This is a genomic window from Gorillibacterium terrae, from assembly GCF_051594785.1.
In the GTDB taxonomy this organism is placed as follows: Bacteria; Bacillota; Bacilli; order Paenibacillales; family NBRC-103111; genus Gorillibacterium.
In genome coordinates, this window is sequence record NZ_JBPPGI010000001.1 from 1,032,149 (window position 1) to 1,142,372 (window position 110,224).

A 110,224-nucleotide genomic window follows, 5' to 3' on the forward strand; every position below is an offset into this window, starting at 1 on the left:
TTTCCTCTTGCTGGTCCTGCTCGTGCTGGGCTCGATCTTTGCCTTTGTTTCCCCTCACGATCCGAATGAAATGAACGCGCTGGAACGCCTGAAGCCGCCCGGAGCCGGCCATTGGTTCGGTACGGACGAATACGGGCGGGACTATCTGGCGAGAGCCTTATATGGAGGGCGAATCTCCCTCCTGGTCGGCTTCTCGTCGATGATCGTGGCCACGCTTATCGGGGTAACGGTCGGGGTGGTCAGCGGGTATTTTGGAGGCTGGGTCGATACGCTGCTCATGCGGCTGCTGGATATCATCCTGTCGATTCCGTCCTTCCTGATTCTGCTTCTGCTCAGCGTGTTCTTGAAACCGAGCGTGCCCAACATCATTCTCATCATCGCTTTTCTCATGTGGATGAACATCTCGCGCGTGATCCGCGCGGAGACGATGACGGTGAAGGAGCGAGAGTACGTGCTCTATGCCAAGGCATCGGGACAAAGCACGTGGGGGATTATCGTCAAGCATATCCTGCCGGGCCTCGTGCCGGTCATCATCGTCGGGGCGACGAACAGCATCGCTTCGGCGATTATGATGGAGTCGTCGCTCAGCTTCCTGGGCTTCGGCGTGCAGCCGCCGAACGCCACGTGGGGCAGCATGCTGAACAGCGCCCAGGGCACCATGGCGCAAGCGCCCTACCTGGCCGTATTCCCGGGCCTCTTGATTCTGCTTACCGTGCTCAGCTTTAACGTCCTGGGCGATATTCTGCGGGTCGGCTTCGAACCGAAGCTGATCAAGCGTTAGGAGGAGACGAACCTACCATGACCGAACCCTTGCTTGCCGTCCGCGATCTGCACGTCTCTTTTCAGACGCGGGACGGAGAAAATCAAGCCGTGCGGGGAGTCAGCTTCACGATCGAGGAGGGAGAGACGCTCGGCATCGTCGGCGAGTCGGGCAGCGGCAAGAGCGTCACGGCCAAGGCGGTGATGGCGCTGATTCAGCCGCCGGGCCGAATCGCATCCGGTAGCGTGGAATACCGCGGCCGAAATCTGCTGAGCCTCTCCGAGAAGGAATGGCGCCGCCTGCGCGGCAATCGGATCGCCATGGTCTTCCAGGACCCGATGACCTCGCTCAATCCGGTCAAGCGGATCGGCGACCAATTGACGGAGATCATTCGCCGGCATCGCGGTCTGTCCAAGGCGGAAGCGGCCCGGGAAGCCGTCCGGCTGCTCACCGAGGTCGGCATCTCCCAGCCGCGCGAACGGCTGCGCCAATATCCGCACGAATTCAGCGGCGGCATGCGCCAGCGGGTAATGATTGCCATGGCGCTGTCCTGTTCGCCGGAGCTGTTGATCGCCGACGAGCCGACTACGGCGCTCGACGTGACCATCCAGGCCCAGATTCTGGAGCTGTTCAAGAAGCTGAAGACCGAAACCCGGACGGCAGTCGCGCTCATCACCCACGACCTCGGCGTCGTGGCGCAGGTCTGCACGCGCGTGATCGTCATGTACGGCGGCCTCATCATGGAGGAAGGCAGCGTAGAGGACATCTTCTATCGCCCGCAGCATCCCTATACGCTCGGGCTGCTCCGCTCCCTGCCGAAGCGGGGCAAGGAGGGTCGCGAGCGGCTGACGCCCATCGAGGGCTCGCCGCCCGATCTGCTCGACCCGCCCAGCGGCTGTCCTTTCCGCGATCGCTGCCCGTATGCGTTCGATCGCTGTTCCGAGCGGCCGCCGGCCTTCGAGCTCTCGCCGGGGCACCGCTCGATGTGCTGGCTGGCGGAAGCCCTGCCCGGCGTGAAGGCGGAAAGCGCGTCGGAGCCGGTACTCCCCGCCGGAGAAGGAGGCGGAGCCGATGGCAGCCGATAAAGCGAACGCGCTGGTGGACGTGCGCGGACTGAAGAAGCATTTTTCCAAAGGGCAAGGGTTCTTCGGAGGGAAGGAAAGCGTGCTGAAGGCCGTGGACGGCGTCAGCTTCCAGATCCGGCGGGGAGAGACCTTCGGGCTCGTCGGCGAATCGGGCAGCGGCAAATCGACGGTCGGCCGCTGTCTCTTGCGGCTGTACGACTATACCGACGGAGAGGTGATCTTCGACGGACAGCCGATCGGCCGCCTGGGCGAGAAGGCGCTCAAGCCGTTCCGGCGGCGCATCCAGTCGATTTTCCAAGACCCGTACTCCTCGCTCAATCCCAGCTTAAACGTGCTGGAGCTGATCAGCGAGCCGATGAAAATTCACGGCGTCTACCCGGCGTCCGGCGGCAGGGAGGAAGTCGCCGCGCTGCTGGAGAAGGTGGGGCTCAAGCGGGAGCATCTCAACCGCTATCCGCACGAATTCAGCGGCGGCCAGCGGCAGCGGATCTCCATCGCCCGTGCTCTGTCGGTGCATCCCGAGTTCGTGGTTTGCGACGAACCGATCTCGGCGCTCGACGTGTCGGTGCAGGCGCAGGTGGTCAATATGCTGGAGGATTTGCAGGCGGAGTTTGGCCTCACCTACTTGTTCATCGCCCACGACCTGTCGATGGTGCGGCATATCTCCGACCGCATCGGGGTCATGTACGCCGGTCGGCTGGTCGAAGTGGCGGATAGCGATGAGCTGTATGAGAACCCGCTGCATCCGTATACCCAAGCCCTGCTGTCTTCGATCCTCGAGCCGGACCCCCGGGGCAGCCGGGAGCGCATCCTGTTCGACCGGGACGCGCTGCGTTTCGCGGCCGCCGAATCGGCCGAGCTGCGAGAGGTAAGTCCCGGCCATTTGGTGGCCGACTATCATTTGGTATAGAATAGAGGATGGAGGCAAGTTGGAAAAGGAGCTGGGGACGATGACAGAAGACAAGGTTCAAAAGGGGAAGCTTTCCCAATGGGATGCCCTTCTGCTGGAATCGCTGCGCGGACAAGGCTGGACCGAGCAGGAATTGCTGCAGCGGGTTCAGGACGGAAATCTGCCCAAGGACGAAAGCGAGTTCGAATTCGATTACCGGCGTCTGACGGAGCTTCAGGCGGAAGACCCCGACGGATTTCGGCAGGCCGTGTATAACGGTTACCGGATTAAATACAATACGATTCGCGGCATCAGCAGTTGGATTAAGGTAGCGCTGGGCAAGGAAGCCATGCTGGAGCTTACGGAAGGCAAGGAAGCGGTCGAAGCCCGGCTCGCCGCCGAGGAGATCGAGCACCTGTCCGGAGTTCTGTCCATCGGCTGGCATCTGACCAAGACCTCGGTCGAAGAGGACGGCTATGAATATTATGTCGTGATTAAGCCGGACCGCTCCGCTTAACCTAAATCCAACTTGACGATGACCCGCAGAGTGTACAAGCCCGGCTTCTCGAAGCCGGGCTTGTTTTCATGGAAACCCGGTTTTTTGGCGGAAGCCGACAAGCCTGGCGCATAAGAAGCGGCCTGTTCCGGATGATCACCGGAAGTAGGCCGCTTTCATTTTAGCGTGGGAAGAAAGGACTAATTTTTTGTCGAAAAAATGGTTATTTAGTCGAGAAATCATGGTAGAATATAGAAAAGCAAATAGAGAGACCTGGTACCGGTTAGAGAGACAGGAGAGGCTGTGGATTCAATGGGGAAGAAAGCCGGGCTTGGCGCAGCCGCGGGCTTGTATGTCGCCTGCATATTGCTTGGAAACGCATCGGGAGAACGGTGGGGAAGCTCCGGCGGGGGAGCCTGGGCGGCCTCCTTCGCGCCTTGCTTGCTCTATCTGGTATACCTCGGAAGACGAAGAGATGAGAAGCATCGCTTAGCCTATCGGACCCTTCGGCTCGCCTTTGCCGCGGAAGCCCTGGGCCGATGGATCGGGTTGGTCCCCGACTTTGGGGCTCCGCTTGCTTACGATCCAGCGAGGCCGGCTCCGCTTACCGTCGGGTTGTTCCTCATTCCCCGGCTCCTGCTCATCGTTTCGCTGGTGCAATTCCATCGCGCGAACCGGAAACGGTTCTCCAAGCTTCAATTGCTGTGGGATCAATGGACGCTTGCGGAATGCGCGGGAGTCAGTCTCTGGTTCCTGTTCCTGCGGGACAGGCTTCCGGCAATCGCCGCGGGCGACCCGAAGACCTGCGCGGACTTGCTGCTGCTGGCTGTGCAGCTTGTCCTGATGAGCGGCCTTCTCCTGAGCGGAATGTATCGCAAGGCCGAGGGAGGAACGGGATTTCCCTGGTTGCTGGCCGGGCTCTCGGTAACTGCCTTTGCGGAAATCGGCCCAATTCTGGGAAAGCAGCCGACAGGCCCGATCCTGGGCTCGGCGCTGCCGCTGATCGCCTTCGTATGTCTGGTGGTCGGAGGGCTTCTGCCGGGCAGCTCGGCGGATGCCGGTCCAGGTTCGGGAACGGACCATCCGCCGGACGAAGGCCTTCGCCGCACGCTGGCCTTTCTCGTCTTCCCCGCCCTCGTTCTCGTCTACGACGGCTTTTCCGCCGAGCGGATGTTTCCTTATCTGATCGTCATCATGGCGTACTGCATGGTCCGGTTGTATGTGAGACAGCTGAATGCCTCCCATCAATTGCTGGCGGCCGAGCAGGAGTTCAGCGAACGCATGCGGCTCTATCAGAATGTGCTCGACCAACTGCCGCTGACGGTCGTCATCACGGACAGGGACAAACGAATCGAATACGTGAACCGCTATTTCGTCGAGCTGACGGGATATTCGCGGGAAGAGGCGGTGGGCCTTACGCCGGCGATCCTGCAGAGCGGAAAGACCCCGAAGCAGACCTACCTGGACATGAACGGCGCGATGCAGCGCGGTGAAAAATGGAGCGGCGAATTCGTCAACCGGATGAAATCGGGGCGAGAGTATACGGAAGAGGTGATCATCGCACCGATTCAGAATGCATCGAGAACGGTGACCCACTATATCGGCATCAAGGAAAACATCACCGACCTGAAACGGGTGCGGCGGCAGCTGTCGGATCAGCTCGCGTTCACCAATCAGTTGATCGATACCCTTCCCCATCCGCTCTTTTATCTGGACGTGAACGGCTTCTTCGTCGGCTGCAACAAGGCCTACGAACAAGCCTTCCGAGTCGACCGGAACCGATTGATCGGGCGGGATTATCATTCCACGCCGCATCTGTCTCCCGCAAGCGCAGACACGCTGGGCCGGATGCTCGACGAGGCATCCCGACGCTCGCGTTCAGCTTCCAGGCAGCTTCAGCGGGTCTTCGCCGACGGGAAGAACCACGATATCCTTTATTCGATCTCGGCGTATCGCTTGAGCGAAGGCCAGATCGGCGGCTTCCTCGGCATCATCACCGATATCAGCGATCTCAAGGAGAAGGAAAAGGAGCTCATCAACAGCCGCAATTTTCTCGATGCGATCATCGATCATATTCCCCTCATGCTGTACGTCAAGGATGTGAAGGAGCTGCGGTTCCATCGGGTGAACCGGGCCTGTGCGGAGTTTTTCGGCAAAACGACGGAGGCTGTCCAGGGCTTGTCCGATTACGAGCTGTTCCCGAGCGAGCTCGCGGCCCGGCTGCGGGAAGCCGACCGCGAGGTGCTGGCATCCGGCCTGCCCCGCGAGGTGATCGAAGAGATGGGAGAGGGAGCGAACAAGCGCTACCTGCACGCATCGAAGCTTCCGATCTATGATGCGGACGGAGAGCCGATCTTCCTGCTCGGCGTGTCGGAGGATATCACGGACAACCGGCGGAAGGAGGAGGAGCTGAAGCAGGCCCTGCACCGCGCGGAGGAAGCGACCGCAGCCAAGTCCCAGTTCCTCGCCAACATGAGCCATGAAATCCGCACGCCGCTCAACGCGATCATCGGCATGGCGCATTTGGCGCTTAAGACGGAGACGAATCCCAAGCAGCGCGGTTATTTGGCCAACATCCAGCAGGGCGGAACCACCTTGCTCAATATTTTGAATGAAGTTTTGGATTACTCCAAGCTCGAATCGGGCAAGATCGAGCTGGAAGCGAAGGAATTTGGGCTGAAGGAGACCGTGCGGGAGGCATCGGAGCTGTTCGCCCAGCAAGCGGCCGAGAAAGGACTGGCGCTTCGGACCGTCTTCGCGCAGGACTTGCCGGCGCGGCTGACCGGCGATTCGCTCAGACTGAGGCAGGTGCTGATGAATCTGGTCAGCAACGCGGTCAAATTTACCGAACGGGGCGAAATCGAGGTCCGCGCCGAGCGGCTTCGCCGGACGGACGGCCGGATCAAGCTGGCATTCGAAGTCAGCGACAGCGGAATCGGCATCGGGAAGGACAACGAGCACCGGCTGTTCGAGGCGTTCGTTCAGGCGGACAGCTCGACCACCCGCCGATACGGCGGAACCGGCCTGGGGCTTGCGATCTGCAAACGGCTGACCGAGCAGATGGGCGGTCAGATCGGAGTCCGCGCCCGAGATGAGGGGGGCAGCGTCTTCCGCTTTACCGCCTGGTTTCAGGAGGTCCCTGAACCGGGCCATCCGGCGGAGGCGGCGGATGGCCCGGCGGCTGCAGCCGGACAGGCTTCGCCGCCGGAAGGGAAGGAAACCCGCCGCAGGCGCCTGGCGGGGGTGCGGATTCTGCTGGTGGAGGACAACGCCATCAATCAGCAGATCGCCTTGGAGATGCTCGCCAGTCAGGGCATCCGTACGGCGGTGGCGAATAACGGAGCGGAAGCGGTAAAAGCCATGCAGGAGCAGGTCGGAAGAGACCCCTTCCAGCTCATTCTGATGGATCTGCAGATGCCGGTTCTGGACGGCTTCGCGGCGGCCTCGCGGATTCGTTCGAGCCATGCGGAGATTCCGATCATCGCCCTCACCGCCGGAACGTTTGCCCAGGAGAAGGAGCGCTGCCTCGAATCGGGCATGAACGATTACCTGGCGAAGCCGATCGACGCCGACCTGCTGTTCTCGATGCTGGGAAAATGGCTTCCGGCCTTAAGCGAGCCTTCCGGCTATTCCGGCGCCGTCTCCGTGCCGCCGTCTCATGCACGAAGCGGCGCTCGTCCGCCGTTTCGGGTGGACGGCTTGAACGCTGAGGCCGCTCTCAACCGGCTGGGGGGCCATGAAGAACTGTACCGGCGGCTTCTGATGTCCTTCGCGGACTCTCAGCGCGAGTTGGCCGCTCAGCTCCGGAAAGCGGGCGATGCGCAGGATTGGAGTGCCGTTCACCGGCTGGCGCATAACTTGAAGGGGTTATCCGGGAACGTCGGAGCGCACAGCATTCAAGAGCTATCCGACCGCATATGTGCCATTTTGTCAGAACCGGGCCCATTGCCTCACGGCAGCCGGGTCGGTCCGATGCTGACCGAGTTGGAACAGAGGACCGACTCGCTTTCGGCGGCGCTGACGGCAGCGCTTGCCGACAACCTGCAGGCCGGGATGGCCGATGAACGGCCGGAAATCGAAGCGGCGATGCCGTTGCTGCGCACACTGATTAGGCTTCTGCAAGAAAGCGACGCCGAGGCGGCCGATTTCTACGAGGAGCACCGGCCGGCCTGGAGCGGGATTTGGCGGCCGGACGACTTGGCCGAGCTGGACCGGCTCATGCATGCGTTTGATTACGAGCAAGCGATCATCCGAATCGGGGAACGGATTCCCCGGTCGGAGCGAGATCGAGACCAGAATGGAAAGGGAGCCGAAACCTCATGATGGATAGAAAACCGACCATTCTGGTCGTGGACGACGTCCCCGGCAACATCGCTCTGCTCAGCGGGCTGCTCAAGCCGCATTACCGCGTGAAGGTTGCGAATAACGGGGTACGGGCGCTGCAGGTGGCGAAGGAATCGCCGCCGGACCTGATTCTGCTGGATATTATGATGCCGGTGATGGATGGATATGAGACTTGCCGAAGGCTCAAGCTGGAGAACGAGCTGAAGGAGATTCCCGTTATTTTTCTGACCGCCAAGGAAGAGACGCAGGACGAGAGCAAGGGTCTCGAAATCGGGGCCGTCGACTATCTGACGAAGCCGATCCGCGCACCGATTCTGCTGTCGCGGGTGAAGACGCATCTGGAGCTGAAGCAATCGCGGGACATCCTGAAGGACCACAACCATTTTCTCGAAATGGAGATTTCCCGCCGGAGCCAGGAGGTCTCGACGATTCAGGAAGTAACGATCATGTCGATGGCGGCGCTTGCCGAAATCCGCGACCTGGATACGGGCAACCATATCCAGCGGACAAAATACTACCTGCGCCTGCTGGCGACCCATCTGAGCCGGCAAGACAAGTACCGCGCCCTGCTCACTCCGGAAGCGATCGACTTGATGGTCACCTCGGCTCCCCTGCACGATATCGGCAAGGTCGGCATTCCCGATTACATTCTGCAAAAACCGGGAAAGCTGACCGCCGCCGAATACGAAGTGATGAAAACCCATACCCTGCTGGGCCATGAAGCGATATTGCGCGCGGAAAAGCTGATGAACAGCTCCGATACGTTCCTGCGCTTCGCCAAGGAAATCGTGCTGTATCACCACGAGCGCTGGGATGGCAAAGGCTATCCCTACGGGCTTCGGGGCGAACGCATCCCCCTCTCGGCGCGGCTTATGGCGGTCGCCGATGTGTATGATGCCCTGACGGGCAAACGGGTGTACAAAACGGCCATTCCCCATGAAATGGCCGTTCGGATGATTGTGGAGGACTCCGGCACCCACTTCGACCCGGAGGTTGTCCGCAGCTTCGTCGAGAACCAGCGGCATTTCCTGGAAATTCACGAGCGTTACAAGGGCGAGGAGGCGGAGCTGCTGCTTACGGCGTCCTTTCCGTCCGCTTAGCGGGACGACCGCTAGCCCTTCTGCTTCATTAAGAGGTACAAGAAATAGGGAGCCCCGATGAAGGCGGCGACGATTCCGGCCGGGATGCCGTTCGGGTCGGCCAGGTTGCGGCCGACGGTGTCGGCGGCCAGCAGCAGCCAGCCGCCGGTGAGAATCGCCACCGGCAGGGAGAGCTGATTGCGCGGGCCGACCATGGCCCGCGCTATGTGGGGCGCCATCAGGCCGATGAAGCTGATCGCGCCGGTGACCGATACGGAGGAGGCGGCGAGCGCGACGGCGGCGATCAAGAGCCGCAGCCGCTCACGGTGGAGCCGCAGCCCGACTCCGACGCTGACGGAATCGCCGAGCTCCAGCAGATTCAGCGTGTTGGCTTTACGGAGCGCGAACGGAACGAGAAGAGCGAGCCAAGGCAGAAGCGACCAGATGAAGACGGCGTCGCTGCCCCAGATGTTGCCCGCCAGCCACTTGGTGATGAAGTCGACCTTTTCCCGTTCGGACGATGAAATCAGCACGATCATCATGCCCGACAAGGCCAGGGAGAAGCCGACTCCGACCAGTACGAGACGGATCGGCTGCATCCCTTCGCCCTTGCGGTAGGAGAAGAGATAGAGCAGCAGGCCGGTGATAAGTGCGCCGGCGAAGGCCGCAAGGGGGAGCAGATAGATGAAGCTGCCGGTTCCGATCGGAAGATAGAGGAAGAACAGGGCGACCCCGAGGCCCGCTCCGGAATTGATGCCGATGATGCCGGGATCGGCCAGATCGTTGCGCGTCAGCCGCTGAAGGATGGCCCCCGACAGGGCAAGGCCCATCCCGGCTAACAGGGTGATGAAGATTCGGGGCAGCCGGATGGAGAAGAGGATGAAATTCTCCTTCTTCGAGCCATGGCCGAACAGCACCGGAAGCAGCCGGTCGTAGGACAAGGTCGAATACCCCCAGCCTGCAGCGACCCACAGGGTGACGAGAATGAGCAGGAACAGGCCAAGCAGAATCAACCGCTGCCGGCGAATAAGCTTGGGTTGGATCATGCCGCTCCGCCTCCTTTCTTATTGACGATCCAGAGGAAGAAGGGCAACCCAAGCATGGCGACGATGGCGGTCACCGAAGTCTCGTACGGCGCGTTGATCGTTCGCCCGATCGTGTCGGCAAGGAGCATGAATAGGCCGCCGACCGTGGCCGAAAGCGGAAGCACCCGGCGATAATCGGGACCGGTGATGGCCCGAACGATATGCGGCACCATCAGCCCGATGAAGGCGAGGTTGCCGACGAGGGCGACGGAAGCCCCGGCCAGGACGATGATGACCGCGAACAGGATCACTTTGACGCGGGCGGTATTCTGCCCTAGGCCGGAAGCTACCTCTTCGCTCAGGCTGAGAATGGTGATCTGGCGGGATAAAGCCATGGCGGTGATCAGGCCCGCCGCGATAAATGGAGCGATCAGTGCAAGCTGGTTCCAAGTGGTGCCGATCACGCCTCCAGCATTCCACATGGAGATCTCCTGGGAGATTTTAAAGGAGAGCCCGATGCCTTCGGCTGCGGCGTTCAGCAGTGCCGAGACGGCCGCTCCGGCGAGGACGATGCGCAGAGGCGACAGGCCGCGCCGGTTCGCGGCGCTGATGCCGAACACGAGCAGGGTTCCGACGGCCGCACCGGCGAAGCAGGCCAGTACGATGCCGAGCGTGCCGGCTCCCGGATAGAACGCCAGCACCACGGCGAGCATCGCGTTGGCCCCGGCCGTCAGGCCGAGCAGTCCCGGATCGGCCAGCGGATTGCGGGTTATGCCCTGCATGACCGCGCCGGCGACGGCGAGGGCGGAGCCGACCGCCAAGGCGGCAAGCTCACGCGGCAAACGGAACTCGCGGATCAGCAGGCTGGTTTTCCCGGTAGGCTTCGTCGTCAGCGCGAGCCAGACGTCGTGAAAGCGGCTGTCCGCCGCCCCATAGAGAAGCGAGACCAAAAACATGGCGGCGAGCGCCAAAAAGCTGATGGCGAGAATAAAACCATAGGGGATTCTGCGCGGCTGCCCGTGCATGGTGCATCAACATCCTTTTCGTTTGCATCGTAACGGCATCTCGTATAAGAAGAGAAGCCCCCTCGCCGGTCTGGGGGGTCACTGAAAAACAATCGCTTCGTTTTCAGTGTCCTCCCGGCCTGGGGAGGGGGTTCTGACCTGCTATATAGATTGAACACAAGAAAGCCGGAGAAGAGGAAGGTCGTGGAGAAGCGAAGCGTTCGCCTTTGATCCCGGATTTCCCCTAGAAACGTTCATTCAGGAAATCTGGGATCAACAGCGATTGGAATGACATTCCATCTGCGCAGGCGTAACGAATAAGTTCAATCTATATAGTGGCGGTTCGGCTCGGAAGCCGGGTTTACTTGCCGAGAAAATGCTGCTTGAAGAACTCCAGCTGGAAGTCGAGCGTGATCGGGTCGTTGAAATAGAATTCCTTGGCGTTGGCTTCAAAGACGTGGTTGTTCTTGACGGCGGGGATAGTCTTGAACGTTTCCGTCGTCATGTACGAGTTATCCGTATCCGGGTTCTTGCTGATGATGAGGTAATCCCCGGCGTATTCCGGCAGAACCTCGACCGACAGCGCATAGTAGCCGTCCTTTGTCGTCGTCGCCTTTACCTTTTCTGGCATGCCGAGCTTCATTTCCTGATAGAGAATCTCGGTGCCGCGTCCCCAGTGGTCGCCGAACACGTAGATCTGCTTGTCGAAGTTCTCGATGACGGATACCGTCGCGTTCTCGCCGATCTTCGCCCGGATTTCATCCCCGGCCGCTTTGGCGCGCGCTTTGAAATCATCCACCCAAGCCTTAGCTTCCTTCTCTTTGTTCAGCAGCTTGCCGATCTCGAGATGCTGGGTGAGATAATCCACCTTGGCGTAGGTAAAGGTGACCGTAGGGGCGATTTCCTTCAGCTTGTCCAGGTTCTTGACGGTGGAGAGGCCGATAATCAGGTCCGGCTCCAGCTCGATGATCTTCTCCAGGTTGTCCTCGGAGACCTCGGCAACGTCCTTCAGCTGGTCCTGGTACTTCGGGTTCATCTTCGACCAGCTATCGACACCGACCAGGGGGACATGAAGCGCCATCACATTCCCGGCAAAAGAAGAGACCACGACCACCCGCTGCGGATTCGCAGGCACTTCGACCGGACCGTTCTCGGATTGATAGGTGAAGGTGCCGGACTCGGCGGGAGCGGAGGAGCCGGAAGGGGAAGCCGCCGTGGCGCCCGGGGCGGAGCTGGAGCTTGGACTGGCACCTGACTTGGAGCCGGAGCTTCCGCAAGCGCTCATGACGAACAGCAGGATCAGGGCGAGGGGCAGGGCAAAGAATTTCTTCATGAATGACGGACTCTCCTTCGAAAAGCTAGATTAGAATCATTATTGATAATGATTATCAATATCACTTACGATTGAATGATAGCCAGATCGATTGGCTTTGTCAATGAATTTTTCTTCATGAAACGGCAGATTGCCGCCTTTCATAAGCCGACGATCCGTATGCATTTTGGTTAGCGATAACGGGAAAATTCCCCTCGCATTTGCAAAAGCTGAGGTATAATGGACAGATACAGGAAATCCGCGGAGTGATGACATTAGGGCAGGGGGAAAAATTTATGAGTCACGAGGACATTATCAAAAGCTGGACGGAGAGCAACCGCAAGTTTATGAAAAGCGATTTCGCCGATGACGGAATCGAGTCGGATCAGCAGAAGAAGCTGCCCCAGCCGCCGCTTACGAAACCGGCGGTCGGCGAGAAGACGCTTCCGCTCCCAAAGGAGTTCGCTTCGGTTCTGAAGGAATCGAATTATCTGTCGCTGCTGGAAGGCCGCAAGAGCGTCCGGGTGTACAAGCCCGGCGATCTCTCGCTCGCGGCGCTTTCGTTCCTGCTCTGGAGCACGCAGGGCGTCACCGGCATCCGCGGCAACGGCTATGCGGCGATACGCCCGGTCCCGTCGGCCGGCGCCCGACATCCGTTCGAGACCTATCTGGCGATCTTTCACGTAGAAGGGGTGGAGCCGGGAATCTATCATTACCTCCCGCTCGAGCATGCGCTGGAGCTGATCCACACCCCTTACGATCTGGAGGAGCTGGTCTCGATCAGCTTGTGCGATCAGCAGTGGGCGGCCAAAGGGGCGGTCACCTTCTTCTATACCGCCGTGCCTTATCGGAGCGAATGGCGGTATTCGGTCCGCTCGCATCGGGTGATGCTGATGGACGTCGGCCATGTGATGCAGAATCTGTACTTGTCGAGCGGTGCGGTCGGCTGCGGCACCTGCGCCATCGCCGCGTTCGATCAAGAGACGGCCGACCGGCTGTTGCAGGTTGACGGCCAGGAGGAATTCGTGTTGTATGCCGCTGCGGTGGGGTTGCTATGAGGGCTGAGCCTAGCCGGATTCTGGTCAGCGCGTGCCTGGCCGGGCTGAAGGTGAGGTATAACGGCCTGGACAGCCGGGAGGAGCGGATCGAGCGCTGGGTCCTCGAAGGCCGGGCCGTGACCGTCTGCCCGGAGGTCCTGGGCGGCTGTCCGACTCCGCGCGAGCCGGCGGAGATCGTCGGCGGCACCGGCGAGGACGTCCTTGCCGGACGGGCCCGGGTGGTGGACACCACGGGAGCGGATGTCACGGACAAGTTCGTCCGCGGCGCTTACGAGACGCTGCGCATCGCCCGGGAAACGGGAGCCTCGGCGGCCGTGCTCAAGCAGTCCAGCCCTTCTTGCGGCAGCGCGCGGATCTATGACGGCACGTATACCGGGCGAAAGATTCCCGGCGTGGGCGTGACCGCAGCGCTGCTTAGGCGGGAAGGGATCGCCGTGCTATCCGAGGAAGAGCTGGACGAGCTGGACGAGCTTATGCCCGATAGTGGTGGCAGCCGACCAGATGATCGTTGACCAGGCCGACGGCTTGCATGTAGGCATAGCAGATGGTGCTGCCGACGAACTTAAAGCCCCGCTTCAGGAGATCCTTGCTCAGCGCGTCCGACAGCGGAGTCTTGGCCGGCACTTGGCCCGGTTCGGTCCAAGCGTTGACAATCGGCCGATGGCCGACCCAGCCCCACAGGTAGCGGTCGAAGCTGCCGAATTCCTCCTGAACCCTCAGGAAGGCGGCCGCATTGACGGAAAGCGCCGCGATCTTCGCCCGGTTGCGGATGATGCCGGGGTTGGCCAGCAGCTCCTGCCGTTTCTCCTCGCCATAGCGGGCGATCATTTGGGGATCGAAGCCGTCGAACGCTTCGGCCATGGCGTCCCGTTTGCGCAGGATGGTTGCCCAGCTTAGCCCGGCCTGCATGCCCTCCAGGATCAGCATCTCGAACAAGCGGCCGTCGTCGTGCTCCGGTTTCCCCCAGATCTGATCGTGGTACATTTTGTCCAGCTCTGTGCGGACCCAGGAGCAGCGCGGAGGCTCTTCGAGTGTTAGCTCGGATTGCTGTTCATTTTCGGTTGACATGGAGATTCCTCCTCATTTTTCAATGGTTGTTCGTTGTTCGATAAAATAACACAAGTCAGAGCGGACAATTACGGTATAATGAGACGGTTCATCATGAGAGATTCGGGAGGACTATCGTTATGACCTACAAATCGTTGGAGCTGGCCGCGCTAGAGGACTTCCGGCTGGAAGGCTTGGAGATCGGCGTCACCTCCAACTGCAACTTCAAATGCGATTACTGCTGCGCTTACAACCGCGACGACGGCCAGGCGCTCGACAGCCGCGAAATCATCCGCATCCTCGAAGGCCTGCCGGAGCTGAAGCGGGTCCGCCTATCCGGAGGCGAGGTGACCCTGAAATTCCGGGACTGCGAAGAGGTGGTCGCCTATTGCGCCTCCCGCGGGATTTCGACCCAGCTGAATTCCAACGCCAGCCTGCTGTCCGAGTCCCGGATCGATCGGCTGGAGAAGGCCGGCCTCACCGATCTTCACGTCTCATATAACTTTACGGAGGCGGAGGCGTTCTCCCGGTATTACAAACAGCCGGTCGAGGTCTATGCCAAAATCCAGAACAACCTGCGGCGGTGTGCCGAGAAATCGTTCAACACCGTCGTCGAGACACTGCTGTTCGAGGAAACGGCGGGACGGCTTGCGGCTATACACGAATCCGCTTACGGGCTGGGCGTTCGCATTCATGAAATCCAGAACAGCATCCGGATGGATCACACCGGCTGGTCGGGCATCGCCGCCCGGGATCAGCTGAAGGCTGCCGTCGAGGAGCTGGTGAAGGCGAAACGGGAGGACATGGCCCTGTATTTTACCTGCATGGACCGGTTCGTCGACGAGCTCGGTCTGCCCCGGCAGGAGGGCGTGTACTATTCCAATTGCATCGACGGCAAGACCCAGCTCCACCTGCATGGCAACGGCGATATCCTGATCTGCGAGCTCTGCCATCCCGTCGTAATCGGCAATATCTATGCCGGGACGGAGCTGTCGGAGATTTACCGGAACCGCCCCCAAGCCCTGGACGATTACTTGAATCGGCTTCCCTGTCCGGCGCTTGACGCGCTTTTTCCCTCGAAGGTATGATCGGTTAAATACATCAGTAGGATGGATGCCGGTTGGATAAAAAAATCGTAGATGTCGCCCGCCTGAGCGGAGTGTCCACCGCAACGGTATCCCGCGTGCTCAACAACAGCGGGCTGGTGGCGGAAAAGACCCGAACCAAAGTCTTGCAGGCCATCGAACAACTGAATTATTACCCCAACGCGGCAGCGAAGCACCTGCGTTCCCAGCGAACGCGCGCGATCGGCGTCGTGGTGCAGGACATCAACATCTCCTTCTTCTCCGAGATCATCAAGGGGATTCAGAATGCCGCCTTCGCCGAACAGTACCGGGTCATCGTCTGCGATGCGGACAATTCGCCGGCGAAGGAGCTGGAATACCTGGACCTGCTCCTCAATCGCACGGTGGATGCGATGATCCTGGTCTCCTGCGCGCTTCCCGACGAGGTGCTGGACGAGCTCGCGGCGAAGGGCCATCGGATCGGCCTCGTTTGCCGGCAGAGTCGCAACCCGCTGATTCCGAGCTGCATCACCAACAACGTGGAGTTTTCCGCCGAGGTGGTGCGGCACCTGGCCGAGATGGGGCATCGGCGGATCGCATACATAAGCGGAACCGAGGGCAATACCGACAGCCAGGACCGGATGGAAGGATTCATCCGGTCACTGGCGGAGCGGGGGCTTGCGTTCGATCCGCTTCTCGCCGAGAACGGCCGCTTCAATGAAGCGGGCGGGTATGCCGCGATGAAGCGGCTGATCGCCAAGGGGCTTCCGTTCACGGCCGTCTACGCGGCCAACGACGAAATCGGCCTGGGCGTCTACAAAGCCTGCCGTGAAGCCGGCCTGCGGATTCCCGAGGATATCGCCGTGGTCGGCGTGGACAACAACCGGATCACGGAGTACATCGAGCCCGCGATGAGCACGGTCAGCCAGCCGAAATACCGGCTCGGAGCCGAGCTGACCGGGCTGCTGATCCGGCGGATGGAGCATCCTTCCGAGGAGGACGGGGTGACCGTCCGCGTTCTGGAATCGGAGCTGATCGTGCGCAAGTCCTCCAACTACCAGCGAGATTGACCGATTATCAGTCCGGCCCCGGCGCGCGGTAGAGGCGCACGGGGCCGGTCGCTTTTGCAGAGGCAGTCGGCCGGCTCAGCGGTAATAGCGGAGCATGTCCAGCGGAATGCCGCAGCGCTTGAACAGCAGCTCCGTGGTCTCGCCGGGAGCGGGATCGTCCGAACCCGTCAGCAGGCTGACGGCGAATACATTGGCCTCGCGCTCGATCCGGTCGATCGGGTAAAGCGTATTGCTGCGCAGAAACGGCGTATTCAGCTTGGGGTGGATCAGGCTGTGCCCGAGTTCATGGGCGCAGACGAACCGCTGCCAATCCTCGTCGAGCGCCTGGTTGATATGGATGATCGAAATGCGCTTGAAGGTCGTAAAATAGCCCAGCGTGGCCCCGAGCGGCTCGAAGATCACCGGGATTCCGCGGGCTTCGGCGATCGAAAATGGGTTGTTGGTGCCGTATCGGCGGATGAGCTCCGCGACCGCTTCCTTGATCGTAGGCATGGTTGGGTCCCCTCCGGGTCATTTCTCGCGGTATTTGTGGGGAGTAAACTTTTGCTTGGAGAGCTGCTTCGCGAGTCGCATGGAATTCTCCAGCGAGATGCGAAGCAGCTCTTTCGTTTGCTCGTCCATGGCTTCCCCGTGAAACGACAGCGCCTCCTTGCTCTCCAGATCGTTCATCATCTTCTCCAGATCCTTGGCGATGTCCCGCTCCTCGCGGGGGACGAGCGTGCCCGCGGCAGCGGCGGCGGGCTGGGAATCCGAGCTGCGGCCGAGCAGGAAATCCACGCTGACGCCATGGACTTCCGCCAGCTTGCCGATCATATCGAGATCGGGCCGGGCGATGTTGTTCTCCCAAGCGTTGTAGCGGGCCCGCTTGACGCCGAGCAGGTCGGCCATCTCATCCTGCGTGAGGCGCCTGCGGGCGCGCAGCTCGGACAGGGTTTTGCCGATTTTCATAGGTGCAACTCCTTTGTCCTCTCATTATTGATAATAATGTTATCTATTCCGGCTATTGACGATAATATTATTATCAATTATACTGGGGTAGAAGTCAAGTTCTTCCATTTTCAGGCGAAATGGAGAGCGAAACTGGCTGTGTTGATAATTTAATTATCATTTCTTCCACTTTACTAGATAAAGTAATTACCGTCAAGGAGGAGACCGACGAATGGCGCACGAGCAAGTCATTGAGCAGTTGAAGGGATACAAGCGCATTATAGGGCGGATCAAATACCTGGAGAAGCTTCCGGTGGGCGGAGGCATCCGCTTGAGCACGATCAGCCATGACGATAACCTGCAGGAGCTGCACCGGCAATTGAGGGGAATGCCCTCCTATCTCTATCTGTCCAAGCGCGAACAGGAGCTGGAGACGACGGCCCACGCCTACCTGACCCGCTATCCGGCGGGGGTCAAAGCACAGCTGCGCGAGGTTCAAGGGCTGTACTCCGCCGATGAGGAGGATGAACGGCGGCTCCGCGAGGTGGAGCGTAAAATCCTCAAGGTGCTGGAAACCCGCACCGGCCAGTCGGAGGGCTTCCACGGGGTTCTCGAACGGTTAAGCGAAATTCAGGATCTGGAGCAGGAGAAGGAGCAGGTCGACAACGCCTTGGAGGCGCTCGGCGAATACAAGCCGGAATACGCCGACCTGCTGCGGCTGCGTTATATTGAAGGGAAAGCGGTGGAGCAGGTCGCCGACGACCTGGCGATCTCCCGCGTCACCTTCTTCCGCTGGAAGACGCGGTCGCTCGAGGAATACGCCAAGGTGGCGGGGTGCGACGGCGATGATCTGGAGCGTGGCCCAGCGGTTTAAGCTGACGGTGGCCGGTCTGCAGAAGCTCAACCATATCAGCGACGCGGAGACTCGGCGGCTCGCCGTCGGCCGGGAAATCCGGCTGCACTAGGAGGAAGCCATGCTCGAGATCACACTGGACAACCGCAACGGCAACCTATGGGAGATCGCCTCCATCGCCACGGAGGTTAGCTGGAAAACAAGCCGGATCGGCAAGCCGTCCTCGTTTGAATTTTCGCTGATTCAGGGAAGTCCGTTTCAAGACAGCCGCTTTCAGGTGGAGCCGGGGAACGTGGTGACGGTGCGAAAGGACGGCAAAGGGGTGTTCTTCGGCTACGTCTTCACGATCGATAGCGGAATGGACGAGAAGGTCAAGGTAACAGCCTACGACCAGATCCGTTATCTTCAAGCAAACGATTCCTTCACATTCAAGAATCGGACGGCTGCCCAGATTGTCCGTCAAATTGCCCAGGAACAGAAGCTGGCGGTCGGACGGCTGGACGATACGGGCTTTGTCATCCCGCAGCTCATCGAGAAGGACAAGAAGATGCTCGACGTCATCTATAAGGCTCTGGATCAAACCCTCATCGGGGTGAAGCGGATCTATACCTTTTACGATGATTTCGGGCAGCTTACCCTGCGAAATGCGGAGGATTTGCTGCTCGATTTCTACGTCGGCGACGGAAGCCTCATGACCGGCTATGATTATTCCCGCTCCATCGACAACGAGACGTATAACTACGTCAAGGTTCAGCGGAACAGCGAGCAAAAGGACAAGGAGAACAAGCCGCATGTGGCCAAGGACAGCTCGACGATTGCCAAATGGGGCCTGTTGCAGCTGTATAAATCCATCGACGACAAATACACGCCGGCCCAGGCCGACGAATTGGCGATGAACCTGCTTAAGCTGAATAACCGGGTGCGCAAGACGCTGTCCTTGGAGGCCATCGGCGATCTTCGCGTCCGGGCGGGCTGTTACGTAAGGATCTATGTGGAAGGGCTGGATCTCAACCAGCCCTTTTTGATTGAAGAATGTACACATCAACGGCTGGAAGAGGATATATCGACGATGAAACTGGAATTGAAGGTGATCTGATGAGTCTCTTGGAAACGATCAAACGGGCGGGAATGGACGCGGTTTCGGCCGCCAATCCGGTAGAGCTGCTGTTTGGCACCGTCACCGGCACGGCTCCGCTGGAGGTAGCCCTCAGTCAGCGTTTGACGCTGGACGAGGATTTCCTCGTTATTCCGGAGTCGCTCACTCCCGCCGAGCTGACGATTGGCGGAACGGTTTACCCGCTGCGAAAAGGTCTGGCTGCCGGGGACCGGGTCGCTCTTCTGCAAATGCAGGGGGGCGGCAAGTTTTTGCTGCTGGATAAGGTGGTGAGCGGATGATTCCGGAAGGAGTGACGGTTCCGGCCTCCGCCGCGGAGCAGGAACTGGGCGCGGAAACGAGCCGGACCTACCGGCTCGATCTGGCGAACGGCCGCATAGCCGGGATGGTCGACGGAGTCGACGCGGTTCGGCAGGCGGCGTTTAAGATTTTGCAGACGGAGCGGTTCGATTACCTGATCTACGACGGCGAATATGGCTGCGAGCTGCGTGCGGTGATCGGACTGCCGGGCGTCATCGCCTCTTCCGAGCTCGAGCGGCTCATTCGCGAAGCGCTGCTTGCGGACGACCGAATCACGGATGTGCGCAACCTGAAGATGGAGCGATGGCAGGACGAGACGCGGGTGCAATTCGATGTCGTCACGACGACAGGAAGCTTTGCCATGGAGAAGGAGGTGAGCGGTTTTGTATGAAACGGAAACATATGAAGCGATCTTGAACCGGATGATGGACCAGGTCCCGACCGATGTGGACAAGCGTCAAGGAAGCATTCTGTTCGATGCTCTGGCGCCTGCCGCCGCCGAACTGGCTCAAGCTTACTCGCAGCTGGACGGAATTCTGCGGTTGTTCTCGGCCAGCACCTCCAGCGGAGACTATCTGACCCGACGCGCCGCCGACGACGGCGTGGATCGCAAGGAAGCGAGCCCGGCTAAGTGGAAAGCACGGTTCTTTGACTCCGCCGGACTGGCGTTCGATGTGCCGCTGGGACAGTGGTTCTCCGTCGGCTCGACGCTGTTTGCCGTGGAATCCAAGCTGACGGCGGGGGAATATGTGTTGGTGTGTGAGGCAGCCGGAACCGAGGGCAATCTGGCGACGGGAACTCTCCTGCCCGTCGATTATGTGCCGGGACTGGCTCGCGCCGAGCTGGGCGAGCTGCTCGTTCCGGGGGAAGAGGAGGAATCGGACGAGTCGCTTCGCCAGCGCTACCTGGACCGCAACCGCAACCCGGCCACCAGCGGCAACAAGGCGCAATACCGCGCTTGGGCGCTGGACTATCCGGGCGTGGGGGCCGTTCAAGTGCTGCCGCTGTGGGCGGGAGCCGGCACCGTTAAGGTAGTCATCCTCGACGCGCAGCATCAGCCGGCTTCCGCAGCCTTGGTCGCAGAGCTGCAAAAATACCTGGACCCCAATCCGGGCATGGGGGAAGGCATGGCCCCGCTGGGAGCGGTCGTTACGGTGGCTTCGGCGGCACCGGTCGTGGTCAGTCTGAACGCGACGGTAGTGCTGAACGGCAGCCGTACGCTGGCGCAGGTTCAAGCCGACGCCGCGAGGGCGTTTGCCGAATACCTGCAGAACATCGCTTTCGGCGTGGACCCTTCTCCCAAGTATGCCAAGATAGGAGCTTTGCTGCTCGACATTGACGGCGTTCAGGATTATTCCACGCTGCAGGTTGCGGGAACGACCGGCAACGTGCCGATTGGCGTCGGGCAAGTGGCGGTGCCGGGGACGGTGACAATCCGTGGGTAAGACGGAGGAGCTAAAGGGGCTGTTGCCTGACTTTTATCGCAGCATCCGGGAATTCGAGGCGCTCTTCACCGCGGAAGGCGAAGAGTTGGATGGGCTGTATGCGGCCTCGGACGAGCTGCTGGACCAGTTTTTTGTGACAACCGCAGACTGGGGACTTGCAATCTGGGAAGAAGAACTCGGGATACCGACCGATATCGCCAAGCCGATCGACCAGCGCCGAAGCGTGGTGAACGCCAAGCGCCGGGGAATCGGGAAGGTATCCGCTTCGCTGATTAAGCGGGTTGCGGAAGCCTACGACCGCGGCCGGATTGAAGTGAGCGTTCAACCGGAACTGAAGCAGTTGACCGTAACCTTTGTGGATACGATGGGCTTTCCGCCTAACCTGAACGACCTGAAGGCGGCTGTCGAATCGACGATGCCGGCCCACCTCGCGGCGGTGTACAAATTCCGTTACCTCACTATTGCCGAGGTGGAAAAGCTGACCCTGACCGGGCTGGAAGCCACGACGCTAGACCAATTTGCATGGGGGTGAATCGATTGGCTGCTCCGAAGACAACCAATCTGGGACTGAACAAGGTGGACCGGACCTCTCCGAGTACCACCACCTTTAATACGAAGACTCTGATCGATGACAACGCCGATCTGATCGACGCCAAATTCGGCACGGCGACAGACGGCCACAAGCACGATGGCACCGCCGGAAACGGCCCGAAGCTTGGCAGCTCGGCAATCGCGGACGGCGCTGTAGGAACGGCGGCGCTCGGCGCCAAGAGCGTCACGCAAGCGAAAATCGGCGACAAGGTAGTTGCCGCTGCCCAATTGGCCGACGGCGCCGCGACCGACACGGTGATCGGCAGCCGGACGATTTCCGACACGGTCGCACCGACCGCCGACTCTGGTGCGCCGACGACGTTGTTTGGCTGGTTGGCGAATATGATCAAGCAAATCACGGGCAAGACGAGCTGGCGCACGACTCCGGCGATTACGCTGGAAGCGACGAAGGCGCATGTGGATGCGACCGCGGCTCACGGCAGCACGTCGGCGGCGACGGCGGGAACGATCATGCAGCGCGATGCCAGCGGCCGGGCGAAGGTCGCGGCTCCGTCCGCTGCGGATGATATTGCGCGGAAGGATACGGTGGATGCGGCGATCGCAACTGCAGCTTCCGATGCTACGACCAAGAGCAACGCAGCTCAAGCCAATCTAACGGCCCACATCGGTGCTGGCGGAGCCGTTCATGCGGATGTAACCACAACCACCGACGGGTTCATGATTGCGGCCGACAAGGTGAAACTGGATGGAATTGCTGCAGGGGCTGGCACTGCCGGATCGGCGACGGACTCCGTGATTGGGAGCAGGACCATCTCCGACACGACCGCACCGACTGCCGACGCGGGCACGCCGACGACGCTGTTCGGCTGGCTGGCGAATATGATCAAGCAGATCACGGGGAAGACGAGCTGGCGGACAGCTCCGGCGATCACGCTGGAAGCGGCGAAGACGCAGATTGATGCAGCTAAGGCAAAGGCGGACGCGGCGCTCCCTGCAAGCAGCTACACGGCGGCGGATGTGCTGGCGAAGATATTGACCGTTGATACCGATGCAGCTGGGGTCAATGCAAGTACTCTTCAAGGGATTTCAGGGAATAGCGTATTCGCGATGAGGACAATTCCTAGCGGAACGGACCTCAATGCCGTAGTGACTCCCGGAACGTATAACCTGGGAACTTCAAGTAGCTATACGAATCACCCGGGGGCAGAATTCGAATGGGCAATTCTCGACGTCTCAGCCACCGCGTCCGGCTATATAGTACAAAGACTAACCTGCGTGTTAACTCCCAACCCTATGTGCTTCAGAGCGAGAACGGAAACAGTAAGCGCTTGGAGTTCGTGGAGAAAGATGTGGCACGAAGGAACCGACGGTGTTGACAGCGGACTTGATGCCGATAGAGTTAGAGGTTACATGCCATTGTCAGGGTACTCTAACGAAGCATATATTCCCCTGGTTAACTCAAACGGTGGAACGCTCGAAATTGGCCAATACATTGATTTTCACAAAAAAGATTCAGTTAGAGACTACGATGCTAGGTTGTACTTAGATAGCAATACAAACGCACTCATGATTGATAATACTGCGTATACAATGGGATTTCGCATTAACAACGAACGGCTCGAATATTGGAATGGGGTGAGCTGGATGCCAGCGGCAACTGCTTATACGAGTAAGAAAGTAAGTGTCCAAGCTACTGTTGTAGGAACTATGACGACTCTAGTCTCGCTGTCTGGTCCTGGCGTAGTTAATACTATAGCAGTAACTGCCGGATCAGTACTAGGCATAGAGGTTTGGGTTGACGGAGGGTTATATTACGCATCTACTTCTGGTACCGATAATCTAGCAATAGGTCCCCAAGCATGGGATTCGTCAGGATATATAGCAGCAGTTGATAGCTCCTTACGCACAACAAGAATGTATGGTGACTCTACTATATATTTTAAATCATCGTTTTTGATAAAGGGGTACAAGACGCAAGTAAACAGCATGAGCCCCGAAATTAGAGTAGCGTACGCAAATTAATAATGAAGGGAGTGAGTATCCTTGTACGCTAAATTGAACCCCGAAACGCTTGGTGAAGACGAAAACGGTATGTGGTACAAAGTCGACGAACGCGAAAGCAACGGTAGAGACGTATCGCTCATCTCATTTGAATACATTGAAGAAGCGCGAATAAGCGAAACCCAAGTTGAAGTCGCAACCTACCGATTCAATGAAGGAACTCTTGAGTATGACGAGTTTTCAAAAGAGACGGTTGAGAAGCCCCTCCCACAACCAGGACCTACCGCAGAGCAACAGATAGAAGTGCTCAAGCAGAAGCTGGTAGAAACGGAAGCAACAATGGTACAGCGGGACAAGGAAAACAAAAACGCCCTATTCGAAATCTACAGCATGCTCCTAGCAAACGATGCAAAGTCAATCTAATCTCTTGCCTTTTCTCACCCCTCCACAAAAGGAAGTGATCACATGATCATCGTAATGGCCTCGCTTATCCTCTACGGCGACATCACCTTCGCGCAGGTTCCGGTGAAGTCGCAGCCTGCCGTCAAAGCCCACCTGAACAGCTTGGGCTACGACGAACACGGCCAACCGCTTCCGGCGGCACAGCCGGCCGAATAAGCGCCTATCGAGGCGTTTTTTTTATGGAAAGGGGGAAATCCAGAATGGCAACGACGTTTACCATGAAACGCGGCGATACGTTTCACTATGCCGTGATGTGGGAAGGGGCCGCCCTCTCCGAGCTGCGGTCCCAGATTCGGGATACGTATGGCGGTCTCGTCGCGAATGTCCAGATCGAACCGGCAGCGGCACCGCATACGTTCCGGCTGTCTTTTGACGACACCGCGAACTGGCCGACAGGCGTGCTTCAGACCGACATTCAGCGGACCTCGGCCGGCGGATTAATTGAGAGCACGGAAACCATGACGATAACGGTTGAAAAGGACGTGACGAGATGAGTAACATTCCCGTGCAAGTGATTCCCGGCTCGCTCCCGCTGCCGGTGCGGGTGGGCGGCGACGAGGGACCTCCCGGGCCCCAAGGACCTCAAGGACCGAAGGGTGATAAGGGAGACCAAGGCGATCCCGGTCCGGTGGGTCCCGTAGGGCCGCAAGGCGGATTGCAGATCGTCGAGCAAGAGGCGGACATCGTCAATGTGACGGATTTTAACATGGTGTACCCGGACAGCTCCTGGACGAAGGAGAATACGATGATTCTGGCGGTCAAAGGAGTGCTCGCGAGCGGCGACCTGAAGCAGGTCGGCGGGTATAACGCGACGTTTACGGATTACGGATTTTACGGGTATCTGGGCGGCGAATTCATCTCTGCCAAAATCGTACTGACCAAATTGTGAGAATGGACTGCATGGATTCATACCCTCGGAGCAATTCCGGGGGCTATTTTTATCTCAAAACAAGGAGGTAGGGAGGGATGCCCGAAACGGATCAAGGGGTGCTGATGGAAATTCTGCAGCGGATCACCAAGATTGAGACGAAGATCGAGAATCTCACCAACCTGGACCGGGTGGCGGCGGACGCGTTTGCATTGTCGAACGAGTCGCTGCAATCGTCCAAAGCGGCCCACCTGCGGCTGGACGCCCTGCAAGCGGCCAAGGAGATTGCCGAAGAGGCGAACCGAAGAGCGGCGGAGGCCTTAGCCCAATTGGAAGAGAACGAAGAAGAGCAAAAATGGTTCAAGCGAACCTTCTACGGGGCGACGATCACGGCTGTTGCCGGCATGCTCGTCACCGTGATCTGGACCGCGCTCAAGATGGGAGGGATCCACTGATGAATATTATCCCAAAAGGCAACGCCCACACCAACAGCAGCAGCCGCGACGGCCATGTCCCGTTTGTCATTGTGGACCACATCAGCGCGGGAACCATGGCCAGCATGGACGCTTGGTTTACGTCGCCCGGCAACGAGGTGAGCAGCGCCCACTTCGGCGTGAGCAAGACCGGCGAGATCCACCAGTACGTTACCCTTGATCGCATGGCTTGGGCGAACGGCCTAACGGTGGATGTCATGGCAAAAGCCACTGCACCGATTTTTCGCCAACTTGCACCGGTCAACCCGAACAAGTACAGCGTGAGCATCGAACACGAAGGTTCGGATGGCGAGCTGACGGAAGCACAATTCGCGGCCAGCGTGTGGCTGCACCGGTTCATCGCCGCGGAAGTGAAGCGGCTGTACGGTCAAGCGCTTCCTTTAGATGAGCGGCATGTTATCGGGCACTTTCAGGTGGACCCCGTGCGCAAGCCGTTTTGTCCGGGACCGAAATTTCCTTGGACCCGGCTTTATCAAGCATTAAGAGGGGAGGAACCCGCTATGGACAACAATCCAACCGCTCAAAATTCCAACGCCATCAACGAGCAGCGACTGAAAGCCGTAGAAGCCCGTTGCGCAGAATTGAACGGACAGGTTCAGAGCCTGAAAGCCCAACTGCTCGCCGTGCAAAATATCGGAAAATCCACTCCCGTTCCCGAGTGGGCCAAAGACGCGTTTGCCCACTATTCCGCCTTTATTCACGAGCCGTCCGGGACGGCGGATTTTTGGCGGCTGCTAACGGTTATGTACCGGGCGCAGGCCGCCAGAGCCACAGCTCCGGACAACGAAGTCAAACTGCCAGGAGGCCCTGTATGAAATACATCGAGCCCTATCTGGAGACGCTGGTGACGGCGCTTGCCGGCTTGCTGGTGACCGCCCTCTTGGCGGTCATTGCCACGATTCGCGGCAAGATCGACGGCTGGCTGGCTGCGCGGACGACGGCCGCCGAGCAGCAAATTCTCCATCTGGTCGCCAAGGAAGCCTGCGCCTTGGCCGAGCGGCTGTTCATCGAACAAGGCGGTCCGGAAAAAATGAAGCAGGCGATCGCTTATGCGGCCGAGGAATTCCGGCGCAAGGGCATTGCGGTCAGTCCCGCCAAGCTGGAGGCGGCCATTGAAGCCGCTTGGCTCGATTACCGGGTGAAGGCGAGCACCTCTGCTCATTAACTTAGCCTCATAGCTCGACTTAGTCTTTTTTTCTCCTTCATGGAACCCTTGGAACCCATTCGCCAGCCTCAAGGCGGTCTTCGGACTGCTCGGAGGCTGGCTTTTTTGCGTGCACGTCCCTTCCCCCCGATCAACCTTCCCCTTCTCTGAGATGTCTGTTTTCCTGGCTCCCAACCTTGTCTTGTACGGACAACGGCCGATTTGCTACAATAGAAACAGACATTGCGAAGGGCAGCGAACAGTCGATGAAAAAAGCGGAACCCAAATACCAGCAATTGAAAAAGGCGCTCGCGGCGGAGATCGGCAGCGGCCAGCGCAAGCCGGGAGACCTGCTCCCCTCGGAATTCGAGCTGGCCGACCGGTTCGGCTTCAGCCGCCAGACCGTCCGGCAGGCGATCGGCGAGCTCGTGCAGGAAGGCCTGCTGCGGCGGGTGCAGGGAAAAGGCACCTTTGTCGCCGAGACGCGCACGGCTCAAGCCGACTTGCAGACGATCGGGATCGTCACCACGTATATCTCCGATTACATCTTTCCCCAGATCGTCCGGGGGGCGGAGGGAACGCTGCGCGAGAACGGCTATCGGCTGCTCCTGGCCAGCACCGACAACGACAAGGGGAAGGAGCGGGAATGCCTGGAGATGATGATGAGCCATCCGCTGAAGGGGCTGATCATCGAGCCGACCAAGAGCGCGACGGGCAACCCTAACCTCGCCTATTACCTGGAGCTGGACAATCGGGCCATTCCCTATCTGATGATCAACGAACGCTACAGCGAATTGCAGTGCCCGGTGCTGAAAATGGACGACGAGCAAGCCGGCTATGTTGCGGCGGAACACCTGTTGAAGCTTGGACACCGCCGGATCGCCGGTTTTTTCAAGACGGACGACCTGCAGGGCCTGAACCGGCTGCGCGGATTCATCCGGGCTCATCGCGAGCAGGGAGCCGAGCTGGCCTCGCGTTATGTCGTTCAGTACACCACGGAGCAAAAAGCGGATATGCCTTTCGAACGGGCGCTCGCGCTCCTGAAGGAAGCGGACGGGCGGCCGACGGCGTTCGTCTGCTACAACGACGAATTGGCGGTCCGGCTCCTGGAGGCCGCGCGTCGACTGAACCTGAATGTTCCGGCCGATTTGTCGGTGGTCGGCTTCGACGATTCGTTCCTCGCGACCGCCACCGAGGTCAAGCTGACGACGGTTTCCCATCCCAAGCCGGAGATGGGCGTGAAGGCGGCGGAGCTGCTGCTCGGGATGATCGGAGCCGGCTCAGGCGGTACGGTCTCCGACCAGGTATACCGGCCGGAGCTGATCGTGCGGGAATCGACCGCTCGCCCGGCCGACTTGGATTAACGCAGCGCAACTGCGTTAGCCCGGATATTTCCATCCGCTGTTCCCCGACGGGAGCGGCGGTTTTTTTCTGTTTTCAGGGCTGTTCATACTTGTACGTACAAGTTATAATGGGAAGGAGAACGCGAAACGGAAAGGAGTGTCATACGCATGCTGGAGCATTTGAAGGAAGAGGTTTGGCGCGCCAATATGGACCTGCCCAAGTACGGGCTTGTGACCTTTACGTGGGGAAATGTAAGCGGTATCGACCGGGAGAGCGGACTCGTGGTCATCAAACCGAGCGGCGTCAGCTACGAGTCGATGAAAAGCGAGGATCTCGTCGTGGTGGACCTGGACGGCAACGTGGCCGAAGGCCACTACAAGCCCTCCTCCGATACGGCGACGCATCTTGCACTCTACCGGGCGTATCCCGGCCTGGGCGGAATCGTTCACACCCATTCGCCGGAGGCGACCTCCTGGGCGCAGGCCGGACGGGCGATCCCGGCATTCGGAACGACGCACGCCGACTATTATTACGGCGAGATTCCCTGCACCCGGCCGATGACGCCGGATGAGATCGAAGGAGCCTACGAGCGGGAGACCGGAGCGGTCATCATCGAGCGGCTAGGCGATACCGACCCGCTCACCATGCCGGCGGTGCTCGTCCACGGACACGCTCCGTTCGTCTGGGGCAAGTCGGCGGAGGAGGCGGTGCACAATGCCGTCGTCTTGGAAGAAGTGGCGAAGATGGCGTTTCGGACGGTGCTCTTGAATCCGCAAGCGCAGCCGATCAGCCGGGAGCTGCTTGACCGCCACTATTTGCGCAAGCACGGAGCCGGAGCTTACTACGGCCAGAAGTAATTCATTCATGCCCATGGGAAAGGGAGAGACCGTCATGAACTATGCCATTGGAGTCGATTACGGAACGGAATCCGGAAGAGCGGTACTGGTCAGCCTGAACGACGGAGCGGAGATTGCCGAGCACGTGGTGCCGTATCCGCACGGCGTTATCGACGAGGTGCTGCCATCCTCGGGCGAGAAGCTGCCGCCCGACTGGGCCTTGCAGCACCCGGACGATTACCTGGAGGTGCTGCGGCAGGCGATCCCGGCCGTGATGAAGGCTTCCGGCATCGCGCCGGCAGACGTAATCGGCCTCGGCATCGACTTTACCGCCTGCACCATGCTTCCCATCGACGCAGCCGGCGAGCCGCTGTGTTTGAAGCCGGAGTGGAGCAAGCACCCGCACAGCTGGGTGAAGCTGTGGAAGCATCACGCCGCCCAGGAGGAAGCGAACCGCATCAACGAGATCGCGGCGGAGCGCGGGGAGATCTTCCTGCCCCGTTACGGCGGCAAGCTGTCCTCCGAATGGATGCTCGCCAAGGTGTGGCAGATCCTGAACGAAGCGCCGGAGATTTACGACGAAGCGGACCAGTTCCTGGAAGCCACGGACTGGGTCATCTCCCGCATGACCGGCGAGATTCGCCGCAACAGCTGTACTGCCGGGTACAAGGCGGTCTGGCACAAGCGCGACGGATATCCGTCCGAAGCGTTCTTCCGGGCGCTCGATCCCCGGCTGGAAAAGCTCGCCGACACCAAGCTGCGCGGCGAAGTCGTTCCGCTCGGCACCCGGGCGGGCGGCTTGACGCCGGAGATGGCGGAAGCGCTGGGCCTCCTTCCGGGCATCGCCGTCGCCGTCGGCAATGTGGACGCCCATGCGGCGGTTCCGGCGGCCGGCGTGACCACGCCGGGCAAGCTGGTGATGGCGATGGGGACCTCCATCTGCCACATGCTGCTCGGCACGGAGGAGAAGGAAGTCGAGGGCATGTGCGGCGTGGTCGAGGACGGCATCATTCCCGGGTATTTCGGCTATGAAGCCGGACAATCCGCCGTCGGCGATATTTTCGCCTGGTACGTCGATGAGGCGGTACCGGCTTATGTCAAGGAAGCGGCCGAGCGGGAGGGCACCAACGTCCACGCCTGGCTGGAGCAGAAAGCCTCCGCCTACCGTCCCGGCGAGACCGGGCTGCTCGCGCTCGATTGGTGGAACGGCAACCGGTCCGTGCTGGTGGATACCGACTTGACCGGCTTGATCGTCGGCCTCACGCTCCTCACCAAGCCGGAGGAAATCTACCGCACGCTGCTCGAAGCCACCGCATTCGGCACCCGGAAGATCGTCGATGCCTTCCATTCGAACGGCGTCTCCGTTGACGTGCTGTATGCCTGCGGCGGGCTGCCGCAGAAGAACCGCCTGCTGATGCAAATCTACGCCGATGTCACGGGACGCGAGATTCGGGTGGCGGCCTCCAAGCAGACTCCGGCGCTTGGAGCGGCGATGTTCGCCGCGGTGGCGGCCGGCAAGGAAGCGGGAGGGTTCGACAGCATCGTCGACGCGGCGGAAAAGATGGCCCGCATCCGCGAGGAGAGCTACAAGCCGATTCCCGAGAACGTAGCCGTGTACGACAAGCTTTATCAAGAATACAGCCTGCTGCACGACTATTTCGGACGCGGCGCCAATGACGTGATGAAGCGGCTGAAGGCGATCAAGGAAGCGGCCCGATAACCGAAGCTTCTCTATAAGTAACCCAATTCAAAAAGGCTCCCCTTACCGCACCTGTTCCGCGGTAGGGGGAGCCTTTGACTTACGCTGCAAATCAATCACCCGATCCGGTAAAGCGAAGATTCACGGACGATCAGGCGGTGAGGGATGATCAGCCGGTTTTGCGGCGTCGGCTCGCCTTTTACAATCTTGTGCAGCAGCTGGGAAGCGGTGTAACCGAGTTCATAAATCCCGATGTCGATGCTGGTAAGCGGTGGCGAGGTCAGCTCGGTGACGGCGATGTTGTTGAAGCCGACCAGGCTGATGTCCTGCGGCACCCGGACGCCGAGCTCGGTCAGTCCGCGCAGGACGCCGAATGCGACCATGTCGTCGATGACGACAAAGGCCGTGGGCCGTTCCGGCTGGCTCATGATCAGCGACATGGCGCGGTAACCGCTTTCTTGAAGGAAATCGCCTTCGACGATCCATTCAGGATGGAGGGTAATTCCGGCGCTCTCCAGGGCTTGGGTATACCCGGTGCGACGGTCCTCGGACACGACGAGGTTCGGCGGGCCGCTGACGAAGCCGATGCGCTTATGCCCTTGGTCGATCAGGTGACGGGTGGCGTCATAGGCGGCTTGGCGGTTATCCGTGTCGACGGTGAAGATCGGGGTCTCATAATTGCTGCGTCCGACGAGTACGAACGGGAAATCCTGCTTTTGCAAGAACTCGATGGTCGGGTCCTCCTTGCGGGAGTACAGCAGCAGGATGCCGTCCACCTTGCGTCCGCGAACCAGACGGGAGACGGCGTCCACCTCTTCACGCTCCGTCGCCCCGGTGGTCATCATCAGGTCGATTTCCGAGCGGGAGCACTGAGTGAGAATGCCCCGGATCAGCTCGGAGAAGAAGTGGTTCAGGAACAGCTCCTCCGCCGGTTTGGGCAAAACCAGACCGATGGAATTTGTCGTTTTGGAAACGAGGCTTTTGGCTATGCTATTGGGTACGTAACCCAGTTCTTCCATGATGGCGCGTATCCGCTCCGTGGTCTCCGTGCTGATCCGCGAGCTGCCGGAAATGACGCGTGAAACCGTGGAGGGAGAGACTCCGGCTTTCTTGGCTACATCGATAATGGTCACAGCCATGTGGGTTCCTCCCATGTGTACAAACGTTTGTCCTCCCTGATACTCTAAACTAATTTGCGCAACATGTAAACAGGGGATGGTTTTTCCGGGCTCAATCGAAAATGCAAGAAATTAAGAGTTATCGAGAAAATGGGCGATTTTGAAAGATCGAACGGGATTTATTGGCTATATTGGCAAAACAAAAACCTTTGATGCAATTGCACTTTGGTGTATGATTCATTTGCACAGCATGAAGCGCTTTCAGTTGCGCAAATGAGAACAAGCAGGAAGCAAAATAACCCCAACTCTACAAAAAAGGTTCTCGTTTGCACAAACGTTTGCCTTAAACCGGCAAAAATATTTTTAATTTCGAAAGGTGGGTCTTTCAGTGAATTTAAAGAAAGCGGCAACATTCGCCATGGCAGTTTCGATGGTGGCCACGATGACGGCTTGCGGCAGCAAGAGTGAAAGCGGCTCCAGCGCTTCCCCGGAAAACTCTACGGCGCCTTCGGCATCGGCGGCTCCTTCCGCCTCCACGGCTCCCGCGCAATCTGCGGCACCGGCCATTACCCCGGAAGCGGGCGCCACTCTGAAGATCTGGGAAGATAAGCCGCAGCAAGGCTTCCTGGACGCTCGTCTCAAGGATTTCACCGATAAGTACGGAGTGAAGGTTACGTTCGAAGAGCTGCCTCCGACGGATCAGGTCACGAAGCTGACGACGGACGGCCCGGCCGGACTTGGCGCCGACGTTGTCGTATTCCCCCACGACCAGGTTGGCCGTGCCGCTCAAGCGGGTCTGATCCTGCCCAATGACGTATTCGCCGACGAAGTAACCGCTGCCAACTCGGAGAAGGCCGTCAAGGCCGTCACGTTCGAGAACATCTTGTACGGCTATCCATACAACAACGAAACCTATGCCATGTTCTACAACAAGAAACTGTTCCCGACGCCTCCTGCCACGTTTGACGAAATCGTCAATTTTGCCAAGACCTACAACGATCCCAAGAACAACAAATACACGCTGATGTGGGAGCTGCAGCAGTTCTACTACGACTTTGGCTTCCTGGCTACAACGGGCGGCTATGTCTTCGGCAGCGACAACACCAACAAGGACGACATCGGGCTGAACAACGAAGGAGCCATCGAAGGCGCCAAATTCATGCAGTCCCTGAAGTCTACGGTGCTTCCGGTTAAGACCGGCGATGTGAGCGGCGATATCAAGAACGGTTTGTTCCAGGCCGGCACCCTGGCATTGGACATTAACGGACCGTGGAGAATCAGCGATTACAAGAAAGCGGGCGTTGATTTCGGAGTAGCTCCGCTGCCTTCGTTCAACGGCAAGCCGATGTCCTCGTTCTCCGGTGTTAAGGCCTACTATGTCAACGCCAACACGAAGTATCCGAACGCTTCCAAGCTGCTGGCTGAATTCCTCTCCAGCAAGGAATCGCAGATGAAGAACTTCGAGATGACCGGCAACCTGCCTTCCAACAAAGAAGTGGCCGCCGATCCGAAGGTCACCGGCGATCCGATCACCCAAGCGTTCCTGAAGCAGTTTGAAAACTCCGTTCCGATGCCGGCTCTCGCCGAGATGGCCAGCGTATGGGGACCGATTACCTCCGCGATGACCGATATCTGGGACGGCGGCAAGGATGTTAAGTCTTCCTTGGACAATGCCGTAACGCAGATCAAGGATGCCATGAAAACCTCCAAATAACAGACAGCCGATTGAAGGGAATCACCCGCCGGGAGGTACCGGCGGGTGATTCCGACATACCGTGGAGAGGAGCCGTACGCCATGAAGCAGCACCGTAAAATGGCTGCCATTTTGTCCGTATTGGTCCAAGGGTTAGGCCAATTCTATAACGGACAGCGAATCAAAGGGTTATTCCTTGCCGCCATCGAAGCGTTGGGCCTGGTTTATTTGATTCCGAGGTTCGGCCATGCGATCTGGGGGTTGACCACCCTGGGCGAGAAGACGCAAAAGTTCGTGAAGGTCAACAATTCGACCGTGCTCCAGAAAGGCGACCATTCCATCTTCCTGCTGCTCGATGGCATGATCGTTCTGATCGTGTTCCTCATCTTTGCGCTCATTTATATCCTGAACATTCATGACGCCTATCAAACGGGGAAGCTCCGGGATGAAGGCAAAGAACCTGCAGGCTTTAAGAAATCCGTCAATAACCTGACGGATAACTATTTTCCTCATTTAATGCTCTCCTTGCCGGCACTCGGTGTTTTGTTTTTCACCATCATGCCGATCTTGTTTACGATTCTCCTGGCTTTCACCAACTACTCGGCACCTGACCATATTCCGCCGGCCAAGCTGGTCGATTGGGTCGGTTTTCGCACGTTCGGCGACCTGATTCAACTGAAATCCTGGAAAGATACCTTTTTTGGCGTTCTGTGGTGGACGATTGTTTGGGCCATTGCGGCCACGGTTACGACTTACTTTGGAGGCATCCTGGTCGCCTTGCTGATCGAGCAAAAGGGCATCCGATTCAAGAAGCTCTGGCGTACGATCCTGATTCTTCCTTATGCCGTTCCTCAAGTCATCTCCCTGCTGATTATGAGGAACTTGTTTAACGGCCAATTCGGGCCCATTAATCAATATTTCAAAGCGTTTGGACTGGATGGACTCCCTTGGCTGACCGATCCTTTCTGGGCCAAAGTGACGGTCATTGTCGTCAACATGTGGGTCGGCATTCCGGTAAGCATGGTTCTGATTCTCGGCGTATTGACCTCGATTCCGAAGGATCTGTACGAAGCGGCCGAAGTGGATGGGGCGACCCCTTTCCAGAAGTTCCGGATCATCACGCTGCCGTTCATTCTGTTCACGACGATACCGGTGCTCATCATGCAGTTCGCGGGCAACATCAACAACTTCAACGTCATCTTCCTGTTGACCAACGGAAATCCGATGAAGGGCGAATATCAATACGCGGGAGCCACGGACTTGCTGGTCACCTGGTTGTACAAACTGACGCTGGACAACAGCAAGTTCAACATGGCCGCCGCGATCGGAATCATCATCTTCCTCATTATCGCCTCGTTCTCCATTTGGAATTTCCGACGTTCGCGGTCGTTTAAAGAGGAGGATATGATCCAATGAGGAAAAAGCAAAGTGTTGTTGGACTGACCGTCAGCTACTTGCTGCTGATTGTGATTTCCGTTATCGCGATCTATCCCGTGCTGTGGATTACCTTGGCCTCGTTCCGGCCGGGTACGGCCCTGTACAGCCCGCATTTTTTACCCGATCACTTCTCGCTGGTTCACTATAAAGAGCTGTTCACGACCAGCACCTTCCCGTATGGCACCTGGTACCTGAACACCTTGAAGATCGCGACGTTTTCGATGATTCTCTCGACCTTCCTGGTCACGCTCGGCATGTACTCGTTGTCCCGGTTCCGCTTCAAGGGCCGGCAGACGGCGCTCACGCTGATGCTGGTGCTGGGCATGTTCCCCAGCTTCATGAGCCTCACCGCGATCTACATCATTCTGATGCAGATCAACTTGCTGGACACCCACACGGCGATCGTGCTCGTGTATTCCTGCGGTGCGGTGCTGGGCGGGTTCATCGTCAAGGGGTTCTTCGATACCATTCCGCGCAGCCTGGATGAAGCCGCCCGCATTGACGGAGCCGGCCACATGAAGATCTTTACCCGGATCATTCTGCCGCTGTCCCGTCCGATGTTGACCTACGTCGCGCTGACGAGCTTCGTGGGGCCGTGGATGGACTTCATCTTCGCCAGACTGGTTCTCCGCACGAAGGAAAAATGGACGGTTGCCGTCGGCATGTGGGATTTGGTCAGCCGGTATCAGGACAGCAACTTCACCCTGTTTGCCGCCGGTGCGGTGCTGATCGCCATTCCGATCACCCTGCTGTTCTTCTTCCTGCAGCGCTTCCTCGTGCAGGGGCTGACGTCGGGAGCAAACAAAGGATGAGCCGGCTTCGGTATCCGTTACAACGTTGGCAAGGGAACCGAATTTCGGTTCCCTCTTTCAACTGGCGCCGGGGAATTTCCGCCGCCGCTTTGGCCTTGCTGCTCGCCGGGAGCGGGGGCCTTTCCGGCTGCAGCCGGGATGCCGATACGGCGGCGAAGGCCAGCCGCAGCCCATCCGCCGCTCCCGTCGCCTCCGCACCGGCGGCGAGCCAAGCGCCTGCGGCCACGCCGGTCCCATCGGCGGCCGCAACCCATCAGCAGCCGTCCACCGCTTATTATGAAATCTTCGTGCGGTCCTTCTCCGATTCGAACGGCGACGGCATCGGCGACCTCAACGGGGTGACGGCGAAGCTGGATTACCTCAAAGACCTCGGCATCGGCGGCATCTGGCTGATGCCGATCCTGAAGTCGCCGAGCTATCACGGCTATGATACTTCCGATTACTATGCCATCAATCCGGACTACGGCACCCTCGAGGACCTGAACCGTTTGACCGAGGAGGCCCATAAGCGGGGCATTCAGGTTATCATGGACTTCGCGGCCAATCATACCAGCACAGCCAACCCTTGGTTTGTCGACTCGGCCAAAGGGAAGGAGAGCAAGTACCGCAGCTGGTATCAGTGGGCGGAGGACGAGGGCGTTCAGCCGGTCGGAACGAGCGCAGCCAGCTCTGGCAACCCCTGGCACGAGAAGAATGGCTCTCATTACCTCGGCATCTTCTCGGACACGATGCCCGATCTCAACCTGGACAACCCGGAGGTCCGCGCCGAATTGATCAAGGCCGGCCAATTCTGGCTGAAGCAGGGCTTGGACGGCCTGCGCCTCGATGCGGCGAAGCATATCTACGAAGACTTCGGGGACCAGAAAGGCAAGCCGGAGATTTATGCCAAGAACGCCGAGTGGTGGCAGGCATTCCGGGCGGGTCTGAATGAGGTAAACCCGAACGCCTATCTGGTTGGGGAAGTCTGGGACAGCGCCGCCGCATCCGGTCCGCTGCTGAACAAGGCGCTGAACGGCACGTTCAATTTCGATCTGGCGAAGCTGCTTCTCGCCTCGGCCCGCTCCGAGTCCGCGTCCGATATCGCCGGACGGTTGGATACGGTGTATACGTATTTCGACAAAACCTCGCAAGGCACATTCATCGATGCGCCGTTTCTGACCAATCACGACCAGAACCGGGTGATGTCGGAAGTGCAGAACAACCTGGATCATGCGAAGATGGCCGCCGGTCTCCTGTTGACGCTGCCGGGCAACCCTTTCCTTTACTACGGCGAGGAAATCGGCATGCGCGGAGCGAAGCCCGACGAGCAGATCCGCGAGCCCATGCTGTGGAATGCGGGCGGGAAGCCGGGCAAGGGACAGACGGCGTGGGAGCCGATCCGTGCCAATGCCGACAATCCGCCTTCGGTCGAGGAGCAGCTCGCCGATTCGGGCTCGCTCTTGAACCGCTACAAGACCTTGTTGAAATGGCGGAGCGAGGAGCCTGCCTTGAAGAATGGCGGCATCGCCGGGCTTGACACGGGAGTCGAGGCGGTCGCCGGTTTCTATCGGACGACGCCGCAGGAGAAGGTGCTCGTGCTGCACAACCTTTCCGGGAAGGCGCAGTCCGTCTCCCTTCAGCAGCTTGAATTTACGCCCGCCGGGGTTGAATTTGCTACGTCCGGCGAGACGAAGCTGGAGAAGGAAGCGATCCAGCTTCCGCCGTATACCTCTGTGGTCCTGAAGTAAGATCCTCGAATCGAAAATAGGCAAATGTAAAAGCCTCGGCTTGCGGCATCTTGGGTTCCGTATCACGGAAATCCAGGCCGCAGGCCGAGGCTTTTGTATGCTGATCGAGTCCGTCGGAAGACTCGGTTAGCGGAGAACGAGAATGGAATACCCGTAGGCAGGCAGCTCCAGGGAATGGGCCGCATCCTTCGAAGCTATGGTTGCGACCGGTTCGGCGAGCTGCCAGTCGAGCCAGGTACCTTCGGCCAATGGCAGAGCTACGGTCGCGGTCTCGTCGGAAACGTTGACCGCCACGACGATTCGCTCCCCGGACAGCTCGCGTTCAAAGGCGACGGTCCGGCTCCCCGCTTCCTGCAGCAGGAAGCGAAGCTTGCCGGAACGCAGGGCAGGGTGTTCCTTGCGGAAGCGGATGATGTTCTGATAGAAGCCGAAGAGATCGAGATCCTGATCGGCCTTCTCCCACACCATGCAGCGCCGGCTATCGGGATCGTCCCCTCCGCTCATGCCGACTTCGTCCCCGTAATAAACGCAAGGAACGCCGGGGTAGGTGAACTGAAGAACGACGGCAGCCTTCATTAAATCCTTGTTTTCCTTGCAGCGGTACAGCAGGCGGGCCGTATCGTGGCTGTCGAGGATATTGAAGGCCGCCTCGGTGACAGGCTGCGAATACAGACCGATCTGATGGCCGAGCTCGGCGGCAAACCCGGCGGCGTCCAGCTTGCCCTTGGCGGCAAAGTTGATGACCGCATCGGTAAACGGATAATTCATGACGGCATCGTACTGATCGCCCTGCAGCCAAGGCAAGGCGTCGTGCCATACCTCTCCGAGAATATAAGCCTCGGGGTTGGCCTGCTTGACGACGCTGCGGAAGTCCCGCCAGAATGAGTGATCCACCTCGTCCGCAACATCGAGCCGCCATCCGTCGATCCCGATGTCTTCGACCCAATAGCGGGCAACCTCAAGCAGGTACTTCCTCACCTCGGGATTCTCGGTGTTCATCTTCGGCATGATCGGCTCGAACGCGAACGTATCGTAGGTCGGAAAGCCTTCCTTGACGGTGAGCGGCCATTCCCGAACATGGAACCAACCCGCATAAGCGGATTTCTCGCCCTTCTCGAGCACATCCCGGAAGGGCTTAAAGCTGTTGCCGCAGTGGTTGAAGACGGCATCCAGAACCACGCGGATTCCGTTCTGGTGGAAGGCGGACACAAGCTCCTTCATGAGCTCGTTGTTGCCGAAATGCGGGTCGATCTTCATATAATCGGTCGTGTCGTACTTGTGGTTCGTGGTTGCTTCAAAGACCGGGGTGAAATAGACCGCATTGACGCCGAGTTCCTTCAGATGGTCGATGTGGTCGAGGACCCCTTGCAGATCGCCTCCGAAAAAGTTGGTGGGCGTCGGCTTGCCGCCCCATTCTTCGACTTCGGTCGGATCATTGAGCACATTTCCGTTGGCGAACCGTTCGGGGAAGATTTGATAGAAGACGGCGTCTTTCACCCAAGCGGGAGCCGCAAAGATTTCTCCTGCGTGAAGAAACGGATATTCGAAAAGCCCCCAGGAGTCGGGAGGCATTTCCTCGAAAAAGCCCTTCTCGGTGAACCAAAGCGTCTGGCCTGCCGATTCCAGCTTGAAGCCGTAGCGAAGGCGGCGCAGCGAGAGGTGAACCGAGATTTCCCAATAATCAAACAGGGCATCCGAGATCAGGCGCTCCATCGGCTCCACCTTGCTGCTTTTCTCCCATATGTACTTGTCTCCGTGCAGCAGACTGACTTGCTCCATATCGCCTTTCTTGGTTTGAATCCGGATTTGCAGGGTGTGAGTGTCCACAGCATAAGCCCAATTCATTTTCGGGCGATGGTAGACAGCTTCCAGTAACATAGGGTCCACTCCTTCTTCGTAATAAGGGATTTTGATAAGAAAAAAGGTACTTCCTCAGCATCGCATGCGAGGTTGTACCCTTCCCGGTATCATTGCCTTTAAATTAGTTCCATTGTACCAAAATGGCCCGGTTGGAGCAAGAGGAGGCCATCAATCGTCCAACCCCGCCCGACAGGCGGATTCCGAAGGCAACTCATGGGTTTCCGGAGAGTAGGCGACAAGCCGAACCTCTTCTCCCAGTGAAGCGGTCATGCGAGCTTCGAGCCGGCCCAATTCGTTAAGCCATTCCGAATGCTCGTTCAGATCGGTATACCGATAAGGCTGCATGGATTCATCCTCCCGTTCCGAATCGAATATGTTCCCTTTTACCAGCTTCTCCCGTTTGGGCTTCGCTTAAACTCCCTTTACGGTCCCCAATCAAGCTTAGCTGTATGGCTCCGGGCAAGCGGGAGACACTAACCGGGTTCCGATTTCAACCCGAAGGGAGAATGCAGCATGAGTGAGATTAACCGGACGATGCCTCTCTTTAAGCATGACCGCCTCCGCTATTTGCAGGAGATGGCCGAGTGGCATCAAGCGCTGGCGATCGAACCCGGGGAAGAAGGCCTCTATCACTCGCAGCGGGCGCAAAGCTACCGGGACATGCTGGGGCAGTCCGGCTCCGCCGAGGAACCGAATATGTATTTTTGAGCCGGGCGCAAGGCTCGTTTCAACCCTCCGAATTGAGGTGAAAAAGGACCATACAGTCCATTTCTCAATCGGGGGGGAGCGCCATGTTGGAAGATGAGCTGCTCGAGAAATACGGAGAGTTTTACTGCAGCCGGTACGTAGCCAAAAACCAACCGTGGATCTTGCAGATTCCATTTGGAGAATGGGTGGAACGGCAGTTGGCCGAGCGCAGAGCGAGGCTGGCTTCCCCCGAACGGCTGGATCCCCAATGGGAAGCCTTGGTCCTGTATCCGGAAGAGGACTATTCCCTGCCGGAGACCGCATGAAGGCGGTCATAGGCCATACATAGACAGAGACGTTTTGCCGGGTGGCTCCCCTTCGGGGGAGCTTTTTTTCGTTTCGCCGCAACGGCAAAGGGGTAAGAAGGAAGGGGCAGCAATCCACAATTTCAATACCAATTGAACAATAAGGAGAGGATCCTCGTGGACGAAAACGTATTGAAAGGGAAATGGAAACAAATAAAGGGTGAGGCCAAGAAGCAGTGGGGCAAGCTCACCGACGACGACCTCGATGTCATTGCCGGCGAAAAGGATAAACTCATCGGCAAAATCCAGGAGCGGCACGGCCATACCAAGGATGAAGCCGAGCGGCAGTATCACGACTGGAAGTCGAACTGGAAGGATACGGTCTAAGGCCGGCGGCAGCTCTGCTGCCCGGTTCGGCTTCATTCGATAAAGACGAGCGATAAAGACGAGCGATAAAGACGAGGAACGGGACATCTCCGCGGTTTGGAGATTCCCGTTTTTTGCCGTTTCCTCTATGGTATACTGATAGCAAACGAAACGTTGGTGGAGGAAACCCGTGAGTAAATTTATCCTGTTTGGCCTTCTGGCCTGGCTGACCGGCAGCCCGCTGATGGCCCTCGTCGTGCTGGTGGTTGTGTATTATGTAATCGACCGGCGGTTTATCGGACTTTTTCCCAGTATAACGGCCCCCTTCAAGCGGTCGGCCCGCTTGCGCGAGCTGAAGCGTCACCTGCGCACCCATATCCACGACACGGCGGCCAAGCTGGAAACGGCCCGGCTGTTGATTCAAAAGAAGCGCTATGCGGAAGCGGAACAGTATCTCAGGCAAGCGCTGCCGATCATGGAGGACTCGGCGGAGGTTTGGTACGAGCTGGGCCTCTGCCGCCTGAAGCAGGGGGATCTTACGGAAGGCGAGGACCGGATCAGACAGGCGCTTGCGCTCAATCCCCGAGTCGCTTACGGCGAGCCGTATCTGCGGCTTGCCGAAGCGGTGGCCGGCAACGAGCCGGAGAAGGCGGCGGCCTGTCTTCGGGAATTCCGCGAGCTGAACAGCTCTTCCTGCGAGGCGTATTACCGGCTCGGCCAAATCTACACCCGCCTGGGCAAGCAGGCGGAAGCCAAAGAAGCTTACCGGGAGACGGTCGACGTCTACCGGTCGCTGCCCAAATACAAGCGGCGCTCCGAGCGGCGCTTCGCTCTCCTGGCGGCTCTGCGCCGGTAGAGGCGGGACGTCGAAAAAGTTGTGTCAAAATCCTTCCGGGCCGCTATACTGTATTATCCGATAGGCATTCGTCCAGGAAGCCAAACGAAGGGGAGAGGGATTATGGCCAAAGCGAAAGGATTTTTGATCGGCGCGGTGGTGGGAAGCACGCTCGGAGCGCTGAGCGCGCTGCTGTTTGCGCCGAAGCCGGGCAAGGAGCTGCGGGCGGACATCGCCGATCAGGCGAAGGCGGTCAGCGAGAAGACGCAGGAGCTGGCGAAGTCCGTCGGCGAGCATACGACGGAATGGGCGGGGAAGGTGAAGGATGCGGGCAGCTTCGTGCTCGAAGAGCTTCGCAGCCTGAAACCGGGCAAGCGTGACGCTTCCCGTGAGGAGGAGCTGGCCATTGTTTCGTCCTACCGGGACGACGAAGACATTTTCCTCGACGAAGGCGAATCCATCTAAATCCCCGAGCCGTTTGCCCGAGTTCGCGATACATGAAAAAAAAGACGCTTTAGCTTCCACGCTGCGTGCGTGGCGGCTAAAGCGTCTCTTCGTTCCGGTCGGAGGGGTCGAACGAGCGGGCGGTCTTCCTTTAGAGCAGAACCGGCTCGCGGGTTCGACCGGCGCGATAGATCGCTTCGATCATCCGCGAGGTTTTCAGCGCTTCCCTCCCGTCGATAACCGGCGCCTCTCCGCGGCTGACGGAGCGGTAGAAGTCCTGGATCTGCTTAAAATGGCTGACTCCCCAGTAGCTCTTGGCTCCGCCGCCGTAATCCATGGCGTCCTGCGGAAGGCGGTCGCGGCTGATCACGGTTCCGTCTTGATAGGTGACGACGGCTTGGTCGGCGGTGAGCTTGGCTGTGCCCTTCTCGCCGTGCAGTTCGATCTCGACCGGGGCGTCGTGACTGTAGGCGGTCGTCACGTAGAACAGGGCGTTCACCCCATTGTCGAAGGCGATTAAGCCTTCGGCGGTGTCCTCCACCTCGATGCCGGGATGGCGGCGGTTGGCGAGCTGCGCCTCCACGCGCGAGACCTCGGCGTCCATGAACCAGCGCATGAGATCGAGCGTGTGAATGGACTGGTTGATGAGCACGCCGCCGCCTTCCTTGCTCCAGGTTCCGCGCCAGCCGCTCTCGGCATAATACTCGTCCGACCGGCTCCACAGAACCGAGCAGCGCGCGCCCCGGATGGCGCCGAGGCTTCCATCGTCGAGCGCTTCCCGGATCAGCCGGGCGCCGGGGTTGTAGCGGTTTTGAAAGATGACGCCGAGCTGAACGCCGTGGCGCCGGCAGGCCTCGATCATCGCTTCGCCGTCGGCGGAGGCGATGCACATCGGTTTTTCGGTCAGCACATGGATGCCGCAGCCCGCCGCCAGAATGGCTTGCGGGGGATGAAGATAGTGCGGGGTGCAGAGGTGAAGCACATCCAGCCGCTCCCGTTCCAGCATCTCTTCCAGGCGGTCATAACCGGCGCAGCCGTAAAGCTGGGAAGCGCTTTCGAGTTTGTTCGCGTCCGGGTCGCAAACGGCAACCAAGCGGGCGGCGCCCGATGCGGCAACCGAGGCGGCGTGCATGGGAAAAATCGCACCGCAGCCGACGATTCCCGCTCTCAAGAGGCTCATGTTCAGGAACTCCTTTATTCACGAGATGAATGCCTATGCCGATTGTACCCCTCCACCCGCCAAAAATCTATCCCTTGCGGAAAACAGGGAAGAGGGGGGATGGTGTCGAATGAAGGAGTAAACGAAAAAAAGAAAAGTCAGGACAGGAGGTCTTCTTGATGAACGCCAATCGCTTGCGCATCCTGTCGGCCCTTGCTCTCACCGGCCTGCTTGCAGGCTGTACCGTTCAGACGGCGTGGGACGCATCGCCGGCTTCCTCTTCCGCTGCGTCGTCGGCGGCTCCTTCGCCGGCCGCCTCTGCCGCGGCCGCCGCTCCAACGAAGCCGCCGCTTGCCGCTTCGAAGCCGCCCGTCTCCGCCAAGCCGCCGGAGCCGTCCCGCAAGCCCGCCGCGAGCCCTTCCGCTGTTGCGACGCCCTCGGCTGCAACGGCAACGACCCCTGCGGCCACGGCGGCGGCAACGCCTTCGCCGACATCGGCGCATTCGGCTGCGCCGACCGCCCAGAAGACCGCGGCTCCATCCGCTTCGGCTAAGCCGTCTTCCTCGGAGGAGAAGAAGACTCTGTCCTGGTACTACATGAAGAAGGGGCCGGGCAAGGTTCCCGGCTTCCCCGCCGAAACGGCCAAGTATGGCCCGGACCGCAGAGCGGTCTATGTCGGAACCGGGCGCAAGGTTTACCTTACCTTCGATACCGGCGGCCCGATGGGAGACACCGCCAAGCTGCTGAAGGCGCTCCGGGATAACGGCGTGAAGGCGAATTTTTTCCTGGCGGGCTACAACCTGAAGAAGTACCCCGACTTCGTCAAACAACTGGTAGCGGACGGCGATCTGGTCGCCAACCACACCATGACGCATACGGATATGACGACGCAGACCGATGCGGAGGTCGAGAAGGAAGTCCGAGATTACGAGTTGCTGTTCGAGAAGACTACCGGCCAGCCGATGACGAGGATTTTCCGGTTCCCTTACGGCAAGTATAACCTGCATCTGTTGGAAAAGCTGACCTCCATGGGCTACACCTCCGTCTTCTGGTCGACGGCCATGCGGGATTGGGAGCCGCGCAAGAACGGCGCCGACGATGCGTACCGCGACGTGATGAACGGCCTTCACGACGGCAACATCATCCTCATGCACCAGGGCTCCGAGGATAACATCAACGCCCTCGACCGGATCATCAAGGGCATTAAGGCGAAGGGCTACGAGTTCGCGCTGTTGACGGATTTCCTGTCTTAAGCTAAGCGGTTATCCGGTGTTTGGCTGCATCCCGTACGTTTCTGTCCCCGCCGACATATCCTGTAAGGTGAGCGACTATCATCCGAGAATAAAGGAAGGCGACAGCCGGCGTGAACCAAGCCATTGCCATTATGGATTCAGGAGTTGGCGGACTGACGGTCGTCCGGGAGGTGCTGCGGCAGCTTCCCCAAGAGCAAATCGTTTATTTCGGAGACACCGCCCGCGCTCCATACGGACCGAGGCCGCCGGAGGAGGTTGTTCGCTTCACCCGGGAGATTGCCGAATACCTGACCCGCTACAAGCCGAAAATGCTCGTGCTCGCCTGCAACACGGCGACGGCCGTAGCGCTCGACGATATTCGTTCCCGTGTGGAGATTCCGGTCGTGGGCGTCATCAAGCCCGGCGCGCGGGCGGCGGTCAAAGCGAGCCGAACGGGACGGATCGGCGTGATCGGCACCGAGGGCACCGTGAAGAGCGGGGCCTACGAGGAAGCGCTGCGCGAGATTTCCGCCCAGCTGGAGATTGTCAGCCTGGCTTGCCCGGACCTGGTTCCGCTCGTGGAAGCGGGGGAATATGAATCTCCCCTAGCCTGGGAAATCGTACGCCGCTCCCTCGCTCCGCTGCAGGATCAGAAACTGGACAGCCTGATTCTCGGCTGTACCCATTATCCGTTCCTCGCCGCCCCCATCGCCGAAGCGATGGGCCCTTCCACCCAGTTGATCAACTCCGCCGAAGAGACAGTCCGGGAAATCAGCGCCATTCTCTCCTATCAGGAAGACTTGGCGAAGCGAGAGGACGGAACGCCTCTGCACCGCTTCTTCTGCAGCGGAGACTCGGCGATCTTTCGGCGAATCACCTCTTCCTGGCTGAATCAGCAGGTAGAGGCCAGCACGATCGTGTGGCAGGTCCCCACGGTCGGATGACCAAACGAACAAGCGACAGCCCGTTCGGCCGCATTGGCCGGGCGGGCTGTTTGGCTTTGCCTGCGGGCGGCTTTTCGGGCAGGAAGGCGCATATAGTAGTGGAAGCGGCGGGGCGTAAAGCCCTCGCGGCGAAGGGAGGGAATGGCTTGGCCTACGAATATACCGTCGTGAGCGGCGATACCTTGTACCGGATCGCACGGAAGACGGGAGTGACGCTCCGTGAACTGACCGCTGCGAATCCGCAAATCGAGGGCGGGGTGCTCTATCCGGGACAGGTGCTGACGATCCCGGACGGCGTCCCCCGCCATTATGTCGTTCAGCGGGGCGATACGTTCTATGAGATTGCCCGAAGATTCAATATTGCCCTGGACGATCTGGTACGGGCGAATCCGACCGTAGACCCGGCGCGCATGGCCGTCGGCACGCGGCTTGTCCTGCCGCCGAGCCGGGGCATGAGCGTGGTCGGGCCGGCATTTCCGTACGGTTACGCCGAGCTGACCGAGGACCTGGACCTGCTGAAGCTCCGTTACCCGTTCCTGGAAACGGGGGCGATCGGTGAGAGCGTGTTGGGCAAGCCCCTTCCTGTGGTTCGGATCGGGGAGGGACCGGTTGAGGTCCATGTGAACGCGGCCATCCATGCCAACGAATGGATCACCGCCGCCGTCATCATGAAGATTCTGGAGGACCTCAGCTCCGCCTACAGCGGGGGGACGGCACTCCAAGGAAGAAACGTGCGGGAGCTGTTGTCGCGGACGTCCCTGTGGATCGTGCCGATGCTCAACCCGGACGGCGTGGAGCTGGTCCAGGAGGGACTCGCCGCGGCGCATCCATATTACCGGCAGCTCCTGGAATGGAACGGCGGTTCCTATGATTTTTCCGGCTGGAAGGCGAACATCCGCGGCGTCGATCTGAACGACCAGTTCCCGGCCGGCTGGGAGATCGAGCGGGAGCGCCGGGCGGTGAGCGGTCCCGGGCCGCGCGACTGGCCGGGCAACGCTCCGCTCAGCGAGCCGGAATCGCGGAGCCTCGCGGAGTTTACCCAAGCGATGGATTTCCGGCTCGTGGTCGCTCTTCACACCCAAGGCCAAGAGATCTATTATACCTATCGGGGACTGGAGCCTCCCGTATCCGCCGAGATCGCGGCCAACTTCGCCCGGGTAAGCGGCTATACGCCGGTAGCCGACATCGAGAGCGACGCCGGCTACAAGGATTGGTTTATTCAGGAGTACCGGCTGCCGGGGTTTACCATCGAGTCGGGCAAAGGAACCAATCCGCTGCCGACCGATCAGTTTGCGGGCATCCGGCGCGAGGTGACGGGCATCGTCCTGGAGGCGCTGGCCGCAGCACCGAATGTAGAAGCCGCCGGCGAATAGCCGGCGGCTTCTGTTGGAATGCGGAGAGCCTCAAGCCTGCGGTCCCGAACCGCCCCGGGCCCAGGGAGGCGTATCGAACTCTTCCTCCGGCAGGCGAATCCAGCGCTGCAGGTACCCCTGCTCGAGCAAGGCTTTGAGGGTAATGATCAGGATCGGCGAGAGAATCAGTCCGGCCACTCCGAACAGGGAGAGCGAGACGATCATGAACGCCAGCATGGTGAAAGCCGAGACGCCGAGGGTATCCCCGGTGATTTTCGGCTCGAGAATCTGCCGGACCAGGAGAACGACGGCGAGCAGGGCGGTCAGCCAGATGGCAAGCGTCGTCTGCCCGACGATGAACAGATAGACGATCCAAGGCACGAACACGGTGGAGACGCCGAGCAGCGGCAGCAGATCGAACACGGCCGACAGCACCGAGATGGCGAAGGCGTTATCGACGCGAAGCAGCAACAGGGCCACGAAGATGACAACGAACGTGACGCTGATGAGCTTCATCTGCGCCTTCAGATAGCCGACAATCCCGGCGAGCACATTCACGCGCAGAAAGGTAAAGGCGGTTTTGAAGGTTCGCGGAGTCTTTTCGCCGGCGAGCCTTTTCCAGGTGTCAATTTCAATGCTGAGGAAGTACGCCAGGATGATTGCGATGAGGAAGTTGACCAGGAACGAAGAGAACGAGGTCAGCCAGCTGATCAGCGCTCCGAAGAAGGTGGCGGACCAGCCGGACAGCCATTTGAGGGCGGTGCCGCTGTACTCCTGCAAGCGGTTCAGGATATCCGGCGGGACTACGCCTTCGAGCTGCTTTTGCCAAGTCCCGGACTGGTCCTGCACGAGCGATTGGATCTGGCCGGTATACAGGACGATTTTGTCGGACAGGTTGCTGAACTGGATGGTGATGACCGCGCCGAGCCCGAAGAGGATTCCGGCAATCACCAGAATGAACAGCAGCGTCGACAAGGCGGAGGCCAGCGATTTCTTCATCCCGAGCCGGTGCAGCCTCTTGGCCAGAGGTTCGATGATGGCGAAGATGACCAGCGACAGGAAGATCGGTGTTGCGATCCGGTACAGATAGCTGAAGAGCAGCATGAACAGGTAGACGGTCAGGACGATCAGCGCGATATCGAAGACCGTCTTGTAATACTTCCGGTAAAAGGACATCATGAAAACCGAATCACCTCGAAATGACAGAATTTAGCCCCATTGTAACGTATTCGGGGAGGCCGTGTCACCGGACTTTTCGCTCGCCGCGGTCGAGTCGTCTATAATAGGGAAACAGAAGGAGGATGTTCATGGATACGAAACCGATGAATACGAAACCGACAGCTGAGGAAAAGAATGAAACGCTGCGCTTGCTGATGAACCATCGCTCGATCCGCCGCTATCTCCCGGATCGGGTAGCCGAGGAAGAGCTGGAAGCGATCGTGCGCGCGGGGCAGATGGCCTCCACCTCGAGCGGAGTGCAGGCGTTCAGCGTCATCGCGGTCGAGAACCCGGACACGAAGCGGACGCTGGCCGAGCTGTGCGGCAACCAGGCCTATATCGAGGAATGCCCGCTCTTCCTCGTCTGGTGCGCCGACATGCACCGGCTGGAGGCAGCCGGGCAATTCGCCGGCGGCGAATCTGTGCGCGCCGCCCGCAACACGGAGCAGTTCCTCATCGCCACGGTCGATGCGGCCCTGGCCGCCCAGAATGCCGCCGTAGCGGCGGAATCGCTCGGTCTCGGCATCGTCTACATCGGAGGCGTACGCAACCGCATCGCCGAGGTCGGCGAGCTGCTCGGCTTGCCCGAGCTGGTGTATCCCGTCTTCGGCATGTGCGTCGGCCGTCCGGCCCAGGACCCGCTGACCCGTCCGCGCCTGCCGCTCGGCGCCGTGCTGCACCGGGAGCGCTATGACGATTCGCGGTACGATGAGAAGATCGCCGAATACGATGCCGTCTACCGCCGCTACATGGAGGAGCGTTCGCAGGGGCAGTCGGCCGCATCCTGGTCGGAGGCGATGGCGACGAAGATTCCGGTGCCTTCGCGCACCCATCTGCTCGCTTATCTGGAGAGCCAGGGCTTCCGCTTTGAGTGAGAGTCGCGGCGTTAGCGGGGGATCGCTCCGAATCCAAGTTCCGGGAGACTGCAAAAGCCCTTGCGCCAAGCAGGCAGCCCGCGAACCAGCGGACCCGGTTTTATCCCGAATGCCTTGCTTCGGGACAAGCTTTCTTTTACAATAGAGACACCTTCACGCCTATTTTGCTTTTGCCAAGGAGAGAGAACGCATGAATGCCAAAATTACCCGCAACGCGGCTAAAGTGATCCAGAAAGAGCTGGACAAGGAAGAAAACAAGGAACTGAAGCTCCGCGTCATGGTTACCCATAAGCACGGCGATCACGCCCACTACGCCATGGATCTGGACCTGCCGGGCGAGCACGACGACGTCGTGGAGACGGACAAGGGCATAGCGCTGATTCTTGACCGCCGCGAGCCTCTGCTCGACGGAGTCAAAGTCGATTATCTGTTCTTTCCGCAGGAGGGCTTCGTCGTGACCAATCCCTCGAAGGGGAATCACGGGGATCACTGATGGGCAAAAAGAATGAGCTTCACGTTTGCCCCAAGTGCAAGCATATCAAGGCCAAGAAGCTGGCCAAAGAGCTCGCCGAGCTCGATCCGAACGCCAAGGTGAAGATCGGGTGCATGTCCTACTGCGAGCCCTGCAAGCGGTCGGCGCTCATCTGCGTGAACGGCCGGTATCTGACGGCTTCCACGCAAGAGGAATTGCTGGAGAAAGCAAAATCATTTCTCAAGTGAACCGGAGGGCGCCTAATCAGGCGCTCTTCTCGCATACAGGCTTAAGCTTGACGGTCTTTCACGCTTACGGAACGGATTCGATTCCTTCGCGGCTTGGAGGTTCTGCATGAGCAAGCTTGATTATCCGGTTTGGAGTTATGTCATCGTGGCGGCGGCGGTTCTGCTTCCTCCGGGGGTTAAGGCCGTCGACTGGGCGGTCTGGATCGTCCGCGCCGGACTCGCCGCCGGCTTTACCCTGCTGGCGCTGCATCGCTCGCTCACCGGTACACCCGCTTCGGCCGAGAAAAGGCAGGTGCGCCGCGGCGCGCTGCTCGGCTTCGCGGCTACGGTGCTCGCGGCGTTCCTCCTGGCGAAGTGGACGGGACCGCTCCGGTCGGGCGCCTTCATCGGCTGGCTTCCGGTCGCCTCCGCCTGCCTGTTGCTGACCGGCGGACTCCGGCTGCACGCGAGCGACGTCACGGCCGCTTGGCGGCAAAAGATCAGGCTTGCGGCGAGCAACCAAATCGAGGCGGCCGGCTTGCGCCGCGGGGAGTGGCCGATGTTCGGGATGCTGGCCGCCGGCATCCTCATGCGGGACGGCATGGAGTCGCTCCTCTACCTGCCCGCGCTTCTCGCTTGCGGAGGAGCGGGCTTGCTCGCCGGCTTGCTGGCCGGCGGGGGAGCGGTCGGACTCGCGGTCTGGGGCTTGCCCCGGCTGCCGGTGGAGCGGCCGCTCAGGCGGCTCTGCTGCCTGCTGCCGGCGCTTACGCTGTTCCTCGCCTCCCGCCTCGTCGGCGACGGCATTGCGCTGTTGCAGGGAGAAGGACTGATGGATGCCGCGCCGGTCAGCTTCTGGCTGTTTCCGACCACCTGGGAATGGTTAGGCGCCCAAGCGCTGCTGCTGGGAGCTGCGGCCGCCGCCGCCCTCCGGTTTCGCAAGCACAGCAACGATTTCATCCGCCAGATCAATTTATAGATGCAAGGGAGCTGCTCCGTGAAGATCCAGACGATCGCCGCAGGCGTCCGGACGAGCCCGGCCCGGGCCCGGGCTTATCTGCAAGATTTCCATCCCGTCGTACATACGCTGGTCCTGGGAACCGTGCTCGCCCGCGCGGCCTCCAGCATGAGCATTCCTTTCCTGGCCATCTATCTCTCCCGCTACAGCCAGGCCGGCATCGTCGGAACCAGCCTGATCGTCGGCGCCTCCTCGCTGGCGGGAACCGTCGGCGGCTTTATCGGCGGGACGATCTCCGACCGGATCGGCCGCAAGACGGTCATGCTCGCCGCCCTGTTTTGCTGGAGCCTGGTCTTCGTCGGCTTCGGCCTGGCCCGCTCGCCGCTCGCCTTCGTCCTGCTCAATCTGCTGAACGGCCTGTGCCGCTCGTTCTACGAGCCGGTGTCACAGGCGCTGATGGCGGACCTGACGCCCAAGGAGAAGCGCTTCAAGGTCTTCTCCATGCGGTATTTCGCCATCAACGTCGGCGTGGCCGTCGGCCCGCTCGCGGGCGCTTATTTCAGCACCCGGAACGCCTCGATGGCGTTTATGCTTACCGGACTCATTTATTTCATCTACGCGGTCGCTCTTCAAATCCTGCTCACCCGGTTCGGTATCCGCCGGATCGAGGGGGAGGAGCGGAAGGACGCCACCTTCAAACGGGCGCTCGGGGTCATCCGGCGCGACCGGAAGTTCCGCTATATCCTGGCCGGGGCGACCGTCGGTTCAATCAGCTACTCGCAGATGAACGTGACGCTGTCGCAGTACCTGGACCACAGCTTCTCGAACGGCGTCGGGCTGTTCGGAACGCTCATCAGCCTGAATGCCGTGACCGTCATCCTGTTCCAGCTGCCGCTCACCTCCCTCGGAGGCAAGCGCTCGCCGATCACCTCGATCGTCTGGGGCAATCTGCTGTTCTCGCTCGGGAATATCGGCTATGCCTTCTCGCATCACGAAGCGGCCTTCCTGGCATCCATGTTTATCTTCACCCTGGGGGAAATCCTCTGCTTCCCGGCCGGCAACCTGCTGATCGACGGCATCGCCCCCGAAGGAATGCGGGGCACCTACTTCGGCGCCCAGACGCTGCAGAACGTCGGCCAATTTCTCGGGCCGCTGCTGGGCGGAGTTCTGCTGACCCAAGCGAACGGCACGGTGCTGTTCTCCGTCATGGCCGTCATGACCTGCATTGGCACCTGGTTCTACCTGCGCGGAGATCGGCTGAAGCCGCATCCGCATCCGCTACGGGCGGCGGATTAATCGGATAGGCAAGAAGAGGACCAAGAGAGTGTTGTCTCTTGGTCCTCTTTGTACGTCGTCAGTGGGCGGGCCCGCCTGAATCGGCAACGCGTCCTCCCGGAAGAGTCAACGGGAGACGCAACCGTTCGGCGGAGTCAGGGGGTGTCCTTCCTCGGCCCGTACAGCGGTCCCTTGCCGAAAAACTGATAATAAGCGCATTCGATGCGGCCGTTGTACAGCTTGCGCTTCTTGTTGGCGGGCCGCCCCAGGTAATGCTCCAGCTGCTTGCTCGGGCTCAGCACGAAGACGGACCAGGACGCATGCGGCAGCAGCATCGCCCCCAGATCGCGCAGGGCGGCGGCGGCTTCGTCCTTGTCGCCGAGCCGTTCTCCATACGGCGGGTTGGTAATCAGCACGCCGTTCTCTCCTTCGAGCCGTACCTTGGAGACGGGCATGGCGGTGAACTTCAGCTCGCGGGCCAGTCCCGCGCTCTTCGCGGCCGCTTCGGCGACCTCGATCGCCTTCGGATCGATGTCCGAACCGGCGATCTGGAGAGGGAAGTCGTCCTTGACGGCGTCGAAGGCTTCCTCCCGCGCCTGCTCCCACAGCTCCTCGGGCACGAGCGGCCAGCTCTCGGCGGCAAAGTGCCGCCTCAGCCCCGGGGCGATGTTCCAGCCGATCATCGCCGCCTCCACGGGCAGCGTCCCCGAACCGCAGAACGGATCGTAGAAAGGGCGGTCGGGACGCCAGCGGCTGAGCTGGATGAGCGCAGCGGCCATCGTCTCCTTGAGCGGGGCTTCGGTGATGAGCTTGCGGTAGCCGCGCTTGTGCAGACCCGCTCCGCTGGTATCCAGCGTGAGCAGCGCCAGGTCGTTCATCAGCGCCACCTCGATGACGTACCGGCCGCCGTTTTCCGGAAACCAGTCGCGTTTGTAGCGCTGCTTCATCTTTTCCACGATCGCCTTCTTGACGATGCCCTGACAGGCGGGTACGCTGGACAGCTGCGATTTGTGGGAGCGGCCTTCGACCGGGAATTCGCCCGATTCGGGAATCCAGTCCGGCCAGGGGAGCGCTTTGGTCCCTTCGAACAGCTCGTCGAAGGTCAGAGCTTTGAATTCGCCCATCTTGACCAGCACGCGGTCGGCGGTGCGCAGCCACAGGTTGGCGCGGCAGATGGCCAGCTCGTCGCCCCGGAAGGTGACGCGGCCGTTCTCGACCTGCATGTCCTCATAGCCCAGCTCCTTGACTTCCCTCGCCACAACGGCTTCCAGCCCCATCGGGCAGGTGGCGATCAATTGAATGCTTGCCATAGTACAACTCCGTTTCGTTCTTGTCTTGGGTGCAGCGGCTTGTCCGGATTGTACGCCCTGCCGGAAAGCTCTACAATAGATTAAGTATAGGGAAACGGCCGCCGCTTGACAAATGCCGATTCGTTCGGCTTCTGTCCGGTCGAGCGGCGGCCAATGGGAAAGGATGACGCTTCATCATGGATCAACAGCAGGAAATCCGCTACGCCGAGGGGCTGTACCCGCCGGATGAGGAGTTGGGTAGGGTTCTCGGCTCCATTCGCTCGCTGGGAATGCCGGAAATCTCCGTCTCGCCCGGCTATGGGCGGCTGCTCACGCTGCTCGTGCGAATGACGGGAGCCCGCGATGCGCTGGAAGTCGGCGCGCTCGGCGGCTACAGCGGCATCTGCCTCGCACGCGGACTCGGAGAGGAGGGGCGGCTTCTGTCGCTGGAGCTGCGGGAGGATTACGCGGCCCTGGCGCGGGCCAACCTCGCGGAAGCGGGCTTTGCCGACCGGGCGGAGGTGCGGGTCGGCGATGCGCTGGCGAGCCTGGACGCGCTTGTCGACCAGGGCAGGCGGTTCGATTTCTTCTTCATCGACGCCGACAAGATGGCGGCGCCGGATTACCTCGACCGTTCGCTTCGCCTGGCCCGGCCGGGCGCGGTCATCGTCGGCGACAACGCCTTCTATCACGGCAAGGCCTACAACCCGGAGAACAACGGACCGGGCGCGATCGGCATCCGCCGGTTCAACGAGCGGATGGCTTCCGATCCCCGGCTGGAAAGCACCCTGATTCCGGCTTACGACGGCATGACCATCGCCCGCGTCAAGGCGTAAGCGGACAAGCCGCTTCATCCGTCCAACCAAGAAACGCTTCTTCCGCCGCGGATTCCTCCGGCTCGGAAGAAGCGTTTTTCGGTTGGGTACCGGTGGAAAAGCCAAAAGCAACCTTACTTCGGCGCCACGCGTCTTCTTCAGGAAAGCCCCTTCCCGTGGGCCGGCCGGCGGTTCAGCGACCGGCGCACCCATAGTGCATTCAGCAGAAGCAGAGAAGCGGAGACGAGGAACACGCCCTGGATTCCGAACAAGGGGGAGAGTAGCCCGCCCGTGATCGGACCGAGCACATTGCCCAGCGCGAGCGTGCTGGTGTTGAGGCTGTAAGAACGGCTCTCCATGCCGTCGGGCGTGAATTTGCGGATGAGCGAATAGACGGACGGCAGCAGCCCGCCCATGAACAGGCCTTGCAGAAAGCGCATGATGAACAGCTGCCAGACCTCGGTGACGAACCCCTGAGGGAGGAACGACAGAGCGACGCCGATGAGACAGATGTTCAGCACCCGCTCCGAGCCGAACCGGTCCCCGAGCTTGCCGAGAACGGGGGAGACCAGCATGTTCGAGATGCCGTTGGCCGAGCTGACCAAGCCGGCGAGAAAGGCCAGGTTGGCCGCCTGCGAGCCGTGAAGCTGCTGGACGAACAGCGGCAGGAGCTGGGAGGGACCGAGCAGGGCGAATTGGAACAGGAAGGTGACGGCAAACAGAGCGGGCAGTTCGCGGACATGCGCCAGCTCGCGGAAGCTCGTCATCAGCGACACCTTGGGAGCGGCGAGCGCCGCCTTGCGGTCGAAATCCTCCCGAACGAGGAAGGTGACGAGCAGCGAAGCGATCATTAGCATCAAGGCCGTGAGGAAAAAGATTTTGCGGTAGCCGATCGAATCGGCCAAGAGGCCGCCGATGAGCGGGCCGAAGATGCCTCCGGCGACGCCTCCGGATTGGAGCGTGCCCATGGCGAAACCGACCTTTTCCTTCGGGGTGGTGGCCGACAGCAGCGTTACCGAAGCTGGGTTGAAGCCGGAGATCGTTCCGTTCAGAAGCCGGAGCAGGAGCAGGACCCAGGCGCTTTGCGCAAAGCCCATCAGCGCCATGACGACGGCCATGCCGTAGCCGGAGCGCATGAGCATCATCTTGCGTCCGTACCGGTCGGCCACGCCTCCCCAGATCGGCTGGAAGATAAACGAAGTCACAAAGCTCGACGAAAAAATAAGGCTGGACCAGATGGCCACCTGGTGAGTATCGGTCATCCCCATTTCCTGCAAATAGAGCGGCAGAAACGGGGTTATCATCGTGGTTCCGGCCATGACAAAAAACTGGCCGATCCAAAGGATCACCAGGTTGATTTTCCAACGTTCCATATCGGATTGGCGCTCCTTTTAGACGAGAAATTCTTGCTGCGGTTTGCCACACGCTCTTTTCTTCCCGGGGACAGCGGTATGGCGTTAACGTTATTACTTTACCCCAAACGACCCCCGTTTGCCACAAAAGGGACCAACATCCGCGAATCTTCTGGTATAATAAACGAGTCTTTTTCCCAAAAAAACGATGGAGGAGAACCCTTCCATGAACTCGAACCGCACGAGCCGCGCCGCGGCCAACCGCAAGAAACGCCGTCGCCGTCAAGCCGGACAGTGGCTGCTTGCCGCCGCCGCTCTCCTGATCGTATGGGGAGGGTACGGCTTGTGGAATCAGGCTCATTCGGGCCAGAAGCCGGACGCCGCCTCCCCTTCGGCGGAGATTTCCGCTTCCCCGCTCCCGTCGGCTTCACAGCCGCAAGCTTCCGCTCCGGAGCTTGCTTCCCCTTCGCCGACCGAACCGTCCGCATCGGCGAGCTCTTCCTCGTCGCCCGCCTCGTCGCCTGCGCCGACGGCTGAACCGTCCGCTGGAACGACGGCTCCGTCGGAAGCTTCGACGGCGAAGCCCGGCACCGTACCGGGTTCCGCCGCTTCCCCGGGAACGGGCGGCGGCCAAACGCCGCCCGCCGCCGTACCCTACGAGCCGGGCGTCTTCACCGACCCGACGCGGGTTCGGATGAGCTTTGTCGGAGATGTTCTGCTCGGCAGCACCGTAGAGGGCCTTCTGACGCGCAACGGGTATGATTACCCGTACGAGAAGGTGCTGCCGTATCTTCAGCGGCCGGACCTGACCATCGCCGACCTGGAGACGCCGGTGACGAGCGGCGGCGGCTCCAAGCAGACGAAGGAATACGTCTACTACAGCTTGCCCGAGACGCTCCCCGCCTTCAAGCAGGCGGGCTTCGATCTGGTCAACCTGGCCAACAACCATGTGATGGATTACGGGTCGGAGGGGCTTCTGGAGACGTTCCGCCATCTGGACGATAACGGCATTCCTTATATCGGAGCAGGCAAGGATGACAAGGAAGCGTTCGAGCCGGTCATTCTTGAGAAGAAGGGCATGAAGATCGCCTTCCTCGGCTTCAGCCGGGTCGTTCCCGACCATTCGTGGAAGGCCGCCCCGAATCATGCCGGAGTGGCCGATACCTACAATTACACCGTTCCGGCGGAAGCGATCAAGAAAGCGAAGAAGCGGGCCGATCTCGTCGTCGTCTATGCCCATTGGGGGATTGAGCGGCAGGACACCCCCGAAGCATACCAGCGCGATCTGGCCCACCGCTTCGTCGACGCCGGCGCCGACCTGGTCGTCGCCAGCCATCCCCATGTGCTGCAAGGGATGGAAGCCTATAAAGGCAAGTGGATCGCGTACAGTCTCGGCAACTTCATTTTTACCACCAACAGCGTCGTCAAAACCTGGGACAGCATGATTCTGGAAGCCAGCTGCACCAAAACCGGCGACTGCGCAGTGAACGCCGTCCCGGTGCTGACGAAGGCGGCGCAGCCGGCCGTCATGCTGCCGGAGCAAGCGCTGGCCCTCTATCGGCGGCTGAACGAGGTGTCGTTCGGCGCCCGGATTCTTGACAACGGCAACATCGTTCCGACCGGAGCCCGGTAAGAACGGGATAAGGAGGCGGGTAGACCCCATGGACAACGGGCAGCAGACGATACGAAACATATACTGCGTCGGCCGCAATTACCGGCTGCACGCGGAAGAGCTCGGCAACGCGATCCCCGAGGAGCCGATGCTGTTCCTCAAGCCGACGCACGCGGTTCTTCCCGCGGATGGCCGAACGATCCGGCTTCCCGGCGACCGGGGCGAGCTTCATTACGAAGCGGAGCTGGTGCTGCGGATCGGCCGGGCTTATGAAGCCGGCCTTTCCGTCGACGAGCTGGCGGACGGCTTCGCCCTCGGGGTGGACTTCACCCTGCGGACGGTCCAGGACGGCCTGAAGGCGAAGGGACAGCCCTGGCTGGCAGCGAAGGGCTTCCTGCACTCGGCTCCGCTGGGACGCTTTCGCGCGTTTCCCGGCGAAGCCGCGATTACGGACATTCCGTTCTCTCTGCGGAAGAACGGAAGCCGGGTTCAAGAAGGCCGGGCCGCCGAGATGATCTTCCCGCTGCATCGAATCTTCGCCTTCATCGGCGAGCGGTACGGACTGGGCCCGGGCGATCTGATCTTCACCGGGACCCCCGCCGGGGTAGGAGCGGCGGCCGACGGAGACCGGTTCGAGCTGAACTGGAACGGAGAGGAGGCGGGCAGCTTCTCGGTCCAACTCACGACGGGCGAAGCCGGGCCCGGCGAGGGATGAGCGCGCCGGGCTACTTCCTCGGCCTCCCGCTGGCAGGGCTCACCCTGCCCGAGTCGCCGCTCGCCGGAAGCTGGCTGTACGAGCTGCTCGCGCCCGGCCGGTCCGGCGCGCTGCCCTGGCTGATCGGCCTCGCCGGAAGCCTCGGAATCGGTCTCGTCGCCCGGCGCAAGCGGGCGCTGACGAGGTCCGGAGCCGCGGCGGCGGGACTGGTGGGCACGCTGCTGTTCGCTCTCGGCTCCCTGGTGTGGTTCGCCGTGCTGGTCGCATTCTTCGCCTCGTCCACCGCCTTTACCTTGTGGAAGAAGCATTTGCGCAGCGAAGCGGAGGGGAGCTACGAGAAGAGCGGCACCCGCGACGCCGGGCAGGTGTTCGCCAACGGCCTGGCCGGAGCCGGACTCTGCGTTCTGAACGCGATCCGGCCGGACCCGCTCTGGCTGGCCGCTTATCTCGGCGTCATGGCCTCGGTGACCGCCGATACTTGGGCCACCGAGCTCGGCGGGCTCAGCCGCGCCCGTCCGCGTTCCATCCGCACCGGGCGGCCGGTACCGGCCGGCACCTCCGGCGGCGTCACCTGGCTCGGCACGCTGGCCGGTGCGGCCGGCGCCGTCTTCATCGGCGGCGCGGCCGTGGTCTGCCTGTGGCTTGTGCCGGAGCCGCATCAGCCTGCCGCCCTTGCCGGTCTCGCCCGGCTGGCCGCCTTCGCGGCCCTCGGCGGCATCGCCGGCTCGGCCGCGGATTCGCTGCTCGGCGCGACGCTGCAGCGGAGATACCGCTGTCCGGTGTGCGGCCGCACCGTGGAGCGAAGGGAGCATTGCGGCCAGCCGACCCGGCCCTCGGGCGGCTGGTCCCGGATGAACAACGACGCCGTCAATGTCCTCAGCTCGCTGGCCGGCGGAGCGCTGGCCGTCCTGTTGGCAGCAGCTTTCCGTTAACGCTAGCAACCAGACTAAGCAGAAAAGAGGAACCCGCATGTTCCGGAAATCAACCGCCGAAGACGCGAGGGAGCCAAAACCGGCTCTCCGCATCCGCCCCCTGCGCCGGGAAGACGCCGCAGCGCTCCTGCAACTTCGGCTGGAAAGCCGTTCCCACTACGAAAGGTTCCAGCCTGCGCACGACGATTCGTATTACACGCTTGCCGCGCAGCGGGAGGAAATCGAGAACGGGCTTTTCGCCGAAGAGCGGGGAACGGACTATACCTTCGGGATCTTCTTCGGCGCGGAGGACACGCTGGCCGGGCGTATTCGGCTGTCCGCCGTTCACCGCGGCTTCTGGCAGAATGCCAACGTCGGCTATTTCGTCGGTACGCCCTATCAAAGCAGAGGCTTCGCTTCGGAGGCGGTCCGCCTGGCGGCGGGCTTCGCCTTCCGGGAGGCGGGGCTGCACCGGCTGCAAGCGGCGGTGATGCCCTGGAATCAGGCCTCCCTGCGCGTGATGGAGAAGGCCGGCTTCCGCCGCGAAGGCTTGGCCGAGCGTTATTTGAACATCAACGGAGTCTGGGAAGACCACGTTCTGTTCGCCCTGACGGCGGAGGAATTGACCCCGTCGGAGGCAGGAGGGGAATAAGCGCCTGCCGCCGTGCCGACCGAAACCGGAACTCCGCATCCTCCTTGCTCCTTCGCTTTAGAACCGCATCGCACCCGACCCGGGACAGATCCCGGCGGACGGTGCGTTTTTTTATTGACAGAGGGCAACGCCGGGATTACATTTTAGATAACACTGTTATAAAAAATAATCACATTAGGCATCCGGAAAGGAAACACGCACGTTGGCGAGAGACGAACAACGACAGCGAAGCGAGAAGGTGCGCCAGGCCATTCTGGATACCGCCAGAGAACTCGGCATGCGGGAAGGCTTCGAAACCCTGTCCATCCGCAAGATCATCGACCGGATGAAATATTCCACCGGCGTGGTCTATTACCATTTCAAAGACAAACAGGATGTCATCGATGCCATCGAAGAGGCGGAGACGGCCAAGCTTCACGGGGAAATTGCCGAGCTTCTCGATGACCGCAAGGATGTGGTCGGCAACATGCAGGTCGTCTTTCACCGGATCATGACGCTCGCCCGCGAACAGCCCGAGCTGTACAACCTGGTCGTCGTGAACGCGTTCAGCCGGCGACGGACCGAGCCGCCCGCCTGGATTCCGGTGATCGCCGGTCAACTGCGGCAGGGGATGGAGAGGGGGCTTATCCGCGAGGCCGACCCGGAGCACACGGCCTTTGCCGTCTGGAGCTCGTTCCTCGGCTTTCACCTCATGCTCTCCCGCTTTGCCGATCTGCCGGCTGAGGAAGCGGAGCGGATGTTTCAGGTTCAATTCGATTTGATTCTGAAGGGAGTTCTGGCTCATGGGTAACGCAAGAGTGGTTTACGCGACCAAGACCCGCCATTCCAAACGGCTGGCGGAGGCGATCGCCCGGGAACTGAAGGTTTCCGCCGAGCGCGCGGCCGACCGGCCGGTCATGGGGGAGACCGATCTGTTGATCGTGGTAGGCGGCATTTACGGAGGGCAAAGCCTGCCGGAACTGCTGGATTTTGTCCGAGGCCTGGACGCCGGGCGGGTGAAGCGTGCCGCGTTGGTGACCTCCTGCGCCTCGGGAAAGCAGGGTCAGACCCAGGTCGCCGAGCTTCTTCGCGGCCGGGGGATCGATCTGCTCGGCGAGCACATCGGGCCGGGAAGCTTCCTCCTGTATAAATGGGGGCATCCCAACCGGACCGATGTGGCGTCGGCTGTTTCGTTTGCCCGGCAGGCGGCGGAAGGCCGTTAGTTGCACGACGGTGAATAGCGGGGAGGAACCCGGCCATAGACCGCAGCCTGCGTAAGCGACGGGAGCGGTCCGGATTCCCCGAATCGCGCCATGGAGATTCGGTCGAATAAGGACAGAAAACGAGCCCCGGTCCAAAGACCGAGGCTCGTTTTGGTTCGTGCCCATTCGCTTTTTCGTGTTACTTCGTCAGCTCTTCCATCTGCTCGATGACGCTCTTGAACACGTCCATGGCCTGCTTGATCGGCTCGGGCGAGGACATGTCGACGCCGGCCTTCTTCAGGATGTTGATCGAGTAGTCGCTGCCGCCGCTCTTCAGGAAGCCCAGGTACCGGTCGACGGCGGGTTTGCCTTCGTCCAGAATCTGCTTGGAGAAGCTGGTGGCCGCCGAGAAGCCGGTGGCGTACTTGAAGACGTAGAAGCTGTTGTAGAAATGGGGGATCCGCGCCCATTCCATCTCGATCGCTTGATCCACGGCCATGTCGTTCCCGTGGTACAGCTTGTTCAGATCGTAGTAGATCTTGCTGAAATCCTGCGGCGTGAGCGATTCGCCCGCTTCCGTCCGCTCGTGGATGATCTTCTCGAACTCGGCGAACATCGTCTGGCGGAAGACGGTGGTGCGGAACTGATCGGCGTAATAAGTCAGCAGGTACATCTTCGCCTTGGGATCGTCCGTCTTCTTGAGCAGATAATCCATGAGCAGCGCCTCGTTCGTGGTGGAGGCGACTTCGGCGAGGAAGATCGTGTACTGGGCATCGCGGTAATTCTGATTCGTGTCCGACAGATACGAATGCATCGCGTGCCCCATCTCGTGGGCGAGGGTGAACATGCTGTTCAGGTTATCCTTATGGTTGAGCAGCACATAGGGATGGGTGCCGTAAGCTCCCCAGCTGTAGGCGCCGCTGCGTTTGCCTTCGTTCTCGTAGATGTCGATCCAGCGGTTCTCGAAGCCCTCGTTCAAGACCTTCAGGTAGTCGGCGCCGAGCGGCTGGAGCGCATCCGCGACCGTCTTTTGCGCTTCGGCATAACCGATGTCCCACTTGAATTCGTCGACCAGCGGGGCGAACAGGTCGTACATGTGCAATTGATCGACCTTGAGCAGCTTGGCTCTCAGCTTCATATACCGCTGCAGCAGGGGCAGGGATTCGTGGATCGTATCGATCAGATTGGTGTAGACCTCTTTCGGAATCTTGTCGCCGTAGAGGGTCATTTCCAGCACCGAAGGGTACTTGCGGGCCTTGGCGTAGAAAATGTTCTTGTTGATGTTGGAGCCCAGCGTTGCGCCGAGCGTGTTCTTCAGCCTGCCGTAGGTTTCGTACATGGCGTCGAAGGCCGCCTTGCGCACCTCGCGGTTGTCGCTTTCGAGGAACTGAATGTAGTTGCCGTGCGTCAACTCCACCTCGTCCCCGTCTTCGTCCTTGATCTTGGGGAACTTCAGGTCGGCGTTGTTGAGCAGGCTGAAAATATTCCCCGGAGCTTGCGTGACGTTGCCGGCCTGGGCGAGCAGCGCTTCCTGCTCCTTGGACAGCACGTGCGGCTTCTGGTGAATCATGTCGCGCAAGGTATTCTTGTAATCGGCGAGCTCGGGGGCTTTGACCAGCTCCTGAAGCCGCTCCTCCGACAAAGCCAGGATTTCCGGCGTGATGAAGGAGAGAGCTTCTCCGACCTCGACGCTCAGCCGCTGGGCTTTGTCCGACAGCGCCTGCGGTCCCGGCTCGGCCGTGTCGCCGTGGTGAAGCATGCTGGAGTAGACGTACAGTCTCTCGGTATGTAAGGAAATCTCATCTTCCAGCTGGAAGCATTCCTTTACGGCAGCCGGATCGTTCAGCTTGCCCTGATAGGGCGGAACCTTTTCCAGCAGCGTCTTAACCTGCTGATACTCGTTGTCCCAGGCGGTCTGATCGGCGACCAGATCCTCCAGCTTCCAGGTGTTTTCCACCGCGACATCTTTGCGTTTCACCGTCTGTTTCACAGGAACCCTCCTTGTGGATGGTGCCGATTCGAACTGCCGCATGCGTTCGCCGCCGCCATAGGAGCAGGCCTCACGGGGCCAGGCGGAAACGGCGAGAGAAGCGGCCAGAACCGTGCACAGGATCGATTTGCAAGATACCATTTGCTCTCCCCCGGACCTTATGGTGCCGGACGCGCCGCGGGGCGCGATCCGGATGGTTTGCCAAGTAGAGTCGTCGTTGGTGCGCTGTCTCGGTTGACGGCATACTGGCTATTCTGTCCGGCGGAGTCTTCCCTTATGATAGCAGAAAGCGAGAGAGGCTGAAAAGCGAAACGGAGGCAGGATTTCCCGTTAGAACACGGTGCCGTTTACGAGGAGATAGACCAGAAAGGCGAAGGCGAGGGCGATCATCACGATCGCCGCGATCGCCAGATAGCGCCGCATGGGCGGCTTGATCGAGTGGCGGGACAGGACCACCACGCCGGCAAAGCAAAAGCAGGAGACGATAAAAGCGATCGTCGTTCCGGTATTGTTCACAGGTTCACCTCCTGAAGGCGGATGGCTTTGTATGGCACGAAGGGCCTTTTCCTAAGAAAAGGCCCTGGGGACGAAGGGGAAGACGAGCTTCCTCAGATTTCCTTAAAGGCTTGTAGGAGCGCAGCGCGTTCCTCTTCGGTGCCGTCAAACCGGTCGCGGGAAAACCGTTCCTCCGCCCAATTCATCAGCGCGGGACGGCTGAGAAAGGTGTGGCAATCTTCCCCCCATTGATCCGAAATCTCGCGGACGATCAGGGTTTTGCCGTTTTCCTCGACGGTCAGCATGTTCCATTTGTCTTTCTTGTAGATCTGGTGCTTCTTGATCCCTTGTTGGTTTTTCACGGGAGTACCTCGCTTATTTTCGGATGGGACAATGATTCCTTACCACTTTATCATGAATTTCTTGATTTATCAAAACCGGATTCCCCGCCCGGTGAAAACGCAATCATACGCATGGGCAAAGGAAGTTCGGCGCGATTTTCAGGTTTTTTACGCAGGATCGCTTGTAACGGGTGGGCGGAGGTGATATAATGAATTCATTCGCCAAGAATGGCGGTATTTTAGGAGGTAGTTAGTTTGAAGGGTATCGTGAAATGGTTTAACGCAGAAAAGGGCTATGGATTCTTGCAGGTTGAAGGTGGCGAAGACGTATTCGTACACTTCTCCGCAATCCAGGGCGACGGCTTCAAGACCCTCGACGAAGGACAAGAGGTTGAATTCGAAATCACGCAAGGCAACCGTGGTCCTCAGGCTGCTAACGTCATCAAATTGTAAGATTCCTTCTTATAAATTTGGGAGCTAGCGTATTTGGCGGTATCCGATCCGGATACCGCTTTTTATATGTTTCCTATTGGCAAAACCCCGATTTTCGTGATACATTAGACGAATAAACTTGCGTTTGTCCAGGCTTGTCCGACTCGCGCAAGGCTTATCGAATCCCCTTGCCGGAAGCCGCTCCCAGGCTCCTGATGGGGTTTTTCTTGTGGTCGAAAGCGAGACGGAAAAGGAAAGCGGGACAGACGAAGCTTTTTGCGCCTCGTCCGGAAAAACGGTATGATAGGGCAATGAGGTTCACGATGTTTCGGAGGATTTCAAGTGAATTCACTCTCAAAGACAACCCAGAAAGCGGCAGGCTATCCGCGCGGCCCGCTCACCTTGATGAAACGGGTGTACCGCCACATTCTGCCGGGCGTGAACAAGGCGCTCGCAGGCTGGGAAGAAGCAGCCGGGCGGATTCCCGATCCCGAGCTTAGGCGGCAGGCCCTGGCCAGCATCCGCACCAAAAAATTTCATTGCCAGGGAGGAGCCGTCTATGCGGCGGCCAATCTGGGCCAGAAGGATCGGTTGATCTCGCTGATCGTGGCGTTTCAGACGATCAGCGACTACCTGGATAACCTCTGCGACCGCAGCACCTCGCAGGATCCGGAGGATTTCCGGCGGCTGCACCAGGCGATGCTCGACGCGGTCACGCCCGAGCTTGCGCCGGCGGATTACTATGCCTTTCGGAGCGAGCGCGAGGACGGGGGCTATCTGCTTCGGCTCGTCGACACCTGCCGCGAGCAGATCGCCGGGCTGCCCTCTTACGCCAGCTTCGCGGCTGCGATCCGGCGTTTGGTCTCGCTGTATGTCGACTTGCAGGTCTACAAGCACATCCGCCCCGAGCTGCGCGAGGATGCCCTCTCTCGCTGGTGGGAAGCTTATGAACAGGACTATCCGGCCATCCGTTGGAACGAATTTGCGGCGGCGACCGGCTCCACCCTGGGGATGTTCATGCTCTTTCTCGAGGCTTCCCGTCCCGATGCCGATCCCGCTTCCGCGGACGTCATCAGCCGGGCTTATTTTCCCTACATTTGCGCCCTACATATCCAGCTCGATTACCTGATCGACCAGGAAGAAGACCGGCAGGGCGGCGATCTGAATTTCTGCTTCTACTACGGCAGCGGGGAAGAGACGGTGCGGAGGATGAGCTTCATCTTCACCGAGGCCCGGGCGGCCATCAAGACGCTGCCCTCGCCGATGTTTCACCGGATGGTGATCGAGGGGCTGATCGCGTTGTACTTGTCCGATCCCAAGGTCTCGGACCAGCCGGATGTGCGCGCGGTGAGAAGCAAGCTGCTATACAAGAGTCCCATGATGCGCGTGTTCTTCCTCGTCAATTCGGTATTTATCCGTTTTCGCGACCCTTTAAGCAAATCCATTTAGCATACAGGAGGAAATGAGTATGACGATCCGTTCCATTGCCGTGCTGACCAGCGGCGGCGACTCCCAAGGAATGAACGCCGCGGTTCGCGCGGTCGTAAGAAGCGGCCTTTATCACAACTTGAAGGTATACGGTATCCAACGCGGATACTACGGTCTCATCCATGACGATATCCGGGAGATGGACCTGCGCAGCGTAGGCGATATCATCCACCGCGGCGGCACCATCCTGCAGACGGCCCGCAGCAAGGAAATGATGACGCCGGAAGGCCAGCAGCTCGCGGCGGACAACCTCCGCAAGCACGGCATCGACGCGCTCGTGGTCATCGGCGGCGACGGCTCCTACCAGGGCGCGCAGAAGCTGAGCAAGCTCGGCATCGCTACCATGGCGCTTCCCGGCACGATCGACAACGACATCTCGTATACCGACTTCACCATCGGCTTCGATACCGCGGTCAGCATCGTGGTCGACGCCATCAATAAGCTTCGCGACACGATGACCTCGCATGAGCGCTCTTCGGTGGTCGAAGTCATGGGCCGCCACTGCGGCGACATCGCCCTGTACGCGGGCCTCGCGAGCGGCGCCGAATCGATCCTCGTTCCGGAAATTCCGTTCAAGGTCGAGGAAGTGGCCGATCGCATGAAGGAGAACTTCCGCTCCGGCAAGCGCCACAGCATCGTCATCGTCGCCGAAGGCGTCGGCAGCGGCGAAGAGATCGGCGGACAGATCCGCGATATGACCGGCCTCGATACCCGCGTCACCGTGCTCGGCCACGTGCAGCGCGGCGGAACGCCGACCCACAACGACCGCATCTTGGCCAGCCGCCTCGGCGACTTCGCCGTCCGCAAGCTCCTGGAAGGCGAAACGGGCAAAGCCTGCGGCGTCATCAACCGCGAGCTGGTCACGACGGACATCGACCTCGTGGTCAACACCAAGAAGCCGTTCAACCGCGAGCTCTATGAGCTGGCCCTGCGCCTGTCGGTGTAACGGATTCGACGGACAAACACAAAAAAGCAAGCTCCCTTCCCTGCGGAAGCAAGAGCTTGCTTTTTTAAAAACCTAGGGCAAGACGATCTTGTGGGCCTTGCGCAAGGCTTCCATAATCTCGTCCGTGGTGCGGTTGCCGTGGCGGGCAAAGTGGATCAGGCCATCCCGGCCGATCACATAGACGGTGCGCTTCTGCCCGGTCCCGGGGAGCAGCGATTGGCCCACCTCGTACAGCCGGTTGATCAAGCCGTCCTTGTCGGACACGAGCGGGAAGGGGTAATGCTCCTTCAAGGCGAATTTCTCGTGCTCCTCCAATTCGGCGGAGTTGATCCCGATGATGACGGCGTTCAGCTTCATGTACTGCAGAATGGATTCCCTAGCGGCCGCGAGCTGCTTGGTGCACTCCGGCTTGTGATCCTTGTGGTAAAAGATCAGCACGATCGGCTTTTTGCCCAGATAGTTGCGCAAATCAAGTGGCCCCTGCGTGCTTGGCGCGGCAAAGGGCGGTGCTTTTTCTCCAATGTCCAACATGCGTAACCCTCCTTCACGGGCAGCGTTTATGATATTCTACACGCATTTCGTCAAATGGAAAACAAAAAAAGTTATGGCGGGGTGAAAACTATGTTTCTTTACAAGCTGGAAGCCAAAACGGCGGACCAACGGCTATCGGTCGTCGTGCTGGCCGAGACGGATGACAAGGCATTTCAATCGGCCGAATCCCAGCTCATTCGGCATTTCGTGGCACCTCCCGGCATCGAAGAGCTCGCCATCGTCGAGAAGAAGCGGGCCGAGAAGGGCGCAGGCTATGTGTTGGAGCCGCTCCTTTCGTAATAAAGCGCTTCCAAGTTCATAATTCTCCCCAAACGATAAAAATCCTCTGCCGGACGCGGAGGATTTTTATCGTTCTGCGAGAGGCGGGGGCGGCCAGCTTACGGAGAGTAAGTGGCGCCCGGGGTGTATTTATTGGAGGAGCTCCACAGCAGGAACTCGTCGATGCCGTTGTCCTTCAGGGCCTTGACCTGAGCGTTCACTTGAGCCGCATTATACGTGATGTGGCCGGGCACCCAAGTGGCGGTGAAATCCTGAATCCAGGGACGGACGATCGGCTTCAGCTCCTTGAGCGGATTCAGCTTCTTCCACGTGTCCTTGCTCGCGCCGTCGATCGTCTTGTACGGCTGGGCGTCGGGTACGTTCGATCCGTACCAGCCGGTGCTGTAATGGCTCGGATAGATCATCGGGCAGAGCACGTCAACGTTCATCGCGATCTTCTGGAAGTCCTGGCCGATGCCTTCGGCGGCCGGAACGGCGGCGGCATATCCGAAGATGTCGACCGAGACGCGGACGCCGAGCGGGGTTAGCTGCTCGCGGGCGTACTTGACGAACTCGGAGACGGCGTTGATGCGCGTGCGGCTGTCATGGGTGTATTTCAGCGTGTCGGCGCGCTTCTCGAAGCCCTCCGGAAAGCGGACGTAGTCGAACTGGATTTCCTTAAAGCCCTGTTTGACGGCTTCCTTGGCGACTTCGATGTTATAATCCCAGACTTCCTTGCTGTACGGGTTGACGAAGCTGTCCTTCTTGCTATTGGCCCAGATGGTGCCATCGGGATTCTTGAAGGATAAATCCGGCCGCTTGTTGGCGAGAATCGTATCCTTGAACACGACGACGCGGGCGATCGGGTAAATGTCATGCTCCTTCATGGTCTTCATGACACTTCCGATATCGCCGATGAACTTCTGCTCGGCGCCGGTCTTCTCCAGGTCGGGGTTGCCGGTCTTGTAGGTGATGTACCCCTTGTCGTCCTTGATGTCGATGACCATGGCGTTCAGGTCGGTGTCGTCCATCAGCTTGACGAGCTGCTGGAACCTCGCGCCTCCGGCGCTGTAAGCGGTGGAATAGACGCCCTTTACCTTCGGGCTGTCCGGCTGCGGGTCTTCCTTGCTCGCGGGGCGCAGATAGGCGTCCTTATCGGCAGACGGCTGATTCGGCTCCGTCTGAACGACAGGCGGAGGGGTAAGCGATGCGGCGACGACCTTGTCGAGCGTAACGTCGGCGTGTCCGGCGGATGCGTTCCCCCAGATGAGCAGCAAGGCGGCTAACAAATTTTCCATGATGGCGTTCTCTCCAAATCCATAGCGTAGTAGGCGTTCGGGCGCTCCCTCTTCACTTACCCGTGTTCCTCCCTATACTAAACAAAAAGCCGGCTTCCGGCAAAGGCATTTTGTCCTAGTCGCCGGCAGCGGGCTCATTCGAACTTCGGTCGGCGGAAAGAAAAAGACGCCTTATTGAAGCCAGGCGTCCTTTTGGTGTTCGGAAATGCTGAATTGAATGATTTCCATGGCATCCTCGGTCTCCAGGGCCTCGATGCCGTTCAGGAGTACGATGTCCGAGTCCAGCTCGATCTTCTTAAGGAACGGGAACATCTGGGGCGTAAATTTCATGACGATGCTGGCCAGTTTGACGGTTTCCACAGGCATCACCATCCCAATCGGATTTTTCCTTGCGAGAAAAAAGGAGTTGGAACGCGCGTGCGGGACGCACCAGAACCTGATGAAATTCACATTTCCAGTATACCACGGGACCGGCCGGCGGCAACAGGGGGAAAGGCTGGTTTTAGTGGCGGCGGAATTGACCGAGCACCCCGACTGTTTCGACGATATTGACGAAGGCGTTCGGGTCCAGGACGCGGATGGACTCTTTCAGCTCTGCCAGCTCGTAGCGGGTAGTCACGACCATGAGCACATCCTTCTCCTGCCTGGAATAGGCGCCTTCCGCTTTCATGATCGTCACTCCCCGGTTTTTCAGCAGATGCTCGACCAGCAGATCCTTCTCCTTCGTCACGATAAAGGCGGTCACCTTGACGTGGCGGATGTGGATCGCATCGACCAGCTTCGAGGAGACGTAGATCGAAAGCATGGAGTATAGTGCCAAGTCCCAGTTCTCTTTATAATACCCGAGTGCGAGAATGACCAAACCGTTCAGGATAAAAATAAAGCTTCCGAGGGGAAAGTCGCGGTTGCGCGTCACAATCGAACCGACGATGTCGAAGCCGCCGGTCGAGCCGCCCGCCCGAAGCGACAGACCTGCGCCGATGCCGATGATGACCCCGCCGAAGACGGCAGCCAGAATCGGTTCATTGGCGATCGGCGTCGTCGGCACCAATTGCATGAACCAGGTGGTGGCGCCGACGGAAATCAAGCTGAGGAAGATAAACCGCTTGCCGATGGCGACCAGGCCCCAGACGATAACGGGGATGTTGAACAGCAGGTACATGACCCCGATATTCCAATTCGTGAAATACCCGACCAGCATCGCGACGCCGGACATGCCGCCCGCGAGCAATTGGTGGGGAATGAGCAGCATGTTGAAGCCGACGGCGAGCAGGAGCGCTCCCGCGAGGATGGAGCCGATTTCGTACAGCGTGCGTTTCATGATGACACCTCAACCTTAGTATTGGCCATGGGACCGGACTTATCCGGCGATTGGCGCGTAACCCATTATACGACATGTTGCGCGATTGTCGATACCATTATTGAGGGGGCGAAAGCGGTGTCAAGCAGGCGGGCACACGAAAGCCCCCGGCGGATGACGGGGGCTTTCGCGGGGCTACCTTCGTCGCTTGCTTGAGAAGGAGCCGAAGCTTTTTTTGGTCGAGGGCTTCTTGATTTTGAAGCTGGGGGTCGAGCCGTCGCTCTTCTTGCTGTAGGACTTGGTACTCCAGGTTCCCGAGCTTTTCGGCGCAACGGAGGTATCCTTGTCGGACGTATCGCTCTTGCTTTTCTTGCTGCTGAACAACCCGGTTCCGGTCGAGGTTTTGGGCTTCTTCTGCTTCAGCTCCGACTCGAAGGCGCTGGTCTTCGACTTGCTGTCCGGCAAGGAAGAGTAGCCTTTGTACGTATTGGTGCCGTTGGAGAGCCAGCTTCCGCCGGAGCCGCCGAACAGCGAATGCAGCAGAGAGGCGGTCAGATAGCCCTCCAGGAAGGAGGAGCTGTAGTGGTTCTGCGCATAGGCGATGGAGCTGATCTCGACGAGGGAATTGGCCGCGTTCGCCGGGTCCTGCTGCACCTGGACGATTTTGTCCGAGTAGGCGAGGAACATCTGTTCCTTGCTCTCCTCGCTGATCTCCCGCGGCTTCTCCTCCTTGGCGAGCTTGGCGGCGGTCGTCGGCACATCCTGATTCTCGGCCAGGTAGACCTTCGACGCGTCTTGGCCCTTGCCCTGAATGTCGACAAGCGGATAATGGTCCTTCACGTAGCCGGAGAGGTTCGAACAGCCGGCGAGCAGGGAAAAAACGAGCGCTAGCGCGACCCAGGCTTGCCAGGTCAGGCGTTTCATGCGGTAGCCTCCTTATAATGGGTTAAGCGAGCGTATCCGATCGCAGGAACTTCACTTCGCCCGCAGGCAGCCGCTCTCCGCTCATGGCGACGAACTTGCCGTCCTGCCATTGGAGGAAAAAGTAAGCTTCGCCCTCGGAGCAGTAGCGCCACAAGAGCACCTCATCGCCGCTGCGGAAGTCGGTCTGCCCTTCGGAACGGGTCAAGTCGGTCCGGTTCCATTCCAGATCGAAGGATACCTCTCCGTCGACGTCAAGCCGGGTCGGCACCTCATCCGGGTTGTCGAGCGAGCCTTCCATGAATTCGCACAGGAAGCATTCGTTCTGCCGCCCCTTCTCCACGAGCAGGCAGGAGATGTTCTTGCCGTCCCTCAGGTAATAAGCGATGCGGTGCGGGGGGAACCCGCGGTCAAAATATTCCACCTTGCCGGTGATAACATATTGCTCCAGGTTGACGGACACAATATCGCCGACGCGGGAATCCTCGATTGCGCTGCGCGCCGGGGCGGGCGGGGCTTCCTTGCGGCTTTTCACGATGGCTCCGATTCGTTTTATAATGGACATTGGCATATTCTCCCTTGCCGTTGGTATGGACGTATGGCTGCTTCTTTCATACGTATGAAGGGGAAGGGGGTTTCGCCTCGCGTGAAAGAAATGTGAAAACAACCCCCTGCGGCGCTGGCATTGTCCTTATGCGGTATGCTATACTAATCCGTGATGTTCTTTGGTACGGCGGTATTTTCCTGCTCAAAGGGAAATGCTTTTTTTATGCACCGCAAGGGTGCTCACAAGCGGGACCGGAACTGAACAACCGTACTGGGGATAGCCGTTTATGGCATAAGTAGAGAGGGCCGCACCGGCCCAGGAAAAGGAGTTTGATTCATTTGATGACATTCAACGAGTTCGGCTTTGAGCCGAAGGTGCTTCGGGCCGTAACCGAGATGGGCTTCGAGGAAGCCACGCCCATCCAGGAGAAGACGATTCCGCTTGCTCTGGAAGGAAAGGACCTGATCGGACAGGCACAGACGGGAACGGGCAAGACCGCGGCCTTCGGCCTGCCGCTCGTGCAGAAGATTCAGCCGAGCGAAGACCGCATCGTCGCCCTCATCATGTGCCCGACGCGGGAGCTGGCCATCCAGGTGGCCGAAGAAGTCAGCAAGCTGGGCCGGTTCAAGGGCATCCGTTCGCTGCCGATCTACGGCGGACAGGATATCGTAAAGCAGATCCGCGCGCTGAAGAAGCGGCCGCAGATCATCATCGGGACGCCGGGCCGTCTGCTCGACCACATCAACCGCAAGACGATCAAGCTGGATGACGTGCAGACCGTCATCCTCGACGAAGCGGATGAAATGCTCGATATGGGCTTTATGGAAGACATTCAGTCGATCCTGAGCCTGGTTCCGGAAGAACGCCATACCATGCTGTTCTCGGCGACCATGCCGTCGAATATCCAACGGCTCGCCCAGCAGTTCCTGAAGAACCCGGAGCATGTCTCCGTCATTCCGAAGCAGGTCAGCGCACCGTTGATCCAGCAGGCTTATATTGAAGTGCAGGAAAAGATGAAGTTCGACGCCCTCTGCCGTCTGATCGACATGGAATCGCCGGACCTCGCCATCATCTTCGGCCGGACCAAGCGCCGCGTCGACGAACTGGCCGAAGGCCTGCAGAAGCGCGGCTATTCCGCCGAGGGTCTGCACGGCGACCTCTCGCAGAATCAGCGCGACGCCGTCATGCGCAAGTTCCGCGACGGCAGCATCGACGTGCTGGTTGCCACGGACGTGGCCGCCCGCGGTCTCGACGTCTCCGGCGTGTCGCACGTCGTTAACTTCGACCTGCCGCAGGACCCCGAAAGCTACGTGCACCGCATCGGCCGTACCGGCCGCGCCGGCAAAGAGGGTACCGCCTGGACGTTCGTGACGCCGCGCGAAATCGACCACCTGCACTTCATCGAGAAGATCACCCGTCACCGGATCACCCGCAAGCCGGTTCCGAGCATTGCCGAGGCAATCGAAGGCAAGCAGAAGATCACGGCCGAGCGGATCATCAACCTGATGCAGAGCGAGGACACGAACGAATACAAGGGAGTCGCCATTCAGCTCCTGGAAGAATACGATTCCGTCAATTTGCTTTCCGCCGCGATGAAGCTTCTCACCGGCGACCGCAAGGATGTCGAAGTCGAACTGACGCCGGAAGAGCCGATCCGCGCCAAGAAGCGCCGGCCGGACGTGCGCTCCGCCGGACGCCGGCCGAACAGCGGTTACGGCAGCTACGGCAGCTACAACGGCGGACAGCGCCGCGAAGGCGGCAGCCGCTACGGCTCCGGCTCGGGAACGGGCGGCGGCTACCGCAGCGACCGGCCCCGCCGCGAAGGCGACTATAACCGCGACGGCCGCGGGTACCGCGACGGGCAGCGCAGCGGCGGCGGCTACAAGCGCGACGACAACCGCAGCGACAGCCGCAGCAGCTTCCGCAAGAGCGACGACGAATAAGCTATTGATCCGGCAACGGACACGGGCAGGCGAAGGGCAATCCTTCGCCTGCTTTTATTTTATCCGGCGGCTAGGCAGAGGACAGCCTAGGACTTTGCCGAAAAATGAGCTATAATGGAAGCAGGCTATCGGCACAGCCCGGTTGCCGGACCAGCATGGCGAAAGGGTTTTCGCCGGACCTTACGGATCGGCTCGCGGGGCTTTGGCTAACGACGAAGGAGGAGCTTTTTTGGAAACAAGAGGTATCATGGGCGGGTTTTACCGCATCTCGGAATGGATCATGCGGTTGTCCGCCATCAATCTGCTTTGGTTGTTCAGTTCGCTTCCTTTTTTCTATCTTCTGCTGACCCTGATGCTGACTCCGGCAGATCAGCTGACGGCGGATTATTTCCGGCAATGGTTCCTGCTCGTCGGCATCGTTTCCCCGTTCACGCTGGTTCCTGCAAGCGCCGCCATGTTCTCCGTGGCCCGCAAATGGGTGACAGGGGACGTGGATGTCCCGCTGTGGAAAACGTACTGGCGCGGCTATAAGGAAAATTACAAGCAAAGCATGGTCGGCGGGCTGATCTTCGCCTTTCTCGCCGTCGTTCTCTCGGTGAATTATTCGTTTTATCTGGGCCGGGACGGCATCATGCAATCCTTCTCCCTGTTCTTCATTGTCCTGATGGTATTCCTGGCGGCAGCGTTCCTGAATTTCCTGTCGATCATGGTCCATCTGCACATGGGCATTATCCAGATCATCAAAAACAGCCTGCTCATCACCATCGGCCAGCCGATCAATTCGATCATGCTGCTCGTGATGAACGTGGCGATTCTCTATATCAGCTCCAAATATTCGTTCCTCATCGTGTTCTTCATGGGCAGCGTGATGGCGATGGCGTCCTTCTGGAACTTCCACCGCGGCTTCACGAAGATCCAATCCCGCTATAAAACCAATGAAGAAGAGGCCGAAGAAGACGAGGAAGACGAGGCGGAAGAGGAAGACGCGGAAGGCGTGGAAGACGTTAACGCGGAAGACATCGAACCCGGCTCGGTTGACGATTCGGACGCGGACCGCGCGTCGCGAAACGGCGAGCCGCTGGCCTTGGAAGACGGAGCGGACCTCCCGGCGGATGACGGGAAGAAGCGGGATTAAGTCCTTTCCAGCAAGTATCCCTTGCTTCTGGAGTTTGTCGAAGCGTATAATAACGGTACGGATAAGAGTCCTGCGGTGTACGTTATGGTTTTCTGTTGTTTTGAACCAATGACATGTTTCTAGGGAGACTTACATTACTGCGCAGCTGACAAGCCCTCTTTGAAGGGATCTCAATAAGCGCGGTTGCGGACACCCACCTGCGAGTGCAGGTTTGAAACGCTTAAACCGGACGGCACATGCGGGCTGCTCTTTCGTAAAAAAACGCCTTTCCCCTCGGGGAAAGGCGTTTTTTTCGTTGGGTACCGATCCGCGGGCGAGCCTGTCGGGCAGTCGGCAGGCCCCTTCGCGCATAACAGTGGCTTAACCCTGGGAAGCGAGGTCGCTCAACTGGTGGAACGTGTCGCGCAGGGTCGGATACATCGTGCGGTAGACTTCATAATACCGCTCATAAGCGGCTTGGTTGGCCGGAATCGGCTCGACCCGGTCAACGACCTGAATCCATTCGCCGCACAGCTCGGGGATGGCGCGGCCGAGTACGCCGGATGCGGCCATCACTGCGGCTCCGTAAGCGGGACCGTCGGTCGAGTTGACCGTGACGACCGGATAGCCGAAGATGTCGGCGATCATCTGCCGCCAGAACAGGCTGCGGGCACCGCCGCCGTTGACGCGCAGCTCGGAGACCTCGACGGAGGATTCCTTCATCAGCTCCAGCGAGTCGCGGAGGCCGAAGGTGATGCCCTCCATCACGGCGCGGGTAAGATGAGCCTTGCCGTGGCGCAGGTTGAGGCCGACGAAGCCGCCGCGCGCCTTCGGATCGGGATGCGGCACCCGTTCGCCGGTCAGGTAAGGCGCAAACAGCAGCCCTTCGCTGCCGATCGGCGCGGTGGCAGCCAGCTCTGTGAGCAGGTCGTAGACATCCCGGCCCTCGCGCTCGGCCCGGGCCAGCTCTTCACCGGCGAAATGGTTCTTCCACCACTGGAAGGCTCCGCCCGCCGACAGCATGACGCCCATCCGGTGCCATTTGCCCGGGACCCCGTGGCAGAAGGAATGCAGGCGGCGTCCCTCGTCTTCCTGATACGATTCGTCGTGGACGAAGACGACGCCGGAGGTGCCCAGCGCTACGCTGGCGATGCCCGGCTTGACGACACCGACGCCGACGGCGCCGCAGGCCTGGTCGCCGCCTCCGGCGACGACGGGCGTACCGACGGCCAGGCCGGTCGCTTGCGCGGCCTCGGCCGTCAGATAGCCGGCGATGTCGTTGCTCTCGAAGAGCGGCGGCAGCCATTCGCGCTTGATCTCCAGCTTGTCCAATACCTCCTGCGACCAGTCGCGCGCGGCGACGTCGAGGAGCAGGGTTCCGCTCGCATCGGCAACGTCGATGCCGAATTCGCCGGTCAGCTTAAGCCGGACGTAATCCTTCGGCAGCATGATGTGGGCGATGCGCGCGTAATGCTCCGGCTCGTGGCGGCGCAGCCAGACGATCTTCGGCGCCGTAAAGCCGGTAAGCGCTTTATTTCCGGTCAATTCGCCGAGGCGCTCGCGGCCGACGGTCTCTTCGATCCAGTCGCATTCCGCGGCGGTGCGTTGGTCGCACCACAGGAGCGCCGGCCGGATCACGGCGAGCTCGCCGTCGAGGAAGACGGAGCCGTGCATTTGGCCGGAGAGGCCGACACCCCGTACTTCGCCGGCGGAGACTCCGGCCTTTTCAAGGAGCAGTCGGATGCATTCCGCGGAACCGGTCCACCAATCTTCCGGGTTCTGCTCAGCCCAGCCGGGGTGCGGCTGATAGAAGGGATACTCCACACTTTTGTCGGCCTTCACTTGGCCCTGTTCATCCACCAAAATGCATTTTACGGCCGATGTACCCAAATCGACACCCAAAAAATAACCCATGCTTTCACCTCATAGCTGATCGGATAAGCGGGTCCCGGGCCTGTCCCGAAGGAGGGCGGCAGACCGAGAGTAATCCCGCATGGACTCTGCTATAATTATATTCGAACTGGCAGGGCGAAACTCCTGCTGTCTTTGTATATTAATTGAACAAAGTTTTTTGAAGGGGATCATATCCCTCAAAAAAGGGGCGGGCCATCCGATGTTTGCGGAAGAACGACAGAATCAAATTCTCGAACGGGTCAACCAAATCGGCAAAATTACCGTGCAGGAGCTAAGCGAGGCGCTCGGCGTGTCGCCGGTAACCATCCGGCGCGATCTGGAGCGGCTGGAGGAGGGCGGCTACCTGTACCGCACCCACGGCGGCGCCCTCTCGCTCCAGTCGGGGGTGCGGGAGACCGCGCACGAACGCTCGTTTTCGGAGAAAGAAGAAGCGTTCACCGCCGAGAAAATCCGCATCGCCGAAGCGGCGGCGGCGCTGGTCGAGGATGGAGAATCGCTGCTTCTCACCCCCGGCACGACGAACATGCTGCTTGCAGGCAAGCTGCGGGGCAAGAAGGCGCTCAGCCTCGTCACCAACGCGGCGAATATCGCGGCGAGCGTGGCGGCGGAGACGGAGTGGAACGTAATCTTGACCGGCGGCCGCATCCGCCCGCAATCCCATGCCCTCGTAGGCCCGCTCGCCGAGGAAAGCCTGGACAAGATCCGTGCGGACAAGCTGTTTCTGGGCGTCGACGGCTTGGATTTGCAGGGCGGACTGACGACCCCGAGCCTGGAGGAGGCCAGCGTCAACCGCAAGATGATCGCCCTCGCCAAGCAGGTGATCGTCGTAACCGACCACAGCAAATTCGGCAAGGTGGCGTTTTCCCGCATCGCCGAACTTGACGCGGTGGACGTTGTGGTGACGGATGAAGGCCTGCCCGGCGAATATGCCGATTTTCTGCGGCGGGAGACGAACATTCGGCTCGTGCTGGTCTAGGGAAACGGTCAAGATCGCCTATTGACCGCCCGACAGGACCGGAGTACAATAAAAACGAACACAAACGATCACTTATTATCATAAACGAAACTTCGCTTTTGATTGAATGACAGCAAGCAACGCGATAAGAAAGAGGTGCGGGGAATGGCGGATTTAAACGAACTGAAACGGACTTTTGTGGAGTTGTACGGCGGCACGGAAGAGGGGATCGAATGTTACTTTGCTCCCGGGCGGGTCAATCTGATCGGCGAACACACCGACTACAACGGCGGGTATGTGTTCCCGGCTGCGTTGACCTTCGGCACGACCCTGCTCCTGCGCAAGCGCGGGGATCAGCTGCTCCGATTTGCATCGGGCAATTTCCCGACGCGGGCCGATATCGTTCTCGAAGGCGCGAAGAACGAGAAGGAGCATGACTGGATCAACTATCCGAAGGCGGTGCTGGTGCACTTGGCCAAGAGGGGATACACCTTTGGCGGATACGATGTCTATTACCTCGGGGAAATTCCCAACGGGGCAGGGCTGTCCTCATCGGCCTCCATTCAGCTCGCCACGGCCTTCGGCTTCATGACCTCCGAAGGGCATCCGGTCGACCGGGTTCAGCTCGCGCTGGTGGCCCAGGAGTCGGAGAATCAGTTTATGGGCGTCAATTGCGGCATCATGGATCAGTTCACGGTGGCGAACGGCAAGAAGGATCATGCGATCCTGCTCAAATGCAACACGCTCGACTATGAGCGGGTTCCCTTCCGGGCGGAGGGCTGCAAGCTGGTCATCGGCAACACGAACAAGCGCCGCGGCCTGGTCGATTCCGAATACAATGCCCGCCGGGCCCAATGCGAGGAGGCCGTCGCCTGCCTGCGGGAAGCCTTCCCGGGACTGGCCTTCCTGGGTGAGCTGAATGCGGCCCAGCTTGCGGCGAACGAGCACCTCATTCCCGACGAGACGGTGAGGAAGCGCGCCCGGCACGTCATTGAAGAGAACGACCGGGTACTCGCCTCGGTCCTGGCGCTGAAGGATTCCGACCTAACGACCTTCGGCAAGCTGATGGTGGCTTCGCACGACTCGCTCCGCGATCAATATGAAGTGACCTGCAAGGAGCTCGACGTCATGGTCGAGGAAGCGCTGAAGCTTCCCGGCGTGCTCGGCTCCCGGATGACCGGCGCGGGCTTTGGCGGCTGCACCGTATCGCTCGTGAAGGACGAGGCGGTGGACGAGTTCATCGCCAAGGTAGGCAAGGCGTACGCCGAGCGGACCGATTACCGCGCCGATTTCTATGTCGGCGAGATCGGCGATGGCGCAAAGGCGCTGTAAGCTCGACGGAAACGGAAGAGAAAGGCCCGTTGTAAGGTAGACCAGACGAGCAACCCGGGAGAGTCCGGGCATACGGAGGGAGAACGAGCATGGCGATTTTGGTAACGGGAGGAGCCGGCTACATCGGCTCGCACATGGTGGCGGAACTGCTTCGCAACGGCGAAGAAGTGGTGGTGGCGGACAGCCTGGAGACGGGGCACCGGGACGCGGTCATGGGCGGCAAGCTGCACGTGGGCGATCTTCGGGACAAGGCGTTTCTGGATCAAGTCTTCCAGGAGAATCAAATCGAAGCGGTCATTCATTTCGCGGCCAACTCGCTGGTTGGCGAGAGCATGGCCAATCCCGGCAAATACTATCATAACAACGTCTACGGCACGCTGTGTCTGCTGGAGAAGATGCAGCAGTACGGAGTGAACAAGATTGTCTTCTCCTCCACCGCCGCTACCTACGGCGAACCGGAGCGGACGCCGATCGAGGAGAATGACCGCACTTTCCCGACCAACGCCTACGGCGAAACCAAGCTGGCGATGGAGAAAATGATGAAATGGTTCGACGTCGCCCATGGCGTGAAATACGTAGCGCTTCGCTACTTCAACGCCTGCGGAGCGCACGAGAGCGGCCGGATCGGCGAAGATCATGCGCCGGAAACGCATCTCATCCCGCTGGTCCTCCAGGTGCCGCTGGGCAAGCGGGAGTTCATCTCCATCTACGGCGAGGACTACCCGACGCCGGACGGAACCTGCATCCGCGATTACCTGCATGTCGCCGACCTGGCCAGCGCCCATGTGCTCGCGCTCAAGCGGCTCCGGGACGGGGGAGACAGCGCGGTTTACAACCTGGGCAGCGGCCAGGGGTATTCGGTCAAGGAAATCATCGAGGTGGCCCGCAAGGTGACGGGGCATCCGATCCCGGCGAAGGCGGAAGCCCGCCGCGCCGGCGACCCCGCCGTGCTGATCGCTTCCTCCGCCAAGGCGGAACGGGAGCTTGGCTGGGTGCGCCGGATGGACCGGCTGGAAGACATCATCGCCTCGGCGTGGAACTGGCACCGCGAGCATCCGAACGGCTATCAAGCATGAACCGGAGGACAGGAGCAGCATGAACATCAAACTGGAGATTGAACGCTTGATCCGGTTCGGCCTGACCAGCGGCCTGCTGGGGGAAGGCGACGATATCGTCGCCCGCAACGGACTTATGGAGCTGCTGCGGGTCGACGAGCCCTATGACGGAGAGCTTCCGGAGGAGACCCTCGAGGCTCCCACGGAAGTGCTTGACCGGATTCTCGATTACGCGGCGGAGCGGGGCATCCTGCCGGAAAACACCACCACGCAGCGGGATCTGCTCGATGCCCGCATCATGGGGCTCCTCATGCCGCGCCAGTCGGAGACTGCCCGCCGGTTCTGGCAGCTCGCGGCGGAGAACCCGGAGAAGGCGACGGATTGGTTTTATCGTCAATCCATCCATTCCAACTACATCCGGATGGACCGCATTCGCAAGAACGACTACTGGCTGGCCCCTACGGAATATGGCGACCTGGAGATCACGGTGAATCTGTCCAAGCCGGAGAAGGACCCGAAGGAAATCGCCGCCGAGCGGAATGCGCCGCAGAGCAGCTACCCGAAGTGTCTCCTGTGCCTGGAGAACATCGGCTACGCGGGGAGGGTCAACCATCCCGCCCGGCAGAATCACCGGGTGGTTCCCTTTCAATTGGAAGGCAAGCCCTGGTACCTGCAATATTCCCCGTATATTTATTACAACGAGCACAGCATCCTGTTCAGCCGCGAGCATATGCCGATGAAGGTGAACCGCAGCTCATTCGTTCGGCTGCTCGAATTTGTCGGGCAGATGCCGCACTACTTTATCGGCTCGAATGCAGACCTGCCGATTGTCGGCGGCTCCATCCTGAGCCATGACCATTTTCAGGGCGGCAACCACGTCTTCCCGATGGAGAAGGCTCCCGTGGAGCGGACCTTCGGGCATCCGGAGTTCCCGGGCGTGGCCGCCGGCATCGTGAAATGGCCGATGTCCGTCATCCGGCTGTCCGCCGCTTCTCCCGAGCCGTTGGTGGAGCTTGCCGACCGGCTGCTTGCGCTTTGGCGGGCTTACAGCGACGCATCGGCGAATATCCTTGCGTTTAGCCGTGGAGCGGAAGGCGACGTTCCGCACAACACGATTACTCCGATCGCCCGCCGGGGCGCGGCCGGCGAGTACGAGCTCGATCTCGTGCTGCGCAACAACCGGACGACCGACGAGCATCCGCTCGGTCTGTTCCATCCGCACGCCGATCTTCATCACATCAAGAAGGAGAACATCGGCCTGATCGAAGTGATGGGCCTCGCCGTTCTGCCGGGCCGGCTGAAGGAAGAGCTGGAGGCGATCGCCGACTGGCTCACCGCAGCCGCCAAGCTGGAGGCGGCTCCCGCGATTGCGGAAGACAGCCCGCTCTTCAAGCACGCGGAATGGATGTATCAGCTGCATCGCGAGAACCCCGCTCTCGACGAGCAGGAGGCGCTGGAGACGGTCCGGCGCGAGGTGGGCCGGAAGTTCGCCCGGGTTCTGCTGGACGCCGGCGTTTACAAACGCGACGCGGCCGGCCGGAGCGGCTTCGCCCGCTTCATGGAGCATGCCGGTTTCGTCCCTGCCGACGAAGCTTGAAGCGGAAGGCGGTGATTCCCCGGTCGGGGAGTTAACCGCTTTCCTCTTTTGCTTTCTCCGAAACAATGGTAAGATGAGAGCAGTAGCCATCCGGTGCCGCGCATCGGTTCAGGACCATGGTTGAGGAGGGCAAGGCATTGTTGAAAAGGACGTTGGTCGGCTTGATTCGCAGCTTCGAGTCTACGGGCGAGAACGCGAAGGAGCCGGAACTGAAGACCAAGCATTACAAGCTTCCCAAGGACAAGCTTTGGGAGGAAGTTGTCAGCATGCTGAAGAAGCTGAAAGGGTACACGATTTTGCACGAGGTTCAGAATGTCGGCGAGATCGTCGTGGAGAAGCGGACCGCATTCGGCCGCACGCAAGACATCACCCTGACGCTCTTCCGCATCACTCCGCTGGAATCGGCGGTCGACATTTATTCCGCCTCCCGGGGAAGTCTGGGCGACTTGGGGTCCAACTACCGCAACATCCTGGAAATCTACCGGCATTTGGACAAGAGGCTGGCCCAATACAAACTGTAAGCGATCCTGCTCCTGGGCTGAAGCCCGGGAGCTTTTCTTCATCAACAGCAGGTTATCCGACGAGCGAGAACCGTGGGCGAAAGCGATTCGGTTCGGGTAAGGAGGCCGGTCTTGAAAAAGGTGAATGTAAGCGCGTTTGGATTGTCTCTTCTTTGCTCCGCGATTTCGGCGTACTCCTTGTATTCATATATTTACCATACCTGGTTAATCGCTCCTCCGAATGTTGTCCTGTTCGGCATAGCCCTAGCGGCATTGATCCTGGGCGCAATCGGTTTTAAGGACCGCTCCAGTCGGCTAGCCAAGTGGAGAAGCTGGACTACGACGATTTTATCGGGCTTGCTCATCGTGCTGCTTTGTCTGGTTATGGCGTTTACAAGCATGTTTTCGGGCGCGAAAACAAAGATCAAAACGGTGCAATCCCCGGATGGAGCCTATACCCTGGATTTCTTTTATACGAATGCGGGAGCCATGGGGCCGTTTGGGGTACTGGGAGAACGGAACGGGCCGCTCTGGTTCAAGAAGGTCATCTTCTATGAGGAAAGAGTGGATCAGGTTGAAGTGGAATGGGTGGATAATCACACGGTCGTGATCAACAAGGTTCGCTTGGATTTGAGTGCAGGGGACACAAGCTTCAATTAATCTTCTCCCCCGGAGGCGCGGGAACACGGGGGCGGCTCCGTTAAAAAGCCCGCCAAAACCTGATCGCTCCAGGTTTTGGCGGGCTTTTCGCTTGGGGGTCCGAGGCCGTGAAGCTGGCAAATCGGACGGTTCATTGGTATAATCGACTTGCTTCGGACTGCCCGATTACAGAAGCTCGCGGACGGCGGAAATCGCTTTATCGTAGTCCGGATGCTCGGTCATTTCGTGGAGGTATTCGACGTAACGGATTTTGTTCTCCTTGTCGAGGACAAAGATCGAACGCATCAGCAGACGAAGCTCCTTGATGAGCACCCCGTAAGCGGTTCCGAAGGAAACGTCCTTGTGGTCCGACAGCAGGACGACTTGATCGACCCCTGCGGCTCCGCACCAGCGCGCTTGGGCGGGAGGCAGGTCGTTGCTGATGGTCAGGACGACCACGTCATTGCCGAGTTTAGCGGCTTCCTCGTTAAACCGGCGGGTCTGCATGTCGCAGACTCCCGTGTCGAGCGAGGGAACGACGCTGATCAGCTTGATTTTACCGGCAAAGTCCTCCAGAGTGGCGGACTCCGTCAGATTCTTGCTCACGGTGAAAGCGGGGGCGTCATCGCCCGTGCGAAGTTCCGGTCCGACGAGCGTGAGCGGATTTCCTTTCAAGGTTGCCACACCTGTACGTTCTTGAGTCATGTTCTTCTGTTCCTCCTTTAGGGGTTGGCTCATAAAAACTTGCAAGCAAGAACTTCCATGCAGTCTTTATTATATAGGGTTGGAAATTCACTTGTCCAATCCGGGGAGAGGTAGCGTCTTGGAACTTCGACAGCTCCAGTATTTTCTCAAGGTAGCCAAAAAACAGCATGTGACCCAAGCCTCCGAGGAGCTGCACATTGCCCAATCGGCCGTCAGCCGCCAGATTCACCAATTGGAAGAGGAGCTCGGCGTATCCCTCTTTGTGCAGAGAGGAAGAAACCTACAGCTGACCTCAGCGGGAAAGCTGTTCCTGGGACGAGTGGAAGGCATCATCAGCGAGCTCGACCGGGCGGTGCGCGAGGTTCAGGAATTTCTTGATCCGGCCAAAGGGGAAATCCGCATCGGTTTTCCCCATAGCCTCGGCGTCAGCTTGCTGCCGACCGTCGTCGCCGGCTTCCGCCGCATTCAGCCAGAGGTCAAGTTCCGCTTCCGGCAGGGCACCTACACGAGCCTGATCCGCGACGTGGTCGACCGGGAGATCGACCTGGCGTTCATTTCCCCGCTGCCGGATCGCAGCGATCAGGTCTCCGGCGAATGGCTGCTGACGGAGGAGCTGCACGCGATCCTGCCGCCCGGTCATCCGCTCGCCGCCCGGACGGAGATCCGGCTGGAGGAGCTCGCCGACGAGCCGTTCGTTCTGTTCAGCGAGGCGTATTCGCTTCGAACGATCGTCCAGGACGCCTGCCGCAAGGCCGGGTTCAAGCCGCGGATCGAGTTCGAGGGAGAAGAGACCGACACCATCCGCGGCCTCGTCGCCGCCGGCATGGGCGTGAGCCTCTTGCCGGAGATGGCGCTCACCGAGACCGTGCACCTGCAGCCGGTCAAGCTGCGCGTGACGGAGCCGCCGGTGACGCGCACCGTCGGCATCATCCGCCGCAGCGGCGAAGCGCTGCCCCCGGTGGCGGAAGGCTTCCGCCGCTACCTGACCGAATATTTTCGTTCGGGTTCCTCTCCCGCTCCGCAAACGCCACGCCCCTAACTCGGCCCAATAAGAGAAGTCCCCTTCTTCCGGATTTACCCGGAGGGAGGGGACTTTTTGTGGTGTAAGGAAGGCGTTAAGGCGTTAATCGTTATTGCGGTTGTTGCCGAAGATCATCACGAAGCGGAGCAGCTGCAAAAGCGAGATCAAGGCGGCGGCGACATACGTCAGCGCAGCGGCATTGAGCACCCGGTCGACGCCGGGTTTTTCCCTCAGGTCGATGAAGCCTTCCGCGACCATCAGCTTCTTGGCCCGATTCGTGGCATTGAATTCGACGGGCAGGGTGACCAGCTGGAACGCGACGGCGGCGGCGAAGAAAATGATGCCGATCCAAACCAGGTTCAGCGAGCCGAAGAGCACGCCGGCCAGCATAAGAAACGGAGACGCGCTGGAGGCGAAGTTGACAACCGGGAACATCCGGTGACGGGCGACCAGCATCGGATAGGATTCCTTGTGCTGGATGGCGTGGCCGATTTCGTGGCAGGCCACGGAGATGGCCGAGATGCTGCTCTCGTAATAGACCGGCTCGGACAGGCGGACGACGCGCTTGATCGGGTCGTAGTGGTCCGTCAGGGTGCCGGGGACCGGTTCGATCTGAACATCGTAGAGGCCGTTCAGATCGAGCATCCGGCGGGCGGCGTCATAGCCGGTCATGCCGGAGGCGGCGCGGACCTGGGAGAACCGGTTGAAGGTTCCCCTTACCCGGAAGGATGCCCACAGGGACAAACCGAAGGCCAGCAGGATCAGGATCATCATGGGATCCATACCGAAGCCGTAACCGTAACCATAACTGGGATACATGATCGAAATCCTCCTATTCTGGAATGGGGAATGCCCCAAGCTTTCCTATTCCATACGAGTCAGGGTTCTTTCGGTTTCATGGCGGTGCCGGAAAACCGGACAATTTTTCGCTTCAATTATAAATAGCATACCCTCCAAGAGGAAAGGCGAACCGAAAGGACGATCCGGAATACCGGATGACTGAACAATCTGTAACCAAACATGACATTAATGCGAAAATCCGAACGATTCCATGCCAAATTCACAACATATTTAAGAAAAAATATGTTGCATTTTATACCACGTGCCAATATAATTACAACAAGTAAGCGACATGTTAATAAATATAACATTAAGGGAGAGGTTTCTATGTGGAAAAAAGTGGCTGTCTCGGTCGCCGCGCTTGCCCTGTTGGTTCCTTCGCTTGCCTTCGCAGCGGATGAGGCGACGGCGGCTCAGCTCCAATCGGCGGTCAACTCGCTGTGGGTTATGCTCGGCGCCATTCTCGTCATCTTCATGCAAGCGGGCTTCGCCTTGCTGGAAGCCGGTTCTACCCGAATGAAGAATGCGGGCCATGTCGCCGGCAAGACGGTCCTCACCTTCGGGATCGCCTCCGTCGCCTTCTGGGCGGTCGGCTTCGGCCTGGCCTTCGGCAACGGCAGCGGGTTTATCGGCACCAGCGGATTCTTCACGGACGGCCTTAGCCGGACGGCCTTCGATTCGTTCAGCAGCCTGGACATCCCGACCTCGATCTTCTTCCTCTTCCAGTTGGCCTTCGCCGGCGTATCGCTCGCCATTGTCTGGGGCGGGTTCGCCGAACGCGCCAAGCTGATCGTCTACTTCATCTTCGGCGTACTGTATACGATTCTGATCTACCCGTTCGCGGCTCACTGGGTCTGGGGCGGCGGCTGGCTGGCCAAAATCGGCATGCTGGACTTCGCCGGCTCGACGGTCGTCCACCTGCAAGGCGCGACAGCGGCGTTTATCGGTACGCTTCTGTTGAAGCCCCGGATCGGCAAATTCAACAAGGACGGTTCGCCCAATGCGATTCCTGGCCACAACCAGGTGCTCACGGTTCTCGGCGTCATCATCCTCTGGATCTGCTGGTTCGGCTTCAATGCCGGATCCACCGTATCCGCCATGAACGACGGCTTCTTCGGCTATGTCGCCCTCACCACCAACCTGGCCGCGGCCGCTGGCGCCGTAGCGACGCTTGTTGTATCCTGGATGTACTTCGGCAAGGCTGACATCTCCTTCATGCTGAACGGCGTCCTTGCCGCTCTGGTCGCCATCACCGCAGCCTGCGCCTATGTTACGCCTTGGGCCGCGGTCGTCATCGGCGCCATCGCCGGGATCTTCACCTTCTTCACCTCCGTCGGCTTTGAGAAGCTCGGTCTCGACGACCCGATCTACGCCTTCTCCGTCCACGGTCTCGCCGGGGTCTGGGGCACGCTGTCCATCGGCTTGTTCGCCACCAAGGGGCTGGCGGGAGACGACAAAGCCGGTCTGTTCTACGGCGGCGGGCTTCACCAGCTCGGCGTTCAGGCACTCGGCGTCGCCGGCACCTTCGTCTTCGTCGCCGTCGTGAGCTTCGTCCTCTTGACCATTATCAAGAAGACGGTCGGCCTCCGCGTCACGGAAGAAGAGGAGCTTATCGGCCTCGACTTGAGCGAACACGGCACCTACGGGTATCCGGAACAGATGCGCCGGATTACCGAAGCCTCCAAGGATCACACGGTTCATGCTTAACCCTATCGCCTAACCATGCCGCAAGGACCCTTTCGAGGGTCCTTGTGAACGAAAAGGATCGCCTGACCAAGGGGGATGGCCAAATGACGACCCTGTCCATCAAATCAGCCGAACGCTGCGTCAATCGCCTGCAGAGCATGCCGGAGCTGCTTGCTTTCCGCCAAGGCATGACCGGCCAATTCCGAGACCATCCCCTCGGGTCCTTTCCGCAGGAATTCAACGATGCGGTAAACGGTCTTCAAGACATCATCATGTACCGGGCAGTGGCGATCGCCGAGCGCTCGCTTGCCGAAGAGGGCTACGGACCGCCGCCGGTTCCCTACGCATTTGTTCTGTTCGGCAGCGGAGGCCGCCGCGAGCAGACGCTGTGGAGCGATCAGGACAATGGCCTTATCTATGCCGACCCGAGCACCGGAGCGGCCGAACGGACCGCGGCCTATTTTACCAGACTGGGGGACCGGATCGTCTCTTGTCTGACCGAAGCGGGTTATCCTCCCTGCGAAGGGGGGGTAACCTGCAACCATTCCCGCTGGAATAAACCGGTTGCCGCCTGGAAGCGGATGCTGCAGGAATGGGAGGAGGACGGCTCGTGGGAAGCGGTCCGCTACCTGCTGATCGTCGCCGACATGAGACACCTGTACGGGGATAAAGTCCTGGCCCAAGCCGTCCAGGCGGAATTTGCCGCCTACCCGCTGCGCAGTCCCGCCGCCTTGCGGCGAATGCTGGAGAATACGCTTCGGCGCAAGCCGGCGCTCGGTCCGTTCGGTCAGCTTCTCACGGAACGGTACGGGGAACATGCGGGGCGCTTCGATGTGAAGTACGGCCTCTATATCCCGTTTGCCGGCGGGATTCGCCTGCTGGCCGTCTGCGAGGGCGTGTGGGCCACCTCGACGGCTCGCCGGTTAAAGCTCATTCGCGAGCGGGGCAGGCTGTCCCCGGAGCTTGTGCTCGACTGGCAGCGTAATTTTGCCTCGGCACTGTACTTCCGCAGCCTGGCTACCCGCGAACCGGAACCCGGACAGGAGGCACAGGCTCCCATGCTTGACATCCGTCTGCTCGATGCCGCCCGCAAGCGGGAGCTGAAGCGGGCGCTGAGGTCGGTTCGCCGGCTGCAGAAGCTGGTGGCCAGACGGGTCGATCAAGCGGATCGCCCAGGCGGATAGACGGGAATGATCGGGATTCACGGGACGGGCTGACAGGCAGATTGCACGGCAGCCGGAAAGGAGGGATGGGTATGAAGCCGGTGCGTCCGGAAAACGCGGGCATCTGGCATCTGTATAAGCAGGGCGGAATCACGCCGGCTGTCACCTCGCTCTTTAATCCCGGCAGCGCTCAGCATATGGCCTATATCCGCTCGATGATGAAGGAGCAGCGCAAACAGTCGCTGTATGAGATCGGTCTGGAGGAGATGGAAGCCGTCGTATTCGACCTGGAGACGACGGGCTTCTCTCCCTACAACGGAGACGAGATCATTTCGATCGGCGCCATCGCGGTCGTGGGGGAGAAAGTCCTGGAATCGGAGACGTTCTATACGCCGGTGAATCCGAAGCGCCGCATACCCGAGGTCGTAGCCGAGCTGACCGGCATCACCGACGAGGAAGCGGCGCAGGGGCAGGAGCTGTTGCCCGCGCTGAGCGACTTTATGGATTTTATCAACCGGCGGATTCTGCTTGCCCACGGCAGCGGGCATGATAAGCATTTCCTGAACGCGGCGCTGTGGAAAACCTCGAAGACCAGCCTGAATCACCGGCTGCTGGATACGATGATGATCGCCAAATGGCTTAATCCCCACAGCCGCAGCCTCTCGCTCGACGCCCTCTTGGAGTATTACGACATCGCTTGCGTCAACCGCCACCACGCCTTGGCCGACTCCCGGATGACGGCCAAGCTGTGGTCGCGGCAGCTAAACGAGATCCTCGCCCGCGGCGTCTATACCCTGGGCGATTTGTACTCTCGCCTGAGCGTCTACGGCTGATCGGTTTCGGTTGCCCGCAGCCTCGGACGCCTCCGCAACAACAGCGCCTCCTTATCCCGCTCGCTCGCGGAATGAGGAGGCGCTGCCGTTTTTGCCGGAGAGTTCACGCCACTTTGGCCTTCGGCTTGATGAGGAAGAAAACCAAGGCAAGCGCGGCCAGCGCCATCAGGGAGACGGTCAAGAAGACCAGCCGGTCGGAGCGGTCCATCATCCAACTGAACAGCGGCGGTCCCGCGGCAACGCCCAGGTAGCGCAGGCAGTTGTACAGCGAAGTGATCATTCCGCGCTCCTCCTTTTGCACAGAGCCGGTGATCATGGTGTTCAGACAGGGCAGAAGCAGGCCGATGCCGATGCTGGCCAGGGTGATGAGGCCGATGAGCACATACAGGTTTTTGTGGAAGAAGACGGTGAGCCCCAAGCTTACGACCATGCCGCAGAGGGCGATCAGCATCAGCCTGCGCATCAGCTTGCCGTTCTTCTTGATGGTGGCCCCGGTCGTGTAGGAGGTAACCACCATCCCGAGCAGGGGGATGGCGAGCACGAGGCCCTTGACGATCCCGTCGATTTTATACGGAGGCTCCTCCAGGATATTGGAGAGGTAGAAGAGCACGCCGAACAGAATGAACAAACCGAGCGAACCGCTGAAGAAGGCGGGAATCAGCCACTTGCCCTTGTCGTGCAAAATCTCCTTGTTGCTTTGGACGTACTCCCGGAAGCCGGGAGGCTTCTTCTTCTTGGCCGGTTCCTTCAAGAGCAGCGACACGGCGAGGATGGACAGCACGCAGAAGACCGGAAAGGCGAAGAACGGCGCGTACCACACCCAGAGGGCGAGAGCCGCGCCGAGAATCGGACTGATGACCTTGCCGGCTCCGTTGGCCGCTTCGGTCAGCCCGAGCGCCCGGCTCTCCGTCGCTCCGCTGTACAGGTCGCCCACCAGGGCCATGGCGATGGACGATGTGCCCGCCGCCCCAATCCCCTGAATCGCCCGGGCGACAATGACGATGGTATAGGAGTGCCAAACCGCTCCGAACCCGGCGAGTACGCCCGCGGCTCCGAACAGCACGAGCGCCGGAATGATGACACCCTTGCGGCTGAACCGGTCGGACAAATAACCGGCCACCGGAATGACAAGCCCCGCCGTGACCGAGAACAGGGTGATCACCATGCTGCTCTGTCCCTTGCTGACGCCCAGCTTCCGGGCCAATTCGGGCAGGATCGGGACAAGCATGGAATTGCCGAGCACCAGCACCAGCGGGACCGTGGCGATGGCGATGAATTCCCAGAGATGCTTGCGCCTGCCGGAACGGGCGCTATCCTTCTTCTTGGACTGATCCGTTGAATCGCCGTCGTCGGCCTCCGGCTCCTCGGCGTGAACGGAACGCCGCGACGGAAGCTCGATGGTGCTCTCGAAGACGACCGGCAGCTTTCCTCTCTTGATTTTCTCCAGGGTCTTCCCCTCCTTCAAACAGGCGTACCCCTACTATCTCCATCCGGGAGCAGCCGCATTCCAAGGGGGATAATTCGGAAGGTTTTGGAGAGAATGGTCAACATCTTGAGAGCGAGGGGGCCATTGACGATGAAACGGCCGCGATGGAACAAGCGTATCTTGCTGCTGGGCTTGGCTGCCGCTCTTGCGGCGAATGGATTCGTCCGGGAGGCGAAGGCGGCGGACCGGGAGATCGGCGGGAGGGAAGCCGCGAAGGCGGCGGTTGCGGCGAAGCCGCGGACAGAGCCGCGTCCCGGGCTGCAGGCTCCGGTGGTATCGCTTAAAGGGTTGGACGGCAGCGAGTACCGGATCGGCGGGGCCAGGGAGAAGCCGCTCCTGCTCAACTTCTGGGATTCGAGCTGTCCGCCCTGCGGGGAGGAGGCGGCCGATCTGGTCCGAATTCACCGGACATTCGGCGACCGCATCGAGATGTACGCGGTGAACGTCACCGCGCAGGACAGCCGCGCGGAAGCGGCCGCCTTTGCCGCAAAAAACGGGTACGCTTTCCCCGTCCTGCTCGACGAACAGGGAGAAGCGACCCGTCTCTATCGCGTCCGGGGGTTGCCCACCACCTTCCTGATCGGAAAGGACGGGGTGATCCGGGACGCGTTCTACTTACTGGATTCTGCCCAATGGGAGCCGAAGATCGCCGAGTGGCTCAAAGGTTGACGATGCCGACCCGTTCCTGGGAATCCTCGGACTTCCCGGGAACCGGTTGCTGGCCGATCAGGGCAAACCGGATACTGTCCAACAGCGCCTGCCAGCTTGCCTCGATGACGTTCTCCGATACGCCGACCGTGCTCCAGGAGTGGGAGAGGTCGCTCGATTCCACGAGAACGCGGACCTTGGCGGCGGTGGCGTCTTTTTCATTGATCACCCGAACCTTATAGTCGGACAGATGCATATCGCGCAGCGCGGGGTAGGACTTCATGAGCGCCTTGCGGAGCGCGTTGTCCAAGGCGTTCACCGGACCGTTGCCTTCCGCCGCCGTATAGACCGTCTCGCCGTCGACCCTGACCTTGACGATGGCTTCGGACGCGATCGAGTGGTCTCCGACCTTCTCCACCAGCAGCTTGAACGACTCGATGGAGAAGACCTCGGTGACTTCGCCCGAGGCCTGCCGCAGCAACAGCTCGAGCGAAGCGTCGGCACCCTCGAACTGATACCCCTGATGCTCCAATTCCTTGATCCGGGCGATCGTGGCCTGGGTGCCGGCGTTCTCCAGGTCGAGGTTCAGGCCGAGCTCCTGCGCCTTGAACAGCACGTTGCTCTGGCCGGCCAGCTCGGAGACGAGCACCCGGCGCTTGTTGCCGACGCTCTCCGGCTCAACATGCTCGTAGGTCTTCGAATCCTTGAGGATCGCCGACACGTGGATGCCGCCCTTGTGGGCAAAGGCGGATCCGCCGACATAAGGCTGGTTGAGCGGCATGTGCGCGTTGGCGATCTCACTTACGTATCGAGCGGTGGCGGCGAGGTGCTTGAGGTTACCCTCCGGCAGACAAGCGAAGCCGAGCTTGAGCTGCAGGTTGGGCAGCACCGAGCAGAGGTTGGCGTTGCCGCAGCGCTCGCCGTAGCCGTTGATGGTGCCTTGGACCATCCGGGCGCCGGCCTGAACCGCACTGAGGGCATTGGCGACCGCCAGCTCGCAGTCGTTGTGGGTGTGAATGCCGATGGGAACGGACAGCTCGGCCGCCGCCGAGACGATCTGCTGGACTTCTCCCGGCATGGTGCCGCCGTTGGTGTCGCACAGCACGAGCCAATCCGCTCCCGCTTCGGCTGCGGTGCGCAGCACCGACAGCGCATAATCGCGGTTGTGCTTGAAACCGTCAAAGAAGTGCTCCGCGTCAAAGCTGACCTCCATGCCCGCCCGCTTGAGGAACCGGATGGAGTCTGCGATCATCGCCAAATTTTCCTCCAGGGTGGTTTGCAGCGCCGTGTGGACGTGGAAATCCCACGATTTGCCGACCAGGCTCGCGGTCGGCACCTTCGCCTCGAGAATGGACAGCAGGCTGGCGTCCTTCTCCGCAGAGGAGTCCTTGCGCCGGGTGCTGCCAAAAGCGGTAAGCCGTGCGTTCAGCCCGAGCCTGCCCGCCCGTTTGAAGAACTCCATATCCTTCCCATTGCTTCCGGGGTTACCGCCTTCGATGTAGCGGACGCCGAGCGCATCCAGCTTCTGGGCAATCTTGATCTTGTCCTCGGCGGACAGGCTGATGCCCTCTCCTTGAGTTCCGTCGCGCAATGTCGTATCAAACACCGAAATGATCCCGGCCATGTCCGCTTCCTCCTGTTCCTTGTGGAAAGTTTCGTGCGAAAATTTTCATTATTATAACACATTCGCCTGCGGAAGCATCGGGAAACCGGTACTTTTTTTATGAAAATGCGGAGGAAAAGCTTCCTTGACCGGCTTTTTCGTCGGCGGTATGCTGAAAGAAAGAGGGTCAGAAGGGGGGAGGGGCCGTGGATTCGCCTGCGGAAGCCTATCCGAAACGGGGACGGGTCATCCTGCATATCGACATGAACGCCTTCTATTGCTCGGTCCACGAAGCGGTCGAGCCCGAAAAGTACCGCGGCAAGCCGGTGGCCGTGGCGGGCAGCGTGGAGCTGCGCAGGGGCATCATCGTCACCTCCTCTTATCCGGCGAGGGCGAAGGGCGTCAAGACCGGGATGCAGGTGGGGCAAGGGCTTAAGCTGTGTCCCGAGCTGATCGTCATCCAGCCCGATTTTCATCTGTACCGGCGGTTTTCCCGCCGTTTTATGGAGATTGCCGGCAGCTACAGCCCCCTCCTGGAGGCCGTCTCGATCGACGAGTGCTTTCTCGACATCACCGGCTCGAAGCAGTTCGGCACGCCGCTCGCCATCGCTTCCGAGATTCAGAGCCGCATCCTGGGAGATTTGCAGCTTCCCTGCTCGATCGGGGTTGCCCCGAACAAGCTGCTCGCCAAGATCGCTTCCGACATGAAGAAGCCGAACGGCCTCACCGTGCTGCGGCGCCGGGACGTGCCGCGCCTGCTGTGGGACAAGCCGTGCGATACGCTGTACGGCGTCGGCCGGAAGACGGCCGAGAAGCTTGCCCGCCTGAACATCCCGACCATCGGCGATCTGGCGAAGGCGGAGCTTCCGCTGCTGACCGCCGAGTTCGGCGTGCTGGGAGCTTGGCTCAAGCAGGCGGCGCAGGGGGTGGACGAGTCGCCGGTCAATCCGGTGCGGGAAGCGAGCAAATCCGTCGGACACACGACGACGCTGCCGCTCGATTTCACCGAGCCGGACGACATTCGCCGAGTCTTCCTCAACCTCGCCGATCAGACCGCCCGGCGGATGCGGCGACAGGGACTGGTGGCGTCCACCGTCTCGATCACGATCCGCGACCCGAACATGAAGACCATCACCCGGGCGCTCACCCTGGACATGCCGACCGAGAGCTTCGACGTCGTATACCGGGAGGCCTGCCGGCTGTTCGAGAAGCACTGGCCGGCCGGCAAGCCGGTTCGGCTGCTCGGCATCACCCTGATGCACCTGCAGCCGAAGGCGGAGGCCGCCTTCCAGCTCGATCTCTTCGACTACGAGCAGCAGCCGAAGAAGGAGCAACTCACGGAGACCATGGACCGCATCCGCGACAAATTCGGCGAGAGCGCGATTCTCACGGCGGGCATGCTCGGAGAAGATCCTTCCGCGCTGATCCGCAACCACAAGGTCCGCGGCACCTCGCTGCAGATGGATCATCTGCGGAAGGGCGCGAGGGACAAGGAATCGGAGAAATGATCTTTTCAGGGGAGACGATGTCGATGAACGCGATTTGGGACTATTACGACACGTATGATGAAGAGAGCCGATTGGTGAAGGACAACTATCATTACACCGAGTTTTCCACGACGGTCCGATGGCTGGAGCCGTACTTGACGAGCCCGAAGGCCGTGCTGGAGGTCGGCGCGGGAACCGGACGGTACTCCTGCTGGCTGGCCGAACGGGGCCATGGGGTGACCGCGCTTGATGTGACGCCCAAGCATGTAGACCGTCTGCGCGAAAAGGCGGCGAATCGCGGACTAACGGAGCTGAAGCCCGTTCTGGGCGATGCCCGCGATTTATCGGCCTGGGCGGAGGGCACCTTCGATGCGGTCCTCTGTCTGGGGCCGCTCTACCATTTGGCGGACGAGGAGGATCGCCGGTCCTGCATAGCGGAATGCCTGCGCGTGCTTCGGCCGGGGGGAATTTTGGCCGTGGGCTACGTCAACCGGGCGGGGGTTTACTTGAATAAGCTACTTCGGAACCCTGACATTCTGCTTATGCATCCTCCGGCGGAAATCTTTTCACAGGCAGGCCCCGGCGCTATTCCCGACGGCTGCTTTGTTCATTCGAGCCCCGGGGAAATGGAAACGTTCATGGCCTCGTTCGGTATTCGCAAGCTTGGGCATGCGGCCGCGGACGGCATCGCCCCTCTGCTCCACGGCGTAGTCAACGATCTGGAAGGGGATTTGCTCGAAGGCTGGCTCGACTACCAATTTACCGTGAGCGACGATCCTTATCAGTTAGGGACCAGTCTCCACAATCTGTTTCTAGCAGCTAAACCCGATGAGAGGCTTTCTCAATTGTGACAAGGAATTGAACTTGCTCGGGAATTGGTTTATAGTGAAGGTGGACTTAGAGGATACCATTTAGGAGGAGTAGACCGATGGCTAAATATAGTTGGGTGGACAAAGACACCTGCATCGCCTGCGGCGCTTGCGGAGCGACGGCACCGGACATTTACGATTACGATGACGACGGCCTGGCGGAAGTGATTTATGCCGGAGACGGCAATCATGGGGTAACGGAGATTCCGGAAGACCTTCACGACGATCTTCAAGACGCCCAGGACGGCTGCCCGACCGATTCGATTAAAGTAGCCGACGCCCCCTTCAATAAATAACGGACCCGATTCGTTCGTTGGCTTTCCGTTTATACGAGTGCGATTCTCAAATGGCGACCTATCGGTCGTCATTTGCTTTTTTGAGGAACGATGGCGGTCCTAACGCCCCCTGTCGGACTAACGCGGAAGAAGCCGGTTCAATAAAAGCGGCTCAGCCGCCGATACAAAGAGTAGACAGGGGGAATGAAGAGTGAAGGAAGATCTTCAGCACCTGAAGCAATTCGTAAAAGACCACCCCGACAACAAGATGGGGTGGTACCTGCTGGGCCGCCAATACGAGGAATCGGGCAAAGCCAAGAAAGCGATGTTCTGCTACGCCAAGGCTGGTGAAATCTTCGAGGCTTACGAGAAGAAAAAGCTTCCGGCTACCGTGGAAGAAGAAGCGATGCGGCTGGACGCCGCAAATGCGCCGGCCGACGATAACGGCGCGCCGGGAGGTGCCGTACCGGAAGCAACCGATGCGGGGGAAGGTCGTGCCGCTGCGAGGACGGGGACGGGAGCTCCCTCCGAGGAGGAGCTGCCGAGTACGGCGAAGTCCCTCTCCCGGCGTCTGCGGCTTGCGGCCGTGGCGCTGCTCCTGGCGGCGGGCCTTCTGATCTCGCCGGGGCTCCACGCTCCGGGCCGGGAAGCCGCAGCTCCGCCCGGCGAATCGGCTGAACCCGCCCCGTCGGCCGATTCGGCGAAGCCCTCCGCTTCCCCCGCGACGCCCGGAACGGATTCGGCCGCCCGCAGGCTCGGGGGCGTCCAGTTCCTCGGCAAAGGCGCGGCAAAGGGCGAGGCCGAGCGGGCGGCGGGAAGCCTGCTGCTGCAGCCGCCGGACAGCGGGGAAGCCGCGCTGCTGGCGGAGGTCCCGGTGTCCGCAGACGGCAAATGGCTGCTGTGGACCCTGTCCCCCCGCCCGCTGGTGGAAGCGGCGGGAAGCGGCTCGGGAGCCGCCGAGGTCCGCTACTACGACCGGGCGGTCTGCGCCTGCGAGGCCGACGACGGTGCGGATCAGGCGGCCAAGCGGGCTTCCGCTTGGCTCTCGCAGGAGCTGGAGCGGGCGGTTCTGCGCAGCGCGGCCTCCGCCTACCGCGAGGCCGAGGGCAAGCTGCCTCCCGCCGCGGAGGTACTGGCGGGGGATTATCCCCATAACCGCCTGTCGGGCTTAACGGACACGATGAGGCGGTACTGGCCCGTTCTGTCCGCCCGGCAGGGGACCGGCGGGGAGAACGACGGCGGACAGAGCGGGCCTCCGGCGAACACCGCCAGCCCGAGCCCGCCGGGAGGATCGAAGTCTCCTTCTCCTGCAGGCGGAGGCTCACCGTCTCCCGCCGTCCGGGCAGACTCGCCGACTCCGCTGCAGCAGCCGCTCGAAATCATCGTCGACAAGCGCAGCCACCGGCTGGCCGTGGTCAGCGGGCGGGTGCTGCTGCGCAATTATCCCGTCGGGCTCGGGGGCAAGCGAACGCCGGAAGGCGTGTTTGCCGTCAGCGAGAAGGTCCGGAACCCGAACGGCCGCAGCGACGGGGATTTCGGCAGCCGGGGCATGACGCTCTCGGCAACCGATTACGCCATCCACGGCACCGATGAACCGGATTCGATCGGCAAGGACGAATCGCTCGGCTGCATCCGAATGGACCGGGAGGACGTGGAGGAGCTGTTCGATCTGGTCCCGCTGGGAACCCGCGTGACGATTGGGGCGGGGACGCTTCCGAACGAACCGGTGCGCGCAAAAAGCCGGTTCCGTCTGCCCGCCGAAGCGCAGGAGACGAACCCGGCCAAGATTTACCGCTGGTTGGATTAACGAGATATTCGGTGTGCGCTTTAGAAGAAGATCAAGAGAAGGATCATCAGAATCACGAAGGCTCCGGCGATGGAACTGACCCAGATGATCGCCTTCTTGTTCGGCTCTTCCTTTTGATAACGCTTGGCATAATTCGGTTTCTTGTTCATCCCGGGCACCATCCTTCATCCGACTGGTTAATCGCTTGCCGCTCTAGAGCGTCTTGCTCCATTTTATCATAGAAGAAAGCGTTTTAGCAGCGTTTTTTTCGGTGCAGCCGGCGCGCTCGCTCGCTTCTTTGCCGCAGGGCGGAAGGAATTCCTCTTCTTCCGCCTTTTCTTTTCGGCCGTAAAAGAATAAACTGATTCGAGGGAGCAATAATTGAAAAAGCGAACGATAGACCCGGATGGTGAAGGAGGAACCCGATTGCTGTACCGATGGGCGGCTAAGCCCTTGCTGTTTAGAATGGACCCGGAGAAAGCCCATCACCTCACGATCGCCGGACTCTCCGCGGCGGCGGCCGTTCCCGGCATGCTGCCGCTCATGCACGCCCTCTACGGGGTTCAGGAGCGTCCGGAGCTGCGCGTGGAGCTGTGGGGCTGCGAATTTCCGAACCCCGTCGGTCTCGCGGCCGGCCTCGACAAGAACGCCGTCGCGGTACCCGGCCTCGCGGCCATCGGCTTCGGCTTCCTCGAAGTCGGAACGGTGACTCCCCGGCCTCAGCCGGGCAACGCCAAGCCGCGGCTGTACCGGCTGCCGGAGGATGGAGCCCTGATCAACCGGATGGGCTTCAACAACGACGGAGCCGCCGCGATGAAGCATGAGCTCGGCCGGCTGAAACGGCGGCCTGTTCCCGTATGCGTCAATATCGGCAAGAACAAGGATACGCCAAGCGAGCGGGCAGCGGAGGATTATCGCGCCTGCATCCGCGAATTGTACGACGAGGCCGACTGGTTCGCCGTGAATATCAGTTCGCCGAACACGCCGGGGCTGAGGAGCCTGCAGCACGGAGACGAGCTCCGACTGCTGTTGGCGGCCGTCCGCGACCAGATCGGCCAAGAAGCGAACCGGCGCGGCATGCCGGAAAAAGCCGTGGTGCTGAAGATCGCGCCCGACCTGACCGACGGCGAGTTGGAGCAGTTGGCCGAGACGGCGCTTCAGTCCGGGATAAGCGGCATGATCGCCGCCAACACCACCCTCGACCGAGGCGGACTGACCCATGCGAATGCGGGCGAGGCCGGGGGCTTAAGCGGCCGACCGCTCGCCAAACGATCGCTTGAGGTGCTTCGCCGCCTCTACCGGACAACCGGCGGACGGATTCCGCTGATCGGCTCGGGGGGCATCTTCGATGCCGACGACGCCTACGAACGGATTCGGGCCGGAGCGAGCCTGGTCGAGATTTACACGGCAATGATCTATGAAGGACCGGAGCTCCTGAGGAGGCTGAACGACGGCCTCGCCGCCCGGCTTCGGGCGGACGGCTTTGCCCGAATCGGCGAAGCGGTGGGAAGCGGCAACCGGTGAGTCATTAGCGGAAGGAGAACGGACGATGGACGGAAGAGACTGGAACAAGTTTTTGCTTCCCTATGAGCAGGCGGTGGAGGAGCTGAAGGTGAAATTCAAGCTGCTCCGTTCCGAACTGAAGAAGCGCGAGGAATATTCGCCGATCGAGTTCGTGACCGGCCGGGTGAAGCGGATCTCCAGCATTCTGGACAAAGCCAAGCGGCTGAATGTCCCGATGGATCAGCTCGAGACGGGCATTGAGGATATCGCGGGCATTCGAATCATGTGCCAGTTCATGGAGGACATCGAGCGGATGGCCGACCTGATCCGCCACCGCCACGACATGAAGGTCCTCTACTTCAAGGACTACATTACGAACAAAAAAGAGAGCGGCTATCGCAGCTACCATATGATCGTCGAATACCCGGTGCAGTCCGCACTCGGCATGAAGCCGATCCTCGCGGAGATCCAGATTCGCACGCTGGCGATGAATTTTTGGGCGACGATCGAGCATTCCCTCAATTATAAATACAAGGGCGAGCTGCCCGAGGACGTCAAAATGCGCCTCAGCAAAGCCGCCGAAGCGGCCAATCTGCTCGACCGGGAAATGTCCAGCATCCGTGACGACATCACCGAGAGCCAGAAGCTGTTCGAGGACCGCTCCAACCTGATCAATTCGCTGCTCAATCAAATTCAGAAGCTGTACTTCTACCGCCGGGTGCGCGACGCCGCCCAGTTTCAGCTCCGCTTCAACGAGCTGTGGGAGAACGAGAACATCTGGGGCCTGAAGCAGCTTTCGGACGATATGGAAAACGCCATCGAGCGGGCCAAGCGGGATTTTGAAGGGAGGTAGCTTCCATGCCCTATGACCCTCTGTATATCCAACATCTGCATTATTTTAACCGGGACCGCGATTATTTCGAGTGCCACGAGGTGCTGGAGGAGCTGTGGCTCCGGGAGGGCCGAAACTTGCTCTATCAAGGGCTGCTTCAGGTGGCCGTCGGCTTGTACCACCATCGGAACGGCAACCTGAACGGCGCGTTCAAGCTGTTTACCGGCGCGCTGCAGAAGCTTGCTCCCTATCCGCCGGATTCGCTCGGCATCGACCTGGCGAAGCTGCGGCGCGAGAGTGCGGACTACCTGGCCGGGGTGGAGGAAGCGCTGCGGACGGAAGAGCCGGAGCGGTTTCCCTTCCACGATCTGACGATCGATATCCTCGACCCGGCGCTTGCCGCCGAGGTGGACCGGCTGGCGTTGGACCCGCCGCCGAAGCATGAGCGGGAACATTAGCCCGAAGGAGAATTCATGAAGACGACGGAGCGTTTGGATAAAATTCTGGCCCACGCCGGATTCGGCAGCCGCCGGGAAATCAAGGAGCTGGTCAAGAAGGGGCTCGTCCTCGTCAACGGCAAGCCCGCGAAGGACAGCGGCCAGCAGGTCGATCCCGGCAGCGATACGATCGAGGCGGACGGACAGCGGGTCGATTACCGCGAATTTGTCTATCTCATGCTGCACAAGCCGCCCGGCTATGTCTCCGCTACGGAAGACAACCGCGACCGCACGGTCCTGGAGCTGATCGGCGAAGAGTATGCCCATTACGAGCTCTTTCCGGTAGGAAGGCTCGACAAGGACACGGAGGGGCTGCTGCTCCTCACCAACGACGGCAAGCTGGCGCACCGGCTGCTGTCGCCGAAGAAGCATGTGCCGAAAACGTATTATGCGGAGGTGCTCGGGCTCGTCACCGAGGCGGATCGGGAGGCCTTCCGCCGGGGAGTCGAGCTGGACGACGGCTACCTCACCCTGCCGGCCGAGCTGACGATCGAGGAAGCGGCTGAACCGGAATCGGGGCACCTGTCCCGCATCCGGCTGACGATCCATGAAGGCAAATTTCATCAAGTCAAGAGAATGTTCCAGTCCGTCGGCAAGCAGGTGATGTACCTGAAGCGGCTGTCCATGGGACCGCTCGTCCTCGACGAGGGCTTGGGTCTCGGGGAATACCGCGAACTGACGGCGGAAGAAACGGAAGGATTGAGAACCCCTTGAACTGGAAACTGATCGCGCTCGACGTGGACGGAACCTTGCTGACCGACGATCACGAGCTCACCGAAGAGAACCGTTCGGCCGTGCGCGAATTGCATGAACAGGGCGTTACGGTTCTCCTCTGCACAGGCAGAGGTCCCCTGAGCGCCCTTCCGGTATACGAGCAGCTCGGCACCGGCGGATTTATGATTACCCATAACGGAGCGACGGTGGTCGAGGCGGCGGAACGCAAGGTGCTGAGCGATTTTCGCATCGAATTCCGCGACTTGAAGCCGCTCGTCGATTATTGCCGGGAAACCAACATTCACTATGACCTATGCACGCCCTTCGATCTCTACGTCGAGCATCTGACCGACGAGGAGAAGGCGATGTACGAGAAGTTCTCCCAGATTCCCACAGTCATTCCGGATGTGGCGAACGTGGACGAGCCGAAGGTCAAATTTACGCTGTTCGGCACCGAGGAGCAGATGGACCGGGTGGAGCGCGATTGGGACTCCATCGGCTGTCCGCTGCGCTGCATTCGCAGCGGCTTGTACTTCATCGATATCATCAACCCCGAGGCCACCAAGGGCAACGCGCTGAAGGCCGTATCCGAGCAGCTCGGAATCGCCCGGGAGGAAGTGGCGGCCATCGGCAATTATTACAACGATGTGGAAATGCTCGAATGGGCGGGTCTCGGGATCGCTATGGCGAATTCGCCGGAGGAGGTCATCCGCCGGGCGGATGCCGTGACCGGTACGAATAACGAGAACGGAGTAGCCCAGGCGATCCGCAACTACCTGCTGGCTTGATTCGATATTCCCCCAACCGAAAAAGGCCGAGCCGAAGCAGAATCATCTGCTTGGGACTCGGTCTTTTTTGCGCTGGCAGCCGCCTCAGGGGAGCTTCGGCGATCCTGGAATCGTTCCCGAAGCTCCGCTTTCAGAACCTTATATGGTGGATCGGATTATTCCGCAAGGAGCGGCGCGGGAGGACCCGCCGGGCAACCCTTAGTACCAGGTTTTGAGGATGATGACCAGAAGAATGAAGAGCACCAGAACAAAGGCGAAGGAACTGCCGAAACCTGCAACAGCCGTCATGCAAAAGCCCTCCTTTGGGATAATGTATGCCGAACGGCCGTTCAGCGCCGCCGGTTCCGCCGAGGGAACGGCAGCGCCCGAAGCGCAAGGCCCGTTTCCGTCGTCGGCTAATTCATAGTATGAGCGGGCTCCCAAAACGTATGGACGAATGCCCCCGTTCGGCGATTTGGGTGAACGCCCGCCTGTCGGAAATGAATAGCTATTGACCGGTCAGGCGGTGCATATAATTCGGATAGAAGGCCGCTTGGCCCAAGGCTTAGGGGAGGGACGCCCGTGCTATTGACCGATCGGGAGAGGGAGAAGCTGCTGCTGAGCCTGGCTGCGGATTTGGCCAGGAGAAGACTGGAGCGAGGGCTTAAGCTGAACTACCCGGAAAGCGCCGCATTGATCGCCGGCGAACTGATGGAAGGTGCGCGCGACGGACGGTCGGTAACAGAACTCATGCGGCTCGGAACGCAGGTGCTTCATGTCGGTCAGGTGATGGACGGCGTTCCCGAAATGCTGCAGGAGATCCAGGTGGAAGCAACGTTCCCGGACGGCACGAAGCTGGTGACCGTCCATCACCCGATCGCTCCTCCGCCGGAGGGGCGATCGGAGGAGCCGCCGGAGGAAGGAGACGGAGCTTCCCCGGCTGCTTCTCCCGGGAACGGGAGTGAAGAGCATGCCGATTCGGAGACTCCGCTCGAACGGGACTGTTCGGAGCAGGAGTCCGTCGTACCCGGCGGGTACCGCTTGGGCTCCGAGCCAATCGAGCTGAACGCCGGACGCAGGACGGCGGTGCTGCGGGTCGTGCATACCGGCGACCGTCCGATTCAAGTAGGCTCGCATTATCCCTTTCATGAGGTCAATGAGGCGCTGATCTTTGATCGCGCGGCGGCCATCGGCCTGAGACTGAATCGGCCGGCCGGCACGGCGGTCCGTTTCGAGCCAGGCGAGGAGAGGACGGTCGAGCTGGTGGAAATCGGCGGGCTTCGGGAGGTGTACGGCTTGAACAACCGGACCAACGGTCCGGTGCGGCAGCCGGGTTCGGGTCCGGGAAGGGCGGGCGAAGCTTCGGCTTCTCAGCAGGCCGGTTCGGGCCGCTCTTCCGAGGTCGATGGGCCAGAATCGTCCGTTGCCTCAGAGGAATTGCTTCCGGAAGAGGGCAAGGAGGGGGACGAAGCGTGAAGCTGGACCGGGAAGCGTATGCCGCCATGTACGGCCCGACCGCAGGCGATGCCGTCCGGCTGGCCGATACCGGCCTTTGGGCGCGGGTCGAGAAGGATTACACGGTGTACGGGGAGGAATGCAAGTTCGGGGGCGGCAAGGTGCTGCGGGACGGCATGGGGCAGTCCGCCCGGCGAACGCGGGACGAAGGGGTAGCGGATACCGTCATCACCAACGCCTTGATCCTCGATCATTGGGGAATCGTCAAGGCGGATATCGCCATCCGGGACGGCTGCATCTCCGCTATCGGCAAAGCGGGCAACCCCGACCTCATGGACGGCGTCGGGCCGGGACTGATCGTCGGGGCTTCGACGGAGATCATTGCCGGGGAAGGGAAGCTCGTTACCGCCGGCGGAATCGATTCGCATGTGCATTTCGTCTGTCCCCAGCTTGTGGAAACGGCGCTGTCCGCCGGCATCACGACACTGATCGGCGGCGGCACCGGGCCTGCCGCCGGAACGAATGCCACCACCTGTACCCCGGGCGCCTGGCACCTGCACCGCATGCTGCGGGCGGCGGAGGCGTTTCCGGTCAATCTGGGCTTTACCGGCAAAGGGAATTGCTCCTCGGCGGCCCCGCTGGCGGAGCAGGTGGAGGCGGGGGCGATCGGCCTCAAATTGCACGAGGATTGGGGCACCACCCCGGCGGCGATCGACGCTTGCCTGCGTGTGGCCGATCGCTACGATGTCCAGGTGGCCATTCATACCGATACGCTGAATGAAGCCGGGTTCGTGGAGACGACGCTGGCCGCCATCGCCGGGCGAACCATCCACACGTACCACACGGAAGGCGCGGGCGGGGGGCATGCTCCCGACATCATCCGCGCCGCCGCCGAGCCGAACGTGCTGCCTTCCTCCACGAACCCTACCCGTCCCTATACCGTCAACACGGTGGAAGAGCATCTCGATATGCTGATGGTCTGCCACCATCTGGACAGCCGGATTCCCGAAGATGTGGCCTTTGCCGACTCGCGCATCCGTCCCGAGACGATTGCGGCGGAGGATCTGCTGCAGGATATGGGCGTCTTTTCCATGGTCAGCTCGGGTTCGCAGGCGATGGGACGGATCGGCGAGACGATCCTGCGCACCTGGCAAACGGCCGACAAGATGAAGCGGCAGAGAGGGCCGCTGGCAGGGGACGCCGAGTACAGCGACAACCACCGGATCAAGCGGTACTTGGCCAAGTACACGATCAATCCGGCGATCACCCACGGCATTTCGCACATTGTCGGGTCGGTGGAGCCGGGGAAGCTGGCCGATCTGGTCGTCTGGTCGCCGGCTTTCTTCGGGGTGAAGCCGGACCTGGTGATCAAGGGCGGGTCGATCGCGCTCGCGCAGATGGGCGATCCGAACGCGTCGATTCCGACGCCGCAGCCGGTGTTTGCCCGCCCGATGTTCGCAGCCTTCGGCGGACAACCGGCGGACTGCTGTATCACCTTCGTGTCGAAGGCCGCTTTTGACGCCGGAGTTCCCGAACGGCTTGGCTTGCGCAAGCGGATCGATTATGTGCGGGGCTGCCGCGGCATCGGCAAGAAGGACCTCGTCCACAACGGGGAAACGCCCCGTCTGGAGGTCGATCCGGAAACGTACGAGGTCAAGGCCGACGGCGTTGCGCTCACCTGCGAACCGGCGGATCGGCTGCCGATGGCCCAATTGTATTTTCTCTTCTGATTGAGAGGGCGAAGGGAGGACGAGGGATGAACGCCAAGGCCGGCTATACCCGGTTCGCCTATTTGCAGCTCCTCGATTCGGCCCTGCCGGTCGGCGGATTCAGCCATTCCTTCGGTCTGGAGGCTCAGGTGCAGTCCGGGCGGATTCGGACCATTGAAGAGCTGGAGGAATACCTTCAGACGCTGCTCGTTCACGGCTGGGCCGCTGCCGATGCCCTCGTAATCAAGGCCGCTTACGAGGCGCAGAACAGCGGGGATTTGCGGAGCGTCCCTTCCGGCGAGGCAGCGGCAGAATCCAGCCTGGAGCGGCTCTGGCGCGCCGATCGGCTGCTCTACGTTCAGCGAGCGGCCGAGGAGAGCCGGGAAGCGCTGCGGAAGATGGGTAGTCGCCTGCTCCGGCTGGGCGAGCGGCTCTACCCGGAAATCGCATGGGAGCCTCTGGCGGCCGCGATCCGGGAGAAGCGCTGCATCGGGACCTATCCTGCCGTTCACGGTTGGTTCGCCTGCAGCCTGGGCGTCGGCCTCGACGAAGCGGCTTGCGGTTATCTCTATGCATCAGCGGCCCAAGCGGTGGGATCGGCGCTTCGGCTTATGCCGATCGGGCAGACTCAAGCGCAGCTTGTGCTGAAGGCGCTTATGGCTCGTCTGGAACCGTCTTGGTTCGCGGTCTGCGGACGCGACCCGCTCGACCTGGGGGCCTCCGTTCCGGCAGCCGATATCGGGGCCATGCAGCACGCCTCTTTGCACAGCCGCTTGTTCATGTCGTGAAGCCATTCAAGAAAGCTTAACGGGGAGAGGGGACGTTATATGGAATGGACACCGGGTCACGGAAAGGGGCGAATCCGGCGACGGCCCGCCGCCGCAGAAGCCGGCTTCCGCCTGCATCATACCGGCCACGCCCACGGCGAGGAGGAAGGCTGGGCCCGACCGGCGGGAACGGCGGCCGGGCGGCCGCTTAGGATCGGCATCGGCGGGCCGGTCGGCTCCGGCAAGACCAAGTTGGCGGAGCAGGTGGCTCGCCGTCTCGCCGACCGGTACAGCATGGCGGTGATCACGAACGACATCTACACCAAGGAAGATGCGGAGATTCTCGTCCGCAGCGGAGCGCTTCCCGCCGAGAGAATCGTCGGCGTCGAGACGGGCGGCTGTCCGCACACCGCCATCCGCGAAGACGTCTCGATGAACGCTGAGGCGATTGAGGAGCTGGAGGAGCGGTTCCCGGAGTTGCGGCTCCTGCTCTTGGAGAGCGGAGGAGACAATCTGGCGGCGGCATTCAGTCCCGAACTGGTCGACCGCTTCATTTACATCATCGACGTGGCCCAAGGGGAGAAGCTTCCCCGCAAAGGCGGTCCTGGAATTCTCCGCTCCGATCTGCTCGTCGTCAATAAGATCGACCTGGCGCCGTATGTAGGGGCGAGCTTGGCCGTGATGGAGAGCGACACGCAGCGAATGCGCTGCGGGCTGCCTTACATCTTCTCCAATCTGCATTCCGGAGAGGGCTTAGACGAGATCGTCGCCTGGATCGAGGCCGAACTGAGCCGTGGCTGAGGTCGTCGGCCGCGCCTCCGCGGTGTTCTCGCTGTGCGGGGGGAAGACCGTTATGAGGGAGCGCGACCATGCGTACCCGCTCAAGATCGCCAAGGCCTTCCCCGGCTGGGGAGGGGCCTTGGGATGGGCGGAGAGCGATTCCGGGACAGCCCGGCTGAGGCGCGCCGGATTGTCGCTCTGCTTGATGGACGCTTCGCCGGGCTTGATGGAAGGCGACCGCAACGAGCTGGATTGGCGGGCGGAGAGCGGGGCGATGGCGTTCGTAACCGGCCAGTCGTATACGAAAGTGCATCCCTTCCGCGCGCAAGGCTGTCGGATGAACCAGCGGCTTCGGGTCGAAGCGGGCGCCTTGCTGGAATACCGTCCCCCTCCGCTGATGCTGTTCGCAGAGGCGGAGCTGCGGAGCTCCACGGTAGCGGAGGTGGCTCCAGGCGGCGCCTTGCTCATGACCGAGCTGCTTTGCCCGGGGCGTCTGCATCGGGGAGAGCGGTTTGCGTTCCGGCGGTTGGACAGCCGGCTTGAGGTGCGATCAGGCGGCGAAACGGCTTATGCCAACCGGCTGCTGCTGGAGCCGGGCCGGGAAGGCGGATTTTCCGGCGGCAAGGGAGGGTGGGACGGATTCAGTCACCTCGGCAGCCTATACGCATTCGGCGACGGATTGGGACGGGCCGAGCGGGAGCGGCTGGAGGAGGAGCTGAGGAAATCCGCTGCCTTCTCGGACCCCTCCCGTATCCTTTGGGGAATTGGGCTGACCTGCCGCTCGGGGCTTGTGCTAACGGCCTTAAGCGCCTCCGCGGCTGTAGCGGAGGCGCTGTTGGACGAGGCTGCGACGATTGTGCGGCGGCGGCTGGTGCGGACTATACGAATCGCAGACCCTTGGGGTAATGGTTCTTGAGCAGGCCGCCGCTGACCTTGCCCCAGCCGAGCGGAAAGCCGTCGACGGTGACCAGCGTCCACCCGTCGGGGTAATCAACGGCCGGCAGCGCCTCGCCGCGCAGATACCGGGCGGCGGCGTCTTCCTCCGCGCCGAGCGGATATTCCCGCGCCGCGTCCTCCCGGCGCGACGCCAACGCAAGCGCATGGGCCGGCTCCAGCCGGCCCTTTTTGAGTTCCGCCAGGTGCAGGCCGGGCCGCAGCGCGCGGACGCCTTCCAGGCGCTCCGCGGAGAACGCGCCGTCTGCCCCGTGCGGCAGGAAGTACAGCTGCTCGCCGAACACGACCGGCTCGCCGGGACCGGCCGCGAAGCCGGGGAGGGTCGCGGCGGCAAATTCGCGGAACCGGGCCATCGCCTCCTGCGCCTGCTTCACTGCGGCCGAGGAGGCTCCCCCGGTTCGCTTGCCTTTGGCGCGCCCTGACCCGGGCTGCGCCGCAACCTCCTCCGCGCCGGCGTCATCCGCCGCGAGCTGCAGCAGCGCGGCGAAATGCCCTTCTCCGCGTTCCCGGTGCGGCCAGATCCGCTCCATCCGGATCAGGCGGAAGGCGGGATACTCCGCCAACAGCCAGTCGATCACCGCTTCGTTCTCCTCGCGGTTGAACGTGCAGGTGGAGTAGGCCAGCGATCCGCCCGGCTTCAGCATGCGCACGGCGTCGCGCAGGATGTCCTTCTGCCGCACCGCGCAGGCGGCGGGCGACGCGTCGGTCCACTCGGACGCCGCCTCCGGGTCCTTGCGGAACATCCCCTCGCCGGAGCAGGGGGCGTCCAGCATGATGCGGTCGAAGAAGCGCGGGAACCGGGCGGCGAGAGCGGGAGGAGCCATGCTGGTCACCACGGCGTTCCTCACGCCGCTGCGTTCCAGGTTCTCGGCCAGGATCTTGGCCCGGCCGGGGTGAATTTCATTCGTCATGAGCAGACCCTGACCTTCCAGGCGGCAGGCGAGCTGGGTGGATTTTCCTCCGGGAGCCGCAGCCAGGTCGAGCACCGTTTCGCCCGGCCGGGGGGCGAGCAGCTCCGCCGAGGTCATGGCGGACGGCTCCTGCATGTAGTACAGGCCGGCGGCGTGCCAAGCGCTTTTGCCGGGGCGGACCGAATCGGGGTAGTAGAAGCCGGTCGGGCACCAGGGCACCGGCTCCAGGCGGTAGGTCTCCTCGATCTGCCGCCACAGCGGATGGGCGGCGTCGAGCTTCAGCGCATTGCGGCGCAGGCCCTGCGTCCGCGGATCGGAATAGGAGGCGAGGAAGGCTTCGGCCTCGGAGCCGAGTTGGCCGCGCATGCGGCGAATATAAGCATCGGGCAGTTGAGTCATGCCGGGAATCTCCTTGTCTGAACGGTAGTCGGTGAATCGGGCGTTCCTATCGTAAACCATCTTTCCACGAAAGCCAACTGTTGAACGTTGTCGGGAAGAAACGAATCGGGTAAAGATTCGTATATACGTAAGAAAAAGAACGGACCCTGCGGCGTGGCACAGGCAGCGCCATTCCGGACGGGACGGGAGGAGACGCGCATGAGAGGAATAGCCCGAAGTACCGCCTTGGCCGCTTTGCTGCTTGCGGTGTCGCTGCTCCCGCTTCCGGGAACGGCCGCTCCCGCACAGGCCGGCGCCTTCAGCCGGATCAAGAGCTTGTTCCAGCTTCCGGGAGAAGTGGACAAGCTCCAGGACAACTACCAGCAGATTCAGCAGCAGTACGACGATACGCGCCAGGAGCTGGAAGACACGCGGCTGCAGGCGGAGGAGAACGCGCGCAAGGCGCAGGAAGCGGCCGAGCGCTTCACCGCCGAGCAGCGGCAGCTTGCCGAGCAGAATGCGGCCTTGGCCGAGGAGAACCGGAAGCTCGCGGCGGCCGTGGACGAGCTGAGGAACACCAATGAGCTGAAGCAGCGGGCGAACCGCCGGCTGCGGACCGCGCTGTACACCGGGGCCGGGTTGATCGCAGCGGTATTCCTGGGCGGACGGTTTACCCGCTTTGCTCTCCGAAGGGGCGGCGGAGGCATGCGCGGAACTGGCCGCCGCTAAAAGGAGGAATGGACATGCAGTGGAGCCAGACCGGCCTTGGACCGGAAGGAGCGGACGCCTACGGCGGGAACGGGGCCCGAATTCGATTGGAGACGGGAGAACTCCTGCATCTGCTAAGCCCGAAAGCCCTGGTCGCGTTTCGCGGCGCTCCGACGCTGCGCGAGGACCGGTTCATGGATTTAAAGGGCATGTACCGCAAGCGTCGGCTGATCCGCTCCGATCTGTCCGGTCCTTCCGAATTCCTTCTCTCGCTGCCCGCGGGCTATCACCTGAAGACGCTGCAGCTTGAGGACGGGATGGACCTGCTGTTCGATATCCGCAGCGTGCTCTTCTACGAGGAAGGCGTCTCCATGAAGAGCGTGCTGCTTAAGGTCAAGAACATGCTGATCACGCGGGATTTTGTCAAAATGAAATTTAACGGCTCCGGCGCGCTCGGCATCCTCTCGCGGGGGCCGCTGTTCGAGATGCGGCTGGACCCGGATTCGCCGGTGTTCGTCGATGCCCGCTGCCTGGTCGCTTACCCCGAAAACGCCCGGATCGACTTGTGCGTGTACGGCAATCATCTGGCCAGCCAGCACATGAACTACCAATGGGAGCTGCGCGGCTCCGGCATGGTGCTGCTGCAAACGGGAACGACCGAAGCCGAGCTCGCCGCCGAGTATCCGAACGACGGACTCGTCAAGCGGGTGCTGCGCGAGGTGATCCCGTTCGGCGGCGTATTTATCAAATAGCCCTTAGGCCGGATCGGCTCCGGCCGCGAAGGCCGCTTTGAGCCGGTCCGACTCTTCGGCGATCCGGGTAGTATCGATTCGGGCGAACAGCGGCTTAATCTCGCCGAACGGCGTGCCGGCCGGGACTTCCCGGAAGGCCCAGCATGGCGCGGCAAGGTCCGGCTCGCTCCGCCCAATAACCGCCGAATCTGCTTGCCCGCCCGATGGGCGGGCTTTTTCGCCGTCTGCGGGTTGGGTCCAGAACCGTTCCAGCTTCTCGCAGGCGAAGGGGAGGAAGGGAGCGAGCAGCCGCGCCAGGTTGGCGGCGATCTGAACGCAGGTGTAGAGCGTATCCGCCGCATGCTCCGGGGCGTTCCGCACTTCGCTCCAGGGCTTCCGCTCATCGAAATACTTGTTCGCCCCGCGCACGAAGCGGAAGATGTCCTCGATCGCCCGCTTCAGCTCCGCGTCTTCGATGGAGGCTCCTACTCTCGCATACAAAGCCTCGATTTCCTCTCGGACCGCCTCGTCCAGCTTTCCTTCCGGTACGCGGCCGCCGTAGGCCTTTTCCACGAAAACCAGAGAACGGTGCACGAAGTTGCCGAAGGCGTTCACCAATTCCCCGTTGTGGCTGCGGATGAACTCGTGCCAGCTGAAGTCGCCGTCGTGCTTTTCCGGCGAATTGGCCAGCAGGAAGTAGCGAAGCGAATCCGGCTCGTAGCGCTCCAGCACGTCCGGGACCCAGACGGCCCAGCCCCGGCTGGTCGAGATTTTCTTGCCTTCCAGGGTGAGGTATTCCCCGGAGACGATCCGGTCGGGCAGCCGCAGTTCATCGTCCTCGCTCCAATCGGGCGATAGAGGCGCTCGCTCTTTCGCCGCCAACTCCACTGCTTTCTCGGCATCGGCTTCCGCGGACGATTTTTCCGCCGCCGCTCCCGCAGCTATGTCCGCCGACTCATCGTTCGGCCGAGCCGCTCCGAGCAGGAGGGCGGGCAGGATGACGGAGTGAAACGGGATGTTATCTTTTCCGTGTACATAGTAGGACCGGACCCCGCCGCCCTTTTTCCAGAAGGATTGCCAGTCCCGCCCGTTGTCTTTCGCCCATTGGCGGCTTGCCGTCCAATAGCCGCTCACCGCCTCGATCCAGACGTAGATTTTCTTGCCCTCGAAGCCGGGAACCGGCACGTCGATGCCCCAGGGAAGGTCCCGGGTAGCCGCCCGGTCGGGCAGTCCCTCGGCGAGGTAGCGCTGCGTCAGCTGGACGGCATTCTCCCGCCAGCCTTCGGCGGCTGCGGCATAACGCTCCAGCTCCTCCTGAAGGGCGGAGAGCCGAAGGTAATAATGCTCCGTCCGGCGAATTTCCGGAGCTGCGCCGCAGAGCTTGCAGGCGCGCTCCAGCAGATCGGTCGCATCCAGCACCGTCTGGCAGGCCTCGCATTGATCGCCGCGGGCGGCGGCTCCGCAGCGCGGACAGAGGCCCTCCACGTAGCGGTCGGGCAGAAACTTGCTGCAATCGGGGCAATAGAGCTGATCGACCGTCCGCGGAACGAGCCAGCCGTGGCCGAGCAGTCGGAGGAACAGCTCCTGCACATAGCGGCGGTGCTCCTCCGAGTCGGTTCGGGTGTAGAGGTCGTAGCTGAAGCCGAGCTTTTGGAAGCAGTCGGCGAACTCCCGGTGGTATGCGTCGGCGATCCGCTCCGGCGGAAC

The 110,224-nt window shown here is 60.5% G+C and carries 116 protein-coding genes and 1 other RNA gene (2 of these 117 cut by a window edge); 86 read left to right on the forward strand and 31 right to left on the reverse strand.

Annotated features, from left to right (window positions below):
• The 6 genes from ACSEXS_RS04395 to ACSEXS_RS04420 all read left to right on the forward strand — a co-directional run.
• Positions 1-781 carry the 3' portion of an ABC transporter permease gene (locus tag ACSEXS_RS04395; RefSeq protein ID WP_438431958.1) on the forward strand. It extends 65 nt beyond the left edge of the window, so the window shows 781 of its 846 coding nt (coding positions 66-846); its start codon lies off the left edge, out of view; its stop codon occupies positions 779-781.
• Between the two features lie 17 nt (positions 782-798).
• The gene (locus tag ACSEXS_RS04400) at positions 799-1,845 is read left to right on the forward strand and encodes an ABC transporter ATP-binding protein (RefSeq protein ID WP_438431959.1); all 1,047 of its coding nucleotides are present in this window, start codon (positions 799-801) and stop codon (positions 1,843-1,845) included.
• Positions 1,832-2,755: an ABC transporter ATP-binding protein gene (locus ACSEXS_RS04405; RefSeq protein WP_438431960.1), complete on the forward strand. Its 924-nt coding sequence runs from the start codon at positions 1,832-1,834 to the stop codon at positions 2,753-2,755. The genes ACSEXS_RS04400 and ACSEXS_RS04405 overlap by 14 nt, the downstream gene beginning before the upstream one ends.
• Positions 2,756-2,795: 40 nt before the next feature.
• Complete coding sequence (locus tag ACSEXS_RS04410) at positions 2,796-3,251, forward strand: hypothetical protein (RefSeq protein ID WP_438431961.1); 456 nt, start codon at positions 2,796-2,798, stop codon at positions 3,249-3,251.
• 291 nt (positions 3,252-3,542) lie between these two features.
• Positions 3,543-7,553 carry a hybrid sensor histidine kinase/response regulator gene (locus tag ACSEXS_RS04415; RefSeq protein WP_438431962.1) on the forward strand — a complete coding sequence of 1,337 codons (4,011 nt, stop codon included), beginning with the start codon at positions 3,543-3,545 and terminating at the stop codon, positions 7,551-7,553.
• Entirely contained in the window at positions 7,550-8,674 is a 1,125-nt protein-coding gene (locus tag ACSEXS_RS04420; protein WP_438431963.1) for a response regulator, read from the forward strand. The genes ACSEXS_RS04415 and ACSEXS_RS04420 overlap by 4 nt, the downstream gene beginning before the upstream one ends.
• An 11-nt stretch (positions 8,675-8,685) precedes the next feature.
• Here ACSEXS_RS04420 and ACSEXS_RS04425 read toward each other — a convergent pair whose 3' ends face one another.
• From ACSEXS_RS04425 to ACSEXS_RS04435, 3 genes are all read right to left on the reverse strand, one after another.
• Complete coding sequence (locus ACSEXS_RS04425) at positions 8,686-9,699, reverse strand: FecCD family ABC transporter permease (RefSeq protein ID WP_438431964.1); 1,014 nt, start codon at positions 9,697-9,699, stop codon at positions 8,686-8,688.
• Positions 9,696-10,703, reverse strand: coding sequence for a FecCD family ABC transporter permease (locus ACSEXS_RS04430; RefSeq protein WP_438431965.1), 1,008 nt, complete (start codon positions 10,701-10,703; stop codon positions 9,696-9,698). The genes ACSEXS_RS04425 and ACSEXS_RS04430 overlap by 4 nt, the downstream gene beginning before the upstream one ends.
• A gap of 340 nt (positions 10,704-11,043) precedes the next feature.
• Complete coding sequence (locus ACSEXS_RS04435; RefSeq protein WP_438431966.1) at positions 11,044-12,015, reverse strand: iron-hydroxamate ABC transporter substrate-binding protein; 972 nt, start codon at positions 12,013-12,015, stop codon at positions 11,044-11,046.
• Between the two features lie 275 nt (positions 12,016-12,290).
• Here ACSEXS_RS04435 and ACSEXS_RS04440 point away from each other — a divergent pair, with 275 nt between their 5' ends.
• A complete protein-coding gene (locus ACSEXS_RS04440; protein ID WP_438431967.1) occupies positions 12,291-13,052 on the forward strand; it encodes a SagB/ThcOx family dehydrogenase in 762 nt (253 codons plus the stop codon).
• Positions 13,049-13,564 (forward strand): 2-thiouracil desulfurase family protein, encoded by a 516-nt coding sequence (locus ACSEXS_RS04445; protein WP_438431968.1) that lies wholly within the window; start codon positions 13,049-13,051, stop codon positions 13,562-13,564. The genes ACSEXS_RS04440 and ACSEXS_RS04445 overlap by 4 nt, the downstream gene beginning before the upstream one ends.
• Here the strand turns inward: ACSEXS_RS04445 and ACSEXS_RS04450 are convergent.
• A complete protein-coding gene (locus tag ACSEXS_RS04450) occupies positions 13,524-14,120 on the reverse strand; it encodes a DNA-3-methyladenine glycosylase I (protein ID WP_438431969.1) in 597 nt (198 codons plus the stop codon). The genes ACSEXS_RS04445 and ACSEXS_RS04450 overlap by 41 nt on opposite strands.
• 119 nt (positions 14,121-14,239) lie before the next feature.
• On the opposite strand from ACSEXS_RS04450, the gene ACSEXS_RS04455 reads away from it, so the two are divergent.
• Together ACSEXS_RS04455 and ACSEXS_RS04460 are read left to right on the forward strand one after the other, a co-directional pair.
• Entirely contained in the window at positions 14,240-15,187 is a 948-nt protein-coding gene (locus tag ACSEXS_RS04455) for a radical SAM protein (protein ID WP_438431970.1), read from the forward strand.
• Between the two features lie 32 nt (positions 15,188-15,219).
• Positions 15,220-16,233: a LacI family DNA-binding transcriptional regulator gene (locus tag ACSEXS_RS04460; RefSeq protein ID WP_438431971.1), complete on the forward strand. Its 1,014-nt coding sequence runs from the start codon at positions 15,220-15,222 to the stop codon at positions 16,231-16,233.
• Between the two features lie 75 nt (positions 16,234-16,308).
• On the opposite strand, the gene ACSEXS_RS04465 is transcribed toward ACSEXS_RS04460, so the two are convergent.
• Together ACSEXS_RS04465 and ACSEXS_RS04470 are read right to left on the reverse strand one after the other, a co-directional pair.
• Complete coding sequence (locus ACSEXS_RS04465) at positions 16,309-16,725, reverse strand: ImmA/IrrE family metallo-endopeptidase (RefSeq protein ID WP_438431972.1); 417 nt, start codon at positions 16,723-16,725, stop codon at positions 16,309-16,311.
• 18 nt (positions 16,726-16,743) lie between these two features.
• Entirely contained in the window at positions 16,744-17,181 is a 438-nt protein-coding gene (locus ACSEXS_RS04470) for a helix-turn-helix domain-containing protein (protein ID WP_438431973.1), read from the reverse strand.
• A 211-nt stretch (positions 17,182-17,392) separates the two neighbouring features.
• On the opposite strand from ACSEXS_RS04470, the gene ACSEXS_RS04475 reads away from it, so the two are divergent.
• The 18 genes from ACSEXS_RS04475 (at position 17,393) to ACSEXS_RS04560 (ending at position 30,293) form a co-directional block, all read left to right on the forward strand.
• Positions 17,393-18,034, forward strand: a complete 642-nt coding sequence (locus ACSEXS_RS04475) for a DUF1492 domain-containing protein (protein ID WP_438431974.1) — start codon at positions 17,393-17,395, stop codon at positions 18,032-18,034.
• Positions 18,006-18,125: a LysM peptidoglycan-binding domain-containing protein gene (locus tag ACSEXS_RS04480; protein WP_438431975.1), complete on the forward strand. Its 120-nt coding sequence runs from the start codon at positions 18,006-18,008 to the stop codon at positions 18,123-18,125. Before ACSEXS_RS04475 ends, ACSEXS_RS04480 begins: the two co-directional genes overlap by 29 nt.
• Before the next feature lie 9 nt (positions 18,126-18,134).
• Complete coding sequence (locus ACSEXS_RS04485) at positions 18,135-19,109, forward strand: XkdQ/YqbQ family protein (protein WP_438431976.1); 975 nt, start codon at positions 18,135-18,137, stop codon at positions 19,107-19,109.
• Positions 19,109-19,408, forward strand: coding sequence for a DUF2577 domain-containing protein (locus ACSEXS_RS04490; protein ID WP_438431977.1), 300 nt, complete (start codon positions 19,109-19,111; stop codon positions 19,406-19,408). Before ACSEXS_RS04485 ends, ACSEXS_RS04490 begins: the two co-directional genes overlap by 1 nt.
• Positions 19,405-19,818: a DUF2634 domain-containing protein gene (locus ACSEXS_RS04495; protein WP_438431978.1), complete on the forward strand. Its 414-nt coding sequence runs from the start codon at positions 19,405-19,407 to the stop codon at positions 19,816-19,818. Before ACSEXS_RS04490 ends, ACSEXS_RS04495 begins: the two co-directional genes overlap by 4 nt.
• Positions 19,811-20,872: a baseplate J/gp47 family protein gene (locus ACSEXS_RS04500; protein WP_438431979.1), complete on the forward strand. Its 1,062-nt coding sequence runs from the start codon at positions 19,811-19,813 to the stop codon at positions 20,870-20,872. Before ACSEXS_RS04495 ends, ACSEXS_RS04500 begins: the two co-directional genes overlap by 8 nt.
• Before the next feature lie 22 nt (positions 20,873-20,894).
• Complete coding sequence (locus ACSEXS_RS04505; protein WP_438431980.1) at positions 20,895-21,404, forward strand: putative phage tail protein; 510 nt, start codon at positions 20,895-20,897, stop codon at positions 21,402-21,404.
• Between the two features lie 5 nt (positions 21,405-21,409).
• The gene (locus ACSEXS_RS04510) at positions 21,410-23,446 is read left to right on the forward strand and encodes a pyocin knob domain-containing protein (RefSeq protein WP_438431981.1); all 2,037 of its coding nucleotides are present in this window, start codon (positions 21,410-21,412) and stop codon (positions 23,444-23,446) included.
• Positions 23,447-23,467: 21 nt separating this feature from the next.
• Entirely contained in the window at positions 23,468-23,848 is a 381-nt protein-coding gene (locus ACSEXS_RS04515) for a hypothetical protein (RefSeq protein ID WP_438431982.1), read from the forward strand.
• Positions 23,849-23,890: 42 nt separating this feature from the next.
• Complete coding sequence (locus tag ACSEXS_RS04520) at positions 23,891-24,043, forward strand: CD1375 family protein (protein WP_438431983.1); 153 nt, start codon at positions 23,891-23,893, stop codon at positions 24,041-24,043.
• Between the two features lie 44 nt (positions 24,044-24,087).
• Positions 24,088-24,381, forward strand: coding sequence for a hypothetical protein (locus ACSEXS_RS04525; protein ID WP_438431984.1), 294 nt, complete (start codon positions 24,088-24,090; stop codon positions 24,379-24,381).
• Entirely contained in the window at positions 24,378-24,776 is a 399-nt protein-coding gene (locus tag ACSEXS_RS04530) for a hypothetical protein (protein WP_438431985.1), read from the forward strand. Before ACSEXS_RS04525 ends, ACSEXS_RS04530 begins: the two co-directional genes overlap by 4 nt.
• Positions 24,777-24,853: 77 nt before the next feature.
• Entirely contained in the window at positions 24,854-25,210 is a 357-nt protein-coding gene (locus ACSEXS_RS04535) for a hypothetical protein (RefSeq protein WP_438431986.1), read from the forward strand.
• Positions 25,210-26,064 (forward strand): N-acetylmuramoyl-L-alanine amidase, encoded by an 855-nt coding sequence (locus tag ACSEXS_RS04540; protein WP_438431987.1) that lies wholly within the window; start codon positions 25,210-25,212, stop codon positions 26,062-26,064. The genes ACSEXS_RS04535 and ACSEXS_RS04540 overlap by 1 nt, the downstream gene beginning before the upstream one ends.
• Positions 26,061-26,414, forward strand: a complete 354-nt coding sequence (locus ACSEXS_RS04545; RefSeq protein ID WP_438431988.1) for a phage holin — start codon at positions 26,061-26,063, stop codon at positions 26,412-26,414. The genes ACSEXS_RS04540 and ACSEXS_RS04545 overlap by 4 nt, the downstream gene beginning before the upstream one ends.
• 245 nt (positions 26,415-26,659) lie before the next feature.
• Positions 26,660-27,757, forward strand: coding sequence for a GntR family transcriptional regulator (locus ACSEXS_RS04550; protein WP_438431989.1), 1,098 nt, complete (start codon positions 26,660-26,662; stop codon positions 27,755-27,757).
• 147 nt (positions 27,758-27,904) lie between these two features.
• Positions 27,905-28,594, forward strand: coding sequence for an L-ribulose-5-phosphate 4-epimerase (locus ACSEXS_RS04555; protein WP_438431990.1), 690 nt, complete (start codon positions 27,905-27,907; stop codon positions 28,592-28,594).
• Between the two features lie 34 nt (positions 28,595-28,628).
• The gene (locus ACSEXS_RS04560; protein ID WP_438431991.1) at positions 28,629-30,293 is read left to right on the forward strand and encodes a ribulokinase; all 1,665 of its coding nucleotides are present in this window, start codon (positions 28,629-28,631) and stop codon (positions 30,291-30,293) included.
• Between the two features lie 95 nt (positions 30,294-30,388).
• On the opposite strand, the gene ACSEXS_RS04565 is transcribed toward ACSEXS_RS04560, so the two are convergent.
• Positions 30,389-31,411 (reverse strand): LacI family DNA-binding transcriptional regulator, encoded by a 1,023-nt coding sequence (locus ACSEXS_RS04565; RefSeq protein ID WP_438431992.1) that lies wholly within the window; start codon positions 31,409-31,411, stop codon positions 30,389-30,391.
• A gap of 367 nt (positions 31,412-31,778) precedes the next feature.
• Here ACSEXS_RS04565 and ACSEXS_RS04570 point away from each other — a divergent pair, with 367 nt between their 5' ends.
• The 4 genes from ACSEXS_RS04570 (at position 31,779) to ACSEXS_RS04585 (ending at position 37,059) form a co-directional block, all read left to right on the forward strand.
• Positions 31,779-33,104, forward strand: coding sequence for a sugar ABC transporter substrate-binding protein (locus ACSEXS_RS04570; RefSeq protein ID WP_438431993.1), 1,326 nt, complete (start codon positions 31,779-31,781; stop codon positions 33,102-33,104).
• An 81-nt stretch (positions 33,105-33,185) separates the two neighbouring features.
• Positions 33,186-34,499, forward strand: coding sequence for a carbohydrate ABC transporter permease (locus ACSEXS_RS04575; protein ID WP_438431994.1), 1,314 nt, complete (start codon positions 33,186-33,188; stop codon positions 34,497-34,499).
• Positions 34,496-35,332, forward strand: a complete 837-nt coding sequence (locus tag ACSEXS_RS04580) for a sugar ABC transporter permease (RefSeq protein ID WP_438431995.1) — start codon at positions 34,496-34,498, stop codon at positions 35,330-35,332. The genes ACSEXS_RS04575 and ACSEXS_RS04580 overlap by 4 nt, the downstream gene beginning before the upstream one ends.
• Positions 35,329-37,059 carry an alpha-amylase family glycosyl hydrolase gene (locus ACSEXS_RS04585; RefSeq protein WP_438431996.1) on the forward strand — a complete coding sequence of 577 codons (1,731 nt, stop codon included), beginning with the start codon at positions 35,329-35,331 and terminating at the stop codon, positions 37,057-37,059. Before ACSEXS_RS04580 ends, ACSEXS_RS04585 begins: the two co-directional genes overlap by 4 nt.
• A gap of 126 nt (positions 37,060-37,185) precedes the next feature.
• Here the strand turns inward: ACSEXS_RS04585 and ACSEXS_RS04590 are convergent, their stop codons facing one another.
• Positions 37,186-38,937: an alpha-glycosidase gene (locus ACSEXS_RS04590; protein ID WP_438431997.1), complete on the reverse strand. Its 1,752-nt coding sequence runs from the start codon at positions 38,935-38,937 to the stop codon at positions 37,186-37,188.
• Positions 38,938-39,087: 150 nt separating this feature from the next.
• Positions 39,088-39,264 (reverse strand): hypothetical protein, encoded by a 177-nt coding sequence (locus ACSEXS_RS04595; protein ID WP_438431998.1) that lies wholly within the window; start codon positions 39,262-39,264, stop codon positions 39,088-39,090.
• A 168-nt stretch (positions 39,265-39,432) separates the two neighbouring features.
• Here ACSEXS_RS04595 and ACSEXS_RS04600 point away from each other — a divergent pair, with 168 nt between their 5' ends.
• The 5 genes from ACSEXS_RS04600 to ACSEXS_RS04620 all read left to right on the forward strand — a co-directional run bounded on the left by ACSEXS_RS04600 (position 39,433) and on the right by ACSEXS_RS04620 (position 41,577).
• Positions 39,433-39,627 (forward strand): hypothetical protein, encoded by a 195-nt coding sequence (locus ACSEXS_RS04600; RefSeq protein WP_438431999.1) that lies wholly within the window; start codon positions 39,433-39,435, stop codon positions 39,625-39,627.
• 83 nt (positions 39,628-39,710) lie between these two features.
• A complete protein-coding gene (locus ACSEXS_RS04605; RefSeq protein WP_438432000.1) occupies positions 39,711-39,932 on the forward strand; it encodes a hypothetical protein in 222 nt (73 codons plus the stop codon).
• Positions 39,933-40,088: 156 nt separating this feature from the next.
• Positions 40,089-40,298 (forward strand): CsbD family protein, encoded by a 210-nt coding sequence (locus ACSEXS_RS04610; RefSeq protein ID WP_438432001.1) that lies wholly within the window; start codon positions 40,089-40,091, stop codon positions 40,296-40,298.
• A gap of 169 nt (positions 40,299-40,467) precedes the next feature.
• The gene (locus ACSEXS_RS04615; protein WP_438432002.1) at positions 40,468-41,133 is read left to right on the forward strand and encodes a tetratricopeptide repeat protein; all 666 of its coding nucleotides are present in this window, start codon (positions 40,468-40,470) and stop codon (positions 41,131-41,133) included.
• Positions 41,134-41,235: 102 nt separating this feature from the next.
• Entirely contained in the window at positions 41,236-41,577 is a 342-nt protein-coding gene (locus tag ACSEXS_RS04620; protein WP_438432003.1) for a YtxH domain-containing protein, read from the forward strand.
• Positions 41,578-41,707: 130 nt separating this feature from the next.
• Here the strand turns inward: ACSEXS_RS04620 and ACSEXS_RS04625 are convergent, their stop codons facing one another.
• On the reverse strand, positions 41,708-42,736 hold the full coding sequence (locus tag ACSEXS_RS04625; RefSeq protein WP_438432004.1) for a Gfo/Idh/MocA family protein: 1,029 nt from the start codon (positions 42,734-42,736) through the stop codon (positions 41,708-41,710).
• Positions 42,737-42,894: 158 nt separating this feature from the next.
• On the opposite strand from ACSEXS_RS04625, the gene ACSEXS_RS04630 reads away from it, so the two are divergent.
• The 3 genes from ACSEXS_RS04630 to ACSEXS_RS04640 all read left to right on the forward strand — a co-directional run bounded on the left by ACSEXS_RS04630 (position 42,895) and on the right by ACSEXS_RS04640 (position 46,264).
• Positions 42,895-43,968: a polysaccharide deacetylase family protein gene (locus ACSEXS_RS04630; protein ID WP_438432005.1), complete on the forward strand. Its 1,074-nt coding sequence runs from the start codon at positions 42,895-42,897 to the stop codon at positions 43,966-43,968.
• A gap of 110 nt (positions 43,969-44,078) precedes the next feature.
• Positions 44,079-44,891 (forward strand): glutamate racemase, encoded by an 813-nt coding sequence (racE, locus tag ACSEXS_RS04635; RefSeq protein WP_438432006.1) that lies wholly within the window; start codon positions 44,079-44,081, stop codon positions 44,889-44,891.
• Positions 44,888-46,264 carry a M14 family metallopeptidase gene (locus ACSEXS_RS04640; protein ID WP_438432007.1) on the forward strand — a complete coding sequence of 459 codons (1,377 nt, stop codon included), beginning with the start codon at positions 44,888-44,890 and terminating at the stop codon, positions 46,262-46,264. The genes racE and ACSEXS_RS04640 overlap by 4 nt, the downstream gene beginning before the upstream one ends.
• Positions 46,265-46,294: 30 nt before the next feature.
• Here ACSEXS_RS04640 and ACSEXS_RS04645 read toward each other — a convergent pair whose 3' ends face one another.
• A complete protein-coding gene (locus ACSEXS_RS04645) occupies positions 46,295-47,422 on the reverse strand; it encodes an AI-2E family transporter (RefSeq protein ID WP_438432008.1) in 1,128 nt (375 codons plus the stop codon).
• Between the two features lie 128 nt (positions 47,423-47,550).
• Here ACSEXS_RS04645 and nfsA point away from each other — a divergent pair, with 128 nt between their 5' ends.
• From nfsA to ACSEXS_RS04670, 5 genes are all read left to right on the forward strand, one after another.
• Entirely contained in the window at positions 47,551-48,336 is a 786-nt protein-coding gene (nfsA, locus tag ACSEXS_RS04650; protein ID WP_438432009.1) for an oxygen-insensitive NADPH nitroreductase, read from the forward strand.
• Positions 48,337-48,526: 190 nt separating this feature from the next.
• The gene (locus ACSEXS_RS04655; RefSeq protein WP_438432010.1) at positions 48,527-48,829 is read left to right on the forward strand and encodes a HesB/IscA family protein; all 303 of its coding nucleotides are present in this window, start codon (positions 48,527-48,529) and stop codon (positions 48,827-48,829) included.
• Positions 48,829-49,056, forward strand: a complete 228-nt coding sequence (locus ACSEXS_RS04660) for a DUF1450 domain-containing protein (RefSeq protein ID WP_438432011.1) — start codon at positions 48,829-48,831, stop codon at positions 49,054-49,056. Before ACSEXS_RS04655 ends, ACSEXS_RS04660 begins: the two co-directional genes overlap by 1 nt.
• A gap of 106 nt (positions 49,057-49,162) precedes the next feature.
• Complete coding sequence (locus ACSEXS_RS04665; protein WP_438432012.1) at positions 49,163-50,011, forward strand: hypothetical protein; 849 nt, start codon at positions 49,163-49,165, stop codon at positions 50,009-50,011.
• An 18-nt stretch (positions 50,012-50,029) separates the two neighbouring features.
• Positions 50,030-51,286 (forward strand): MDR family MFS transporter, encoded by a 1,257-nt coding sequence (locus ACSEXS_RS04670; protein ID WP_438432013.1) that lies wholly within the window; start codon positions 50,030-50,032, stop codon positions 51,284-51,286.
• Between the two features lie 134 nt (positions 51,287-51,420).
• On the opposite strand, the gene ACSEXS_RS04675 is transcribed toward ACSEXS_RS04670, so the two are convergent.
• Entirely contained in the window at positions 51,421-52,575 is a 1,155-nt protein-coding gene (locus tag ACSEXS_RS04675) for a THUMP domain-containing class I SAM-dependent RNA methyltransferase (RefSeq protein ID WP_438432014.1), read from the reverse strand.
• A 176-nt stretch (positions 52,576-52,751) separates the two neighbouring features.
• Here ACSEXS_RS04675 and ACSEXS_RS04680 point away from each other — a divergent pair, with 176 nt between their 5' ends.
• Positions 52,752-53,390 carry an O-methyltransferase gene (locus ACSEXS_RS04680; RefSeq protein ID WP_438432015.1) on the forward strand — a complete coding sequence of 213 codons (639 nt, stop codon included), beginning with the start codon at positions 52,752-52,754 and terminating at the stop codon, positions 53,388-53,390.
• 137 nt (positions 53,391-53,527) lie between these two features.
• Here ACSEXS_RS04680 and ACSEXS_RS04685 read toward each other — a convergent pair whose 3' ends face one another.
• Positions 53,528-54,742, reverse strand: coding sequence for an MFS transporter (locus tag ACSEXS_RS04685; protein ID WP_438432016.1), 1,215 nt, complete (start codon positions 54,740-54,742; stop codon positions 53,528-53,530).
• A 205-nt stretch (positions 54,743-54,947) separates the two neighbouring features.
• Here ACSEXS_RS04685 and ACSEXS_RS04690 point away from each other — a divergent pair, with 205 nt between their 5' ends.
• The 6 genes from ACSEXS_RS04690 to ACSEXS_RS04715 all read left to right on the forward strand — a co-directional run bounded on the left by ACSEXS_RS04690 (position 54,948) and on the right by ACSEXS_RS04715 (position 59,813).
• A complete protein-coding gene (locus ACSEXS_RS04690) occupies positions 54,948-56,354 on the forward strand; it encodes a CapA family protein (protein WP_438432017.1) in 1,407 nt (468 codons plus the stop codon).
• 28 nt (positions 56,355-56,382) lie between these two features.
• On the forward strand, positions 56,383-57,048 hold the full coding sequence (locus ACSEXS_RS04695) for a fumarylacetoacetate hydrolase family protein (protein ID WP_438432018.1): 666 nt from the start codon (positions 56,383-56,385) through the stop codon (positions 57,046-57,048).
• Positions 57,045-57,980 (forward strand): DUF92 domain-containing protein, encoded by a 936-nt coding sequence (locus ACSEXS_RS04700; protein ID WP_438432019.1) that lies wholly within the window; start codon positions 57,045-57,047, stop codon positions 57,978-57,980. The genes ACSEXS_RS04695 and ACSEXS_RS04700 overlap by 4 nt, the downstream gene beginning before the upstream one ends.
• Positions 57,981-58,017: 37 nt before the next feature.
• A complete protein-coding gene (locus ACSEXS_RS04705; RefSeq protein ID WP_438432020.1) occupies positions 58,018-58,611 on the forward strand; it encodes a GNAT family N-acetyltransferase in 594 nt (197 codons plus the stop codon).
• 202 nt (positions 58,612-58,813) lie between these two features.
• A complete protein-coding gene (locus ACSEXS_RS04710) occupies positions 58,814-59,401 on the forward strand; it encodes a TetR/AcrR family transcriptional regulator (RefSeq protein ID WP_438432021.1) in 588 nt (195 codons plus the stop codon).
• On the forward strand, positions 59,394-59,813 hold the full coding sequence (locus ACSEXS_RS04715) for a flavodoxin family protein (RefSeq protein WP_438432022.1): 420 nt from the start codon (positions 59,394-59,396) through the stop codon (positions 59,811-59,813). Before ACSEXS_RS04710 ends, ACSEXS_RS04715 begins: the two co-directional genes overlap by 8 nt.
• A 178-nt stretch (positions 59,814-59,991) precedes the next feature.
• Here the strand turns inward: ACSEXS_RS04715 and pepF are convergent, their stop codons facing one another.
• The 3 genes from pepF to ACSEXS_RS04730 form a co-directional block, all read right to left on the reverse strand.
• Complete coding sequence (gene pepF / locus ACSEXS_RS04720; RefSeq protein WP_438432023.1) at positions 59,992-61,782, reverse strand: oligoendopeptidase F; 1,791 nt, start codon at positions 61,780-61,782, stop codon at positions 59,992-59,994.
• 330 nt (positions 61,783-62,112) lie between these two features.
• Positions 62,113-62,298 carry a hypothetical protein gene (locus ACSEXS_RS04725; protein ID WP_438432024.1) on the reverse strand — a complete coding sequence of 62 codons (186 nt, stop codon included), beginning with the start codon at positions 62,296-62,298 and terminating at the stop codon, positions 62,113-62,115.
• Between the two features lie 92 nt (positions 62,299-62,390).
• Complete coding sequence (locus tag ACSEXS_RS04730; RefSeq protein ID WP_438433082.1) at positions 62,391-62,582, reverse strand: hypothetical protein; 192 nt, start codon at positions 62,580-62,582, stop codon at positions 62,391-62,393.
• Positions 62,583-62,873: 291 nt separating this feature from the next.
• Here ACSEXS_RS04730 and ACSEXS_RS04735 point away from each other — a divergent pair, with 291 nt between their 5' ends.
• From ACSEXS_RS04735 to pfkA, 3 genes are all read left to right on the forward strand, one after another.
• Positions 62,874-63,071, forward strand: a complete 198-nt coding sequence (locus ACSEXS_RS04735; RefSeq protein WP_347766645.1) for a cold shock domain-containing protein — start codon at positions 62,874-62,876, stop codon at positions 63,069-63,071.
• Positions 63,072-63,455: 384 nt separating this feature from the next.
• The gene (locus ACSEXS_RS04740; RefSeq protein WP_438433083.1) at positions 63,456-64,499 is read left to right on the forward strand and encodes a tetraprenyl-beta-curcumene synthase family protein; all 1,044 of its coding nucleotides are present in this window, start codon (positions 63,456-63,458) and stop codon (positions 64,497-64,499) included.
• Positions 64,500-64,518: 19 nt separating this feature from the next.
• Complete coding sequence (gene pfkA, locus ACSEXS_RS04745; protein WP_438432025.1) at positions 64,519-65,484, forward strand: 6-phosphofructokinase; 966 nt, start codon at positions 64,519-64,521, stop codon at positions 65,482-65,484.
• Positions 65,485-65,556: 72 nt separating this feature from the next.
• Here the strand turns inward: pfkA and ACSEXS_RS04750 are convergent, their stop codons facing one another.
• Positions 65,557-66,015, reverse strand: a complete 459-nt coding sequence (locus ACSEXS_RS04750) for a peroxiredoxin family protein (RefSeq protein ID WP_438432026.1) — start codon at positions 66,013-66,015, stop codon at positions 65,557-65,559.
• Between the two features lie 90 nt (positions 66,016-66,105).
• Between ACSEXS_RS04750 and ACSEXS_RS04755 the strand changes: the two genes are divergently transcribed.
• Positions 66,106-66,315, forward strand: coding sequence for a DUF3906 family protein (locus ACSEXS_RS04755; RefSeq protein WP_438432027.1), 210 nt, complete (start codon positions 66,106-66,108; stop codon positions 66,313-66,315).
• A gap of 98 nt (positions 66,316-66,413) precedes the next feature.
• On the opposite strand, the gene ACSEXS_RS04760 is transcribed toward ACSEXS_RS04755, so the two are convergent.
• The 5 genes from ACSEXS_RS04760 to ACSEXS_RS04780 all read right to left on the reverse strand — a co-directional run bounded on the left by ACSEXS_RS04760 (position 66,414) and on the right by ACSEXS_RS04780 (position 70,378).
• Positions 66,414-67,592, reverse strand: a complete 1,179-nt coding sequence (locus tag ACSEXS_RS04760; RefSeq protein ID WP_438432028.1) for a putative glycoside hydrolase — start codon at positions 67,590-67,592, stop codon at positions 66,414-66,416.
• 171 nt (positions 67,593-67,763) lie between these two features.
• Positions 67,764-67,958 (reverse strand): hypothetical protein, encoded by a 195-nt coding sequence (locus ACSEXS_RS04765; RefSeq protein ID WP_438433084.1) that lies wholly within the window; start codon positions 67,956-67,958, stop codon positions 67,764-67,766.
• 136 nt (positions 67,959-68,094) lie between these two features.
• Entirely contained in the window at positions 68,095-68,913 is an 819-nt protein-coding gene (locus ACSEXS_RS04770) for a YitT family protein (RefSeq protein WP_438432029.1), read from the reverse strand.
• Positions 68,914-69,087: 174 nt separating this feature from the next.
• On the reverse strand, positions 69,088-69,816 hold the full coding sequence (locus ACSEXS_RS04775) for a DUF4247 domain-containing protein (RefSeq protein ID WP_438432030.1): 729 nt from the start codon (positions 69,814-69,816) through the stop codon (positions 69,088-69,090).
• A 22-nt stretch (positions 69,817-69,838) separates the two neighbouring features.
• Complete coding sequence (locus tag ACSEXS_RS04780; RefSeq protein ID WP_438432031.1) at positions 69,839-70,378, reverse strand: DUF4178 domain-containing protein; 540 nt, start codon at positions 70,376-70,378, stop codon at positions 69,839-69,841.
• Positions 70,379-70,698: 320 nt separating this feature from the next.
• On the opposite strand from ACSEXS_RS04780, the gene cshA reads away from it, so the two are divergent.
• From cshA to ssrS, 3 genes are all read left to right on the forward strand, one after another.
• Positions 70,699-72,303 (forward strand): degradosome RNA helicase CshA, encoded by a 1,605-nt coding sequence (gene cshA / locus ACSEXS_RS04785; protein ID WP_438432032.1) that lies wholly within the window; start codon positions 70,699-70,701, stop codon positions 72,301-72,303.
• A gap of 229 nt (positions 72,304-72,532) precedes the next feature.
• Positions 72,533-73,438, forward strand: a complete 906-nt coding sequence (locus tag ACSEXS_RS04790) for a YesL family protein (RefSeq protein ID WP_438432033.1) — start codon at positions 72,533-72,535, stop codon at positions 73,436-73,438.
• A 64-nt stretch (positions 73,439-73,502) separates the two neighbouring features.
• Positions 73,503-73,687, forward strand: a non-coding RNA gene (ssrS, locus tag ACSEXS_RS04795) — 6S RNA.
• 111 nt (positions 73,688-73,798) lie between these two features.
• Here ssrS and xylB read toward each other — a convergent pair.
• The gene (xylB, locus tag ACSEXS_RS04800) at positions 73,799-75,331 is read right to left on the reverse strand and encodes a xylulokinase (RefSeq protein WP_438432034.1); all 1,533 of its coding nucleotides are present in this window, start codon (positions 75,329-75,331) and stop codon (positions 73,799-73,801) included.
• 199 nt (positions 75,332-75,530) lie between these two features.
• Between xylB and ACSEXS_RS04805 the strand changes: the two genes are divergently transcribed.
• The 6 genes from ACSEXS_RS04805 to ACSEXS_RS04830 all read left to right on the forward strand — a co-directional run bounded on the left by ACSEXS_RS04805 (position 75,531) and on the right by ACSEXS_RS04830 (position 81,430).
• Positions 75,531-76,307: a DeoR/GlpR family DNA-binding transcription regulator gene (locus ACSEXS_RS04805; RefSeq protein WP_438432035.1), complete on the forward strand. Its 777-nt coding sequence runs from the start codon at positions 75,531-75,533 to the stop codon at positions 76,305-76,307.
• A 144-nt stretch (positions 76,308-76,451) separates the two neighbouring features.
• On the forward strand, positions 76,452-77,618 hold the full coding sequence (locus tag ACSEXS_RS04810; protein ID WP_438432036.1) for a galactokinase: 1,167 nt from the start codon (positions 76,452-76,454) through the stop codon (positions 77,616-77,618).
• Between the two features lie 89 nt (positions 77,619-77,707).
• Complete coding sequence (galE, locus tag ACSEXS_RS04815; protein ID WP_438432037.1) at positions 77,708-78,694, forward strand: UDP-glucose 4-epimerase GalE; 987 nt, start codon at positions 77,708-77,710, stop codon at positions 78,692-78,694.
• Positions 78,695-78,713: 19 nt separating this feature from the next.
• On the forward strand, positions 78,714-80,270 hold the full coding sequence (locus ACSEXS_RS04820) for a UDP-glucose--hexose-1-phosphate uridylyltransferase (RefSeq protein ID WP_438432038.1): 1,557 nt from the start codon (positions 78,714-78,716) through the stop codon (positions 80,268-80,270).
• Between the two features lie 137 nt (positions 80,271-80,407).
• Positions 80,408-80,791 (forward strand): DUF1499 domain-containing protein, encoded by a 384-nt coding sequence (locus ACSEXS_RS04825; protein WP_438432039.1) that lies wholly within the window; start codon positions 80,408-80,410, stop codon positions 80,789-80,791.
• A 120-nt stretch (positions 80,792-80,911) separates the two neighbouring features.
• Positions 80,912-81,430, forward strand: a complete 519-nt coding sequence (locus tag ACSEXS_RS04830; protein WP_438433085.1) for a DUF5412 family protein — start codon at positions 80,912-80,914, stop codon at positions 81,428-81,430.
• A gap of 165 nt (positions 81,431-81,595) precedes the next feature.
• On the opposite strand, the gene tpx is transcribed toward ACSEXS_RS04830, so the two are convergent.
• A complete protein-coding gene (gene tpx / locus ACSEXS_RS04835; RefSeq protein WP_438432040.1) occupies positions 81,596-82,114 on the reverse strand; it encodes a thiol peroxidase in 519 nt (172 codons plus the stop codon).
• A gap of 118 nt (positions 82,115-82,232) precedes the next feature.
• Here tpx and gltC point away from each other — a divergent pair, with 118 nt between their 5' ends.
• Positions 82,233-83,153 (forward strand): glutamate biosynthesis transcriptional regulator GltC, encoded by a 921-nt coding sequence (gltC, locus tag ACSEXS_RS04840; RefSeq protein WP_438432041.1) that lies wholly within the window; start codon positions 82,233-82,235, stop codon positions 83,151-83,153.
• 84 nt (positions 83,154-83,237) lie between these two features.
• Here the strand turns inward: gltC and ACSEXS_RS04845 are convergent, their stop codons facing one another.
• Positions 83,238-83,954, reverse strand: coding sequence for a zinc metallopeptidase (locus ACSEXS_RS04845; RefSeq protein ID WP_438432042.1), 717 nt, complete (start codon positions 83,952-83,954; stop codon positions 83,238-83,240).
• Between the two features lie 348 nt (positions 83,955-84,302).
• Here ACSEXS_RS04845 and ACSEXS_RS04850 point away from each other — a divergent pair, with 348 nt between their 5' ends.
• The 3 genes from ACSEXS_RS04850 to ACSEXS_RS04860 all read left to right on the forward strand — a co-directional run bounded on the left by ACSEXS_RS04850 (position 84,303) and on the right by ACSEXS_RS04860 (position 87,657).
• On the forward strand, positions 84,303-85,682 hold the full coding sequence (locus ACSEXS_RS04850; protein ID WP_438432043.1) for an ammonium transporter: 1,380 nt from the start codon (positions 84,303-84,305) through the stop codon (positions 85,680-85,682).
• Between the two features lie 83 nt (positions 85,683-85,765).
• Positions 85,766-86,845, forward strand: a complete 1,080-nt coding sequence (locus ACSEXS_RS04855; RefSeq protein WP_438432044.1) for a DUF294 nucleotidyltransferase-like domain-containing protein — start codon at positions 85,766-85,768, stop codon at positions 86,843-86,845.
• 71 nt (positions 86,846-86,916) lie between these two features.
• A complete protein-coding gene (locus ACSEXS_RS04860) occupies positions 86,917-87,657 on the forward strand; it encodes an exonuclease domain-containing protein (RefSeq protein WP_438432045.1) in 741 nt (246 codons plus the stop codon).
• A gap of 103 nt (positions 87,658-87,760) precedes the next feature.
• Here ACSEXS_RS04860 and ACSEXS_RS04865 read toward each other — a convergent pair whose 3' ends face one another.
• Positions 87,761-89,104, reverse strand: a complete 1,344-nt coding sequence (locus tag ACSEXS_RS04865) for an MFS transporter (protein WP_438433086.1) — start codon at positions 89,102-89,104, stop codon at positions 87,761-87,763.
• A gap of 129 nt (positions 89,105-89,233) precedes the next feature.
• Here ACSEXS_RS04865 and ACSEXS_RS04870 point away from each other — a divergent pair, with 129 nt between their 5' ends.
• Positions 89,234-89,812, forward strand: a complete 579-nt coding sequence (locus ACSEXS_RS04870; RefSeq protein ID WP_438432046.1) for a TlpA family protein disulfide reductase — start codon at positions 89,234-89,236, stop codon at positions 89,810-89,812.
• Here the strand turns inward: ACSEXS_RS04870 and cimA are convergent.
• The gene (cimA, locus tag ACSEXS_RS04875; RefSeq protein WP_438432047.1) at positions 89,802-91,415 is read right to left on the reverse strand and encodes a citramalate synthase; all 1,614 of its coding nucleotides are present in this window, start codon (positions 91,413-91,415) and stop codon (positions 89,802-89,804) included. The two genes, ACSEXS_RS04870 and cimA, sit on opposite strands and share 11 nt — an antisense overlap.
• Before the next feature lie 185 nt (positions 91,416-91,600).
• On the opposite strand from cimA, the gene ACSEXS_RS04880 reads away from it, so the two are divergent.
• The 4 genes from ACSEXS_RS04880 to ACSEXS_RS04895 all read left to right on the forward strand — a co-directional run bounded on the left by ACSEXS_RS04880 (position 91,601) and on the right by ACSEXS_RS04895 (position 95,832).
• Positions 91,601-92,902: a DNA polymerase IV gene (locus ACSEXS_RS04880; protein WP_438432048.1), complete on the forward strand. Its 1,302-nt coding sequence runs from the start codon at positions 91,601-91,603 to the stop codon at positions 92,900-92,902.
• A gap of 23 nt (positions 92,903-92,925) precedes the next feature.
• On the forward strand, positions 92,926-93,732 hold the full coding sequence (locus ACSEXS_RS04885) for a class I SAM-dependent methyltransferase (RefSeq protein ID WP_438432049.1): 807 nt from the start codon (positions 92,926-92,928) through the stop codon (positions 93,730-93,732).
• Between the two features lie 77 nt (positions 93,733-93,809).
• Positions 93,810-94,046, forward strand: coding sequence for a ferredoxin (locus ACSEXS_RS04890; RefSeq protein ID WP_438432050.1), 237 nt, complete (start codon positions 93,810-93,812; stop codon positions 94,044-94,046).
• Between the two features lie 247 nt (positions 94,047-94,293).
• Positions 94,294-95,832, forward strand: coding sequence for a L,D-transpeptidase (locus ACSEXS_RS04895; protein ID WP_438433087.1), 1,539 nt, complete (start codon positions 94,294-94,296; stop codon positions 95,830-95,832).
• 20 nt (positions 95,833-95,852) lie between these two features.
• Here ACSEXS_RS04895 and ACSEXS_RS04900 read toward each other — a convergent pair whose 3' ends face one another.
• Positions 95,853-95,981: a hypothetical protein gene (locus ACSEXS_RS04900; RefSeq protein WP_438432051.1), complete on the reverse strand. Its 129-nt coding sequence runs from the start codon at positions 95,979-95,981 to the stop codon at positions 95,853-95,855.
• Positions 95,982-96,237: 256 nt separating this feature from the next.
• Here ACSEXS_RS04900 and ACSEXS_RS04905 point away from each other — a divergent pair, with 256 nt between their 5' ends.
• From ACSEXS_RS04905 to ACSEXS_RS04925, 5 genes are read left to right on the forward strand one after another with little or no spacing between them, the layout of a single operon-like run.
• A complete protein-coding gene (locus ACSEXS_RS04905) occupies positions 96,238-97,335 on the forward strand; it encodes a quinone-dependent dihydroorotate dehydrogenase (protein ID WP_438432052.1) in 1,098 nt (365 codons plus the stop codon).
• Positions 97,336-97,360: 25 nt separating this feature from the next.
• Complete coding sequence (yjbM, locus tag ACSEXS_RS04910; protein ID WP_438432053.1) at positions 97,361-98,167, forward strand: GTP diphosphokinase; 807 nt, start codon at positions 97,361-97,363, stop codon at positions 98,165-98,167.
• Positions 98,168-98,172: 5 nt separating this feature from the next.
• Positions 98,173-98,604, forward strand: a complete 432-nt coding sequence (locus ACSEXS_RS04915; RefSeq protein ID WP_438432054.1) for a DUF309 domain-containing protein — start codon at positions 98,173-98,175, stop codon at positions 98,602-98,604.
• A 15-nt stretch (positions 98,605-98,619) separates the two neighbouring features.
• The gene (locus tag ACSEXS_RS04920; RefSeq protein WP_438432055.1) at positions 98,620-99,357 is read left to right on the forward strand and encodes a pseudouridine synthase; all 738 of its coding nucleotides are present in this window, start codon (positions 98,620-98,622) and stop codon (positions 99,355-99,357) included.
• A complete protein-coding gene (locus tag ACSEXS_RS04925) occupies positions 99,354-100,145 on the forward strand; it encodes a Cof-type HAD-IIB family hydrolase (RefSeq protein ID WP_438432056.1) in 792 nt (263 codons plus the stop codon). Before ACSEXS_RS04920 ends, ACSEXS_RS04925 begins: the two co-directional genes overlap by 4 nt.
• Before the next feature lie 198 nt (positions 100,146-100,343).
• Here the strand turns inward: ACSEXS_RS04925 and ACSEXS_RS04930 are convergent, their stop codons facing one another.
• Positions 100,344-100,433 (reverse strand): YjcZ family sporulation protein, encoded by a 90-nt coding sequence (locus ACSEXS_RS04930; protein WP_438432057.1) that lies wholly within the window; start codon positions 100,431-100,433, stop codon positions 100,344-100,346.
• Positions 100,434-100,706: 273 nt separating this feature from the next.
• Here ACSEXS_RS04930 and ACSEXS_RS04935 point away from each other — a divergent pair, with 273 nt between their 5' ends.
• Genes ACSEXS_RS04935 through ACSEXS_RS04955 form a run of 5 tightly spaced genes read left to right on the forward strand, consistent with a single transcriptional unit; the run spans position 100,707 to position 105,751 of the window.
• Positions 100,707-101,600 carry an urease subunit gamma gene (locus ACSEXS_RS04935; RefSeq protein ID WP_438432058.1) on the forward strand — a complete coding sequence of 298 codons (894 nt, stop codon included), beginning with the start codon at positions 100,707-100,709 and terminating at the stop codon, positions 101,598-101,600.
• A 26-nt stretch (positions 101,601-101,626) separates the two neighbouring features.
• The gene (ureC, locus tag ACSEXS_RS04940; RefSeq protein ID WP_438433088.1) at positions 101,627-103,309 is read left to right on the forward strand and encodes an urease subunit alpha; all 1,683 of its coding nucleotides are present in this window, start codon (positions 101,627-101,629) and stop codon (positions 103,307-103,309) included.
• A 26-nt stretch (positions 103,310-103,335) separates the two neighbouring features.
• Positions 103,336-104,076, forward strand: a complete 741-nt coding sequence (locus ACSEXS_RS04945) for an urease accessory protein UreF (protein WP_438432059.1) — start codon at positions 103,336-103,338, stop codon at positions 104,074-104,076.
• A gap of 39 nt (positions 104,077-104,115) precedes the next feature.
• Positions 104,116-104,856: an urease accessory protein UreG gene (ureG, locus tag ACSEXS_RS04950; RefSeq protein WP_438432060.1), complete on the forward strand. Its 741-nt coding sequence runs from the start codon at positions 104,116-104,118 to the stop codon at positions 104,854-104,856.
• Entirely contained in the window at positions 104,849-105,751 is a 903-nt protein-coding gene (locus tag ACSEXS_RS04955; protein WP_500796479.1) for an urease accessory protein UreD, read from the forward strand. Before ureG ends, ACSEXS_RS04955 begins: the two co-directional genes overlap by 8 nt.
• Here ACSEXS_RS04955 and ACSEXS_RS04960 read toward each other — a convergent pair.
• Entirely contained in the window at positions 105,714-107,099 is a 1,386-nt protein-coding gene (locus ACSEXS_RS04960; protein WP_438432062.1) for an RsmF rRNA methyltransferase first C-terminal domain-containing protein, read from the reverse strand. The genes ACSEXS_RS04955 and ACSEXS_RS04960 overlap by 38 nt on opposite strands.
• Before the next feature lie 198 nt (positions 107,100-107,297).
• On the opposite strand from ACSEXS_RS04960, the gene ACSEXS_RS04965 reads away from it, so the two are divergent.
• Together ACSEXS_RS04965 and ACSEXS_RS04970 are read left to right on the forward strand one after the other, a co-directional pair.
• Positions 107,298-107,807, forward strand: a complete 510-nt coding sequence (locus ACSEXS_RS04965) for a hypothetical protein (protein WP_438432063.1) — start codon at positions 107,298-107,300, stop codon at positions 107,805-107,807.
• Between the two features lie 14 nt (positions 107,808-107,821).
• Positions 107,822-108,538, forward strand: a complete 717-nt coding sequence (locus tag ACSEXS_RS04970) for an AIM24 family protein (RefSeq protein WP_438432064.1) — start codon at positions 107,822-107,824, stop codon at positions 108,536-108,538.
• Between the two features lie 3 nt (positions 108,539-108,541).
• Here the strand turns inward: ACSEXS_RS04970 and ACSEXS_RS04975 are convergent, their stop codons facing one another.
• On the reverse strand, positions 108,542-110,224 hold the 3' portion of the coding sequence (locus ACSEXS_RS04975; protein WP_438432065.1) for a methionine--tRNA ligase. It continues 186 nt past the right edge of the window; 1,683 of the gene's 1,869 nt are visible here — the last part of the coding sequence; the start codon falls outside the window, past its right edge — the gene reads right to left on this strand; it ends in the stop codon at positions 108,542-108,544.

What these genes read in the sequence shown, in the direction of transcription:
- ACSEXS_RS04680 (WP_438432015.1), top strand. Translation starts at nt 52,752, where the DNA reads ATGGATCAACAGCAGGAAATCCGCTACGCCGAGGGGCTGTACCCGCCG.
- ACSEXS_RS04890 (WP_438432050.1), top strand. Translation starts at nt 93,810, where the DNA reads ATGGCTAAATATAGTTGGGTGGACAAAGACACCTGCATCGCCTGCGGC.
- ACSEXS_RS04430 (WP_438431965.1), bottom strand. Translation starts at nt 10,703, where the DNA reads ATGCACGGGCAGCCGCGCAGAATCCCCTATGGTTTTATTCTCGCCATC.
- ACSEXS_RS04535 (WP_438431986.1), top strand. Translation starts at nt 24,854, where the DNA reads ATGCCCGAAACGGATCAAGGGGTGCTGATGGAAATTCTGCAGCGGATC.
- ACSEXS_RS04715 (WP_438432022.1), top strand. Translation starts at nt 59,394, where the DNA reads ATGGGTAACGCAAGAGTGGTTTACGCGACCAAGACCCGCCATTCCAAA.
- ACSEXS_RS04470 (WP_438431973.1), bottom strand. Translation starts at nt 17,181, where the DNA reads ATGAAAATCGGCAAAACCCTGTCCGAGCTGCGCGCCCGCAGGCGCCTC.
- ACSEXS_RS04700 (WP_438432019.1), top strand. Translation starts at nt 57,045, where the DNA reads ATGAGCGCGCCGGGCTACTTCCTCGGCCTCCCGCTGGCAGGGCTCACC.
- ACSEXS_RS04765 (WP_438433084.1), bottom strand. Translation starts at nt 67,958, where the DNA reads ATGCCTGTGGAAACCGTCAAACTGGCCAGCATCGTCATGAAATTTACG.
- ACSEXS_RS04750 (WP_438432026.1), bottom strand. Translation starts at nt 66,015, where the DNA reads ATGTTGGACATTGGAGAAAAAGCACCGCCCTTTGCCGCGCCAAGCACG.
- ACSEXS_RS04780 (WP_438432031.1), bottom strand. Translation starts at nt 70,378, where the DNA reads ATGTCCATTATAAAACGAATCGGAGCCATCGTGAAAAGCCGCAAGGAA.
- ACSEXS_RS04525 (WP_438431984.1), top strand. Translation starts at nt 24,088, where the DNA reads ATGGCAACGACGTTTACCATGAAACGCGGCGATACGTTTCACTATGCC.
- ACSEXS_RS04705 (WP_438432020.1), top strand. Translation starts at nt 58,018, where the DNA reads ATGTTCCGGAAATCAACCGCCGAAGACGCGAGGGAGCCAAAACCGGCT.
- ACSEXS_RS04915 (WP_438432054.1), top strand. Translation starts at nt 98,173, where the DNA reads ATGCCCTATGACCCTCTGTATATCCAACATCTGCATTATTTTAACCGG.
- yjbM (WP_438432053.1), top strand. Translation starts at nt 97,361, where the DNA reads ATGGACGGAAGAGACTGGAACAAGTTTTTGCTTCCCTATGAGCAGGCG.
- ACSEXS_RS04455 (WP_438431970.1), top strand. Translation starts at nt 14,240, where the DNA reads ATGACCTACAAATCGTTGGAGCTGGCCGCGCTAGAGGACTTCCGGCTG.
- ACSEXS_RS04440 (WP_438431967.1), top strand. Translation starts at nt 12,291, where the DNA reads ATGAGTCACGAGGACATTATCAAAAGCTGGACGGAGAGCAACCGCAAG.
- cimA (WP_438432047.1), bottom strand. Translation starts at nt 91,415, where the DNA reads ATGGCCGGGATCATTTCGGTGTTTGATACGACATTGCGCGACGGAACT.
- ACSEXS_RS04495 (WP_438431978.1), top strand. Translation starts at nt 19,405, where the DNA reads ATGATTCCGGAAGGAGTGACGGTTCCGGCCTCCGCCGCGGAGCAGGAA.
- ACSEXS_RS04675 (WP_438432014.1), bottom strand. Translation starts at nt 52,575, where the DNA reads ATGGCAAGCATTCAATTGATCGCCACCTGCCCGATGGGGCTGGAAGCC.
- ACSEXS_RS04435 (WP_438431966.1), bottom strand. Translation starts at nt 12,015, where the DNA reads ATGAAGAAATTCTTTGCCCTGCCCCTCGCCCTGATCCTGCTGTTCGTC.
- ureG (WP_438432060.1), top strand. Translation starts at nt 104,116, where the DNA reads ATGGAATGGACACCGGGTCACGGAAAGGGGCGAATCCGGCGACGGCCC.
- ACSEXS_RS04410 (WP_438431961.1), top strand. Translation starts at nt 2,796, where the DNA reads ATGACAGAAGACAAGGTTCAAAAGGGGAAGCTTTCCCAATGGGATGCC.
- ACSEXS_RS04960 (WP_438432062.1), bottom strand. Translation starts at nt 107,099, where the DNA reads ATGACTCAACTGCCCGATGCTTATATTCGCCGCATGCGCGGCCAACTC.
- ACSEXS_RS04820 (WP_438432038.1), top strand. Translation starts at nt 78,714, where the DNA reads ATGAACATCAAACTGGAGATTGAACGCTTGATCCGGTTCGGCCTGACC.
- ACSEXS_RS04770 (WP_438432029.1), bottom strand. Translation starts at nt 68,913, where the DNA reads ATGAAACGCACGCTGTACGAAATCGGCTCCATCCTCGCGGGAGCGCTC.
- ACSEXS_RS04475 (WP_438431974.1), top strand. Translation starts at nt 17,393, where the DNA reads ATGGCGCACGAGCAAGTCATTGAGCAGTTGAAGGGATACAAGCGCATT.
- ACSEXS_RS04665 (WP_438432012.1), top strand. Translation starts at nt 49,163, where the DNA reads ATGAGCAAGCTTGATTATCCGGTTTGGAGTTATGTCATCGTGGCGGCG.
- ACSEXS_RS04450 (WP_438431969.1), bottom strand. Translation starts at nt 14,120, where the DNA reads ATGTCAACCGAAAATGAACAGCAATCCGAGCTAACACTCGAAGAGCCT.
- ACSEXS_RS04810 (WP_438432036.1), top strand. Translation starts at nt 76,452, where the DNA reads ATGGCGGATTTAAACGAACTGAAACGGACTTTTGTGGAGTTGTACGGC.
- ACSEXS_RS04485 (WP_438431976.1), top strand. Translation starts at nt 18,135, where the DNA reads ATGCTCGAGATCACACTGGACAACCGCAACGGCAACCTATGGGAGATC.
- ACSEXS_RS04425 (WP_438431964.1), bottom strand. Translation starts at nt 9,699, where the DNA reads ATGATCCAACCCAAGCTTATTCGCCGGCAGCGGTTGATTCTGCTTGGC.
- ACSEXS_RS04970 (WP_438432064.1), top strand. Translation starts at nt 107,822, where the DNA reads ATGCAGTGGAGCCAGACCGGCCTTGGACCGGAAGGAGCGGACGCCTAC.
- ACSEXS_RS04620 (WP_438432003.1), top strand. Translation starts at nt 41,236, where the DNA reads ATGGCCAAAGCGAAAGGATTTTTGATCGGCGCGGTGGTGGGAAGCACG.
- ACSEXS_RS04855 (WP_438432044.1), top strand. Translation starts at nt 85,766, where the DNA reads ATGACGACCCTGTCCATCAAATCAGCCGAACGCTGCGTCAATCGCCTG.
- ACSEXS_RS04605 (WP_438432000.1), top strand. Translation starts at nt 39,711, where the DNA reads ATGTTGGAAGATGAGCTGCTCGAGAAATACGGAGAGTTTTACTGCAGC.
- nfsA (WP_438432009.1), top strand. Translation starts at nt 47,551, where the DNA reads ATGGATACGAAACCGATGAATACGAAACCGACAGCTGAGGAAAAGAAT.
- ACSEXS_RS04655 (WP_438432010.1), top strand. Translation starts at nt 48,527, where the DNA reads ATGAATGCCAAAATTACCCGCAACGCGGCTAAAGTGATCCAGAAAGAG.
- ureC (WP_438433088.1), top strand. Translation starts at nt 101,627, where the DNA reads ATGTACGGCCCGACCGCAGGCGATGCCGTCCGGCTGGCCGATACCGGC.
- ACSEXS_RS04740 (WP_438433083.1), top strand. Translation starts at nt 63,456, where the DNA reads ATGAAACGGGTGTACCGCCACATTCTGCCGGGCGTGAACAAGGCGCTC.
- galE (WP_438432037.1), top strand. Translation starts at nt 77,708, where the DNA reads ATGGCGATTTTGGTAACGGGAGGAGCCGGCTACATCGGCTCGCACATG.
- ACSEXS_RS04420 (WP_438431963.1), top strand. Translation starts at nt 7,550, where the DNA reads ATGATGGATAGAAAACCGACCATTCTGGTCGTGGACGACGTCCCCGGC.
- ACSEXS_RS04755 (WP_438432027.1), top strand. Translation starts at nt 66,106, where the DNA reads ATGTTTCTTTACAAGCTGGAAGCCAAAACGGCGGACCAACGGCTATCG.
- ACSEXS_RS04695 (WP_438432018.1), top strand. Translation starts at nt 56,383, where the DNA reads ATGGACAACGGGCAGCAGACGATACGAAACATATACTGCGTCGGCCGC.
- ACSEXS_RS04870 (WP_438432046.1), top strand. Translation starts at nt 89,234, where the DNA reads ATGAAACGGCCGCGATGGAACAAGCGTATCTTGCTGCTGGGCTTGGCT.
- ACSEXS_RS04845 (WP_438432042.1), bottom strand. Translation starts at nt 83,954, where the DNA reads ATGTATCCCAGTTATGGTTACGGTTACGGCTTCGGTATGGATCCCATG.
- ACSEXS_RS04945 (WP_438432059.1), top strand. Translation starts at nt 103,336, where the DNA reads ATGAACGCCAAGGCCGGCTATACCCGGTTCGCCTATTTGCAGCTCCTC.
- ACSEXS_RS04575 (WP_438431994.1), top strand. Translation starts at nt 33,186, where the DNA reads ATGAAGCAGCACCGTAAAATGGCTGCCATTTTGTCCGTATTGGTCCAA.
- ACSEXS_RS04555 (WP_438431990.1), top strand. Translation starts at nt 27,905, where the DNA reads ATGCTGGAGCATTTGAAGGAAGAGGTTTGGCGCGCCAATATGGACCTG.
- ACSEXS_RS04885 (WP_438432049.1), top strand. Translation starts at nt 92,926, where the DNA reads ATGAACGCGATTTGGGACTATTACGACACGTATGATGAAGAGAGCCGA.
- ACSEXS_RS04760 (WP_438432028.1), bottom strand. Translation starts at nt 67,592, where the DNA reads ATGGAAAATTTGTTAGCCGCCTTGCTGCTCATCTGGGGGAACGCATCC.
- ACSEXS_RS04640 (WP_438432007.1), top strand. Translation starts at nt 44,888, where the DNA reads ATGACCAAACGAACAAGCGACAGCCCGTTCGGCCGCATTGGCCGGGCG.
- ACSEXS_RS04400 (WP_438431959.1), top strand. Translation starts at nt 799, where the DNA reads ATGACCGAACCCTTGCTTGCCGTCCGCGATCTGCACGTCTCTTTTCAG.
- ACSEXS_RS04965 (WP_438432063.1), top strand. Translation starts at nt 107,298, where the DNA reads ATGAGAGGAATAGCCCGAAGTACCGCCTTGGCCGCTTTGCTGCTTGCG.
- xylB (WP_438432034.1), bottom strand. Translation starts at nt 75,331, where the DNA reads ATGGGTTATTTTTTGGGTGTCGATTTGGGTACATCGGCCGTAAAATGC.
- ACSEXS_RS04530 (WP_438431985.1), top strand. Translation starts at nt 24,378, where the DNA reads ATGAGTAACATTCCCGTGCAAGTGATTCCCGGCTCGCTCCCGCTGCCG.
- tpx (WP_438432040.1), bottom strand. Translation starts at nt 82,114, where the DNA reads ATGACTCAAGAACGTACAGGTGTGGCAACCTTGAAAGGAAATCCGCTC.
- ACSEXS_RS04465 (WP_438431972.1), bottom strand. Translation starts at nt 16,725, where the DNA reads ATGCCTACGATCAAGGAAGCGGTCGCGGAGCTCATCCGCCGATACGGC.
- ACSEXS_RS04645 (WP_438432008.1), bottom strand. Translation starts at nt 47,422, where the DNA reads ATGATGTCCTTTTACCGGAAGTATTACAAGACGGTCTTCGATATCGCG.
- ACSEXS_RS04595 (WP_438431998.1), bottom strand. Translation starts at nt 39,264, where the DNA reads ATGCAGCCTTATCGGTATACCGATCTGAACGAGCATTCGGAATGGCTT.
- ACSEXS_RS04625 (WP_438432004.1), bottom strand. Translation starts at nt 42,736, where the DNA reads ATGAGCCTCTTGAGAGCGGGAATCGTCGGCTGCGGTGCGATTTTTCCC.
- ACSEXS_RS04580 (WP_438431995.1), top strand. Translation starts at nt 34,496, where the DNA reads ATGAGGAAAAAGCAAAGTGTTGTTGGACTGACCGTCAGCTACTTGCTG.
- ACSEXS_RS04730 (WP_438433082.1), bottom strand. Translation starts at nt 62,582, where the DNA reads ATGCTGACCGTCGAGGAAAACGGCAAAACCCTGATCGTCCGCGAGATT.
- ACSEXS_RS04560 (WP_438431991.1), top strand. Translation starts at nt 28,629, where the DNA reads ATGAACTATGCCATTGGAGTCGATTACGGAACGGAATCCGGAAGAGCG.
- ACSEXS_RS04520 (WP_438431983.1), top strand. Translation starts at nt 23,891, where the DNA reads ATGATCATCGTAATGGCCTCGCTTATCCTCTACGGCGACATCACCTTC.
- ACSEXS_RS04545 (WP_438431988.1), top strand. Translation starts at nt 26,061, where the DNA reads ATGAAATACATCGAGCCCTATCTGGAGACGCTGGTGACGGCGCTTGCC.
- ACSEXS_RS04805 (WP_438432035.1), top strand. Translation starts at nt 75,531, where the DNA reads ATGTTTGCGGAAGAACGACAGAATCAAATTCTCGAACGGGTCAACCAA.
- ACSEXS_RS04480 (WP_438431975.1), top strand. Translation starts at nt 18,006, where the DNA reads ATGATCTGGAGCGTGGCCCAGCGGTTTAAGCTGACGGTGGCCGGTCTG.
- ACSEXS_RS04775 (WP_438432030.1), bottom strand. Translation starts at nt 69,816, where the DNA reads ATGAAACGCCTGACCTGGCAAGCCTGGGTCGCGCTAGCGCTCGTTTTT.
- ACSEXS_RS04490 (WP_438431977.1), top strand. Translation starts at nt 19,109, where the DNA reads ATGAGTCTCTTGGAAACGATCAAACGGGCGGGAATGGACGCGGTTTCG.
- pfkA (WP_438432025.1), top strand. Translation starts at nt 64,519, where the DNA reads ATGACGATCCGTTCCATTGCCGTGCTGACCAGCGGCGGCGACTCCCAA.
- ACSEXS_RS04690 (WP_438432017.1), top strand. Translation starts at nt 54,948, where the DNA reads ATGAACTCGAACCGCACGAGCCGCGCCGCGGCCAACCGCAAGAAACGC.
- ACSEXS_RS04850 (WP_438432043.1), top strand. Translation starts at nt 84,303, where the DNA reads ATGTGGAAAAAAGTGGCTGTCTCGGTCGCCGCGCTTGCCCTGTTGGTT.
- ACSEXS_RS04445 (WP_438431968.1), top strand. Translation starts at nt 13,049, where the DNA reads ATGAGGGCTGAGCCTAGCCGGATTCTGGTCAGCGCGTGCCTGGCCGGG.
- ACSEXS_RS04895 (WP_438433087.1), top strand. Translation starts at nt 94,294, where the DNA reads ATGGGGTGGTACCTGCTGGGCCGCCAATACGAGGAATCGGGCAAAGCC.
- ACSEXS_RS04405 (WP_438431960.1), top strand. Translation starts at nt 1,832, where the DNA reads ATGGCAGCCGATAAAGCGAACGCGCTGGTGGACGTGCGCGGACTGAAG.
- ACSEXS_RS04930 (WP_438432057.1), bottom strand. Translation starts at nt 100,433, where the DNA reads ATGACGGCTGTTGCAGGTTTCGGCAGTTCCTTCGCCTTTGTTCTGGTG.
- ACSEXS_RS04900 (WP_438432051.1), bottom strand. Translation starts at nt 95,981, where the DNA reads ATGAACAAGAAACCGAATTATGCCAAGCGTTATCAAAAGGAAGAGCCG.
- ACSEXS_RS04590 (WP_438431997.1), bottom strand. Translation starts at nt 38,937, where the DNA reads ATGTTACTGGAAGCTGTCTACCATCGCCCGAAAATGAATTGGGCTTAT.
- ACSEXS_RS04860 (WP_438432045.1), top strand. Translation starts at nt 86,917, where the DNA reads ATGAAGCCGGTGCGTCCGGAAAACGCGGGCATCTGGCATCTGTATAAG.
- ACSEXS_RS04630 (WP_438432005.1), top strand. Translation starts at nt 42,895, where the DNA reads ATGAACGCCAATCGCTTGCGCATCCTGTCGGCCCTTGCTCTCACCGGC.
- ACSEXS_RS04540 (WP_438431987.1), top strand. Translation starts at nt 25,210, where the DNA reads ATGAATATTATCCCAAAAGGCAACGCCCACACCAACAGCAGCAGCCGC.
- ACSEXS_RS04550 (WP_438431989.1), top strand. Translation starts at nt 26,660, where the DNA reads ATGAAAAAAGCGGAACCCAAATACCAGCAATTGAAAAAGGCGCTCGCG.
- ACSEXS_RS04565 (WP_438431992.1), bottom strand. Translation starts at nt 31,411, where the DNA reads ATGGCTGTGACCATTATCGATGTAGCCAAGAAAGCCGGAGTCTCTCCC.
- ACSEXS_RS04585 (WP_438431996.1), top strand. Translation starts at nt 35,329, where the DNA reads ATGAGCCGGCTTCGGTATCCGTTACAACGTTGGCAAGGGAACCGAATT.
- ACSEXS_RS04600 (WP_438431999.1), top strand. Translation starts at nt 39,433, where the DNA reads ATGAGTGAGATTAACCGGACGATGCCTCTCTTTAAGCATGACCGCCTC.
- ACSEXS_RS04415 (WP_438431962.1), top strand. Translation starts at nt 3,543, where the DNA reads ATGGGGAAGAAAGCCGGGCTTGGCGCAGCCGCGGGCTTGTATGTCGCC.
- ACSEXS_RS04660 (WP_438432011.1), top strand. Translation starts at nt 48,829, where the DNA reads ATGGGCAAAAAGAATGAGCTTCACGTTTGCCCCAAGTGCAAGCATATC.
- ACSEXS_RS04685 (WP_438432016.1), bottom strand. Translation starts at nt 54,742, where the DNA reads ATGGAACGTTGGAAAATCAACCTGGTGATCCTTTGGATCGGCCAGTTT.
- ACSEXS_RS04920 (WP_438432055.1), top strand. Translation starts at nt 98,620, where the DNA reads ATGAAGACGACGGAGCGTTTGGATAAAATTCTGGCCCACGCCGGATTC.